This is a genomic window from Halobacillus litoralis (assembly GCF_020524085.2).
Taxonomy (GTDB): Bacteria; Bacillota; Bacilli; order Bacillales; family Halobacillaceae; genus Halobacillus; species Halobacillus litoralis_E.
Genome location: NZ_CP129016.1, coordinates 5001 through 120343 on the forward strand (window position 1 = coordinate 5001; position 115343 = coordinate 120343).

The following is a 115343-nucleotide window of genomic DNA, read 5'->3' on the forward strand; positions in this document are numbered from 1 at the left end:
CGACTACAGGGCTGTTACCTGCTCTGGCTGACCTTTCCAGATCGATTCGCCTATCTTCCTCTTTGGTAACTCCAATGGAGTGTCCTACAACCCCAGAAAGCAAGCTTTCTGGTTTGGGCTGATTCCGTTTCGCTCGCCGCTACTTGGGAAATCGCGTTTGCTTTCTCTTCCTCCGGGTACTTAGATGTTTCAGTTCCCCGGGTGTGCCTGCCTATACCTATGTATTCAGTATAGGATACTGTTCCATTACGAACAGTGGGTTTCCCCATTCGGAAATCTCCGGGTCAAAGCCTACTTACGGCTCGCCGGAGCATATCGGTGTTAGTCCCGTCCTTCATCGGCTCCTAGTACCAAGGCATCCACCGTGCGCCCTTATTCACTTAACTATCTTCGTGAAAAGACGTTTACAATTTCAATTAGATGTCTTGTCATCAATTGCCTCATCGTTAGATGAAACAATGATTCCTTATCCAGTTTTCAAGGTTCACAAGTTGAAAGATCGTTTGATCTCTCAAAACTGAACAACCAACACAGTACGTTTCCGTTATATCCTTAGAAAGGAGGTGATCCAGCCGCACCTTCCGATACGGCTACCTTGTTACGACTTCACCCCAATCATTGGCCCCACCTTCGGCGGCTGGCTCCAAAAAGGTTACCTCACCGACTTCGGGTGTTGCCAACTCTCGTGGTGTGACGGGCGGTGTGTACAAGGCCCGGGAACGTATTCACCGCGGCATGCTGATCCGCGATTACTAGCGATTCCGGCTTCATGCAGGCGAGTTGCAGCCTGCAATCCGAACTGAGAATGGTTTTATGGGATTTGCTACACCTCGCGGCTTCGCTGCCCTTTGTACCATCCATTGTAGCACGTGTGTAGCCCAGGTCATAAGGGGCATGATGATTTGACGTCATCCCCGCCTTCCTCCGGTTTGTCACCGGCAGTCACCTTAGAGTGCCCAACTAAATGCTGGCAACTAAGATTAGGGGTTGCGCTCGTTGCGGGACTTAACCCAACATCTCACGACACGAGCTGACGACAACCATGCACCACCTGTCACTTGGTCCCCGAAGGGAAAGCCCTATCTCTAGGGTTGTCCAAGGATGTCAAGACCTGGTAAGGTTCTTCGCGTTGCTTCGAATTAAACCACATGCTCCACCGCTTGTGCGGGCCCCCGTCAATTCCTTTGAGTTTCAGCCTTGCGGCCGTACTCCCCAGGCGGAGTGCTTAATGCGTTAACTTCAGCACTAAGGGGTGGAAGCCCCCTAACACCTAGCACTCATCGTTTACGGCGTGGACTACCTAGGGTATCTAATCCTGTTTGCTACCCACGCTTTCGCACCTCAGCGTCAGAAACAGACCAGAGAGTCGCCTTCGCCACTGGTGTTCCTCCACATATCTACGCATTTCACCGCTACACGTGGAATTCCACTCTCCTCTTCTGTCCTCAAGTTCCCCAGTTTCCAATGACCCTCCACGGTTGAGCCGTGGGCTTTCACATCAGACTTAAGGAACCGCCTGCGCGCGCTTTACGCCCAATAATTCCGGACAACGCTTGCCCCCTACGTATTACCGCGGCTGCTGGCACGTAGTTAGCCGGGGCTTCCTCGTTAGGTACCGTCAAGGTACCGCTCTATTCGCACGGTACTTGTTCTTCCCTAACAACAGAACTTTACGATCCGAAGACCTTCATCGTTCACGCGGCGTTGCTCCGTCAGACTTTCGTCCATTGCGGAAGATTCCCTACTGCTGCCTCCCGTAGGAGTCTGGGCCGTGTCTCAGTCCCAGTGTGGCCGATCACCCTCTCAGGTCGGCTACGCATCGTCGCCTTGGTGAGCCGTTACCTCACCAACTAGCTAATGCGCCGCGGGCCCATCTGTAAGTGATAGCAAGAAGCCATCTTTCAACTTTCCTTCATGCGAAAGAAAGTATTACCCGGCATTAGCCCCGGTTTCCCGGGGTTATTCCGATCTTACAGGCAGGTTGCCCACGTGTTACTCACCCGTCCGCCGCTCGTTCCACGAGCTTCACCCCGAAGGGATCCACTCGCTTCCCGCGCTCGACTTGCATGTATTAGGCACGCCGCCAGCGTTCGTCCTGAGCCAGGATCAAACTCTCCATAAAAGTTAAGTTTGACTTGCTCATTTGCACACCGAATGTGCTTGTTTCAAATCTCTTCTATAAAGAAGAAATGTTTTGACGTACTGGTTGATTCGTTCAGTTTTCAAAGATCAAATGTTTCGTCTTCCGCTTAAAAACAGCGACTCAATCAGTATATCGCGTTCAGTTGTTTGTGTCAACAACTTTTTTGCGATTTATTTTTCTGTGAGCCGTTCGCGGCTTGCCGCTCTTTTAATGCGACAAGTAATAATTTATCATGTCAGTTGTTTTGTGTCAACAACTTTTTTCATGTTTTTGTTTAGCTCGTTGCCGCTCTCTTAATGCGACGCTTATTAATATAGCACGGTGTGAATTATCCCGTCAATAACTTTTTATAAAAAAGGTCCCCTCTCCTGTTTCAAACTCAGAAGAGGGGTCTTTTCACTGATCTACATATTTGTCGACAGGCTTGTATCGTCTATGGAATATTTGCGGTCCTTTTGTATCTTGAGGTACAACTTCAATGACATCATGATCTACAAGATATTCAATCATTGAGGATAAGTCCAAGATGTATTCTTGAATTTCAGGATGCACTTTCAGTTCTCCAAATGACCAAGGCTCTTCTCTTTCACTCATAAGCTGCAGTAAATGTTGTGCACTCGCTCTGGACCTTTTACTAATTGAGTGTTCAACAGCTAGGATCATCAGCTGTATTCTTTTTTCTGTCGGTTCACCACTTTCAATAAGTTCCTGGTAAAGTTTATAAATTTCAGGTTCAATCCGCTTCACCTGGTTCCATACCGTCACTTCTGGATGGAACCCTTTTTCGATAATGGATAACCGAGCTAGATAATGGAGAGAGTTAACCATGCGACTATAAGAATCTAGATACTGCTTGGAATCATACAAATCTTTTGATTCGCTGTAGCTACGAATCAACTTAGCAAATTCTATCGCCTTCTTTAAGTTACGGGTTTGTTGTGGGAACTCCCGCAAATGTTCCTTCAGGTTCGTTAGATACTCATTTCTTTCAAAAATGATGTTGCCATTAATGACCCATTCTACAGCTCGACGATATGAACTTGTATCGATCCAATGCTGGAGAAGCTTTTCATCCACTATATGCATCGCTGCTGATTTATTTTCAAATTCATAATGTTTTACATACCATAATTCCTCCGCGTCCCGGACAATAATGAATAGAATGACATCAAAATTATCTGTTACAGGACTAATCGGTTTCTTCTTTTCTAATATAAGAATACCCAGTGTATTACTTTGACTGGCTTTTTCTTGGTAAATCGGGCGTAATAGATCTTCCATATTCTTTCCCCCACATTCAATTTCCCTTTCTTTGTGTTTATTCGCTATGTTTAGGCAAAATCCTTTTTTCCTATTATATTTGCCTAAAGAAAATATGCTATACTACGTGGTAGATAGTAAGGAGGGACCCTGAGTGGCGTTAAAATACAGTAGCAAAATCAACAAGATTCGTTCCTTTGCTTTCTGGCTGATTTTCCTTGGCATAGGCGTAATGTACATCGGGTTGTTATTCAAAGATACGATGTGGGCAATGGCTACATTCATGATATTGGGCGTGGGTTTCGTCGGTCTCAGTACAGTCGTTTACTTCTGGATCGGAATGCTTTCAACGAAAACCATACAGATCGTTTGTCCATCCTGTGAAAAACCGACCAAGATGTTAGGACGCGTGGATGCTTGCATGCATTGCGATCAGCCTCTGACGATGGACAAGTCTTTAGAAGGAAAAGATTTTGATGAGAAATACAATAAAAAACGGTATCAGAAGGAAACGCAAGGCCAGCAATAATGAACGGATAAGCGACTTCAATCAAAAAGCTCCACTGCAAATGCAGTGGAGCTTTTCTTTTATTGTTCAACAATAAAAAACTGAAAGCCTAGCGCTTCCAGTTTTAGTGAGCGTTATTCGATTGGCATTCTGTGCACGTTCCATAGACTTCCATGCGATGATGACTTACATTAAATCCAGTCACCTGTTCAGCTAATGATTCCACTTCGTTCAAACTTGGATAGTGGAAGTCAACGATTTTACCGCATGATTCGCAAATCGCGTGATAGTGATCGCTTGTATTACAATCAAAGCGGCTTGAAGAATCACCGTAAGTAAGCTCCCGTACGAGTCCAATTTCTCTGAATACACGGAGATTGTTATAAACCGTGGCTACACTCATATTCGGAAATTTACTTTCTAAAGCTTTATAAATTTCATCAGCTGTTGGGTGAGTCATAGAATTCAGCAGGTATTCAAGCACCGCATGACGCTGTGGAGTAATTCGTACACCAGAGCCTTTCAGTGTATCAATGGCATCTTGGAGTCGATGGTCTGACACGGTCATGCACCTCGCTTTCATAAACTGATTCTTGATTTATAATATTATTAAATTAGAATCCTTACAATTAGTGTAACCTTTCCATCAAGGAATTGTCAATATAAAGCACCGCTCAAAAAGTTGGTCTCTCATACATCGGGATCTAGAGGTGTCTCTGTTCCTCCAAGTTGATGATTCACATAACGAGCCGCTACGAAGAGAAAATCTGACAGTCGATTCAAATAGGACACGACTAACTGGTTATCCAATTCGTCTTCTAAAGCCACTGTTATCCTTTCTGCCCGGCGAACCACCGTACGAGCAAGGTGAAGAGCAGCAGATGCCTGATGCCCGGAAGGTAATATGAAATTCTTCAAAGGTTCAAGTGACTGATCCCATTCATCAATTTGTTTTTCCAACTCATCAATATGGTCCTTTTTCAGTTTCCACATGACATCTTTCCCTTTAGGTGTAGCCAGTTCTGCTCCGACATGAAACAAGATCGTCTGGATTTTCTGAAAGGTTAGCATAAAGGCTTCCTTATCCGTCCAATCTTCATGATTCAAGTGGCTGAGAGCAAGGCCGATCATTGAGTTCGCTTCATCACATGTGCCATAAGCTTCTACTCGGATATCATTTTTAGCTACGCGTTGACCATATATTAAAGAAGTTTTCCCTTTATCACCTGAACGTGTGTAAATCCTCATCCTTAATACCCCCGTTTTGGATCAATAATATTTCTTAATTCCCCTTCTCCACTTATAAAGACAGAAAGATTCTTTTCAAAGAGATCAAACCCTCTCGGAACATACTGAGGAGAGATGCCTGATAAGTGCGGTGTTACCGTTACATTTTCTTCCCGCCACAGCGGGTGGTCTTCAGGTAAGGGTTCCTCCTCAAAGACATCAAGCACAGCGTGCGAAATTTCTTTTTGACGCACCGCATTTAGAATCACTTCCGTTGAAACTAAGTCCCCTCTTCCCATATTTAGAAAAATAGAGCGCTTAGGCATTTCCTTAAAGTGTTTCTCCTCTAGTAAATATCTAGTGCCGGGAGTACTCGGAAGCGCCGCCACAACGAAATCAGCAAGAGGAAGTACCAGTTCCAATTGTTGCACCGGGAAAGTCTGGTCGAAATGCAGTTTCTTTTTCCCTGACTTCGATACACCGATCGTTTTCATCTGAAAGGCTTTTGCTAAACGGGCAACTTCTTGCTGAATGGCTCCCGTTCCAAGAAGAATCATCGTGCGCCCGCTTATTTCACTCATTACAGGGCGGCGGCTCCATTCTGCTTTCACTTCTTGTTGTATGAGGGTCTTCGCTTTACGAGAAACTTGCAGCAACATGGAAATCGCGTACTCTGCCATAGGTTGTGCATGAATGCCCCTTACATTCGTCACGAGAATGTCTCTTTTGGCAATTTCATCAAAAGGCATTCTGTCCATTCCTGCAGATAAGACCATAATCCATTTCAGTTTCTTAGCTGACTGAATCTTTTCTCTGTCCAAGTCTTCTCCATATGTAATGAAGACATCCGCTTCCTCAAGATAATATTTCGCTTCCCCCATTCCATGACAAAAAATGAAAGCAGCCTCAGGAAAACGTGTTTGAAGCCTCAGTTGGATTTCATCTGGGACTCTTTTTATGGCAGAAACAATCTTCACGAAATCAACTCCTTCCCCTTTTCTTCTATATTAGACGATAAAGAAACCATAGTCACTTGTAGACTATGGTTCGGTTGATTTTACGATAGGTTTTCTCTGATATACTCTAAAGCTGATTCGACGTGTCCTTGAACCTTAACTTTTCGGTACTCTTCTGCAAGTTTACCTTCTTTGTCGATGATAAAGGTGGAACGTTCGATGCCATAATATTCTTTTCCGAAATTCTTCTTCAGCTTCCAGACACCAAACTGTTCAGCCACTTGATGATCCTCATCAGCAAGCAGAAGGAATGGCAGATCATGCTTGTTGATGAATTTTTCATGGGATTCGACTGGATCAGGGCTGACACCTAAGATAACAGCATCGAGATCTTCAAAGCTTTCGTGATGATCACGGAAATCACAAGCCTCCGTCGTGCAACTAGGAGTCATGTCTTTAGGGTAAAAATAAAGGACGACGTTCTTCCCTTTATAATCAGAAAGAGATACGGATTCCCCGCTGTTTGCTGGTAGTGTGAAGTCTTGTACTTGTTTTCCTTTTTCAACTGTCATGATAAGACCCTCCTAAATGGTTTCTACCACTTAGGTTACCTTAAAAATAGACAAACTTCCAACTTCAGCGTTCCTCTTTATGCTTCAACCAAACTTTCGCAACTAGTGCAGCCGGTAGTGTATACCCCACCATCGCCTCGGAAATTGCAATCCATTTCCCAATCCCTACTGGTGTCAAATCACCATAGCCGACAGTAAATAAAGTCACACCGCTGAAGTACACACTCCTTATCATCTCCTGCGTCCAGTTCTCCTGTATGAATGGAGCGTCGGCCCTGTACACTTCTAACCCTTGAAGGATCAGCGCAGCATAGATAATCCCAAAGCCAACCATGACAATCGTATATAACATCATAACGGACACAAAGAGTTGAACAGAGAATATTTTGTGTTCGAATTCAAGGGAGTGAAAGATTTGTCTTAGACTCACTCCAATCAATGCGAGGGAAAGAGTAGAAATAATGATCGTAATCATAGATATGCCCCTTTTAAAACGAGTAAACAAGCCCTACTTGTTCATATGAATGCAAAGGGTCTTTTATGCCCTGCCTCTTAGCCGAACTGGTTGATGGTCCATTTTTCAGACAAAACCGGGCGAACGCACAGCCCGCGAATGAAAGTCTGCATAAGATACAGTAAACAATGGAAAGGGGGAATTGTGAATGGGTTACGGATATGGCGGAGGCTTTGCGCTAATCGTTGTTCTTTTCATCCTTCTAATCATCGTTGGTGCAGCATTCCTATACTAAGAACAGCTCGCACTGAGCCCCATGTGCGCTCAGTGTAACTTTCCTCGTAATCGATCGGACTACTGTTTCAACGCTCTAGAGTGAAGGAACCTTTCAAAGAATGCTTTCCGGGTCCATGATCCGGGAAGCACCTTTGTGATACATGATGGACAAGCATGCTACAATAATCTGTGAAAAGGATTGTTTAGGAGGTAAATGATGAATTTCAATAAGTCGGAACATTTATATAATGAAGCAAAAGAACATATCGTCGGGGGCGTCAACTCTCCATCCCGCGCGTATAAAGGCGTAGGGGGCGGAACCCCTGTTTATATGGACCGTGCTGAAGGGTCCCGTTTCTATGATGTCGATGGAAATGAATATATCGATTACTTAGGTGCATATGGACCTATTATTACGGGACATGCTCACACGCATATCACAGAAGCCATAACCAAAGCTGCGCAGAATGGTGTGCTTTACGGAACCCCGACCGTCCTCGAAAACCGCTTTGCTAAAATGCTCAAAGAAGCCATTCCTTCACTGGATAAAGTAAGGTTCGTCAATTCCGGTACTGAAGCAGTCATGACAACCATACGAGTTGCCCGTGCCTATACCGGAAGAAACAAAATCATTAAATTCGCCGGGTGTTATCACGGTCACTCTGATTTAGTCCTCGTAGCTGCAGGCTCTGGCCCATCGACTTTAGGGACACCGGATTCCGCAGGTGTACCTGCATCGATTGCCCAGGATGTCATCACGGTTCCTTTTAATGATATCGAGCCCTTCAAACAAGCGATTGAAAAATTCGGTGACCAAATTGCAGGTGTTCTTGTTGAACCCATTGTAGGAAACTTCGGAATCGTAGAACCTAAACCTGGTTTCCTGCACGAAGTGAATAAACTGACTCACGATGCCGGAGCTCTCGTTATTTATGATGAAGTCATTACCGCTTTTCGTTTTACATACGGAAGTGCTCAGCAATTGTTAGATATAGAACCTGACATGACAGCAATGGGCAAAATCATCGGTGGCGGACTTCCGATTGGTGCTTACGGTGGCCGTGCAGACATTATGGAACAAGTCGCTCCATTGGGACCAGCCTATCAGGCGGGGACGATGGCAGGGAATCCTGCTTCCATGTCTGCTGGAATTGCTTGTCTCGAGGTACTCCAGGAAGATGGAGTATATGAAGAAATGGACAGGCTCGGCGCACGATTGGAAAAAGGTATTCTAGCACATGCCGAAGATCACGGCGTACAAATTCAGATCAATCGATTGAAAGGTGCTTTAACCGTATATTTCACGGATGAAAAAGTCGAAAATTATGAGCAGGCAGAGAATACGGATGGTGATCAATTCGCCCGCTTCTTCAAACTTATGCTCGCTGAAGGAATCAATCTCGCTCCATCGAAATATGAAGCATGGTTCCTGACCACCGCACATACAGATGAAGATATCGATCAAACATTAAAAGCCGTCGAGAAAACCTTCCGGACCATGGCCAATGACTAATCTTCCTCTCCCCTGTCCACATAACCAGGGGAGATTTTTTCGCTGTTTTTTCTGAATATTTTGTTGATTATATGAAATCTTCATGCTATTATATATACATAATTCTGAATATTCCCACGAATTATGATCTTTGTTTCATTTCTTTCCCTTTTCATAGGTTCCAGCTTAGGCTGGTTCCCCTTTGGCTTATGCGGATCGCGCATAAGCTTTTTCTTTTGTTTTCCTCCTTATGAAATGATGTATAATGGGAGCATCCGACTTTTCATTATGAGAGTCTCTTATAAGCGATTTTTCGTTCATAAGATATTTTTACGTTTAAAGGATGATGTCTTCCATGAAATTAGGCGCACGTATGATGAAGACAGGGTTAGCTGTAGGGATTGCCCTTTATATTGGGCATTTGATCGGTTTCGTGTCCCCTCTACTCGCTGCGATCGCTGTCGTCTTTTCCATTCAACCTTCCATTTATCGATCCTATCAATCCATCATCGAGCAAGTACAAGGAAACATAATCGGTGCGTTGATTGCTATTGTTGCCGTCTTTACTCTCGGCAACGACCCGTTCATCGTAGGGTTTGCAATCATCCTTGTCATTGGATTGACAACGACATTGAAAATGAACGAAAACACGATTGCTCTAGCGGTTGTTGCTGTCATTGCCCTAATGGACTCGACGGACCAAACCTTTTTATACTTCGCAGGTTCCAGGTTCACTTCCATGCTTCTCGGGATCCTTGCGGCATTTATCGTCAACCTTGTCTTTCTTCCACCACGATACGAAACAAGGCTGTTCACGAAAATTGACCGTGCTACCAATGATATTTTGCAATGGCTGAGAGTGACGACAAGGAATTTATCTGATGAACCAGCTCTTAAATATGAAATCACCAGAATTCAGGATGATATGCGTTGGGTTGACCATACCTATCTTCTCTACTCAGAAGAAAGAACTTATTTCAAAGGGAGTCATTTCTCTAAAGGGAGAAAAATGGTGCTTTTCCGTCAATTGATTACAACGACAAAAAAATCTTTCGATGTCCTGAAAGCTTTTTACAGGTTGGAACACAAAATTGAACAAATTCCAGAACCGTTTCAAGATGCTGTTGTACAAGAACTGGATAAACTGATCAACGCACATGAGAAATTAATTCTGAGTCTTAAAGGCCGCATTAAAAACACGCATAAACAATCATTAAGACGGATTGAAGAACCCGACATCCCTATGCTCGTTGAACGACTGATGAGCGTTTATGAAAAAAGCAATAATCCTGATAAGCTGGTTTTCCTTCCCCTCGCCTCGCAATTGATGGAGTACCACTACCAGTTGGAGCGACTCAAGAAGTTACTCAAAAGTTACCAGGCACACCATCAGGATGACTTTATCCAGACATCAGAAAAATAAAAATCCAAAGCCGAGTATGTCTGACATACTCGGCTTCTTTTATCTCCCATAATAAAAATAGCTCAAGGTTTTAAACCTTGAGCTTATCATTACGTTCCCATATATTCTTCTTTATGATCATCCAGCTCCTGCACTTGGTACAGGTCGTAATAATGGCCTTGTTTCTTCATCAACTCCTGGTGGGAGCCGACTTCTACAATTTCACCATTCTCGATGTGGACAATCCGGTCCGCATGGGTGATGGTAGAAAGGCGATGGGCAACAATAAACGTTGTCCGTTCAGAAGCTAAACGTTCAAGAGCATTTTGAATGAGGTGCTCACTTTCCAAATCAAGAGCAGAAGTCGCTTCATCTAAAACGAGTAGCGGTGGGTTTTTCAAGAATACCCGTGCGATTGCCACCCTTTGTTTTTGACCCCCCGATAACTTCACACCTCTTTCACCGACCAACGTATCGTAGCCGTTCGGAAGATTCATGATAAAATCATGGGCATTCGCCGCTTTCGCAGCCTCAACCATCTGTTCATCCGTGGCATCCGGATTACCCATTCGTATATTCATCGCGATCGATTCACTAAAGAGGATATTGTCCTGAAGCACCATGCCAATGTTATCCCTGAGAGACCTGGCTTCAAAATCTCTAATATCTGTTCCATCAATAGATATTGAACCTGAAGTGACATCGTAGAATCGAGGGATCAAACTAATCAGGGTCGACTTTCCTCCCCCACTCATGCCGACAAAAGCGATGGTTTCTCCTTGATTAATGTCTAGGCTGACATTTTTAAGGACGAGCGGATCTTCTTCATCATATCGAAAGGAGACATCCTCTACTTTGACATCGCCTCTCACGTGTTCCATTTTCTTCGCCCCCGGTTTATCGACAATGTCATATTTTTCATCCACAAATTCAAAAACACGATCCATGGAGGCGATGGATTGCGTAAGCACTGTCGCTGAATTGACGAGGCGCCGAAGCGGATTATATACACGATCCATATATCCGACAAACGCAACCATTGTACCGACGGTTAGAGAACCTGTGATGACTTGATACCCCGCAAAAGCAATGACTAACAATGGAGCAAGATCTGTAATCGTATTCGTTACAGAGTAGGTGTAAGCGTTCCAGTTGGTATGAGTGATCGCTTTATCCAGGAAGTTCTTATTCTTCACATCAAATTGTTCTTGTTCATGATCCTCCAAAGCGAAACTCCTCGTTACAGGAACTCCCTGTACCCGTTCATGCAAATGACCTTGTACTTCTGCAAGCGCCTGTGAGCGATCGCGTGTAAGATTTCGTAACCTCGCGTAAAAATATTTGACCGCAAATCCGTAAAAAGGGAACAAAGCAATAGCCACCAATGTAAGCCAAGGATCCATCGTCAACATGATAATGATGGCAATAACAATGGTGAACATATCGAGCCAAATATTCATAAGGCCTGTGATAACGAATGTTTTCGTCTGCTCCACATCATGAATGACGCGGGAGATGATTTCGCCCGTTTTCGTTTTAGAATAAAAGCGTAAACTCAAACGTTGGATATGGTCGAAAAGCTTCTCTCTAATATCATATAAAATGTTACTCCCAATCCATTGCGCCAAGTATTGCCTGATATATTCGATGGGCGGTCGCAAAATGAGGAAAATGAGAAAGGCTCCTCCTAAAATGAGAAGCAATTGATCCAGTCGTTCTGCCTGTGTCATATCTTCCGCATTGATAATATCATCAATGACATATTTAATAATGAGTGGCATTAACAAAGGGATAGAGAATTTAACGATTCCAATAAGTACAGTGAGAATGATTTTCCCCTTGTAAGGCTGCACAAATCGTAAATACCTTTTTATACTGTCCAAAACAACACCTTCTTTCTAAACCTATCAAACAACAACGAAGCGCACTTTTTATAAGTGCGCAATTGGTCATTATCTATACGTTAAGTACCTTTCATACCACTGATCGATGAATTCCGGAGAAAACGGTCCTTTCCGTTGACGGATCCACCTGATTAAAATATCGATGTTGTTATAGAGGATACGATCCAACACATGAGGATAGTTCATCCGCTTTTTATGGATTTCATATTCATCTTCATCAAGTATTTTATAGGTCATATCAGGGAAAATTTTCACGTCCAGGTCATAATCAATATATTTTATGGTTTCATCTTCATAAACGAAGGGAGAACTAATGTTGCAGTAGTAATATACTCCATCATTCCTTAACATACCGATAATGTTGAACCAATATTTAGAGTGGAAATAACAAATGGCCGGTTCTCTGGTGATCCATCTTCTACCATCACTTTCTGTTACTTCCGTACGGTCATTGGCTCCGATGATCACATGTCTTGTCCCTTTTAATATCGTGGTACTGTCCCAAACTCGGTGTAACTGCCCATTGTGCTTATAGCTCTGGATTTCTATCCGTTTACCTGCTTCTGGGCCGGGCATACAATCCCCCCTTCCCTTTCTATTCCATATCACCTTCTACCTATTATAACGACAAATGAAGTGGATTGAAAACAATTGGACCAGAGACAGGATTATCGAACAAAACCATCCCTTTTTTCCACAATAGCTCCCGTTAGTGGAGACTCAGTTTCGAGACAATTGAGTGGTTCTAGGGGCTCCGGGAAAAGGTTCGCTTTCCATGGGGCGGGCGGTGAGCCTCCTCAGGCTACGCCTTCCGGGGTCTCACCTGTCCCACACGTCCCATAGGAGTCTCACCGTTTCCCTCCGCCCCATTGCCATGAAAGATTCTCGAAAACACTCCTAAAAGGTCAGCTCGTATGATTATGGGAGGTGGATGACTAGAACACCTCAACAGTACGTTAAAGCTTAATCCACTTCGCTTTACACCTCTAACAGTTGGATAGTGAAAGACCCATCCAATTTGGTACAAGGGTTCGTTTCTCCCTTACACCGAAAGGGGTGGTTGGGAAGCTGCGAGACTCCCGCGGGAATGGATGGACTGGCAAGACCCCACAGTGCGAAGCACGAGGAGGCTTGCCGTCATCCCCGCAGGAAAGCGAGTAGCTTCCCGATCACCCCTGACGCCCAACATAGCAACGAACCCCGGAAACATTTCGAAACTGAGTCTTACACAAGACTGCCATATTGTTGAATAACATTATAAAGGTATGTAAATAAAAGAAGCCGCCCGCTAAAGGGGCGACTTCTTCAATCGGGGGATTGATACAGGCTAAAAAGCAGCCTGGCCAACCTACCAACCACTCAGGTTATTTTTTCTTAGCCTGAGATTTTTGGTTCTGCTGCTGTACGTGCTGCGCGTCAGTTTGTTGAGCGAATTCAGCGCCGTATTGGGATTTCCCTTGTGCAGCTTGTTGGTTTTGTTGTTTCACGTGGTTAACGTCTGTACCAGCTGCTGTTTTGTTTTGTTTCGGTTGCTTAGCCATGTTTATCACCTCCGCAAAAATTATTGTGTACAGGAGATGGTCGTTTCATTCCAAAAAACAAAAATTTTTATATAAAAAACCGCTCCTTGTGATAGGAGCGGTTTTAAAAATTAATGGGATAATCTCTTCGTACCGATATAACGTTGACTCCAGTAGTTACTGGACAATGAACTAATTTCAACACCATTTGTAGACCCCGTGTGGATGAAACTGTTATTACCTACATAAATTCCGGCATGGGAAGCACCCGGCTTATAGGTTTCAAAAAACACAAGATCTCCAACCTGACGATTTGAACCACTTACAGAATCCATTCTACTATCCGCATAGATAGATGCTACTGTACGCGGGATACTTATCCCCTCTTGAGCAAATACGTATTGAAGGAAACCACTGCAATCGAATCCTGCCGGGCTTGTACCTCCCCAGTGATAGGGTGTGCCTATATGCTTTTTCGCCTCGGCTATTAAACCTGAGCTCGAATCCGTATCATTTTTTGTAGAAGTGTGTGTTGGAGAAGAAGTGACTTCACCCGAAATTTTTAATTGTTGACCAGAATGAATCACATTGCTGGATAGGTCATTCAGACTCTTAAGATGAGAGACAGACATTCCATATTTCGTAGCAATTAACCACAGGGAATCTCCACTCTTTACAGTATATGTATCATTGGCTTCTTGTTTTGATTCGGACTTCTGTTCATCAGCCGTTTCTTTTTGATCAGGAGCGGATGGTTTTGTTTGATTCGCTTCTCCTGTCACCGTTAAATTTTGTCCGGAATAAATGACATCACTTGTCAAATCGTTCAATTCTTTCAATTTTGACACAGACAAACCATAACGAGTAGCAATGGCCCATAGAGAATCTCCGCTCTTCACTTTATAAGTAGTGGTTGAAACGGTTTCTGTCGTTTCAGATGGTGATTTTCGTGCAGAATCAGATTCCTTTTCGACGACCAAGGTTTGTCCTACACGGATAAGGTTTGAGTCAAGTTTGTTCCATGTTTTAATTTCGGATACGGAGGCATCATACTTCGTGCTGATCCTCCACAATGTTTCCCCCGGATTTCACCTTATGTAATTCATCAGCAAAAACGGAACTTCCCCACAATGACGCCCCAATCAAAGACCCACAGACAGCGGTGACCACTTTTGTTTTATTCATCTATAAAACCCTCTCATATGTATGGTATTAGTCAAAATGGATAATCGTTATGTTCTATTACTTATTATTCATAAACGACACTGAATTGTAAATAGTCTAAAACTTCAGCAAACGAGGGCGTTTTTTGTCTAATCCTTGTCACATAAAGGTCGAGATAGTTACGTTACATTTACATTACAAATTTGTTACGTTTCATTAGGTGACTATTTACATGTATGAGGAGGTCAGATGTACATAAAGTATCTAGGAAGGAGGATGGAATGCAATGTATGTGGGACGAGATTTATCCGCTTTATCTATGGAACCAAAACAAAAGTGGCAGGAAAAAGAGCTTGGTTACTTTCACTATGCTCTTTCACAGTCTTCTCCGTATTTGAACTCGGAAGGAATTACCCTATTACGTGAAATCAATGAGGAGATTAAGCGCCGCGGTGGCTTGGAGCAGCAAGAAGCTACTTGGACCACCGGCACTCATCCTGTTATCGATTAATATGAGGGTGGGCTTTTTGATGGGATACCGGAAATGGAAAGTCTTCCATGTCTTCAGGTGCAATAAATTTTGCACGCTCATGGTCAAGCGTTCCTTCTTTTACAGTAACCTTGATGACTTCCATTTCCCAAATCAAATGGGAAAATACATGCTTGATGCGATCTACGGATTCCCCCACCACTACTTTCAAACCATATTCACCATAAAACCAATGCTCGACCGCTTCTTGACCTACGTCTTCAAGAGGAACCATTGGGTACTGCCATAAGGAAGCGAGCAGACCTGTGTCCGGTCTTTGCTCGATCAGGACCTCTCCCTTTTCATTTTGAACAAGAAGCAGCAGATATGGCGATTTTTTCTGTTTCTTTTTAGAAGCTTTAACTGGGAGCTCTGTTTCCACTCCTTCATCAAAGGCTCTGCAGTGCTCCTGTACGGGACACAACATGCAGGAAGGAGTTTTAGGTGTACAGACCAGGGCTCCAAGTTCCATCAATCCCTGGTTAAAAGAAGAGGGATCCTCTTCAGATATCAATTCACTCACAAGCTCTTCAAAAAGCTTCCTCGTACTTTGTTTGCTAATGTCATCTTCAACACGAAGAATTCTTGATAAGACTCTCATGACATTCCCATCAACCGCTGGTTCCGGTATATCGTAGGCAATACTTAAGATAGCCCCTCGCGTATAGGGGCCTACGCCTTTGAGGCTGCCTAATTCTTCGGCATCAGCTGGAACAACTCCCCCGTATTCTGAAACAACCTCTTTCACAGCGTTTTGCAAATTTCGCGCACGGGAATAGTATCCTAAGCCCTCCCACGCTTTCAAGACCTCCTGTTCATCTGCCTGAGCTAAAGCGTCAGGTGTAGGAAACTTATCCATAAAATGATTAAAATAGGGAATGACCGTATCAACACGTGTTTGTTGGAGCATAATTTCTGATACCCACACCCGGTAAGGATCTTGATTTTCCCGCCATGGGAGAATCCGCTGCTCTTCTTTAAACCAATGAATGAGGTCCTTTCTATAGGATTCCTTGTCGAAGTTATTTAAAATATGTTTAACTCTTTCAGCTCTTTTCATCTTTCTTCACCCTTCGTGATAAACTACTGTTGAAACGTCCGACCTGCCAAAGGAGGTATGAAACTTGGATACAGGCACACATGTCGTCATGGGCGTCGCGTTAGGGGGCCTGGCCACGCTTGATCCCGTTGTCAATGCAGACCCCGAGCTTTTTAATGCGGTTCTTATCGGAACAATGATTGGCTCTCAGGCGCCCGATTCAGACACGGTACTAAAATTAAGAAATAATGCAGTTTACATCCGGCACCACCGGGGCATCACACATTCCATTCCTGCTGTGATTCTTTGGGGGATCAGCATCCCCAGCATCATTTATATGTTCACTCCTGAGGTGAACTTTGTGCACCTTTGGCTTTGGACTTTTCTTGCTGTCATACTACATGTGTTCGTTGATATATTTAATGCTTATGGTACCCAAGCGTATCGCCCTATTACAAAAAGATGGGTAGCTTATGGGTTTATCAATACATTCGACCCGTATATTTTCACCCTGCACATTGCAGGCATTGTCGCGTGGAATTTAGGGGCAAACCCTGGAACTTTATGGCTGATCTTATATTTTGTCATCGCTCTTTATTACCTAAAAAGGTACTTTGACAAAAGAGAACTTGTTCGTTTGATTCATGAAAACATCAAGGACGTCAAACAGATTGCGACCTCTCCTACTATGAAGCAGAATGTTTGGAGAATTGCGATCACTACTCCTACTCATTATTACGTAGGAAGAGCGGAGAACGGACATTTAACCATCCTTGATACATTCACCAATAAACCGATCGATTATGATGATCCTGTCATTCAAAAAGCTTTGACCGATCATAACATCAAAGCCTTTTTATCCTTTTCTCCCGTGTATAGGTACGAGATGAGCTACTATGATGAGTACACAGAAGTAAGGTTCATTGATCTTCGTTATCGTTCACGGGGACGTTACCCGTTTGTTGCACTGGCTCAAATTGACGATGAGCATGGAGACCACTTAAAAATTCTCAATTCCTATACTGGATGGGTGTTTACAGAAGAAAAGCTGCAAAACAAAGTAAGCCCGATGTGAAAGGTACCGTTAGTGTAAGGAGAACATAAAGAAGGAGTCTCTCAAGATGAGAGGCTCCTTTTTAAACCATGCGCATTTTTAATGAAGATACCCTTTTTTCTCAAGCATTTTTTTGTATTTGGGATTTGTTGCTACAAACTCATGAAGCTTCGGGCCATAATGTTGAATCCACTGCAAGACGATCTGTTCTGTGACCTGTTTCCCTTGATAGTCATGACCGGCCTTTGCTCGCGTTGATTCAAAATCCTCCCATAAAAGTTCCACCCATGTCCGTGCCTCATCTATTGTTAGCTCCGGATTCTTCTCGTATAATTTTTCAGCTAACCGCTGGTATATTTCATTCATGTGACCACTCCATATTTGGCAATGTTTACACTGCCATTGTAACACATACGGTCCCTAAGAAGGTACATACTAATACTGTCTCTCCATAGAGACTCATGAGGAGGATGACTGATGCGTAATAAGGCAAAGAATTTCCCTAATGTAAAAATGACGCACGCACCAGATGACCAAAGCGAATATCTCGCGAAGCGTCCAAACGGTACGATCAATAGTAAACCTCAAGAAAGAGCGGCTAGATCGAGACACCGTGACGTCAACGACGTAGGGAGGAATTACCATGGGTAAACGTAATTTCAAATCGAAAGCCTCTACCAACTATTCACACCGCAGCATCAAACATTTGAGCAGCCGTGTGAATGGGGAAACAGAACAAACGCAAGCAGACCAAATCACTGAAATCCAAATGCGTAAACGCAACTAAAAATACCGGGCACGTATAAACGTGCCCGGCTCCTTTATTTCTAAGCTACTTTTTGCCCTAACATAGAAATGGGTAGAGCTTCTTCTTCATCGCTTGCTTTCTCACCTTGTTTAGTTTTCCTGTATCCCCAGGCAAACACACCGTTCATATATTCAATATAAAACAAATGCTCGGGATCACTTTCAACTTCGTATGTTTCCCCCGCCTTAAAATCACCTGGATTCATCATGTAGGATCTAGCCATAATGATCTTTCGTTCATGAACAGCAAATTCATTTACCATTCCTAATTGTTCCGCCTTTTGAGCTTTTTCCGTCAACTCCGCAATCTCAGAACGTAACTCTTCTTGTGTATATTCACTATATCTTTTTTCCATATTGTAACCTCCTCTATTCGAGCTCTCTTTACATTCTAGCAGGGTTTGTTCACAATGAATATAAAGCAACACAGATAAGGAGAGATGAGGATGAAGAATGTTTGGATTACTGGAGCCGGAACAGGCTTAGGACGTGCTCTTGCTCGGATTTACGCGAAAAACGGTTATAAGGTCTTCCTTTCCGGAAGAACGGCGGAGCACCTACAGATTACTCAAAACGAGATCACAAACGAAGGTGGAAAAGCAGAGGTTATTATTTGCGATGTGACGGAGCCATCATCAATCAGAGAAGCTGTTAAACAGATCGATTCCTTACATGTACTGATCAACAACGCTGGGGTCGGTCATTTCGGAGAGCTTTCCTCCTATACCGAAGACAATATAGATCAACTTCTCAACACAAACGTCAAAGGGACGGTTCTGACCACTCAGCTTGCCGTTCCTATGTTAGAAACGACAGAAGGTCGTGTATTGAACATCATCTCAACCGCTGGTCTACGTGGGAAGAAGAACGAAAGCATATACTGTGCAAGTAAGTTTGCAGTACGCGGATTTACCGAGAGTCTGCACAAAGAATGGGAGGACTCCCCATTGACCGCGACCGCCGTGTATATGGGCGGGATGAACACCCCATTCTGGAGCGAAACGGACCATGTGGGAAACCCAGAAAGACTAAAAGGTCCAGAAGTTGTAGCTGAGCAGATCTTTGCAGAGGATGACGGTAGAAACGAGATCTTCATCGATCGCTAATTGTAGTAAGGATAAACTTGAATTCATATAAGTATCGTGCGGTTGTTTCGCACGGTACTCTTTTTATTGGTGCAAATTCGCATGCTCTTTAGTGCGACTCGTTTATTCACACAAAAAGGGCTTGCCTCAACGGCAAGCCCTTTTTTATGCTCGAAGAAATTACTCTCCAAGACCTTCTTCTTTTGCTTTAGCTACTACAGCTTCTACTGCTTCCGCTTCGTCAGAACCTTCTGCTTTGAACGTCACTTCTGCACCGTTTGGAATTCCAAGGGACATTACTCCCATGATGGACTTCATGTTAACAGATTTACCTTTGTACTCGATGTTTACATCGGATTGGTATTTTCCTGCTACTTGTACAAGTGCTGTAGCTGGACGTGCGTGTACACCGTCGGCTGCTGTAATTTTCATTGTTTGTTCTGCCATGTTTAACTCTCCTCTTTATTCGGTAATTTCAATGATGTCTGGATCATTGTGATTGACTTGACCTGATGCCTTAATATTTACAGACTGACCTTCTTGAAGGTTCGTAAAGACAATTGGCGTTACGATGGATGGAGCATTTTCTTTCACGTAATCCAGATCCACTTCCATCAATGCCTGACCTTGCTTCACTTCGTCTCCCTCAGAGATCTTCGCTGTAAATCCTTCCCCTTTCAATCCGACCGTATCAATTCCGATGTGGATCAGGATTTCCATGCCGTTCTCAGCTTCAAGGCCAATGGCATGTTTTGTAGGGAATACATTTAAGACTTTACCATTAATCGGTGAAACAATATTACCATCTTCCGGCTCAATTGCAAAGCCATCGCCCATCATCTTACCGGAGAATACTTGATCCGGAACTTCAGTGATTGGCATGATCTTTCCTTTGATCGGACTTACGAATTCCAGTTCACCTTCAGTGACCGGTGCTTCTGCAGCTTTTTCAGCGTTCTTCATTTCAGATGCATCTTCTCTTGATCTAGGTGTTTTACCATCCATGATGTCTTGCATTTGGCCACGCAAGGTATCAGATACAGGTCCGAAAATGGCCTGAATGTTGTTCCCGACTTCCATTACACCGGAAGCGCCAAGTTTTTTCAATCGATTTTTGTTCACATCGTTTTTATCATTAACGGAAACACGTAGTCGTGTGATACATGCATCCAAGTGGTCGATGTTCTTTTGTCCACCCATTGCTTCAAGAATTTCAAATGGAAGATCTCCGACTTCGCCGTCTTCTTCTGCATCTTCTGCTTCATCTTCACGTCCAGGTGTTGCCAAGTTGAACTTGAGGATCGCCCAACGGAATCCGAAGTAATAGACCACAGAGAATACGAGACCAACGATGATGACCCACCACCAGTCGGTACGGTTAGGAAGAACTCCGAATAGAATGAAGTCAATCAGACCACCAGAGAATGTCTGTCCAATTTTAACTCCAAGAATCTCCATAATCATAAAGGAGAAACCAGCAAATACAGCATGAATCGCGAACAATAGTGGCGCAACGAATAGGAAAGAGAACTCAATTGGTTCTGTGATCCCTGTCAAGAAAGATGTCAAGGCTGCAGAAGCCATGATTCCTCCGACCACTTTTTTACGTTCAGGTTTTGCTGTGTGATAAATCGCAAGGGCAGCAGCTGGAAGACCGAACATCATGAATGGGAATTTACCAACCATAAATGTTCCTGCAGTGAATTCAACTCCGTCTCTCAACTGTTCGAAGAAAATCGTCTGGTCACCACGGATCACCTCACCAGCAGCATTGGTGTAAGAACCAAATTCAAACCAGAATGGTGAATAGAAAATGTGGTGCAGTCCAAACGGAATCAAGGAACGCTCAATTAAACCGAAGAAGAAAGCGGAAATGGTTTGATTTCCTTCCAACATCAAGTGAGAAAGAGCATTCAATCCTGTTTGAGCAAATGGCCAAACCCAAAGCATGATGATCCCTAAGAAAAGGGATGTAAAAGCAGTGATAATTGGCACGAAACGCTTCCCGGCAAAGAACCCGAGAAATTGCGGTAATTCGATATTGAAGAACCGGTTATACAGCGAAGCTGCCAAAATACCGACAATAATACCACCAAACACTCCTGTTTGAAGCGTCGGTATACCGAGTACTTCCGCATAGGCAGGATCTGAGGTCATGTCGGCGTCAACATTTCCAAGTACCCCCATAACCACGTTCATAATCAAATAACCAATAATGGCAGCAAGACCTGCTACCCCGTCTCCTTTCGCTAATCCGATGGCAACACCGACAGCGAAGAGCAACGGTAAATTCGCAAAGACAATTCCCCCGGCTTCAGCCATTACTTGCAGCAGTGTCTGAACCCAAGGTGTTCCGAAGAATGGCACTTTATCAACAAAGTTGTCTTGAGCAAAGCTTGTACCAAAAGCTAGAAGAATACCAGCCGCAGGCAAAAGTGCGACGGGAGTCATCAAGGCTTTACCGACTTTTTGCAATGTGCCGAAAGCATTCTTGAACATTATGTTTTCCTCCTTTTTATTTTGTGACGCTAGCCTCTGGCCCCATAAAATCCATTTGTCAGAAAAATAAAACGTTTTCAACAAAAAGGGAACGATAAGCGTCCATTTGAGGACGCCGAGTATGGATAATAGCTGATCCTGCGATTTTCAGCAGGACAATAAAAAAGCATGAGCACAAGAGGTGAGTAGGTTCCATAAGGATAGTCCTACCCCTATGATAACCACTTCACCTTCATGTACTCATGCCTGATCGTGTCAGTAACACGTACGTTTTAGGTTTTATGGGTTAAACGCTGCAAATGGATCGTCAAATAAATCGCTTCCGACTCATCTACAGGCTTATTCAGTTGCCGTTGCATCACTTTTATCAGTTTCCATGCTAAATTATAGCACACTGGATATTCTTCTTTCAACATGTTTGCTAAACGAATTTCATCTCCCACGTGCTCCTCTTGATAAACACGGTCGATGGCTCTGTGCAAATGCTGGACAAGTCTATGGTAATCCACACTCTTTTTATCAATTTGAACGTCCATCGTATCCTCCACAAGCTGAACGAGATGTGTGATGAGCTGGTTGTGGCGGTTGAGCTCTCTTAACGTCTTGTCCGTTACCGCACTGTGGATATGGAGAGCGATGAATCCTACTTCCCCTTCTGGAAACTGGATGCCCATTTTATCGTAGATCATCGTCACGACTTCCATCGCAATTTGATATTCCTTCGGATAAAGGGATTCAATTTCAAGTAAGAATGGATTGGAGAACTGAAGATCCTTTTTTGCTCGATTGATAGCGAATGCAAGGTGATCCGTCAGCGCAACGTGAATATGCTGATTGAGCTCTTGTCCCATCCGCGATTCGACGTGATGGAGGATATCACTCATGAAGTCAATCAAATTCTCGTCGATGTATGGCAATAAACTTACATATTGCTCTTTTTCCTGTTCATTACTCAGCAAAAATGTCTTGTCGGCTTTTTCAGAAGAAATTTCGTCTCCCTTCTTCCGGTTAAAACCGATTCCTTTCCCAATTAATACCACTTCTTCATAAGTTGGGTGGGAAGCAATGACTACATTATTATTGAGCACTTTTTTTATCTTTATCTGCTTTTCCATAATGGTCCCCCACTTAAATAACACTAAAAGCGTTTTCAATCATCTCATAACTTCTATCCTATATTTGATTTGTTTTTTTTACAAGTGGAAGGCTAAGGAATAAGCTTTCCTCTTTGTCTGAAAGCGATTACGTCGTGTACAATCATTTAGGTGCTGGGAAAACGCCCTGCACGGAGAGGAGATGAATCAATGATTAAACTATTTGTCACAGACCTTGACGGTACCCTTCTTGGAGAAGATCATTATATTAAAAACGAAGATATTGATGCATTGAAGCGAATGGTGGAAGAGGGTCCACCTCTTGCGGTGGCCTCCGGCCGTATGGACCATGAGATTATCGAGGTTCTAAAGCGCGTAGGTGTAAACGGTCACCGCGTCAGTCAAAATGGAGCGTTTGTGTTCAACGATGAAGATACACAAATCCACGCCAAAACGTTTGAATCCGAACTAGCCCAACGAATCATTCAGACGATCGACCAAGAACCAATGATAAAAACAGTATCTACAGCAGATGAAACGTTCACGAAAGAATCGAACGCTTTCGTGGATATGATTTCTGAACAGATGTTTCACGACATCATCGTCAAACCTGAATTGAATGAACAGGTCGGACAAACGATTATCCCTTCAAAAATTGCCTTGCACGGGAAAGAAGCCGATGTCATGAAAGCTGCCGAAAGAATTAAAGAAATGTTCGGAGAGGAAATTGACAGCTTCATTTCTCATGAAACATGTGTCGATATGATGCCTAAATCGATCAACAAACAAAGCGGACTCAGGCAGTTAATTGAAGGCCTCAGCATTCAACCTGATGAAATCGCATGTGTTGGAGATTCTTTTAATGACGTGAGCATGTTTGAAATGACTCCTCACAGCTATGCGATGTCTACTGCTCATGATCAGGTGAAGGAAAAAGCAAGTGCGGTTGTCGATCATGTACATGAGGCGATTGAGGACTTGGAAAAAAAAGGGCTTTTGAGCAAAAAAGAACAAGCGGCTGACGTTTAAGTCAGGCGGCTTGTTCTTTTTTATTCCTTTATATTTTCGTCAATAAAACGATCAATTAGATCAAATGTGAAACCTTTCCTATAAAGGCCAGACTTAACTTTCTGCTTCAACTCATATCCTTCAACTTTGGACTGAAATTTGCGAAGCAGTTTTTCCCCCTGATAAACGACCGCTTCCCATTCTGCGTCCTCATCTTCATCTTCCGGTAAGTTAGCAATCACTTCCTGGATAACGTCTCCCTGGAATCCTTTTTGCATCAGCGTCTGCTGTACGTTTTGAACTTGTTGACGGTAAGATTTTCGCCCATCATTCCTCAGTTTCTTTTCAGCAAATTTCATCGCTTTTTCAAATTGCTTATCAAAAGAATAATGAGTGATAGCTTCATCCGCTTTAACTGCAGACACCCCTTTATCCAATAATTCTTTTTTCAATAAAAGCGGCCCTTTGCTCGAAGTCATGATTCGTGTCCTCACAAGGGAATTCGCGAACTCCTGGTCATTCAATAACCGTTCCTTGTTTAACCGTGAAATGATCTCTTCAATGTGCTCAGAATCGGTCTCTTTGTCTTTTAAATAATCCCGGATCTCTTTTTCTGAGCGCATACGATAGCTTAAATAATTGATCGCAAGGGTATAGGATTTGTGAAGCGTATCGGTCTGAATCAGCGCGTTAATCAGTGCCTCGTCCAGTTCCATGTTTTTCTGAAGACGATATTTCACAAGGACTTCTTCATCGACACTGAATCCGTACTCTTCCCCATTTCCTTTATCCAGGAAGATATTGTATCGACTTTTATGTTTTTTTTGTGTCGTAATTTTCGTAAGTTTAGCCATCCGCTTCACCTCTTTGACCATATTTTATCATGGAATTCGACTGCCGTATCGTCAAAACGAACCAAATGGAGTAAACTATTGACACCCTCACGCAGATAGGAGGAATAAACATGAACATCGCCATTACAGGAGGTACTGGTTTTGTTGGTACTCAATTAAAAGAAAAGCTGGTACAAGAAGGGCATGACGTGTACATATTGACACGGAGTCCGAAGAAGTACAAAGACACGGATCAAGTGACTTATGTCGGTTGGTTGAAAGAAGAATTCCATCCAGAACAAGAACTCCCTATTCTTGATGCCATTGTAAACTTAGCAGGAGAATCATTGAATAGTGGACGTTGGACAGAGGAAAGAAAGCAATCGATTTTGGAAAGTCGAATCAAATCGACAGAAGGCGTATTGGATTTGATCGATGCACTTTCAGAAAAGCCAGAGGTGCTCGTTAACGCTTCTGCTGTAGGTTATTACGGCCAATCAAAGACCAAAACATTCACAGAAGAAACCACCGAACCCGGAAATGATTTTCTAGCAAATGTCGTGGAGGAATGGGAAGCCCGCGCTTCACAAGCAGCCGAAAAAGGAGTGCGAACGGTTTATGTCCGCTTCGGCATCATTTTAGGAGAAGAAGGCGCGCTCCCGAAAATGATCCTTCCCTATAAAATGATGATTGGTGGCAATTTAGGTTCAGGAGAACAATGGATGTCCTGGATCCATATCGATGATGTGGTCGGAATAGTTCATTTTGCAATCGAAAATAAAAATATTCACGGCCCTTTAAACGGGACAGCCCCCAATCCGAAAAGAAACAAAGATTTTGGGCAGACACTAGGAGAGGTGCTGAATCGCCCCCATTGGATTACAGCTCCTTCCGTTGCTATGAAAGTAGCATTAGGAGATATGAGCACCCTTCTTTTAGATGGACAATGTGTCATTCCTAAAAAAACGACGGCTTCTGGGTACACCTTTCATTATCCGGATCTACAACCTGCCCTATCATCTATCTTAAATAAATAGAAGATGTTAAATGTGGGTTTTACTTTTTCATATAACGGATATTCTACGTAATGATTCATCAGCCGTCTGCTGAATCATTACGTATGAACATTTTATAGGGGCGATTACACATATGAGAATAGTAAGATCCCCCTGAACAAGGTAACTAAATCTAAGGAGGACCTTTAATGTCGTATACTGTGATTACGGGAGCAAGTTCTGGAATCGGTTATGAGTCAGCTTTGGCTTTTGCAAAACGAGGAAAAAACCTTATCCTTACAGCCAGACGAGAGAAAAACCTTGAAGAGTTAAAATCGAAAGTCACTGAAATGAACGCAGAAATTGACGTGATCATCATGACAGCAGACTTAGCTGAAAATGAGGAAGTATATAATTTTTATGAGCGAACAAAAGAGTATGAAGTTGAAACTTGGATCAACAATGCCGGTTTCGGAAACTTCGATTTGATTTCACATCAAGAACTTCCAAAAATTGAAAAAATGCTTCGTTTGAATAATGAAGCATTGACGATCCTATCCTCCTTGTATGTGAGAGATTATGCAGATCAAGAAGGAACACAATTGATAAATGTTTCTTCAGGTGGAGGATACACCATTGTCGGTGGTGCCGTTACCTATTGCGCCACGAAGTTTTTTGTGAGTGCTTTTACTGAAGGACTTGCTCAGGAGCTTCAAGCTCAAGGCAGCCCTATGCAAGCGAAAGTGCTGGCACCAGCGGCAACCGAAACGGAATTTGCAGAAAGGTCTATGGATGTCGATCAATTCAGCTATGAAGAAAACATTCCACAATTCCACACAGCCCAAGAGATGGCTCAATTCATGCTTGATCTTTATGATAGCGATAAGGTGGTAGGAATTGTTGACGGGGAAACCTATGAATTTCACTTGAAAGATCCCCTCTATCCTTACGTGAATAGAAACAGAAAATAAAAACAGATTGAAATCATGGATACACAGTCCGTCCTGATCAGTTTTTTATCCTAGGTCTTGTTAGACATGGAAACTCAAAATCGAGTCTTCACCTATCCATCCATCTTAAATAAGTAAAAGTTCAATGAGCAAAGCTTAGCTTTGCTCATTTTTGTTATCCAAAAGGCTTTTTTAAAGTATAATAATTGTATATTGAAGGGAAAGGCTGTATGTCTATGAACACAGTTATAAAAAATGTCCATATCCACCCCATCACATCTCCTTCTATTAAAAATGGATGTGTGCATGTGATCGACGGAAAAATACACGATTACGGAGAAAGCATTGAGTTACCGAAACAAGCAGAATTCATTGATGGCAAAGGCTTGGATCTATACCCTGGATTCGTTGATGTCCACACTCACCTTGGCCTTTACGATGAAGGGACCGGTTGGGCTGGCAGTGATGCAAATGAAACGATCGAGGCCGTTACCCCGCACCTGAGAGCAATTGACGGGGCCCACCCTCTCGACCCTGCGTTTTTTAACGCGAGAAAAGCTGGCGTTACCACAGCTCATATTATGCCCGGGAGCGCAAATATGATCGGTGGTACAACCTCTGTTATTAAAACCGTCGGCCATACGATCAACGATATGATCCTCAGACAGACGGCCGGCCTTAAACTCGCTTTAGGAGAAAACCCTAAACGGATCCACTCCCAGTCTAAAAATGCTTCCATAACGAGATTAGGAATTATGGGAACATTAAGGGAGACCTTCTATGCAGCCATGAAAGATCCAGAACCCGACCTCCGTGTAAAACCAATTCTTCAAGCATTGAATAAAGAAATACCAGTAAGGATCCATGCCCATAGAGCGGACGACATCATAACAGCCATACGCCTTGCGGACGAATTCGACCTTGATTTGCGAATTGAACATTGCACAGAAGGACATTTAATAGCGGATCAACTTGCAGGCAGAGAATTACAAGTCTCAGTCGGACCAACATTCACAAGAGCCTCCAAAATCGAGCTTAGAAATAAAACATGGCAGACGTATAAAATCTTGCATGATCACGGAATCCGCGTCTCCATTACAACCGATCACCCTTATACACCGATACAATACTTGAACATATGTGCAGCACTCGCAGCCAGAGAAGGTCTTGAAATCGAGGACGCTCTTCGTGGGATCACCATCACCCCTGCCAAGAACCTTGGTGTCGATGACAGGGTCGGTTCAATTGAAAAAGGGAAGGACGCCGATCTCGTATTATGGAGCGGACATCCATTCGAATATCTGTCTAAACCCATTTGGACGATGATTGACGGAAAAATGGTATATTTCCAAGAATAGTGAAGCACTCTAACACCGGAAGGATTTTCCGGTGTTTTTCTATGTTCTCAAAAAACATATGGAGCATAGCAAAAGGTTTGAAAGTTGTACAAGGGGTGTATATGATGGATATACAAAACTTGTACAAGAGTTTCATAACGCGTTGTGAAGTACCCCATTGTAGAAATTGCCGTTCCAGTGACCGGCATGACCGGCAATGGATATAAAAAATTTAAGGAGTGGGAACATGAAAAAATTATTTTCTTCATTAGCTGCTATTGTTTTGATTTTGGGACTCTTCGCACCTTCTGTGTTGGCTGACAGCCATGACCAGAACGCTATGGTCCGCGTTCTACACGCATCGCCTGATGCCCCTGCCGTTGACGTCTATTTGAATGATGAATCTGTTGTTGAAGGTGCAGAATTCAAAGCAGCTACCGATTACTTGGAAGTGCCGGCCGGTGAACATACTGTAGAGATTTATGCAGCTGGAACAAAAGGTGAACAAGATCCTGTCATTTCTACCACAGTAAATGTAGAAGCAGGCATGGCTTATACAGCTGCAGCGATTGATAACTTAGAAAATATTCAATTGAAGGCCATCCAAGATTCTATGGAAGCAACGGAAGGCATGGCCAAAGTCCGTGTCGGTCACTTCATTCCTGGTGCACCAGCCGTTGATGTAGGTCCAATTGGTGGGGATGCTTTATTCTCAGGTGCTGAATTCCCAATGGTCACTGATTATATGGAAGTTGATCCAGGTTCCTACGACCTTGAAGTACGTACCACAGATGGAACACAGTTGATTGACCTTTCAGGTACGAACCTTGAAGCAGGAAAAGTTTATAGTGCTTTCGCTGTTGGCACAGCAGATAACCCAGAAGTATTACTTCTTCAAGACTCTGCTGCAATGCCGACAATGATGCCTGCGACTGGATTCGGCGGAACAGCTGATTCCACTTCGAACGCTTGGATGTATGCAGCTCTTCTAGGTGTTCTAGCCATGGGTGCTGGCTTTATGCTTACTCGTAAACGTTCAGAAGCGTAAGAATGCTAAGAAGACTTTTCCCTTTAGCCCTGGGTCTCCTCGTATTTTTCATCAGTTTCCATTGGCTGAATGAAGATCCTGCAGAGGAATCCGGGGTTCTTTCTACATCTGAAACCACACGCACCCAAGATGTAGGAATTAAAAAGGAATCTTTAGTCCCCGATCAATTAGAAAAAGCACCGATTGAACAAAATTACACTCCGGCTGTTAAGGCTTCTTCCGAACAATATGGCATCACACCTGAACGGATTCACATTCCTTCAATTGATGTGGATGCTTCAATCAAGGCTCTGGGTTATACACCGGAGGGCGGTATGGCGGTTCCAAAAACCTTGGTCGATGTCGGGTGGTTTGAACCAGGAACGATGCCTGGGAGTCAAGGAAATGCGGTCATTGCAGGACACGTGGATGGCAATAGCGGACCAGCTGTTTTTTATGACCTTAAGGATTTGAAGCCAGGGGATGAAATCCATGTTTATGATGATCACATGAAGCTTACCTTTGAAGTAAGCAGAATGGAATCCTATCCTTACGAAGATGCCCCAATCAGGGAAATCTTCGGTCCCACAAATTCACGCGGATTAAATCTCATCACTTGCACTGGAGCGTATGATAAAGGTGCCTCCACTTATTCAGAGAGATTGGCTGTATTTTGCGTTTTGACAGATCGGCAGAAACTATAAAAATTTGTAAAAAAATCCACGTCCATTTTACAAAGTTTTTATTCACTTTTTCCTCGGAGTGGATTATTATAAGTTTAGATGATATTTTATAAGCTTTTGGTGTAGGGAAGGCAAATGGTGCGCCACCAGTATTGACACTGGTTCTAGTGGGTTCGATTCCCACCCCGAATTTTTGTGAGCAATTGATAAAAATTCGAGGGTGGTCCGAACCGGCCAGTGAACGCCTATTTCCTATGCGTTTGGATCACCCTCCTCATTCAAGGAGGGATTTTTTATGCTAAAAAAGCGTGATTTACATGACGCCCCGGTTTTATTTGAGTTGATGAGCCACCCTGAAGTGTTTCCTTACGTCCGTCACAAAGCAGCTTCCAGTGACGAGTTCTACTTTTTGACCAAACAAACCATAGAAGCTGAAGATCGGGGGGAATTGGTTTCACGTACCATCCTTGATGAGTGGGGGCAGCCTATTGGCACCATCAATCTTTTTGATGTACAAAACGGAAAAGGGTTTTTAGCCACATGGATCGGCCAGCCCTATTTTGGGAAAGGGTATAATAAATTGGCGAAGGAAGCGTTTTTCGAGGAATTGTTCTTCCAGCTGAATATGGAAGCTATATTCATGAAAATCAGACGCACCAATGTCCGTTCAATGAAAGCAGCTTTAAAAATCCCTTATGTATCCAGTGGAAACGAGGCTTACCCGGAAGTACTTTCGTGGATCAACCGTACAGACGACGTCTATGACTTGTATGTCATTACAAAAGATCAATATTTGTTTCATTACTACGGAGAACAGAATGAAGAAGAAATGTTGGAAGCATAAGCAGCGCTTATGCTTCTTTTCTTTGTATGTTATTAACATTATCCACAGGGTTGTGCACAGTGTGGGTAAATAAATCAAACAACTGTTGTAGAGATGTTCTTCACTAAAACCATATGTGGGTAAAGCATTCCCGGATTATTGTTGATTATGTGGATATCCTCGAAATAATCGCACGATTACTACATTTCAGTTGTGGATAATGTATAGGAAGGTAAAGGAGGCACTTTTTTCTCTAACTCTTCCTTAAGAATCCCTTTTAAAGGCACTGAAATCTCAGGAGTTCCATGGACACCAGCAGCGACCTCAAATTTGTTGAATACGAGTACAAGGCGTTCATCCTTCACATAAAAAGCAGTGTTATCTCTTACACCAGCAAAGGGCTCTTGTAAATACGTCTCCTTATCAGCTTCCAACGCTTTCTTCACTTCTTTATTTAATCGATCGATATACACGAGGTCTTTCAACTTCTTTATTGACCCTCCTCGGTCATCTTGAAAATTGATGGAGGTGACGGTTGAATTATAGCGATTACCTCTGGATATGTGGGAGGTCATCACTACAGAATAAAAAGTCTTTTCTTTAAATACTGATGTTTCTTCATAATAAAGATAAGGGACTCCCATCATCTCCCCTGCCCCTCTCTTTACGTCTCTCAACGTATCTTCAAGCTTCTGAACGATTTGAAAATTAACGGTATCTTGCAGACCTTTACTTTCCAAATGCTCAAACCTTGGATAATCGACATGGACTTCCCAATCTTCCGTAACCTTATCTTTATGGACGATTTTATATTCGCTTTCAGCCACAACCGACTGCCCTGAAACCAACAGTGTTCCAAAAATAAATAAAACGATTGAAAAGCGCTTCAAAGAGCATCCCTCCTGTACCTTTTAGTTTGACCTAAATCATAAAAACTAAAGGGATGTTTTCAACATTATTGCCTTTTTAGACGCGGAGTGTTCATTGACAATCAAACGTAAACAAGAAAAAAGAGACGGGTGCAAATACCCGCCTCTTCCTCATTTATTCAAGGAAACTTGTGTCAACCAATCCAGTCAAGTCCGGCTTTTCTTTCAAAAATTCAAGATCATAAGAAGAATCAGCGAACTTCTGGAGATGTTCTTCATTTACATCATACGTGAAATCGATACGCTCCCAGGCACGGTCGATGACTTCTTGAGATAGTTCTTGATCCGTGATGTCTTTGATTTTATCAATAGCGATCTGTTTCGCTTCCTCTGGGTTTTCATTTATAAAGTCTGTCGCTTTTTTGTGAGCTTCTACAATGCTTTCCACCATATCAGGTTTTTCATCCACAAGTTTTTGAGAAGTAACGAACACGGCAGCTGGCAAGGTTTCACCAAAAGCAACATTCGGTGTGTCGACAAGGACTTTACCGCTTCCTTGTTCCTCTATAGAAGACGCCCAAGGTTCAGGGACAGTCGCCACATCCACATTTTTCGTCTCAAACAAACTTGCATACGTCGCTGGTTTCCCTGTGACATGCTTCATTTCTCCATCAATGCGGTCGGAAGTCAAACCGAATTCCTCTTTCATCATCGTTTCGAATTGTACATCGTGTGTACAACCTACCCTCGGAGAAACAAACGTCTTCCCTGCCAGGTCTTCCGGAGACTCAATGTCTGCTCCTTCTCTAGCCATAATCACTGTACCGCCTGTTGATCCTGCAGCAACAACATTAATTTCCGCTCCACTTGTAAAGTGGTTCATCGCTGGGCCAGGTCCTACAAGCCCCCCCTTGGATGTCACCTGTTTCGATCGCTGTCATAAACGAGGAGCCATCCGGGAAGTACTGGTATTTGACTTTTGTTCCGTCCGGCAATGTTTCAGAATACAAATCCTTCGTTTCTGCCACCATACCCGCTACGTGGTTGATATTCGGGAAGTAACCAATGGTAATTTCCTCGGTCTTGCCACCATCATCAGAATTCGCTCCTGCATCACTACCGCATGCAGCAAGCACCAGACTCATGACAGCAAGAGCAACAATGGATAACCATTTTTTCATATTCTCCTCATCTCCTATCTATGTTTTCAATAATCCCCAACGTTTCCTTACATTTCTTTCTAATTTAGAAAAGACCACTTGATCGACGACTGCACCAATGACACCAATGATAATAATAATAGCAATCACTTGATCCATACGTGCATAATCCTGAGCGTACCGTAAAGAGTATCCTAATCCAGGACCATTGCTTAACAACTCACCAGCCATAAGCGCTCTCCAACTGAATGCCCAAGCGAGCCTGAGACCTGTCATAAAATATGGAATACTCGATGGAACTTCCACTCTGAAAAACAAGGGAATCCCATTGGTCCCCATCGTCCGCGCTGCTCGGACTAATTGTGGAGGTACACTATAGATCGCCGTCCGTACGTTCAAAGCCATGACGAACGTACCGCCAAGGACGACAACAAATACAACGGCAAATTCAGAAAAACCGAAAAGCATAATAGCAAGTGGCACCCACACAATGCTCGGAATGCTCTGTAAGGCAATCAGGTACATCCCTGCCGTTTCATCTGCCTGTTTCGATTTCCCTAGCAGAACTCCAATGACAGTACCGAACAATATGGCAAGGGACAAGCCCATGAACAGGTGACGAAAACTCGCGCCCAATGCTTTAATAAAATCACCATCAGCAAACCCTTCATACAAAGCGGCGCCCACTTTAATTGGTGATGGAAATACGATATCTTCAAAGACACCAATGGAATACACCAACTGCCATAAACCTAAAACGACAACTAAAAAACCAATTCTCTTAATAGCTAGCTTCATGATGAAGTTCTTCCTTCAATACTTTATTGATTTCACCTTCCAAGAGATCCATGACCTTTCGCTCAAGTTCGATAACCCTTTCATCATCCCTCTTCCTAGGCCGAGGAAGGTCGACGGTAAAGTCCGCGATGATCCGCCCTGGCCGTGTTCCCATGACGACCACCCGATCAGATAATTTAATTGCTTCCTGAATGCTGTGAGTAACGAACAAAATCGTCTTTTGCGTCTCCTGCCAGATTCTCATCAGTTCTTCATGAAGAATATGTCTCGTTTGTTCATCGAGCGCACCAAACGGTTCATCCATAAGTAACACTTTAGGATCCATGGCAAGGGCTCTTGCAATCGCTACCCGCTGCTGCATTCCCCCAGAAAGCTCATGGGTGTAATTTTCTTTAAACCTGCTGAGGTGAACCATCTGTAAGAAGCGGTCCACTCTCTCCTCCGCCTCTTTCTTCGACCCGTGCCCTTTTAACGGAAAAAGAACATTTTCCTTTACATTCAGCCATGGAAAAAGCGACGGTTGTTGAAAGACCATCCCCCGGTCGGGTCCAGCTTTCTTGATTTCTTCTCCCTCCAACCGGATTGCGCCGGAGGTGACATCTTCCAGGCCTGCAACCATTGAAAGGAGCGTTGATTTCCCACATCCGGAGGGTCCTAGGAGTGAGACAAATTGATTTTCTTCAATATTCAAATCGATTCCAGAAAAGACTTCAAAACCGTCTCCCCCTTTACCATTGAAGGTCTTCCCAACATGATCTATGGATAAAAACAATGCGTCACACCCTTATGATTATAATTCCTATAGAAATAGTATGCTTTAATTATATGTTTAAGATTATACAGATGTTCGGAATTATGTGTCAACGATTAAATAGCAATCTTTTCTAATCGCTCCTTCCTATGTGTTAGGATGAAAAGGAAAGGTGGGATTTTCATGGATCAACTAATGTTTATTCAGACCGGAATGGGGACAGATGTCCACGGTCAAAATGTTACAAAAGCCGCTGTACGTGCAATCAAAAATGCTATCCATACAAACTCCATGCCAGGGATCCGCACTGTTTTACCAGAACAATCCTTGGATAATATGAAGATTATTGTCAAGCTTGCCCTTCCATGCGACTTCGATCAACTCGATCATGAAGAAGTGAAAAAAGCCATCCCATACGGTGAGGTGAACATTGAAGTGATGGAAGGCGGAATGTTGACAACAAGCGGAATTGTACTAGAAGAAAAAGAAGATAAGAATGACTTGATGTATATCGTGAACGCAGCTATCGAAGTAGGATATTAATAAAAAAGCCTGAGAGTATCGCCATACCCTCAGGCTTTTTCCATCAGTACGTATCTTCCGCTTCGTCCTGACTATCCATATATTTATCGTAATGTTCATTACGTTGAAAACTAACATCATCTGCACCTGTGTAACCATTCATATCTGTAGAAACAAATGGTTCGAACTCCTCTACATAACCTACGCCATCCTCGTTGTCCATCAAAGACGAATCATCATACGTCATACTGCTCTGGTTAAAGGATGCCACTTGTTCATACGCATTCTGTTCATTGTATTCCGGATCATCATGGTTCCGCCCATAATTCGCTTCTAAATCTGATAGTACACCTTCTTCTACGGGACGATCCATGGAAATATCCTGGTTGGAGGAAGCCGACGCAATCGTTCTTGCCGTTGGAATAGCTTCCAAACGTCCTTTAGGAATCTGCTCCCCCGTTTCCTCACAAATACCATATGTCCCTTTGTCCATTTGCTTAAGGGAATATTGGATATCGGACAATTCTTCTTTCAGATGTCCCAGCAAAGCAATATCCTTTTCTCTTTCGTACAATTCGGTCCCTGAATCCGCCGGGTGGTTATCATATTGAGACAATTCCCCTGAGGCCATGTCACTTGCAAAACCACGTTTCAACCCGTACTGGTCATTGTCCATTAAGCGCTGCTCAATTTCTCTTTTTCGCTCTTCCAGTTGTTTTTTATAATGTGTATAATCCATATGCTTTTCCACTCCTGATTGAATTTCCTTTTTTAGTGTGGCTCAGGCGTGAATGACCTATGCAAGAGGAGAGATATTAAACGAAATGGCAGGATTGTGGAAGACTCAGTTTCAAGGTGTTTTCTGGGTTCGTTGCCTTGTGGAGCGTCTGGGGTGGCTGGGAAGCTACTCGCTTTCCTGTGGGGGGAGTGGCAAGCTTCCTCGGGCTAAAGCCCTGCGGGATCTCGCCTATCTCCTTTCTCCCACGGGAGTCTCGCAGCTTCCCAACCACCCCTATCGATGTAAGGGAGAAACGAACCCTTGTACCAAGTTGGAGGGTCTTCCACTATCCAGCTGTTAGAGGTATAAAGCCTTCTGGATAAAGCTTTTAAGTGTTAGGGAGATGTCCCATAATTATACGAGATGACCTTTTGGTAGTGGTTTCGAGAATCTTGCATGGCAAAGGGGCGGAGGGGAATGGCGAGAAAAAGTGCATGGTGAGACCCCACAGGACGCAGTCCGAGGAGGCTCACCGCGCTCCCGCGGAAAGCGTGTCATTCCCCGCAGCCCCTATCCACTAAACAAATGTCTCGAAACTGAGTCGGCAAGGATAGGGAGCTTTTGTGGAAGGAAAAAGGAGCACTGGTGGAGTGCTCCTTTTTGGGGATTATTTTCTTAAGGCTTGGAGAAAATCTTCTTTAAGGTCTTCAATATCTTCAAGCCCAATGGATACGCGGACGAGGCCATCGGTGATACCAAGTTCAGCTCGCCGCTCTTTTGGGATAGAAGCGTGAGTCATCATCGCAGGGACTGAGATAAGGCTTTCGACGGCTCCAAGACTTTCTGCCAACGTGAAATATTTTACATTGCGGAGAACTTGATCCGCTTTCTCTCCACTGCCGACATCAAAGCTGATCATACCACCATTACCACGCGCTTGTTTTTGATGAACGTCGCTTCCTCTATGATCGTTCAGGCCTGGGTAATAGATGTCTGTCACTTCCGGGAGATCTTGGAGAAACTCTACGAATTGTCTTGTATTCTCCTCAATTTCTTCCATGCGAATCCCGAGTGTCTTGATTCCTCTCATAAGAAGCCATGAATCCTGTGGTCCCAAAACGCCACCCGTAGAGTTCAGCACAAAGTGGACATCCTCTGCCAACTGCTCACTGTTCACAACGACGAGACCAGCTACGACGTCACTATGTCCACCTAAATATTTGGTTGCACTGTGCAAGACGATATCAGCGCCAAATTCAATCGGATTCTGCCAATATGGCGTGCTGAAGGTATTATCAACGATAAACGTCAAGTCTTTTTCCTTCGCCAAAGCAGACACCTTTTCCAAATCTGTCACTTTAAGCAAAGGGTTTGTTGGGGTTTCAACGTAAATAGCTCTTGTGCGATCTGTAATCGCTGACTGGATATTCTCCAGGTCACTGGTATCAACAAAACTCGCTTCCAGTCCAAAACGGTTGATGATCTTAGATACAAGACGGTACGTTCCCCCGTACACATCATCGGTGAAAATCACATGATCTCCATGATTAAAAGTCATAAGAACAGCTGTAATGGCTGCCATACCTGATCCGAAAGCGAAACCTCTATGGCCACCTTCCAAGTCCTTGATCAATTCTTCCAATGCAAAGCGCGTCGGGTTTCCCGTACGCGAGTATTCATACCCGCGGTGCTGACCGACTCCATCTTGTTTGTAGGTACTTACCTGATAAATGGGTACACTGACAGCTCCAGTCTTTTCATCACCCGTGATTCCCCCATGGATCAGCTGTGTTTTTTTTCTCATGTCATCACTCCTCATATATGCCTTGACTTAAATATCGCTCACTACTGTCAGGAAAGACGGTTACAATTCTTGCCCCTGGCTCTGCCCTTTCAGCCTCTCTCCACGCAGCTTCAAAGGCTGCTCCCGATGAACTGGCTACGAGCAAACCTTCATTTAAAGCGAGCTCTTTTACACGGCGGAAAGCAACCTCATCTGAAATGGTATGAATCGCATCAAAATAATCAGGATTCATGTAAAACGGGAGAAACTCCATTCCTATTCCCTCTGTACGATGCGGGCCGGGTTCTCCTCCGTTTAATATGGAGCCTTCCGGTTCTACGATCACGGTTTTGACATTCTCCATTCGCTCTTTTAAATAACGGGAAGTTCCCATAAATGTCCCACCAGTACCTGCACCAGCGACGAAAATATCAATTTCTCCATTCATATCATCGAAGATCTCCGGGCCAAGAGTTTCGTAATAAGCATCTGGGTTCGCTTGATTATGAAACTGCTGCGGACTGAAGGAACCGGGAATTTCCTTAGCCAATAGATTCGCTTTCTCTATGGCTCCCTTCATTCCTTTTTCGGTAGGAGTGTTTACGACTTGAGCTCCTAAAGCTCTCATCAAGGTTTGTTTTTCCTGACTGAACTTCTCCGGTGTCACAAAAATGACGGTGATTCCTTTTCCGATCGCAGCAAGTGCGAGGCCAATGCCTGTATTTCCTGCCGTGGGTTCAATAATGGTTCCCCCCGGCTTTAACAATCCACGTTCTACCGCATCCTCAATCAGTTTTAAACCCAGGCGGTCTTTGATGCTACCGCCTGGGTTCATGAATTCAAGCTTCGCGAAAATTCTAGCTTGATTCGGGATTTCGGAATGAGTGAGTTCGATCATCGGTGTCTGACCAATTAATGATTGTATATTCTTCACGTAACCCATCGCATCCTCAACTCCCGTTATTTATTGAAAAACTTCCGTCCATTCCTCACGTTTTTCAAGTAATTCTTTTGCCAGTTTCTGAGCTCCCTCTAAGCTGTGACTCGCAGCAAATCCGCACTGAACTTCGTTGCATGCAGGAACTTCATCCGCTTCGAGCACATCCTGAAGAGTCTTCTCGATCACATTTAGCACGTTATCATAGCTGTCGTCATTGAGGATGGCAATATAGAAACCTGTTTGGCAGCCCATCGGTCCAATGTCGACAATGCGGTCATGGTGATTCCGGCTGTTTTCCGCCATCAAGTGCTCAAGAGAATGAAGGGCTGGCATTTCCATATGTTCATGGTTCGGCTGCTTGATACGAAGGTCGTATTTGTAGATCTTATCTCCCTTTTCTCCTTCTGTCACTCCTACTAGTCGTACGTACGGGGCGCTCACTTTCGTGTGGTCAAGATTAAAGCTTTCTACGTTCATTTTTGGCATGTGATCATTCTCCTTTTTTTGCCTGAATGAGCCAGGCGTATTTGTTCAGCTGTTCAAAAGTTACCTCGAATCCGTTAAGGACAAACATCTCTCTTAGTTCTTCTAGAAATGGGTAGTATTCTTCCTGCAAATCCTGTGCTAAATTTAAAAATCCTTGACTCTCCGCGGTTTTGATCAACTGTTGCTTATGTTCCTTGTCTTTAAAGATCGTGTCTATAAAAACTACTTTCCCATCATCTTCGAGACGATCACGGAAGCTCTGGATGGCTTCAACTTTCTCGCTACTCGTCAGGTGATGAAAAGCAAACGAACTGATGATGGATCGGATCGGTGTAAGAAGTTTCGGGTACTCGAGAAAGTTCCCATCATAAATAGCAGCTTCGGGACATTTCACTTTAGCAATTCTCCTCATTTCAGAGGAAGGTTCAATGCCCAGAACGACCTTATTTTGGTCGATGACCTTTCTCGTTAAATTCGCTGTACCTACTCCGAATTCCATAACCGGGGAAACGGAAAGCTTGGCTAAACGCCCCAACATTTCATCGTACCCTTCAAACACTTCACGATATTCCGGATCCTTACCTGCTACTGTATCGTCATATGAACTCGCCCATTGGTTGAATAGGTCGACGAATTCCATCCCCATAAAGTTCATCTCTCCTCATTATTTATAATTCCAATGCGTTAACTCGGAATTATGTTTATAATGTATCATATTTCAAAACTCTCCTCAATGTTATTGTTTTTTTTTGCAGTAATTTTCTAAATAAACCCACAAAAAACCAGAGTCTAGAGGGGACTCTGGTTTTTGGCTTATCTTCTTCGTTTTTTGTAGCGGGATGGTTTCTCTTCTTCTTTTTCTCTTTTTCCCGGAGAAAGCTTCTCCAAAGATCGTCTTTCTAACTTTTGTTTGATATGCTGTTCAATTTGTTTAAGAGCGGGCTTATCTTTAGGCGCGGCAAAAGTAATTGCCAACCCCTTACCTCCCGCTCTCCCTGTTCTGCCGATTCGGTGGATATAGCTTTCAGGGTCTTGTGGAATATCATAGTTGAACACGTGGGTGATTCCTTCCACATCCAGCCCCCTCGCCGCTACGTCCGTAGCTACAAGGTACTGTATTTTAGCATCCCGGAAACGCTGCATGACCTTTTCTCTTTTGGCTTGAGATAGGTCACCATGCAGCTCATCGGATTCATATCCTTTGGCAATCAGTGCATCATTCAGCTTCTTCGCGCGGCGCTTTGTTCTACAGAAAATGACTGCAAGGAATGGTCTGTGTTCACTCATAATTTGAATAAGAGCGTCTTGTTTTGCTCGATCGGTCGTTTCGTATAACAGTTGTTTGATGTTAGAGACTGTCACTTTTTCCTCTTTTACTTCAATCCGCTTTGGATTATCCGTAATTTTTTTTGCTAAAGAATGGACTTGTGATGTGATTGTTGCTGAAAACAACATCGTTTGCCTTTCTGTCCCAGACTGCCTAATTATATCCTGTACATCAGGCAGAAATCCCGCTTCCAACATTTGATCGGCTTCATCAATGACCAGTTGATGAATGTGGTTCAATTCAACAGTTTCTCGTCTTAAATGATCCAATAAACGTCCTGGTGTAGCAATAACTACATGGGCTTTTCCATTCAATTTGTTCGCTTGTTTAGCTACGTCCTGACCACCGTACACAGCTAAAACATGGGTGTCCTCATTTTTAAGCTTGTTCACTTCATGAGTAATCTGCAAAGCCAATTCCCTCGTCGGGGTGACAATCACTGCTTGAACAGCCTCCGAGGATGGATCTACTTTTTCTAAAATAGGCAAAACGAAGGCGAACGTTTTTCCAGTTCCCGTCTGAGCTTGGGCAATGATATCTTTTCCATCCATAAGGGGTGGAATTGCCTGTTCCTGTACAGGTGTCGGTGACGTAACCCCCTGCCGCTTCAGCTTTTCAGTCAACTCTCTTGATATTCCTAATTTTTCAAATGGCTTCATATATTTTTCACTACTTTCTTTAAAATTAAAATCCGACGTTTATTCCATCTAAGATCCCTTTTCTTGAAGACACCGTTTCGAGACGATTATGTGGATATAGGGGCTCCGGGAAAAGGTTCGCTTTCCATGGGGCGGGCGCTGAGCCTCCTCAGGCTACGCCTTCCGGGGTCTCATCTGTCCCACACGTCCCATAGGAGTCTCACCGTTTCCCTCCGCCCCTTTGCCATGGAAGATTCTCGAAACCACTTCTAAAATATCAGCTCGTATGATTAAGGGAAATGGATCATAAGGACCCCTCCACAGTACGTAAAAGCTTGATTCAAAGCGCTTTATACCTCAAACCAGTTGGATAGTGGAAGACCATCCAACTTGGTACAGGGGTTCGTTTCTCACTTACATCGAATGGGGTGGTTGGGAAGCTGCGAGACCTCGCAGTGCGTAGCACGAGGAGGCTTGCCGTCATCCCCGCAGGAAAGCGAGCGGCTTCCCAGCCACCCCTGACACTCAACCCTGCAACGAACCCCGAAGACTCTAGAAACTGAGTCTTACACAATCCTGCTAGTTAGTTGAATAAGGCCATTCCTTTATTGTACCTGAAAAAAAGTGGCTATGTTGGGATTCATGAAAATTGGTCGAGAGATGATTGTTCATCAAACGTACCATTTTCCATATAGTTATAAAAAGGACTGTAAAAAAGGGGGCCTCTTATGGACGTAAAAGTAAGAAGTGGTGACACGTTATGGTACTACTCGAACCTTTTCAACGTACCGTTAGCTTTAATTATAGATTCGAATCCACAAGCGGGACCGTCTTCCCTTCAAATTGGACAAACGATTCGCATACCAGGTTATGAAACAAGCCAATACCGGGTACAATCCGGAGATACCTTTTGGAAAATCGCCAGCGAGCGTCGAATCTCCCTGGATGCGATTGCATTATTAAACCCTTCCGTCAATCCTAGAATGCTTCAAATCGGGGAGGTTTTATCCCTTCCCGTCCAAGTGACCTATCGAGTCGTCGATGGAAACCGCCCTTATGACTTCAATGTACTAACTACTGATTTGAATGAACTTTACGAACTATACCCTTTTGTCAGAAGAGAGACGATCGGGAATAGTGTGATGGGAAAAGAACTTGTAGAACTTCAAATCGGGCGCGGACCGAAAGTGGTGCATTGGAACGGCTCTTTCCATGCGAATGAATGGATTACGACAGCAGTCATCATGCAATTTTTGGATGACTACTTGTTGGCACTAACAAATAAAGAGACCATCCGTGGCTTAGAAATTAATCCTTTTTACAATGAAGTGACACTCTCTATTGTTCCCATGGTCGATCCTGATGGTGTTGACCTCGTTTTGAACGGACCACCTGATGGGGAGTTTGGGGAGTTGGCATTAAGTATCAATGATGGAAACACTGATTTCTCCGAGTGGAAAGCAAATATCCGGGGAGTGGATTTGAATAATCAATACCCTGCCAAATGGGAAGTGGATGCTGCAAGGAAGCCGACATCTCCTTCACCAAGAGATTTTCCAGGCTATCAACCGTTGACGGAGCCTGAGACGGTTGCGATGGCTGAGCTTGCGGGTGCCCGTAACTTTGAAAAGATGCTTGCTTTCCACACCCAGGGAGAAGTGATCTATTGGGGATACGAGGGGCTTGAACCTCCTCGTTCCATGACGATCGTCAATGAGTTTGAGAGAGTGAGCGGCTACAAACCCATCCGTTTTGTAGATAGTTTTTCCGGCTATAAGGACTGGTTTATCCAGGATTTTCGACAACCAGGATTCACTGTAGAATTAGGGTTGGGGGTAAACCCTCTCCCCCTTGAACAGTTCGATGAAATCTATCAGGAAACGATGGGAATCTTTTTGGCAAGCTTGTATATGTAGCGGAGCATTCACTGAAAACCCCCTGCGGACTATCGCAGGGGGTGCTTGTTTTTAAAAGTCTTTTTTGTCCATATGACCATTGTGCTCTTTAATCACTTGAATCGCTCGATCGTACTCCTCTTCCTTAATTGAAAAATGAAGTACGTGGGTTAAATGCTTTTTATCAAATAGTGCGCTCTCTCGATCATGTGTAGGCGAGACGACCTCTGTAAAATTGAAGGTCCCTCCCCCTGAATTTGTTGATCCTGCTACAGGGACAACAGGAGTCATATCCACATCCTCAGGGATGGCTTCTACTGTATCCTGATCGATCGATAAGGATTGCAACGATGCTTTTGCACTTTCTGCATCATTTTCTGTGGAAAAGTAAGCTTGAACTGTTTTCGCCATGCAATCATCCCTCTCTATAAAAGGTGGTATGGATATAGTATCCTTCCCTGCACCTTTTCAAACCTTAGATGACCCTCTCTCTTGAGGCCATACACAAAAGAACATCTTTCATTACGAAAGATGTTCTTTTGCCAGTTGAATTTGTTTCTGGACTTGATCGAACCCTGTTCCACCCTCACTGTTCCGTGCAGCTACGACTTGATTGGGGTTCAACTTTTCATATATATCCGCTTCAAAGAGTGGAGAAAAGCCCTGGTATTCTTCCAAGGTCAAATCCAACAAGTATTTTTCCTGTTGAATCGAGTAAAGCACAATTTTCCCAATCACTTCATGGGCTTCTCTGAAAGGCATCCCTTTGACTGCCAGATAATCCGCTATATCTGTGGCATTCGAATAGTCTTCATTTACAGCACTCTTCATTTGATCCCCTTTCACTTGCATTGATGCAAGCATAGGTGCCAACAGCGATAAAGCCCCTTCAAGCGTCTCAACCGTATCGAACATCCCCTCTTTGTCTTCCTGCATATCTTTGTTGTAAGCGAGGGGCAGTCCTTTCAGCAACGTCAGCAATCCCATCAAATGACCGTAAATTCTTCCTGTCTTTCCACGAAGGAGTTCAGGTACATCAGGGTTTTTCTTCTGAGGCATGATGCTCGAACCTGTGCAAAAGGCATCATCCAATTCAACGAATTGGAACTCCTGACTTCCCCACAAAATCAGCTCTTCAGACAAACGTGAAATGTGTGTAATCATAATAGAAGAAACAGATAAAAACTCAAGAATAAAATCACGATCACTGACGGCATCCAGTGAGTTTGGATAAGGTTGATCGAACCCTAAAGCATCGGATGTCATTTGTCTGTCAATCGGATAGGGCGTCCCCGCAAGAGCCGCAGACCCAAGTGGAGACCAGTTGATTCGCTTCAAGCTGTCCTGCAGGCGTTCCTTATCTCTCTCAAACATCCAAAAATAAGCCATTAAGTGGTGACCAAAAGAGATGGGCTGGGCACGCTGCAAGTGGGTGTAACCTGGAAGAATGGTTTCCACATGCTGTTCCGCCTGCTCGACGAGGGAGGATTGAACGGCTTCTACTAACTCCATCAAGCCTTTCGTTTTTTCACGTAAATAAAGGTGCATATCGGTGGCCACTTGATCGTTCCTGCTTCTCCCGGTATGCAGCTTCCCTCCAACCGGTCCGATTTCATCAATTAACAGTTTTTCTATATTCATATGAATATCTTCGTGCTCCACAGAAAAAGTGACGTCTCCTTTCTTCACTTTCTCTTTGATCGTGAGAAGCCCTTCTTTGATTTGCATCACTTCATTTGATTGGATAATGTCACAGGCACCAAGCATTTCCACATGGGCGATACTACCTTCGATATCTTGTAGTGCCAGTTTTTGATCAAAAGTGATGGAAGAGGTGTACTCTTCCACCAATTTATTTGTAGGTTTGGTAAAACGACCGCCCCACAATTTAGTCATGCTGGCTCACCACCGCTTGGTCGAGTAACTTCGCTCCTTTATGAACGTCCGCATGGACTTTTGTCGGCAATCCCCACAACTTAATGAATCCGACAGCTGCATTATGATCGAATGCATCTTCCTTGGAATAAGTGGAAAGTTCTTCGTTATATAGACTGACCGGTGATTTCTTACCAATCACTGTATGATGTCCCTTGAACAACTTCACTTTAACCGTTCCTGTGACCACTTGCTGTGTAGAATCAATGAATGCGGATAAAGCCGGTTGTAGTGGTGAATACCATAGACCGTCGTATATGATTTTGGAAAGTTGCTGATCAACATTGGCTTTGTATTGAGAGACTTCTCTTGTTTGGGTCAAAAATTCCAATTCTTTATGGGCATTGATCAAAATCATAGCTGCAGGGTTTTCATACACTTCTCTCGATTTAATACCTACAAGGCGATTTTCTGTATGATCAATTCTTCCAACCCCGTGCTTACCTCCAAGTTCGTTCAAGTACTCAATGAAAGGAACAAGCTCCATTTTTTCTCCGTTCAATGCGACAGGCTTTCCTTCTATGAAATCAATTTCAATGGTCTCTGGTTGATCAGGCGTCTTTTCAATCGGATTGGTCCAGGCATACGCCGCTTCCGGAGCTTCTTTCCAAGGATCCTCAAGTACACCAGCTTCACAAGCACGCCCCCAAATGTTTGCATCGATGGAGAATGGATTTTCAAGATTGACTGGAATCGGAATTCCTTTTTCTTCTGCGTAAATGATTTGCTCATCACGTGTCATTCCCCATTCACGAACTGGAGCGATGACTTCAAGGTCAGGATTCAAGGCTTGTATAGAAACTTCAAAGCGAACTTGGTCGTTTCCCTTTCCTGTACAGCCGTGAGCGACAGCAACTGCTCCCTCCTGTTCTGCAACTTCAACAAGCAGTTTCGAGATGAGCGGACGTGAAAGAGCAGAAGATAATGGATACTTTCCTTCATAAAGAGCATTTGCTTTAAGAGCCGGCATCAAATATTCTTCAGCTAAAATTTCTTTAGCATTTACCATAATTGCCTTGATTGCTCCTACATCCAGTGCCTTTTTACGAATGGTTTCCAAGTCTTTTCCTTCACCGACGTCCAATCCTAAAGCAATGACATCATACCCATACTTTTCTTGGATCCACTTAATAGAAATCGATGTGTCCAATCCACCAGAATAAGCTAATACTACTTTTGGTTTTGTCATATGAATAACCTCCTCAATTATTGTCCATAAAAAAATCCGTCTCCTACCGGGTAAGAGACGGATTTTGAATCATCCGCGGTGCCACTCTCATTGTCTGTATGTCAGACCAACTCGAAGCTGATAACGGGAGCTCCCGGTTCTGGCTACTTGTTTCACCAAACATCTCAGAAGTGCGTTTCCGTATCAATCCGTCACCAGGCTTCCACCTCCCCCCGGCTCGCTGTCGACCATATTCATACGTACTCTCTTCGTCCACGAATGTATTTTTATAATGAATTGTTTATAATTATACAAAATCATATGCAGAAGTCAACACAATAAACACATTCTTCGTAAAAGTTTTTTAGATTCCCATTTTCATAACCCCTTCTTCAACTATTGCTCCCGTTTGTTGAAGACTCAGTTTCGAGACTTCGTTGAGTGGATGGGGACTGCGGGGAATAGCTCGCTTTCCGCGGGAGCGCGGTGAGCCTCCTCGGACTGCGTCCTGTGGGGTCTCACCCTGCACTTTTTTCCCGCAGGAGTCTCGCCATTCCCCTCCGTCCCTTTACTATATAAGTGTCTCGAAACCACTTACTTAATAATCAGCTATTCAGTTTGATGGGAGTATAAGAATAATACTCCCACGCTGAGGTACTGGGACCTGAAAGCTTGATACAGAGCGTTTTATGCTTACAACAATTGGGATAGCGGGAAACCTTCCAACTTGGTACAGGGGATCGTTATCCCCTTCATCGAATGGGGTGGTTGGGAAGCTGCGAGACTCCCGTGGGAGAAAGGAGATCGGCGCGATCCCGCAGGGCGTTAGCCCGAGGAAGCTCGGCACTCCCCCACAGGAAAGCGAGTAGCTTCCCAGCCACCCCTGACTCACAACAAGGCAAACGAACCCAAGAACATCTCGAAACTGAGTCTTCCACAATCCTGCAAAATTGTTTAATAAAGCTGATGGGGGTAAAATTGTATAGACGAGGGTTTCCAGGGGCATATTCTCGTGTTAAGATGAGTAGGGTAAATTAAATAAAGTCTGCTTCAGGGCAGGAGAGGTTCTAGCGACACCCTCTATAAAAAACTAAGGATGGAACTGTACCTTGCCTTAGGTGCGGTTTTTTTAATGGTTTTGGGTGTGTAGAATTCTCTTTTTCGATGATGAAAGGAGAATTTTTTTATGGAAAAAAATAATAAAGCTGTGGTTGTATTCAGCGGCGGCCAGGACAGTACGACTTGTTTGTTCTGGGCATTGAAAAAGTTCGAATCTGTTGAAGTCGTTACGTTTGATTACAACCAACGTCATAAAGAAGAAATCGAAGTGGCGAAAGAAATTGCTGAAGATCAGAAGGTGCGTCATCATATCCTTGATATGTCTTTACTCAACCAACTCGCCCCTAATGCTTTAACTAGAGATGATATTGAAGTGAAAGATGGCGAAGATGGTGAACTTCCTTCTACCTTTGTCCCGGGAAGGAATCTATTATTCTTGTCTTTTGCCACTATTCTCGCTCGTCAAATCGGCGCGAAACATATTGTTACAGGCGTTTGCGAAACAGACTTCAGTGGATATCCAGACTGTCGTGATGTTTTTGTTAAATCCTTGAATGTCACACTGAATTTATCGATGGATGATGAATTTGTCATTCACACTCCACTCATGTGGCTCGACAAAGCAGAAACATGGGAAATGGCTGATGATTTGGATGCCTTTGAATACGTGCGTGAGAAGACGTTGACTTGCTACAACGGGATACGCGGTGATGGCTGCGGGGAATGTCCCGCTTGTGAACTTCGAAGCAATGGCCTTCATACTTATGTCGCTAAAAAAGAGGTGAACGAATAATGTTTGGGTTTACCATTGTAGAAAACTTGCAGAAAATCGATCAGGACATCAAGCGTCAAGAGTTAAAGTACCACCAAAAGCGTGTACTCGTCAGTAAAGAATTCACCTTTGATGCGGCCCACCACTTGCATTGTTATGAAGGAAAATGTAAAAACCTTCATGGACATACGTATAAAGTGATTTTTGGTCTCAGCGGATTTGTCGATGATATTGGACTTGTCATCGACTTCGGTGATATCAAGAAAATCTGGAAAGAACAGATCGAAGTCCATCTCGATCACAGGTATTTGAACGATACACTGCCAAAGATGAATACCACAGCTGAGAATATGGTGGTTTGGATTTATGAAAAAATGGAAGAAGCTTTGAAAGACGATCCGAATCACTGTCGAGTTGAATTCGTAAAACTTTACGAAACACCGACAAGTTTCGCGGAAGCAAGACGGGAGTGGATGACGAATGAATAAATTCCCTGTTCTCGAAATCTTTGGCCCTACCATTCAAGGTGAAGGAATGGTTGTCGGGAGAAAAACGATGTTTGTCCGTACGGCCGGATGTGATTACAGTTGTGCTTGGTGCGATTCCGCTTTTACATGGGATGGAAGCGCTAAGCATGACATTGAGAGGTTGACTTCTGAAGAAATTTTAGACCGCCTTTTGGACATTGGTGGAGAACATTTCGACCATGTCACGATATCAGGTGGTAACCCTGCTCTTTTAAAAAATCTGCATGAGCTTATCGTTCCTCTCCATGAAAGAGGCATCGAGGTAGCACTTGAAACGCAGGGAAGCCGTTGGCAGGATTGGTTCACTCAAATTGATGATCTGACCATCTCTCCTAAACCACCCAGTTCCGGAATGAAGACGGATTGGAACATTCTCGATGATATCTTAAACCGCCTGGAAGTCGCTGACCGATTTCAGAACACGAGTTTAAAAGTGGTTATTTTTAATGAAGACGACTTGACCTATGCCGAAAAAGTCCATGAGCGTTATCCTAATGTACCCTTCTTTTTACAAGTCGGAAATGATGATTTGGAAGAAAATGAAGCAGGAACGTTAGCCAGTCACCTCCTCGACCAGTACGAATGGCTCATCGACCAAGTTGTTGCCTCATCCAAGCTGAATAAAGTTCGCGTCCTCCCACAAGTTCATGCACTTGTCTGGGGTAATAAGCGAGGAGTATAAAAGAAAAAGCCTGACAGCATTTCACATGCTATCAGGCTTTTTTTCATCCACGTTTCTTACTGTCATAATGCCCCTTCACTACTACAGCCGCATGGACCGCTCCTGGAACATAAAAAATCAGAGTTAAAATTAAATTCAATAGTGCCTTTAATGGTTTTCCTGTAAACAAAACAGCTAAAGGTGGCAAAAATATGACTAAAATATACAACATGACTCAATCACCCTTTCTCTTGCTTCCTTTCAGTTTTCCCTTTTGTATGAGTTTGAACACTTCCTGTTTGTCTCCTTCGCTGATTCCAAATCGTGATTTCCAGTGCCGCTATACAGACGAGTAGCCATGCGAGACCGAATAACATGCCTCCAACGACATCTGTGAAAAAGTGAACACCAAGATAAATCCGAGAAAGGCCGACAAGTGCAATTAATATGCCCAGTGCTATATTTATGGTCCATTTCCAAGGTTTCTTCAACGGGCTGATGACGATTAAGTAAATGAGAAACCCGTAAAAAACCACAGATCCTGTCGTATGTCCACTCGGAAAGCTGAAACCAGTTCCATCATACTCCGCCAGTACTTCTGGACGTTGGCGCTCAAAGGTTACTTTCAGCAATTTAGTCAAAGAACTAATACCAATCATTACGATGGCAAAATAAATCCCTACCCAGCGGCTGAAGGGAGAAAAAAACAGTAGAAAGACAAACAGTGCTACAGATGCTATCGATATGAATAAAACAGAACCCAGTTCCGTTGTCCATCCCCAAAACGCGTCCATCCACGTTGTAGTGATCGACCTCACTACGTCTGTTGCTGCCTGGTCTACAACGAATTTTTCCTGTTCAAGAACTTCTGCCGCAAGTTCAGTAAAGAAATAAACGGCTCCGCCTACCAGTGCGAAGCCTGCCAAAATAATAATAATAGAGGCTTTCGAAAGGTCTGAAAGCTTCGTTCCTGAAAACAACATCACCATTCCTCCTGACTACCAATCACTCTTAATTCAACCCTTCCCCTATTTGCTATGGGTTAACCTTGAAATACTAGCTTCAATACTCTATGATCACAAAATCAAGCGTCTCTTAGGGATAAAAGTTAGGATCGATCATCTTGCTCCTATAAGTATTCCCATTCATGTAACCACTTTTTTTAGCAGTTTTCATATATCTTCTTCCATTCATCGCCATTTCATCCTTTTTATAGATGGATCTCAAAAAAAGAAACTCGGATGCTATCCTCCGCATCCGAGTTTCTTTTTTTATTATGCTGTTTTTTCTTTATTTATTAATGCTTTTCGTTTTTTCCGTTCATCCACCTTAGTCAGAATGGATACCACTAGGGCGATAACGAATAAACCAGAAAAGAAAATGAGGCTGTTCTCATAGCTTCCTGTCGTATCTTTCATCCAAGCCGCAAAGATGGGGCCGGCAAGGCCGGCAGCCGCCCATGCTGTTAAAATATATCCATGAATGGCACCAAGTTCTTTTGTACCAAATAAGTCTCCGATAAAAGCAGGGATTGTAGCAAAGCCGCCACCATAACAAGTGTAAATAACAGAAAATGCAACAACGAAAATCCAAGTCGCCGTTGTCCAAGGTAGAACGAGGAATAATCCGATTTGAAGCACAAAAAAAGTAATATACGTATTTGCACGACCTATATAATCGGATGCACTTGCCCAACCGATTCTTCCGAGTCCATTAAAAATGCCCATCACACCCACGAGAGTGGCTGCAGTTGCTGTCGATACCCCGACACTTTCCTCCAACAACGGTTTTGCGGCAGAAATAACAGCTATTCCACACGTGACATTAATGAATAACATCGTCCAAAGGTAATAAAAACGCTTTGTCTTTAACGCTTCCTTTGCACGCAAGTTTGCTAAATCTTGATTCTCCGTATCCGTTTCTTTATCAGGATCATACCCTTTAGGTGTCCAACCTTCAGGAGGACGGGACATGTAAAGGGAGGACCCAATCATAACGACAAAATAACTGATCCCTAAAATATAAAAGGTGGCTGCAATTCCAACTGAATTGATGAGAAAATCCATCAGTGGACTTGCTATAGCGGCTGCAAAACCAAACCCCATAATTGCCATCCCTGTTGCCAGACCTCTACGGTCAGGGAACCATTTCACTAATGTGGAAACAGGTGCTATATAACCTACACCTAAACCTATCCCTCCAAGAACCCCGTAAAATATGTACAGCATCCATAAAGACCCTGCGCTAACAGCGATTCCTGATCCAGCCACACCAATTCCGAAAAAGATGGCAGCTGTAATCCCGGCAACCCTCGGCCCATATTTTTCCACGAACCACCCTAAGAAGGCTGCAGATAATCCTAAGAATAAAATTGCGATACTGAAGGTCAATTGTACCTGACTTGCTGACCAGCCAAATTCTTGACTAAGTGGGCCTGTAAAGTTACTCCAGGCATAAACAGAACCGATTGAAATATGAATCCCTACCGCTCCTAAAGCGATTAACCACCTGTTCTTCACTTTTCGTTCTGACATTTTTTCACCTCTTCACCTTTAATTACCATTCTTTTTCCTTTAATCTTAATTTCTAAACAAAATTCCATTTATTATGACACATTCTGTCCATATTCTTTCTCCCTTGAAAGATTTCCTGGACAATAAAAAAACACCCCCCTATTCTGGAAGTGTCTATATTTTTCTAGAAAGCTCTCTTTCTAAATCCAGCGTTGTTTTTTCCGATAGGATTTTACGTCTCTGTAATTTTTACGCCCTTCCTCATTCATACCTAAATAGTGTTCTTGTACTTCATGGTTAGAAAGAAGTTCTGTTACAGGTGCTTCCAAAACTGAACGTCCGTCCTCAATAATATATCCATAATCAGCGATCGAGAGCGCTACATTGGCATTTTGCTCAACGACAAGAACGGACATCCCTTCCTCTTCATTGATCTGTTTAATGTTTTGAAAGATTTCCTTGACGAGAAGCGGTGCAATTCCAAGAGATGGCTCATCCAACAACAATAACTTGGGTTTCGCCATTATTCCTCTGCCAATAGCGAGCATTTGTTGTTCCCCTCCTGAGAGCAACCCTGCATGACGGGAACGTAACGTTTTCAGCTTTGGAAAATAATGATAGACACGCTCCATATCTTTCTTTATATTCCTTCGATCTTTCCTTGTGTGTGCGCCTGCTGTTAAGTTTTCTTCGACCGTGAGATGCGTAAATACTCTCCGTCCCTCCATACTTTGAAAAATGCCTTTTTGAACAATTTTATCGGGACTCATTGAGGTGATGTCTTCCTCTTGATACGTAATTTTTCCTTTCGTCACTTGACCGTTATCTCCCCCAAGCAAACCCGAGATCGCTTTCAGTGTCGTAGATTTTCCCGCCCCATTACTTCCTAACAGAGCAACAATGTCTCCATCTGGCACCTCGATCGACATCCCTTTTAAGACTAGAATCATCTTCGAATACACGACTTCAATATTATCGACTCTTAACATGCTGATTCACCTTCCTTTTGAAAAATGGGGCCTCTTTACGAGACCCCATCCTCTTTTAATCTTCATAACTGAAATAATCCGTGATGACTTCAAATTTCCCATCCTTAACCTCTGCTAGACGAACTTTGTTCGTTCCCGCATGGTTGTCTGCTGAGAAAGTGACAGGGGCGGCCAGACCACCAAGATCCATGTCTTTAATTTGTTCGATTCCTTTTCGGATGCCCTCTCCGTTCAACTCTTCGGCATTCCCTATACCCTCGGCCATAATCTTAGCTGTTACCCACCCTTGAACGAATTTTTGACTGACATCTTCAAGACTTTCTCCTTTAGACTCCAGGTACTCTTCCATTTCAGCCAGTCCTTCCAAATCTTCATATGGAAAAGCGTGGGTGACAACGCCTAACATTCCTTCTGCCGCGTCCCCGGCAATTTCTACCACTCCTTCTCCAGTCGCCCAGTTCAAACCGATGAATTGTGTATCAATGCCAAGCGTCTGAGCTTCACGTAAAATCGTGGCTGTCGCTCCCCACGTTTGCTGAATAATTGCATAATCTGGAGCTGCTCCCTGCATATTCAACATTTGTGACTGCGCTTCTGTCGCCGTCACAGGAATGACTTGTTCATCCACCACTTCGACGCCAACTTCGGCCGCGTAGGCTTTAATGTCTTCAATTGGGGAACGTCCGAACGCTGTATCATTATAAAGAAGTGCAAGCGTCGGATTTTCTCCTTCGTGATTCTCCTTGATCCATTTCACAACAGCTCGCCCCTGGTCAGAGTATGTAGCTGCCGTTAAAAAGTTATATGGACTTTCCTCTAAATTTTTCAGGTTCTCTGAGTAGGAAGCAGAGAAATATGGAAGTTGATCATTGGCTACTTGCTGGCGGAGAGCTTCTGTATCCGCCGTACCCCATCCAAGGATAGCCGATACGTTGTCTTTATCACGTAACTCTTGATACAATCGCTGACCTTTTGCCATGTCATAGGCGTAATCGTCACCAATCAGTTCAACTTGCGTACCATCAATTCCACCTTGACTATTCAAATATTCATAGTAAGCTTTTTCACCTTCAGAATATGGAGTCCCGACATCACCCGTCCCACCTGTAATGTCAAAGAGCGCACCAATTTTTACAGTATCACCATCAGCAGCTTCTGCATCTCCACCAGCCGCTCCTTCTTCTCCACTACAAGCAGCCATTACCCCCATCAACAGCATGAAGCACAACAAAAGCATCGTCGATTTTGCGTACGTTTTAATCAAATCCTCGACTCCCTTTCTATTTGTTTTATAGTTTAGAGCAAAGAGTATAAAACCCTTCCCTCCACTTACTAATAAGAAAATGGCCAAACTTTGAAATAATGTTTGATATTACTCCAAATATGCGCAAGTCCATCAGGTTCAAAGATGAGAAACAGGATGATCACTGCACCAAAGGCAAGTTCATGGAAGGCTGCTAACGTGTTTTGCATATCCGGCATATAGACAGCAATATAATCCATGACAAAACCGAGCCCCACAGGCAAAAGCGTAATGAATATGGCTCCAAGGATGGATCCAAGAATACTCCCGAGGCCACCGACTAAAATCATAGCCAAGTATTGAATCGATACCGTTATGCTGTAAAGTTCCGGACTTACAATCATCGTATAATGAGCGAGCAACGCACCGGCAATCCCGACAAAAAAGGAGCTGATGGCGAAGGAAAGCACCTTGTATGTGAACAAGTTGATCCCCATAATTTCCGCTGCTACGTCACGATCTCGTACAGCTAAAAAGGCTCTGCCTGTACGGCTGCGGAATAAGTTCAGAGCATAAACGATCGTAAAAAGCAGAATGATGAGGCATAAATAGTAGTAGCTGCTTGCAGACATAAATGAAAACGATCCGATGGAGGGACGTTGAAGGACCATCCCAGAGGTCCCACCTGTTAAACCTGTCCACCGGCTAATGATAAACAAAATGATGAACTGTGCCGCTAACGTCGCAATCGCCAGATAAAGCCCTTTCAACCTTAGGGACGGAATCCCGAACAGGGCACCCACTGAAGCTGTAATAAGACCTGCGACAGGCAAAGCCACCCAAAAGCTTAATCCCAACGTGCTTGTTAGAATAGCAGATGTATAACCACCTACACCTAAAAAGGCACCAACCCCGATGGATATTTGTCCAGTGAAGCCTGTCAATATGTTCAATCCAATGGCTCCTATGGAAGCAATTGCACATAAAGTTGCAAGACCGATCACGTAATTATCAGCCAGCAAAGGGAACAGGAAGGCTAAGATGGCAAGTCCAAGCATTCTGATTTTCACCCGTTTGATTGAAAAAATAGCCATATCTTTTTCGTACTTGGTTTTGTAATTGCCACATTCCATGACAAATGGATTTTTCACATCCTCACACCCTTTCCATTCCACCTCTTCCAAAGAGGCCATAAGGCTTGATCATTAATATTAAGATAACGACAATGAACGGGAACACTTCCTTCAATCCTCCTCCTACAAGGGGATCGATGTATCCACCTGCCATACTTTGCAATATGCCGATAATAAACCCACCAACAATGGCTCCAGGGATACTATCCAGCCCTCCCAGTATCACCACGGGGAGAACCGTAAGTCCGATCACGCTCATCGTTGCATTCACTCCGTTAATATTCCCAAGCAGTACTCCTCCAACAGCTGCGACGATACAAGCAATCGCCCAAGTGATAGCAAATACTCGTTTCACATTGATTCCCATACTAGCGGCTGCCTGAAGGTCATCGGCTACAGCACGCATCGCCACTCCCATTTTTGAAAATTTAAAGAAGATGGTAAAAGCAAGCAGCAGAGCCATAACAATAATGAACGACCATAAATAGACGGGCGTAATAAGGACTTCACCAAAAGTCACAGGGGTGTTCGGAAAGAGGTTTGGATACACGCGCGTCTGGTGTCCCCATACCATATGGACCAACCCTGCGAGCAAGTTACCGAGACCAATTGTCGCCATAATGACAGAAATGGTCGGCGCATTCAGTAACGGTCTTAGTACGACTCTCTCTACCAATAATCCAAGTACACCACATACGCCCAGGGTAACCGCAAGGGCCACTAGAAAAGGCAGCTTCAAGGCAGTGACGAGTGTCAAACAAATATACGAACCGATAAGTACGAATTCTCCATTTGCCAGATTCAGAGCATCGCTAGCTTTATAGATCAGGACGAACCCTAATGCTACGAGCGCATAAATACTTCCTACTACAATTCCACTGACCAGCATTTGCATAAAGAAAGTCAACTCAAGCCACCCCCTGTGATCGATCTAATAAGATGACGGGCACGATTTCCCCCTCGTTCGTTTCTTCAGATTTTAGACTTGAAAGGGTATCAAACTGTCCGTCATCGTTATATAACGCAGCTAAATAACGTTTATAATTTTTTTCCACATTTCTTCTTACCGTTTTCTGTGTAGACGTCATCTCACCTTCACTCAGGCGTAACTCTTCAGGAAGGATGACGAACCGTTTGATGCGACTTTCTTCCGGTAAGGATGACATCATTTCCACAACTTCATCCTTAATGAGGTCAATGACCTCTGGATGCATCGTCAAATCCCGATAGCTTGTATAGGAGATTTGATTTTTCTCTGCCCAACGCCCTACGCTTGCCCGATGAATGGTGAGCATGGCCGTCAGATAAGAGCGACCTTCACCAAACACTACAGCTTCTTGTAAATAATGACTCTTACGAAGCTCAGTTTCTATCTCACTGGAGGATTGTCCATCCGTCGAATCCAGAGCCAATCGCTCTTCCATTCTTCCTCGAATTTCCATTTCCCCAGCATCAAGGATTTGGCCGTAATCCCCTGTAGAAAATTCCGTAACCGGATGGCCTCCTAAATAACCAGCAAAAACCTGAAGACCTTCGACTTGCACCTCTCCCCTGGAAGCTATATTCATAGATAGGCCCGGCAATGGTTTCCCCGCACCTGCTGGCGTCCATTCATGATCCCTCTGAATAGAAGCATACCCTGTGGTTTCAACCATTCCATACGTTTGTTTCACGTTTACTCCTAATCCTTGGAGAAACTCAAAAGCACCCCTATTTAATCTGCCGCCTGTCACATAAGCTCTTTTTAAACGCGAAAGTCCCAAATGGTCGCGTATAGCACTGTACATGAAAAAGTCATTCAAAGAGTAACTCATCTTCGATAAAAAAGAGACCGAACGGTTGCTCAATTTTGCTCGTGCGTGTTTTTCTATATCAGATTCAGTAAGTTCATATATTTTTTTTCTTCAGGCGTGTGGAATCATTTATTCGAATTTGGAAGCGGGTCAACATGTTCTCATATGTTCGTGGAGGTGCTTGAATTAAGTGAGGTCCAATTTCTCTTAGATCATTTAAAATGGTGGAAGGTTCTTCAGGAAAATTAATGGTCATTCCTCTCGTCAGGGAGAGTCCGACCGCCATCACTTGTTCACAAATCCAAGCGAGAGACAGGAAGGATAAGTAGTCGTCATCGGCTTTTACAGCATCTACCTCATGAATAGATAAAGCCGTTTGAATCAGGTTGGTATGTGTGAAGGTCGCAGCTTTTGGAAGACTTGTCACTCCGGAAGTAAACCCAATGAAAGCAATATCCATCGACTTCACTTTTTTTTATTTGATGCTCAAAAATAGAAGGATCTTCACTGGCACGTGTTCTACCAACGTCTTGTACACTTTTCAAATCCATAAGTTTGTCATGCGAATAGGACCGGAGACCTTTGTCATTATAGAAAAGGATAGCCTCAATGGTTGGAAAAGAATCGATGATTTCAAGAAGCTTGTCCACCTGTTCCTGATCCTCAACTACTAAAATTCTAGGTTCACATTCGTGTAAGTAATGGGCCAGCGCGTTAGACGAAGCATCCTGATATATCCCCACAGGGATGGCCCCAATCGACTGTGCTGCCAGTTCAGTAACAATCCAGTTTGGTCGATTGTCTCCAATAATTCCGATGCGGTCGCCTGCTTGAATCGAAAGCTCTTCTTGAAATCCAAGAGCAAGTGATTCTACCTCTCTGCAATATTTACGCCAGGTCCATTCTTTCCAAATGCCCAAATTCTTCTGACGGAAGGCCACTTTCCTCCCTTCTTTCTCCGCTTTATCAAATAAAAGCTGAGGCAGCGTTCGGTGAGTCATTTCACAATTCCCTCCTTATGTGATCACTTCTTGTTCACCCAAATATGCCTTGATAACATCCGGGTTCTTCTGTATTTCTTCTGGGGTTCCGAACCCGATTCGTTTTCCAAAGTCCAGGACAGCGATTTTGTCAGAAAGGTCCATGATGACCCCCATATCGTGTTCAATGAGGAAAACCGTAATTCCATTCAGTTCATGCATATCCAAAATGAATCGGGCCATGTCTTCTTTTTCAGCACTATTCATTCCGGCCATTGGTTCATCAAGCAAAATCAATTCAGGTTCCAGGGCAAGCGCTCGACCTACCTCTACCCTTTTTTTCAATCCGTATGGAAGTGTACCGACGGGCGTATGACGGATGTCCTGCATTTCGAGAAATTCAATCACTTCTTCGACCGCATGCCGATGCGCGACCTCTTCCTTCTCCGCACCACCCCAATAAAGTCCACCCGTAAAAATTCCCGCTTTCATTTTGACATGACGTCCCAGCTTCAGATTGTCCAGGACAGACATATGTTCAAACAGAGCGATATTCTGAAACGCACGAGCAATGCCTAACGAAGTTCTTTTGTACGGTTTCATCCCAAGAATTTCTTTTCCGTTAAAACGGATAGAGCCTGCTGTCGGTTTGTACAGTCCGCTTATACAATTCAGCATACTCGTCTTCCCTGCCCCATTCGGTCCAATTAAAGAAAAGATCTCACCCTTTTCAAGGTGATAAGACACATCGTCCAAAGCTTTTACACCACCAAACTGCAACGATACATTTTCGACTTCTAAGATAGGCAAAAGTGAGGCTCCCCCTTTTATGTAAGCGTTACCATCGTTATAAAAGTATTATATAACCTTAATAAGAGAAGTCAATATAGTTTTTTCAATTTTATGAATATTAAGTATTTTGTTAGATTATGTAAAACTTCTATACTTTTGATTTGCCAAGTGTGGAATCGGTTCCTAATTCACCTCCCTCCTTAATCAAAAATTTTCAACTGATTTTAAAACCCTCCTCCGTTTTATTAAATGCTTCCCTCGTTTTAAAAACTACCAATGGAAGAAGAATACAAAAAACTCTTGATTTTTCCCATCTGTCTATATACAATAATAATTGTCGAAAAAATATATGGGGCATTAGCTCAGCTGGGAGAGCGCTTCGCTGGCAGCGAAGAGGTCAGCGGTTCGAGCCCGCTATGCTCCACTACTTTGAGCCACCATTTCTACTTCTTGAAATGGTGGCTTTTTCTATCCTCACTTTTCATAAACAAGAGAATGCTTCTCTTATAAAATATGTCACTGTCTATTGAAATTCACTTTTACCGTCCGATAAATGTATAGGAACGATGCTGTTAAGAAGCAACATCGATTTTACATAAGAATCGGAGGTACACCATGCTAAGAAAAAGAAAAAAGAGTAAACAAGGTTCCATTTGGAATCGAAACTTGCAGAGGCAGATTTTGATTCCATTCCTCACTTTAATTACCGCCGCTGGCATCATCATTGGTTATGCGAGCTATACATTCGGCGTTTCCATTACGACCGATGAACTGACCGACAATGTGGAGAAACAAATGAACTCCTTAAATGATTCATTCGAATTGTTTTTCCAATCTCAAGAAGATATCGTCAATCATTACTCTCAGGAACAAGCATTCATCAATTATGCTTCTGAAAAAGACCGCGTCATTCGGCGTATGGATGACATCCGCTCTTCCAACGAAATCATTAAAAATGCCTATATGGGCGTCGAAGAATCTGGAGAAACAATTACTGATTCTACATTGACTTTACCGTCTGAGTTCGATCCTAGAGAGCGCCCTTGGTATAAAGATGCCGTCGAAAACGGAAGCCTTATATGGACAGCTCCCTATATGGATACCAATACCAATGAAACAATTATGAGTGTAGCCCGCGCTGTTATGGATGACAATGAAGTGATGGGAGTATTCTCCATTGACCTTAATATGAACTCACTTCTTAATCTTGTGGAAGGTGTGAAGATCGCCGATTCCGGTTACGCAGCGATTTTTGATGGAAAGGGTACATTCCTTTCCCATCCAGATCCAGAACTTGTAGGTACAGATGTATCTGAGGAAAGTTATTATGTGAAGATTATGGAACAAGATCAACCTTCAGGCGTCATCACATACGAATATGATGGAAAAGAAAAAACCTTAGGTTACTCGATCAATGAAACGACTGGCTGGATCATCGTCGGAACAGTAGATAAAGCAGAACTCGAAGAAAAAGGAGCTGCAGTTCTTCTACCGATTACCATCACCGTTTTAGCCATTTTGATCCTATCCGTGATCGTTTCAGTGATAATAGCGCGTCGTATTCGTCAGCCAATTACTGACTTACAAAAAAATATGAAACGTGTCGAAGAAGGCGACTTGACGGTTGACCTCATCCAACACAGAGACGATGAAATCGGACAATTGTCAGCTTCCACCCACGAAATGAAAGAAAGCATCAAAAGAATTATCGAACAATTGCAAGAAGCAACAGCAGCTGTATCTGAACAAAGCAGAGGATTGAAACAATCCGCTGATGAAGTTCGCGAAGGAAGTGAACAAATTGCTTCCACAATGGAAGAACTTTCAGCTGGTTCTGAATCACAAGCGCATAGCTCCTCTCGCTTGTCTGAAATGATTGATTCATTCGTAAACGAAATTAAGGAAGCCCAACAAAACGGAGAAAACGTTGCGGACTCTTCTCAGCAAGTTTTATCCTTGACGAATGATGGCAGTGAAATGATGCAGCACTCGGTAAATCAAATGCAGAACATCGATCAGATAGTTAAAGATGCCGTTGAAAAAGTAGGTGGTCTAGATCAACAATCCCAAGAGATATCTAAACTTGTACAAGTGATTCAAGATATCGCAGAGCAAACCAATTTACTATCTTTGAATGCTGCTATTGAAGCTGCTCGAGCTGGAGAACACGGAAAAGGCTTTGCTGTTGTCGCAGATGAGGTTCGTAAATTAGCCGAGCAGGTCACCAACTCGGTAGAAGATATCACAGAGATTGTCACAGGCATTCAAAAGGAGTCTACGATTGTCGTTACAACTTTAAAGCATGGATACGAAGAAGTCGATCAAGGTACAAAACAAATGAAGATAACTGGTGAAACATTTAATAGAATTGAAGAATCTGTGACAGATATGGTAGCCAAAAGTCGTGAAATTTCCGACAAACTCTCGAAAATTTCTAATGACAGCTATGAAATGAATGCTTCTATCGAAGAGGTGGCATCTGTTTCACAGGAATCTGCAGCCGGCGTAGAACAAGTGACTGCAGCTGCCCAACAATCCAACAGCTCCGTGGAAGAGGTTTCTCATAGTGCAGACGAATTGTCTTCTCTTTCCAAACAATTAAATGAACAAATCCGCCAGTTTAAAGTAAAAGAGTAAACAAAAAATCCTCCCGTATAACGGGAGGATTTCTTAAATTATGAAGCTTTTGCAGCCTTTTCGGCCTGAGATCCAGAGGTAGTCATTAGTGTTGCGACAATCAAGACGATAACCGCAACAGGCACAGCTACTACTACACTGTTCACTTCAAATGGCTGACCTAGAACAATTTCCCATGTCAATGTTGCCAGTACACCAGCGATCATGGAAGATACACCACCGATTGCATTGACGCGTTTCCAGAAGAACACGGCAAGGACAGCCGGAGTCAATCCTGCTCCATAAACCGTGTAAGCATACATTTGGACACTTAGTACGGTTGGGAAATAACTGATGATTACAAAAGCGAAGATACCAAGGGCTACGATGAAGATTCTTGTCATAGCCAGAAGCTTTTTGTCAGAAGCGTCTTTATTTACATATTTACCATAAAGGTCATACGTCAGGTTCGTAGCTGCAGACAGCAAGTATGAGTTTCCTGTCGTAATGATAAAGGAAGCCGCTGCCGCAAGCAAAATACCACCGATAGCTACCGGCATTGCTACTGTAGTAGCCATCAATGCCATTCCTGGATCGATATCCGGGAATATGGAACGGGAGGCGAAGGCGATCAATGAAATAGATGGTGAAATGACGATCATCGCAATCAGCCAACCCATTTGTGCACGCTTCGCAGATTTATCCCCTTTGGAAGATGCAAGACGCTGATACATGTTTTGGTCACCAAGTAATAAGAACAAAGAAGGCAGCAAATAACCAATCATTTGAATCGTTGTTAAACCACCCGTAGCACTCATGTGGGACTCGGGAACATTAGCGACGATTTCACTCCAACCACCTGCAACCATAATGATTGTAGGGACAGTAATGATCAGACCTCCCACCATCAAAAATCCACTGATGGCGTCCGTTTGAGATACAGAACGAAGTCCACCGATCATTGCAAGGAAGATAATCATGGCAGCACCAATCATCGTACCTGTCTGCACGGTCATTCCCGTTGTCAAATTAAGAATGAATCCAAAGCCTTTCATCTGATAAGAAACAATACCGACATAAGCAAGAATGATAATAACACTCGCAAGGTTACGGGATGTACGCCCATATTTCGACTCTAAAATACCGGCAACGGTGAATTTTCCGTGTTCGCGGATTTTAGGTGCGACGACATAAAGAATGATAATACCGACTAACGTTGGGAGCATCATCATCAAAGAAGGAAGAATACCATATGAGAAAGCCATAGACGTTTCTCCACCTGAAATACTTCCGCTTCCTGTCCATGTGGCTAGAAGCGTTCCCATCAATACAAAAGGTCCTAGACTTTTACCGGCTAATACGAAGTCCTCACTGCCGGCTACTTTTTTCGACATGAATACACCGATGCCGACCATTAATATTCCGTAAATTGCTATAAACCATAACAAAGTTGGATCTTGTTGCAGTTCCATAACTACTGAATCATCTCCTGATGTTTTTTGTTGGCTGGTTCTTGTTGAGCTGTTCTATGAAAACATCGGCCGATGTGTGATACCGCTCTTTGAACACAACGATAATAAAACTAACATAGATTTTAATTTTGTGAAAATGGCAAATTGACAAGTGAGAAAGGGCTATTCCCCGCGTTTTCACAGGATTCCATTTTTTCACATACCCTTATGAAAGCGATAACCACACCCTTTCCAAGAATTGCTTTATTCTTACGAAATTTCTGTTAAATAAACAAATAACCGCCAGAATTTTGTAGTAAAATTAGTTCTAAATGCCTACGAATATTGAAGATGTAAAGTTGCAGGAAAGGAAAAACCATCCCCTCTCCCTTCTTATTCAACTATATGTCAGGATTGTTGGAGAGTATAAAAAAGCTGGTACCTTTTTTAGGGGTACCAGCTTTTTTACGTATTATATAGATACTAGACTCAAGGTATAAAGGCTTTCACGCGGTTTTGGATGACATTTTTCAATAATTGCTTCCCTTCACCTGTACCAATAGACTCCGGGTGGAATTGAACCCCCTCAATAGGAAAAGTGAGGTGGCGTATCCCCATCAATTCCCCTTCGACGGTTGAAGCCGTTACTTCAAAACACTCCGGCAAATCAGAAAGCTCTACAATCAATGAATGATAGCGCATTGCCTCCATCGGATTGCTTAACCCTTCATAAATCCCTTTTCCATCATGGAAAATACGAGAGCTTTTGCCGTGCATCAATTTCTCCGAGCGTACGACACTTCCTCCGAACACTTGAGCTATTGCCTGATGACCAAGACAAACACCAAAGATAGGAATGTCTCCTTTGAATCGGTCGATGACATCCAGGGTCATCGGGGTTTCACCTGGGGAACACGGCCCTGGTGAAAGGAAAATTAAGTCCGGGCTCAGTTCTTCTATTTCCTCTATTACTACCTCATCATTTCTCTTCACAATGACTTCTTCTCCAAGCTCTCCAAGATACTGGACGAGATTGTAGGTGAAAGAGTCATAGTGGTCGATCATATAGATCACTCTGCTCCACTCCTCTCAGCTCTATCAAAACTTACTGAACGAGTGCTCTTATTTCATTGGTGAAATGTTTGAGAGCTTCGTCCATTTTACCTTTTTCAATATTTTCAAGCTCCGCTTCGATCAATCGAATGATTTTACTTCCAATGATGACGCCGTCTGCATGATCTCTCACAAGTCGAACATGATCATTCGTTGATATACCGAACCCGACAGCTACTGGAACTTGGCTGTGCTGTCTTACTTTTTCAATGAAGGTCAAAGCTTCGGCAGACATTTCTTTTCTCTCTCCTGTTACTCCCAGAGAAGAAACACAATATAGAAAACCTTTCGCATGTTCCGCAATCTGCTTGATCCTTTGATCTGAGTTAGGGGCAACGAGGGATATAAATTCGATGCCTTTTTCTTCTGACTGGTTACGAATTTCCTCACTTTCTTCAAATGGGAGATCGGGTATAAGAAGCCCTTCGACTCCATTATGTTCTAATAGTTTAAAGAATTCCTCATGCCCGATTTGAAGAACAGGGTTGTAATAAGTGAAAATCACAACTGGAATTTCGAGTCCATGTTCTCGCAACTTCGGAACAAGCTCAATGGCTTTACGTAAAGACATTCCTGACTTCAATGCACGTTGAGCTGCTCTTTGTATCGTCGGTCCGTCCGCAAGTGGATCCGAATAAGGGACACCCAACTCTAAAACATCCGCACCTTCTTCCTGCAAACGCAAAGCGAATTGAATCGTCAATTCCGGACTAGGGTCTCCAGCTACAATAAACGGGATGAACAAATTTTCTGTTTTCGTTAGTTTCCCCTGAAATGATGTCTTCGTCAGCATGTCAGACCTCCTCCTGCAAATGTTCCATCAATGTGGCCATATCTTTATCCCCACGGCCGGAAAGGTTAATCAAAATCGTTTCATTGTGATTCATTTGAGGTGCTTCTTTAAATGCCTGCGCAAGGGCGTGGGCACTCTCAATCGCAGGGATAATTCCCTCTGTTTGTGTCAGAAGCTTCAATGCTTCTAGCGCTTCTTTATCTGTTATTGCTTCATAACGTACTTGTTTCGTCTGGAATAAATGAGCATGCTCCGGACCGATCCCAGGATAGTCGAGACCTGCAGAAATGGAATATGGCTCGGTAATTTGTCCATTTTCATCTTGCATGAGATAGGTCATTGATCCGTGAATGACACCAGGGGTTCCTTTTGAAAGCGTCGCTGCATGTTCAGGTGTGTCCGTTCCTTTCCCAGCAGCCTCTACTCCTATCAATTCACTCGTGTCTTCAAGGAATGGGTAAAACATTCCCATAGCGTTGCTTCCACCACCAACACAGGCAAAAATACGATCCGGAAGCTCTTTCTCTACCTCCAAAAATTGACGTTTAGATTCGTCGCCAATAATCCGCTGAAAATCCCGAACCATGCGAGGATAAGGATGGGGGCCGACGACAGAGCCGATTAAATAGAAGTGGTCTTCACAGTTGGCCACCCAATAGCGGATCGCTTCATTCGTCGCATCCTTGAGGGTTCCATTTCCACTTGAAACTGAAACGACTTCCGCTCCGAGCAGCTTCATCCTGAAAACGTTCAGCTCCTGTCTACGGATATCTTCTTCTCCCATGAACACAATACACTGAAGTCCAAATTTAGCGGCAACCGTAGCTGATGCAACCCCATGCTGTCCTGCTCCTGTTTCCGCAATGATTTTCTCTTTCCCCATTCTTTTAGCCAGCAAAGCTTGACCAATGGCGTTGTTAAGCTTGTGTGCGCCTGTATGGTTCAAGTCTTCACGTTTCAAATATATTTTTGCTCCTCCAAGGTGGCCGGTCAATTTGTCTGCGTAAGACAAAGAAGTGGGGCGTCCTGCATACTCTTTTAACACATGATGGTACTCTTCTAAAAAGGCCGGATCCGCCATTGCTTGATCAAGCGCTTCTTCCAGCTCTTGCAACGGACCCATGAGGGTTTCCGGTACATATTTGCCCCCAAAATCACCGTAGCGTCCTTTTAAATCAGGAAATACTTGCAACATTTTGCTCCACCTCTTTCATGATTGCTTGAATTTTACCTATATCTTTGCCATCCCCAATTTCAATTCCACTGGAAAGGTCGATACCGTCTGGCCGATAGTGCAACAGATCTGTGACGTTCTCTGGTTTGATTCCTCCTGCAATCAAACAGGCGACCCTGGTCATACGCTTCTTTCTGGTAGGTCGGCACAGCATTCCAATCGAAACGGACTCCCGTCCCCCCCTGAAGCACCCTCGACTTTACTGTCCACAATGTATCCATCAGCAACACCACGGAAGACCTCCATTTGTTTAATCCCATTGGATTGATGGTGAACCACTTTCCAAACCGGCAGCCCGAAGGCTTCTTTGATTCTCAACAACTGAGATACCGTCTCATTCCCATGCAGTTGAATGACATCTAATGGGACAAAATGAAGAATCTCTTCAATTTCCTCAATCGTAGGCTCGATGAAAACCCCGACGATTTTTTGTCTTGGTCGGATTTTTTTCACCCAGCGCCCGACATATTCAGGTCGGACATATCGTTTTGTTCTCCTGACAAAGATGAAACCCAGGTGAGATGCTTGGGAAGAAGAAGTTTTGGCTACGTCTGATAAAGATCTGTTCCCACATAATTTTACAATCGGTTCTTTCATCGAACATTCACTCCTTCCAACAACTGACGGACCGCTTCCTTGATATCTTTCTTTCGCATGAGAGATTCTCCGACCAGCACACCTTCAGCCCCATACTCAGCTACTTTCTGTAAATCATCATGGGAGGTGATGCCACTTTCTGAAACCAACAAACACTCCTTCGGTGCAAGCTTTGCCATACGCTCAGTTTGAGAAAGTTTCGTTTCAAACGTATGAAGGTTTCGATTGTTGATCCCCAGGATTTTCGGTGTAAACTCATTCAGTACTTTAGTTAATGTTTCTTCACTGTGGACTTCCACAAGCACTTCCAATCCAAGCTCGTAGGCTTGAAGATAGAGTTCATGCAACTTACCGGCTTCCAATGCTTCCCCGATCAACAGAATAGCATCAGCTCCGATGTACGCACTCTCAGCTACTTGCAAAGAATCGATAATAAAGTCTTTACGTAATACAGGAACATCCACCACTTTCTTGATATTCGTCAAGTAATCACGGTGGCCTTGGAAAAAATGCTGATCCGTAAGAACCGAAATAGCTTGCACACCTGCCGTAGCATAGTCATGGGCGATACGGACAGGGTTGAAGTCCTCCCGTATGATCCCCTTTGATGGAGAAGCTTTTTTCACCTCTGCAATTAATCCTGCTGCAAACGGTGCGGTCTTCAGAGATTCATAGAGAGAATGATGAGCGAATGATTGCTCTTCTGGCAAATATAGTTTTTCGATTTCCTGTTGTTTTACAGCTAGGATGGTTTCAAGCATATTGACGATTCTCCTTTTCATTCACTATCATTTCATAGTACTTACTTGTAATACCTTCACTGAGCGCTTTTTGAACAAGATGAACACCTTCTTGAAGGTCTGCTGCTTTCCCTGCCACATAAAGTCCAGCCGCTGCGTTCAATGTGACAATGGAAGTCGCACTTTCATTTGAACGACCATAGAAGACATCTTTAATGATCTGAGCACTTTCTTCCGTTTCGGAAATACGAATGTCTTTCAAATTACCTAATGGAAGGCCAAAATCTTCAGGTGAAACCGTGAAACGAGTGATTTCCCCATTCTTCAGTTCAACGAGATCACTTTTCCCTGTGACTGTAATTTCATCCAAACCATCTCTGCCTGTTGCTAAGAGCACGTGAGTAGAGCCCAGGTTTTTTAGAGTCTCCGCCATTTTTTCTGCATAATTCGTATCATAAATGCCGATCAGTTGTCTTCTAGCATTTGCAGGGTTGGACATGGGCCCGAGCAAGTTGAAAATGGTACGAAAACCCAGCTCTTTCCGTGCAGGTCCTGCGTGTTTCATAGCTTTGTGATAAAGAGGTGCATACATGAATGTCATACCTTTTTGAGAAAGCGCCTTTGCCCCCTGCTCTGGACTCGTATCAATCGGAACGCCCAGCTTTTCCAAAACATCGGCACTTCCACTTCTGGAAGAAACTTTCCGATTCCCGTGCTTGGCAACTTTTACTCCCATACTCGCAAGGACAATGGAAACAGCTGTAGAAATATTAAATGTCGAAGCGCCATCACCGCCAGTTCCACACGTATCTACAATGGCAGGATCATTGGTACCCATCTTGGTCATGTTCTCACGCATGGCTCGAACGAAACCGGTCATTTCTTCAACTGTTTCTCCCCGGTAACGCATTACGCTTAACATACTCATCAACTGGCCGGTCGTAGCTTCTCCATTCATGATTCGATCCATCGCTTCAAAGGCTTCCTGTTCTGTCATTACCTCACCTGCGACAACTTTACTCAATGTATCTTTCATCTCGTCTCCACTCCTTCTCCACTCTTCTCAAATACCTTCTCTGCTAGTTGAATCGTTTTCTTCAATGCACTCGCTTTGCTCAATGTTTCCTGATACTCTGCTTCAGGGTCAGAATCAGCAACAATTCCAGCCCCTGCCTGTATATATAGGTCTTTTCCTGTTCTTGTCATCGTTCGGATGGTGATGCAGGAATCAATGTTTCCATCAAAGCCTAAATAAAGAATGCCACCCCCGTAAAGGTTTCGAGGAGTAGGTTCAAGCTCTCTCAAAATCTGCATGGCCCGAACTTTTGGTGCTCCTGATAATGTTCCAGCCGGAAAGGAGGAAATCAGGGCGTCAATTGGCGAAACACTCTCCTTCAATCGACCGGTCACTTTACTGATGATGTGCATGACTTTCGAAAAACGTCCGATTGTCATATATTCACTTACCTGTACCGTTCCATATTCAGCTACGCGGCCGATATCGTTACGTGCTAAATCTACGAGCATCCGATGTTCTGCTAACTCTTTCTCGTCTTGAAGAAGCTCTTCAGCAAGTGCGTCATCTTCTTCTTTGGTTCTTCCTCTTTTTCTCGTTCCAGCTATGGGATGGATTTCAAGGTTTCGATCACGGACCTCTAGGAGTCGTTCAGGTGAACTTCCGATGACTTCTACCTCATCCATTTTCAAATAAAACATGTATGGGGAAGGATTCACTCTCCGCAACACCCGATAAAGTTCAAATCCACTTCGGTCCGTTACTGTATGAAAACGTTGAGATAAAACCGCTTGAAAGATATCTCCCGCGCGGATATACTCTTTGATTTTTTCCACATCAGCTTTGAATTTTTCTGGTTGATAATTGCTGTCTAACTGGAAGGATTCGTCATCTGTTTCATTTCCAATAAGCATGAGATCAGGAAGTGTGTCAGCCTTCTGCAGCTTACTTATAATGGATTCAATACGCTTTTTCGTTTCAGAATAAACTTCTTCTAATGGTCGATCCACTTCCTTTCTGGCGAAGGATAGGATCGTCGTTTCTTTTGTCTTATGATCGTAAGCAATTAATGTTTTGCAGAAAAGCAGATGATAATTAGCCAGATTCAACTCATCCTCCATGGCTCTCTCTACAGGCTCATAATCCGAAATTGCATCATAGCTGATATAACCGACTCCTCCCCCTTTAAAGGGAAGATCGATCGGAGGCTGTTTCACATCAAGCTTTGCCAGTACTTTCTCATAAGCAGACTTGAAGTCTGCAGAATGCGTGACTTCGTTCAGGTCAAAGTCTTTGATTTGGAACTGCTGCTCCTCCTCTTTGATTTGCACCATTGGATCAAGACCAAGGAATGAGTAATTCGACCATGGTGATTCAGGATCCTGGCTCTCAAGCATGTACACGGCTTCATGATTCAGTGCATGAAACATATGAATGGGTGTTAACGTATCCGTATAAAACGATTGTGTAATCGGTATGGTCTGATGCTCTTCAGCATCGTTTTGAAATGTGTTAAAAGTGGTCATAAAGGCTCACCTCTCCATTAAAATCATGGAGAATGAGACGTTGAGGGATGAAAACGAGTGGATAGAAAAGGGGTGAAAATCGGCCAGGCAATCCGTCGGCTCCTTACGTCCGAAGATTCCTCGCTCACTCAGCTCAGCTCATCCTATACCTCAACTCAACTCATTCTCTACTCAACTTGCTTATTTCGACTTTGTAATAAAGCCACTTTTTAAAAATATCTTTCCAATAGTCTATAAAATTCAGATAATAAAGTCAACCAGTCTGTTCCAATAATTCTTAAGCATAAATATCAATGGTCATTCCATATAAGCTCTCGTTTGTTGGAGACTCAGTTTCGAGATCTTTTCAGGCTTCGTTTGCCATAATGGGAGTCAGGGGTGGCTGGGAAGCTACCCGCTTTCCTGTGGGGGAGCGCCGAGCTTCCTCGGACTGCGTCCTGCGGGATCTCGCCTAACTCCTTCTCCCACGGGAGTCTCGCGGCTTCCCAACCACCCCATTCGATGTATGTGAGAAAAGAACTTTTTACCAAGTTGGATGGTCTTCCGCTATCCGGATTGTTAAAAGGATCAAACGCTCTGTATCAAGCTTTCAGAATTCAAATACCTGGGTATGGGAGTTTTATCCTTATACCCCCATCAAACTGAATAGCTGATTATTCGGGAAGTGGTTTCGAGACACTGATGCAGCCCCCATCCGCTCAACAAAAGTATTGAAAACAAGTCTTCCACAATCCTGCCAGGTTGTCCAATAACTTTTTTCTTCTCATTTTCAGGGACTTTTATTAACAATTATGATGGAAAATAGGAAAATAGAAATTTTTTATCTTTCGTTTGAACGAATCAACAAAAGCTAACGTCGTATAGTCAGGGAACGAAATGAGGGATGTTTAATGGATTCGGATCTCATCAGGAGAGCACAAGATGGAGATGAACATGCGCTTGCTGAACTTTTGAAAAAATACTATAGCTTCATCGTTAAATATATATGGAAAATGAGCGGGGATGAACAGTTAGCTTATGATGTGACACAGGACACTCTAATCAAGACCATCCAGAAAATCAACCAGTTTAACCATCGCTCCAAGTTCTCTACATGGCTGATCCAGATTGCTACACACACATACTTGGACTACAAACGAAAGCAAAAAAGAAAATATGAACTGGATGAGAAACTGAGGAAAGAATTCGCCCCCTCCCCTGTTTCTCTTTCAAGTGATTGGCATGAAGTCCAGGAGGCTTTATGGAAACTTGAGGACGACCATCGAATCCCGCTCGTTTTAAAGCATTATTACGGATATGATTATAAGGACATTGCGAAAATGACCAAGGCAAAAGTTGGGACAGTGAAATCAAGGGTTCATTATGGACTTGAGTATTTACGAAAGGAGCTGAAAACGGATGACAGATAAAAAGACATCGAAAAATTTAGAAGAACGGCTGCGGGATTCGGCTCTTCAAACGGATGAACAAATGGAAGTAACAGAACCTTCCCTGTCCTACTTTGAGAATCTTGTCGAAGAACAGTCCGCCCGTTGGTACCAACGACTATGGTTTGAATTAACTTGTTTATGGGGAATTGCGTTCGTTTTCATTTCTTTCCTCATTTTCAGCTTATTCTATGTCCCTCTTTTGTTTGTGTTCGCACAAATCATCTCCATTATTGTTTTAATCCGATACTTTTATAAAGAACGCTATGAAATGGTGGAGATGCGGCAATGAAACATTATGGACCTGAAGAAATGCCTTTATGGGGATGGATTCTCGTCGCCCTCATCCTGATGACACAAAGTTCAATTCTTTTTATTAAAGCAAGAAAAATTGGAAAAGCTCCCTGGTTGTGGGGAATCGTAGGGCTCATTCAATTCCCTGTGCCAAGCATCATCTTTTTCATCTTATGGAAGACGGCCTGGCAAAGGAAAGATACGAGAATAAAACCATAATATTTTAAAGAGACGAACAAAAAACTTATAAGGAGGTGATCACATGTTATTCACTCAAAACGTCATTGAATTCATGAACGAAAATTTAGCGATCATCGCTCCCCTGATTATCATCCAGGTGGTCTTGATGATTACAGCTCTTGTAAGCTTAATACGGGCGGAGTCTACCAAAGGACCGAAATGGATTTGGGCGCTCATTATTTTATTCATCAACACGCTCGGCCCCATCGCTTACTTTATCTTTGGAAGGAGTCATGAGTCGTGATCCACCTAAAAAATCTGACAAAAAAGTTTGATAAAGAATATGCTGTAAAAAACATCACATTCGACTTGTCACAAGGGAAATGTGTCGCTTTGCTCGGCCCAAATGGTGCAGGAAAGACGACAACCTTAAAAATGATTGCAGGGCTCATGCACCCCACCTCAGGTGAAGTGGAGCTCTCAAATGGAGTAAGCGGTGATATTCGAAAATACATCGGCTATTTGCCCCAACATCCGCAGTTTCACAATTGGATGACTGGCAAGGAATTTCTTCACTTCGTCGCCCGTCTCTCCAACATCCCTAAACTGGAATCTCAAAAACGAGCCGAACAGTTACTGGACCGTGTTGGTATTGCCGATGCCAAAAACCGAAGAATATCCAGTTACTCAGGTGGGATGAAACAGAGACTCGGAATTGCCCAAGCCATGATCCACAAGCCAAGCGTTCTCCTGCTTGATGAACCAGTATCCGCTTTGGACCCAATCGGGCGGCGTGATGTATTAAATTTGATGGAAGATTTAAAGCAAGAAGCTACGCTGCTCTACTCCACACATATCCTGAATGATGCGGAGGAGGCAAGTGATGAAATACTCCTCATGCATAAAGGATCTATTGTAGAATCAGGCTCTCTTCAAGATGTCAAAGAACGGCATCAGGTAGATAAAATCACGCTTCGTTTTGAAGGAAACATGGAATTATACAAAGAAATAGTAGAGGCATTCCCGTTCGTCACCCATACAGATATTCAAAAGCAAAAGCTGCATGTATATGTACAAAATATCGCTGAGGCCCGTGACGTTCTCTTAGACCTTGTACACAAAGAACAATGGCCGCTTCTCTTCTTTGAAGTAGGACAGACGACACTTGAAGATCTATTCATGAAGGTGGTGAATGAGCATGCAATGGCTGACCATCTATAAAAAGGAATGCCTGGAGTCCGCCAGAAATTACAAGTGGGTTTGGGTTCCGCTCGTCTTCATTCTTTTTTGTATCATTGATCCTTTAACAACTTATTACCTCCCTCAAATACTAGAATCTACTGGAGGGCTCCCTGAAGGTGCGACCTTTGATATTCCGACTCCGCCGGCAGCGAATGTATTCATGATGAGTATCTCACAAATAAATACGCTTGGAGTGCTCGTCATCACTTTGATTACAATGGGAACGATCGCTGGAGAAAGGAAATCAGGGGTTGCGGAGCTGATTCTTGTAAAGCCGGTATCTTATATCGCCTATGTGACTGCGAAGTGGGCAGCTCATGTCACAATCATTCTTCTTTCTATTTTTATCGGCTTGCTTGCAAGCTGGTATTATGTGCAACTTCTTTTTGGTGATATCTCTTTCATTCACGTAATGAGTACCGCTGCCTTTTATGCACTGTATATAATCTTTGTCATCAGCCTAAGCCTCTTCATGAACACATGGACAAAGATTCCCGGTCTTGTCTTGTTTTTAACGATTAGTATGATCATTGTCTTAAATTTGATCACCAGTGTTTTTTCTCACCTTTTGGAATGGAGTCCAACACAAATAACCTCCCACCTCCCTTTCTTACTAAGAAGCGGAGAAGTTGAGCAAGACCTCTGGATGGCTGGTTTGATCACAATATTGTTGATTATTTCCCTGCTTTTCGGAGCGATACAGACACTGAAGCGTAGAGAGATTGTATAGCCACAGCGTACTAGATCAGGTCATCCAACTATCGGGAGACATGGTCTTTTTTTTATGTTGGCAGACAGTGTGATTTGTTCTTATTGGTAATTGGGTATAGACTATTATCATCAAACGCATTCGAAGTTGTTAAAGGAGAGATTTTCATGAAGCCAACTGCATTGATTACAGGAGCCTCGGGTGGTATTGGATACGAGCTCGCCCGTCTATTCGCAAAATCAGGATATAACTTGATTGTCGTTGCACGATCCGAAGACAAGCTTCATCAGTTGAAAGAGGAACTTGATGGTCACCCAATCACTATTATTCCCCAGGATTTATCAGAACCGGAAGCAGCTGAAATTGTGTATAGCAAGGTAAAAGAACTTGGCTTAAATGTTACGGTTCTTGTAAATAATGCTGGTTTTGGTTTGAATGGACTTTTTGAAGACCTTCCTCTACTGGACCAACAAAAAATGTTGCAGGTGAACATCAATGCACTTACTGAACTGACCCACCTGTTCTTGCCGGAAATCAAAGCGGCCCGCTTCCGCTCCATTCCTAAAGGAGTGTTGAATGTAGCGAGCACGGCTGCCTTCCAGCCTGGTCCAAAAATGGCCGTATATTATGCTTCTAAAGCCTACGTCCTTTCCCTTTCAGAAGCTCTTGTAGAGGAACTGAAAGATACAAGTGTGACGGTTACCACCTTATGCCCGGGCGCAACAGATACCAACTTTTTCAAAACAGCAAAAGCAGAGCATACGAAACTTGTGAACAGTACGATGTCCCCTGAATCGGTAGCCAAATCCGGGTTCCTCGGCTTTGTGAAAGGCAAACGCGTGGTTGTTCCCGGTGTGATGAACCAAGGATTGGCCTTTGCATCCAAGTTCATCCCACGCTCATTTGCAGCAAAATTAGCTCATTATGTCGATAGCTAAGGAGAGGTCATACAAGTTTATTTGTATCCATTCTCTTTTTCTCCCCTTCCCCTTCCTATATAATAGAAATTACTGGTAGACACTTATAAGGGGGCTGCACATGAAGAGATTAATCCTATGGTTTTCGTTCTGTCTATGTATCGGTGCCGTCACAGGAGCCTATTTGTATGTACAAACCCAGGGGGCATCCATCGCTCATGGTGTCACAGGAACAGTGAATGCGGAAGAACTGAGAGCCTATGAGAGAGATGGGAAAAACCCTTTTGGAGGAGAGATTTCAGGACCGGAATTGACAGACAAGGAATACCAGGAATACATTCATGGCATGGCACATCAGAAAGTGAAAGCAGATGAAAAATGGACGTTTTTCGAAATCCACCCCCTTCGCATCTCTTGGCTGCTCGAACATTTGGAAACGAATGATTTGAATCATAAGCATGTCTATAAACAAATTTTAATGAAATGGGCCGATGAGGATTTTTCAAATGCTGTAGCTGACCATAATACGATTTGGGAAATGCAGCGTGGTACAATTGGGAGAGCCAAGCGCCTCCTCAGTCCTGAGGAAGAAGCTGAATATATAAAAGAAAACAACTGACCCGATGTCATCGGGTCAGTTGTTTTTTTACATCTCTTCAGCTGATTTCCTGAATCCATAAAAGGATCGATATCCCTGATTTGCATAGTAACCCTCAGATTTTGTTGAAGCCAACATTTCCACACGTGTACTTGGATAGCATTCGTGAGCGGTTTGGATCAATTTCTCCGCAATCCCCTGATTTCTAAAACTTTCTTTCACAAGAAGATCGCACACATACAAAGTGATGGATCCATCTGTCAGTCCTCGGAGAAAGCCGACGAGTTCATGATCTACAACCGCAACCAAGGCTGGTTCTGAATTCAGCCAGGAGCATAAGGTCTCCTCACTACGTTCAACAAGGCCGCTCCATCCTTCTTTTTCATTTAATTGCTGGACAGCGTCAAAATCTTTTTCAAGAAACGTACGAATTTGAATTGCTTCCATGTCATCCTACCTTTCGCTGTGATTAAGATTTTCCCCTTTGAGCCGTCACCCAGTCTGTTGATTTTATTTATCTACTCTCTATTACGTTTGATTCCCTTAAACGTTTCAAGTTATATAAGAAAATCCTACTATTTTTATATAATCTTAAAATTATTATACACCCGTGTCGATGTATCCTGATCTAGAACAAGCGATCGACTGGAAACAGATCAGAATTTTCAAGAATCGGACAGAGGAAAGTATGATAAAATGTGAACGGAAGTTTTTTTACTGTTCAAGGAGTGGAAAACATGTGGAAAAAAATGCTACTGTTCGCGACTTTGATTTTTCTCGCCGCCTGTTCTTCGCAAAATTTATCACTTGAGGACTTGAAAACAGCTTATCCTGAGACGTTTGCTCAGCAGGTAGAGGATCTATCGGATGAAAAAAAGGAAAAGCTTGGTCTTCCTGAAGATATGCCATTCGAAGTCACCCAGGTTGAGTCAAAGGTGGAAGACAAGAAAGTCGAGGTCCTCTACCAATCGGATGGTTCAGAGAAAGTCATGGTAAACACCTTGTATGAGCCCGAAAACATTCTCCAAGAATCAGAACTGCAGGTCCCTTTGAACTCTGGCGCTGTAGCTGGTGTCCAGGAAAAGGAGGATCATATATTTGTGGAATGGTATGATGGAGATCTCGATGTCATCTATCAGCTGGAATACTATGGTCCTGAAGAGGAACGGGCAGAAAAAGCAATGAATATTGCGAACGCTATATAAAATTCTTTGTCCCTCTATGATGGGACTCCTAAAGAAGACCCGTCACGTTTAAACGTGACGGGTCTTCTGATTTCTTTATAATTTTTCTAGTTTTTTAAAGTTCCGACTGATCGGCCTAGGAGCTTTAAGCCGGTCAAAAAAGACCATGTAATTATTCTTCTTCTCATCGACTTCTTCGATGGAGCCTTCACCGAAAACGGGATGCTTGACCCGTGTTCCTGTTTCAAAGAAATCACCAGAAGGCTCTCTCTCAAGACGATGGGAGGCACGAATATATTCTTTCGCTTCTTCCATGAGAGATTCATCCAACTCTCCGATACGGTCAAAGAAACGATCTTCGACTTCAAATATAAAACGGGACGGGTATTTCTTTTGCCCTCCATTTTGAAAACCTTCAGATTCGGTCAAATAGAGCTCCTTTTCCGCTCTCGTCACGGCTACATAGGCAAGCCTGCGCTCCTCTTCCAGTCCCCTGTCTTTCCGCTGCCTGATGGCCCGGACATTAGGGAGAACACTTTCCGACATGCCAATAACGAATACATAAGGATACTCCAGTCCTTTGGCAGTATGAATCGTCATGAGTTTAATGGAATCGATCTGGTCTGCCCTTTCGTTATCTGTATAGAGAGAAACCATTTGCAAGTATTCCTCCAAATCGATATCTTCCCCAAGCGTCTGCTCATACTGGACAATCGAATGAAGGAGCTCAGTCATATTATCCAACCTTTCTTGATCCCCGTCCTCCCTCCGATAAGCTTCGTACCCCGTCACTTGCATAGCTTCTTGAAGCAGCTCCGAAACTTTTCTTTTGCCTCTGATTTCCTTTAAATATTCGATCGCGTCAATAAAAGATTGAGCACCTGTTCGCCTCAGCCGATCATGGCCCGCATACTTTTTCAGGGTTTCATAGAGAGGTCGCCCCTCCTCTTCCGCTTTTTCCCTGAGGAAACTCATCCGCTTCTTCCCAATTTGGCGCTTCGGTACATTAATGATTCGGCTGAAAGACAAATCATCCTGAAAAGCGATCATCCTTAAGTGGGCGAGGGCATCCTTAATTTCCAGGCGGTCAAAGAATTTAAATCCACCGAAAATCGTATATTCGATATTTTCAGCGATAAGTTCCTGTTCTACAAAACGAGATAAGTAATTCGCTCGATACAAAATAGCGATCTCACTCAAATCCGCTTTCTTTTTTTCCACGAGTTGTTTAATCCTATTCACAATCCATTTCGCTTCCTGTATCTCGTCTTTCCCATGATAATGAACCACTTTCACTCCTGAAGGATTGACAGGAAGCATGTCCTTATCCACCCTGAAATAATTATTGCGGATCAAGGCATTTCCCAAAGAGAGAATTTCTGGCGTGGAACGGTAATTTTCCTTTAAAAAGATGGTCTGAGCATCAGGAAAGTACTTTTCAAAGTCAACCATGTACTTAGGGTCAGCTCCCCGCCATTCATAAATCGTTTGATCGGGATCACCGACGACGAATAGATTCCCCTGTTTCTCAGCAAGCATTTTCACAAGTTCGAATTGTTTTAAGCTGCTATCCTGAAATTCATCGACCTGTATGTAGAAAAGTCGATCCTGCCACTTTTCGAGCACTTCTTGATTCTGCTCGAAAAGAGTAAAGACAAAATTAAGCAAATCATCAAAATCCAGTCCGTACACACGCTTTTGCTTCTTCAGATATTGTTGAATAATCTGACTGTCCAGGTCACCAGAGTTCTCTACGGATGGCATGGCTCCACGTAGAATCATTTGTTGTACATAATGTGTGTTTCCTTTCAGAATTCCAATCTTATCGAGTATTCTTTTGAATGTTTTATCATTCAGTTTTAACCCCATATCTTCAAAGATTTCTCTTAGTAAAATTTTCTGATCTTCCACGTCCAGGATGACAAAATTCTTCGGGTAAAAAAGCCGGTGGATATCTTCACGCAGGACACGGACACAGAATCCGTGATACGTGGTTATAAAACCGGTGTCCTGCTCTCCCCCAATTAATTTTTTCACCCGTCGTCTCATTTCATGGGCCGCTTTATTTGTAAAAGTTACAGATAGCATATTAGCAGGGTCGATCCCAAGCTCATTCACGATAAAGGCATACCGATGAGTGAGGGCCCGTGTCTTTCCAGATCCAGCACCTGCGATGACGCGGACATATCCTTCTGTAGATACAACCGCTTCTTGTTGTGATGGGTTAAGTCCGTCCAGTAGTTCTTCCATATCGATCACCTTTCAAGAACATTTGTTTGTATTATAGCACATTAAACAGCAGGGAGTCTGTGTTCTTCTGTTGAAATGGAAGGACTTACTGAAACAAATTAAGAGAAGATGGATATAGAGGTAGTAATGAAAACGTCATGGTTTTATGCAGAAGTTATGAAGGAGTAAGGAAAGATCATCTTCTCTAAATTCAAATTCCTCAAGGAGCAGCAACAAGTGGGGAGGATGTCTAGGTGTATGGAAATCAGGCTGCTCCCTTAATTATAAATGCAGACTGAACACGCGCTTGATTCGAGAAGACTCTTTTAGAATTCCTACTTCATCTCCCCTATGCTAATGATTAATGAATGAAAGCCTGTCGGCCTAATGGTAGATGATACTATTTTTAATACTATTCGAACCTCGGCTTTAACCCTGTCTCCAGAAAATACTTGGTTGCTTGCTGCACGTTCATAAATGTCCGTACTCCATCCAATTGGATATGATTCTCTGTAAATTGCATCACTACCTGGGGCCGCATGCCGGCTAGAACAACTTCAATGCCCAACATCCTAAGACTCATCATAAGATTTTTCAAAAGGACTGCCCATTCTTCATCAATCGAAGTAATACCCGAGAACTGAATCGCCAGTCGACTCACATTCTGTTCCTGACATAAAACAGGTACTCTTTCCAATAAGATATGGCGTTGTTCCTCTCTTAAGATTGGCTGTAATGGTAAAAGGGCATAACCTTTCGCTATGGTTACAATATTAGCCGTCATTTCTCCAATCATATGGATTAACTCTTTCTCTCTTTTTGATTGTTCCGTCCTATTGAAAATACGGATGAGAATAAAGTTCTCTCCTTCATGGATAAAGCGTTTAGTGTAAATATGCAGCACCATGTCCACACCTTGCCATTGAAACTCCATCCCTTCAAAATCTATGTCTTTTTTCTTCAATGGACTTGGATAAGACTCTTTTTTCTGGTGCTAAGTCCGGATACAAATGATTGAGTTTTTCTCCAACAATGCGCTCTTCCTCTAATTGGAACATCCTTACATAGGCAGGGTTGACGTATGTGATAGTGTATTCTTCGTCACTGATCAGTACACCCTCATCCAAAAGGTCCATCGCATTACGTAATAGCATGAGTATCCCCCCCAGTACAAATCTCTTACTTTTATTATGATGATATACAATAGAAATGCAAGGTAATTCGACATTGTTGTCAAAATATTATGAATAAATAACAATACCCTTCCATATCTTCAACTTAATGGCAGGATTCTTTAGTTTCGAGTTGTCTTTTTAGTGGATGGGGCTGCGGGAAACAGTTCGCCCCTTTGCCTTATTAGTGTCTCAAAACCGCTGTTCAAATAGCAGCCATTCAGCTTAATGGAACTGTAAGAGTAAACCCCATGTCCAGATGTTAGAATTCTGAAAGTTTGATGCAGCATGCTTTCAGAATTCTAATAGTCGATAGTGGAAGACACTACCAAAACTGCATGACTCCCGTGGGAGAAAGCCACTCTGACACATAAACTAAGCAAACGCCCCCCGAAAATGCGTCTTCCACAAGCGGGAGTTTTTAGCGAATAAAAAAGAAGTGCGTCAGCGGTTCAAGAACTGAACCGCTGACGCACTTCTTCTTAAGCTTTTTCCATTTTGTCACATTTAGATAAAATGGCTACATGTTTTAGGTTCCCAATGGAATCGAATTCTATTTCAACATAATCTCCTGGTTTTACAAAGCTAAGCCGCTCTCTGAGTACAGAAAGTTCATTCTTAAATTCGGATTCTTCGACCAAAATCGCATAAGCCCCTTCGTATCGATCCAGTTTATATTGATTCACCGATTCAATCCCCTTCTGTTTTAGTATCAGGCACCTTGCCATATTATGTGCCTTCGTTCTTCCCATTTCCTATTATGGTATAAGTCCTCTTATTACAAAGCATTCCCTACATTATTCGTGACTAAACATGTCGAAAATAGAGGTCTGGACAACATTCACCTGCCGTGATAAAATTAGACTAACAAACGTTAGTTAGCCGAAAGGAGAGAGAGCTGAATGACAAAAGAAACGATTATTGATGAGAGTCTTAAGCTCTTTGCCAATTATGGATACGAAAATACGACTCTTGCCAATATTGCTAAAGCGGTTGGAATAAAAAAACCTTCTCTTTATAACCATTTCGATAATAAAGAAGATATCTTTCTTCACGTTCTTTATGACGTTGGGGAAAGAGAAAAAAGTCACTTGATGAATCAAGCAGGATCCATTCACCAAGACTCCGTGGCAGATCATCTTCATGAGATCTACCGTGTTTATCTGGAACATATGGCTCATTCAACAGAAGGCATGTTTTTCAAGCGTGTAACCTTTTTTCCACCCGAAGAATTCGCAGATGAAATTAAGAAAGTTTTCTTGATGGTGGAAGACTGTATGACAGAGATTATCCGTCCGGTATTTGAGCATGGGATAAAGAAAGGAATCATCCGCCCTCTTTCTACAAATACGCTAACTTCTGCTTTTTATACGTTGATTGACGGTTTGTTTCTGGAAGAAAACTTTTATGACCGGGATGTTTTTGAAGAAAGACAAGAAGCAAGTTGGCAAATTTTCTGGCTTGGCATTAAAAACCCGGAACATTAGGGAGGTATGAAACGATGGCATGGATTTATTTATTTTTCGGTGCTTTTTTTGAAATCGGTTGGGCTGTTGGGTTGAAATTGTCAGAGGGATTCACGGACCCCCTCTTTTCAACCGTTACCGTCATATGTATCATTATCAGCTTCACTTTTTTCACAAAAGCATTAAAAGTTATTGATATTGGAACAGGTTATGCGATATTTACAGGGATTGGTGCAGCAGGCACAGCTTTAATCGGAATGATCTTTCTTGGCGACGGAGGCGGAGCTGGGAAAGTCTTTTTTATTGTACTTTTAATTACAGGGATTATTGGCTTAAAAATGTCTGAGTCAAACTCAGAACAAGTACAGCAGGAGGGATAAGCATGGCGTGGGTATTACTAATGATGGCAGGAGTGGGAGAAATGACAGCCATGTTCTTCTTGAAATTGTCAGATGGGTTCCAAAAAAGGAAACCGGCATTCATGGCTATACTTGCAGGTGCAGCAAGCTTCTATTTTCTTTCACTATCTTTGAGAGACCTTCCAATCGGAACAGCCTATGGGATATGGACAGGAATCGGGTCAGCAGGTACTGTATTGCTTGGAATCTTTTTCTTCAAAGAAAAAGCGAACCGGAAACGTCTGTTGTTCATTACTTGTATCGTTGCCGGAGTCATCGGTTTAAAAATGGTTTCTTAGACGAATGATACGCTTGTAATCTTATTTACGAACACTTACAATAGAATAAGCAACAATCTACAATATTCGACAAAGTCTGCTTTTTTCTGTCGTATTGTAGTGATGGAGGAAACTTAATGAGAAGAATTTTGCTGGCCATTCTAATGATCATTGTCATCGGTTTTAGTTATGTAGGCTATACAAGTATGGATACGGATGCGAATCCTTCCATTCCTAAAGAAACAGAGAGTTATTGAATTTCATTGATTTAAACCCCTTCGCTTCCGCGAAGGGGTTTTGTTTTAGTATAAAAGACGGCGTTCAGTCAAAAAGGTTACTTCTTAGGAAGATCCACTTCTAAGTCCTCGCCCCATTTTTCTTCTAAATATTGATCGCGACCTGAATTGCCACGGTAAAAATCGTACCTCACTTTATTTTTCTTGTAATAATCTTGATGGTATTCCTCTGCTTTGTAAAACTCTTCCGCTTTTCGAATCGGAGTGACTAATTCATTCTTAAAGCGACTGGAGCTTTGGAGTCTTTGTTTGGAACGTTCAGCAGTTTCCCGCTGTTCGGGGGTATGATAGAAAATGGCGGTCGTATATTGGTACCCTCGATCCACAAACTGACCTTCGTCATCGGTGGGATTGATTTGTCTCCAGAAGACATCGAGAATCTGCTCATAGGAAATGACGTTTGGATCATAATAGACTTGAACGGACTCAATATGGCCCGTTCCTCCGGAAGATACTTCATCGTAAGAAGGATTTTTTGTTTTTCCTCCCGTATAACCGGATATGACACTATGGACGCCCTTCAATTTCTCAAATGGTGGCTCCATACACCAAAAGCATCCTCCCGCCAGAGTAGCCACCTCATATCCTTCAGGTATTTCATTTGCTGTCACAGCTTCACTATCATAATTTCGCTTTGTTAAATAAGCATAAGCTTCCGGGATGGCAAGAACAGCAACTATTGAAAGTACGACTATAATCATGATCCATTTCGTCCGCTTCTTCACATGCTTCACCCCTCTTGGCTGTTTACTTCAGAATAACACGTTTATCTATGCCAATTGAAATGCTAGCATTCTCCCAATGTGTACATTTATTCTTCGTCTTCCAAAGTTAATCCATCGACATGTTTCCGATCCATAACTTTTTTAACCTTCCTATATTCTTTGGATTTGAATATAATATCAAAATCATAATCATCAGGATATAGTTCATCAGCTGAGATATGAAGTTTCAAGCGCTTGTGATTGTATTCTTTCTTTTCCCCTTTAACTTGGACAACATAATTCCCTAAAGCATTCGGACCTTTATAAACAATGCCCATTTCTTCTTCTGCAGGAATCCATACATTATCCCCCATTTGAAAACCTGCCTCCTCTTTCTTTTGAGCTTTTCGTTTTTGCCTGTACCTATTGATCGCCACTTGCTTGGCATAGGATGGATTCTTCAAGAGCTCATCCTCTTTCGTAAAGTTCCCTTCCTTCTTATATGTGATGGTATAAGCATGATTGAGAATTTCCGGATGCAGCCCTAATTTATAAGCGATATCAAACGCCTGACTTTTCCCGGTTGTCCCTATTTGCAACTGGTACGTAGGCTTGAGGGTTTCCAAGTCGAAAGCCATCGCTCCATTAATGAACCCTTCTTTCTCCAAGGCATAGGTTTTCATTTCACTATAGTGAGTGGTCGCTAAAATCGTCGAGCCCTTCTGAGCAAGTTGATCCAGAATCGCAGTGGCTAATCCCATCCCTTCACCCGGGTCTGTACCAGAACCGATTTCATCCAGTAGTAGCAAGGAATGATCATTGGCTTGCTGCAAAACATGAATCAAGTTGGTCAGCCTTGAACTGAAAGTGCTTAAATTCTCTTCAATGCTTTGACCGTCACCAATATCCACAAATACATGCTGAAAAAGAGGTAACTTACTCCCGGGTTGTGCGGAAATCGGCAGTCCACATTGCGCCATTAAACAAAACAATCCGACCGTTTTTAACGTTACCGTCTTCCCTCCTGTATTTGGACCAGTAATAAGCAGGGCTTGATCCTCTCCACCCATATGGAGATTCAGCGGAACGGCTTTTTCCCCTAATAGAGGATGACGACCTTCTTTGACCTCAATTTCCCCTTGTGAAAAGACAGGGGGATTCCCATCAATCAATTTACTGTATTTCGCTTTTGCAAAAAGAACATCATACTGGTGCATCGTTTCCATAGCGATATTCAATTCATATTCCTTTTCTAGAACAGAGGCCGTCAACGCATAGAGAATCCGTTCCATCTCCTGCTCTTCCTGCATTTTCAAAAGTCCGAATTCCTCTTGAAGGGCCGTCACTTCTTTAGGTTCTATAAATAACGTCGCACCAGAAGAAGATTGATCAAGGATGACACCTTTCACTTTGGACCGGTTCTCTCTTTTGACAGGAAGAGTCAATCGACCTCCTTTATCCACCGGCCTATTCTCTTGAAGTAAAGAGCTATATTTTTTAGCTGAACTTTCCATCCTCGTTTTCATATCGCTTAGAGTTTTGTCCATTTTTCTTCTCAGCTTCCCTAACTCTTTCGATGCTGATTCATCGATTTGTCCATGGCGTATTTTTCCGTAAATCTCCTCTTCCAATTGGGATAGATCCGCGATGGAATCAACATAAAGAGAGATGGTCGGGGCTAGGAAGTGCTTATCTTTCATAAAACGTTTCAATTTTGTACAATGCTCTAGAAAAGAGACAAGGGAACCAAATTGCTGCGGACGGATATAGAGACCTTTGTTCCCTTGATCAATCATGACCTGGATGTCACCCAGGGTGTGAATGGGTACATGACTGTGACTATCAATAATGGCTCTTGCCTCTTTTACTTCCTCATGCATCCTTTCCAATCTCTTTTGATCATGGGATGGTTGCAAATGTAGAATCGTTTCTTTGCCACGATCGGTATGAGCGAATTCACTGACTCTTGTCAAGATATTGTTCAAACCTAAACTTTCAAATGTTTGTTGATTCAATGTTCTTCCTCCTTAATTTCACAGGTGATCATGTAAATAAAAAAAGTCCGCAACAAGCTGAAGATAGCTCGCTGCGGACTCCGTAGGACACATATAGAATGTAGCTCCACGAATGTACGAAAAAAAGCTATGACTGAATAAGCCAGTCATAGCTTTTAGGATCGTTTTATCCGGCTATGCTTATGCTTGTTCTTAACTGTTCCTGAAAAAGGGTATAACAAACCAAGCATGCTCTCGCACACTTTTTTTCAGGACATATCCAGTTCATGGATTAGTTAAGAACAACCACACTCATAAATCATTTCTCCTTCACGGGTTAAAAGTTACATTCGTGAAACCATCACCTGTGTTCCCTTATAATATATGACAGGTACTCCATACTGTCAACTACTGAAAATGTTAGCAAGGAAAGAGCTATCCAAAGAATCTGTCCGAGCAGCCAACGACCGTTTTATGATTCTCAAGGCATTTTCATTATCTTCTTTATACTCAGAAGCTGTGCCGTCTTCCGGCACCCATAGATTGTATTCCCTCATATAAGCATCGTTCGCTGTAAAAATAACGCAGATATCACCTGCTACTCCGGTCAAAATCAGGTTTTTCACCTCTAAATGGTCCAAGAGGATACTTAACTGTGTACCAAAAAAGCCCGAATGCTTCGGTTTAATAATAAAATAATCATCCTCATCAGGCTCCATTTGTTCAACTACAGGTTCTCCAGTCCCCTTTTTACATTCTTCCAACAACTCAGATGCATTGTCCTGCCAAAGCCCAAAGTTGTCATTCACATAAATTACCGGGACACCTTGCTGTTTGACCTCTCTTTTGAATTCTTTTAAACGCTCGGCGACAGGAAGACTGTTTTCAAGTAGGTTTTCTCCACCATCGAAGTCCATTTTATTAATCATATCAATGATGATGAGTGCGGTATTCTGCTTCATATAACGTACTCACGCTCCTTCGAACCGGTCGGGTCCAGCCGGAATCTGCCGCTTATGTTCGGTCTTCATGTGACGCTCCTTCAAATCCTTTTCATCTTCAGGATCAATTTTCTCCCCTCTTAGAAAAGCATCGATTGTATCATAAGACATTCCGAGTTCTTCTTCATCTGTCTGTCCTTCCCACAGCTCAGCACTCGGTTTTTTATGAATGATGGAATCTGGCACACCTAGTGCTTTAGCCATTTCCTTCACTTCTTCTTTTCGGAGGTTGATCAGAGGAACAAGATCCACGCCACCATCTCCGTATTTCGTAAAATAGCCGGTATAATCTTCTGCTGCATTATCTGTACCCACAACAAGGTAATTGTAGTTGTTCCCTACAGCATAAAGCGTACTCATTCGGAGTCTTGCCTGAAGATTCGCACCACCAAGCTGTGATTTATCATCATTCCAGTCGCCTTTTTCATTCAACTGTGTTTTTACGGTGTCGTAAGTCGTTTGATAGGCATCCGTCAATTCAATCCCCACATAATCAAGGTCCGCCCCTTCCACGACAGCCAGAGCATCGCTTTGGTCTTCCACGCCTTGATTAATCGGCAGAATTACCCCTAAAGAATTTCCGGGAAAGGCACGCTTGATCAAATATGATACTACAGCAGAATCAATCCCACCGCTGATCCCGACTAAAAGCCCGTCAGCCCCTGCTTCTTCTGTCTTCGTCCGCAGCCAATTAGTCAAATACTCAATTCTCTCTTCCATGATTAGAAACTCCCTTCATTTTACAATCTAAAGATTGCTTTCCTTTAAAAGGGAGAACATAAACCTACAGCTCACGTATAGGATAATTACTCTAAAAAGGAATTATTAAAGTATATGGCAGGATTGTGGAAGACTCGGTTTTCAAGACTTTTGTTGTTATAAACAAATGACTTTTCATTTTTTCTGATTTAAGCAATAATGTAGGATAGTGATCCTCTTGAAGGAGTGAAAGAAAATGATCGAACAAGAAAAACAAGTACTTGTTATTTTCCCGCATCCCGATGACGAAGCTTTTGGAGTTTCCGGGACAATTACATCTTATATAAAACAAAGAACCCCTCTTACCTATGCATGCCTTACGCTCGGAGAAATGGGGCGCAATCTTGGTAAGCCAACCTTTGCAACGAGAGAGTCCCTGCCTGAAATCAGAAGAAAAGAATTGATGAAAGCGGCGGAAGCCATGGGCATTGAAGACCTTCGCATGATGGGTTTGAGAGATAAGACGCTTGAATTTGAAGATGATCGTGAAATGAAGGATATGGTCCGCCAATTGATTGATGAACTCCAACCATCTTTGGTGATCAGTTTCTATCCTGGATTTGCCGTCCATCCCGATCATGAAGCTACTGCACGCGCAGTCGTGCGGGCTTTGAGAGAAATAGATGAAAAAGATCGACCAAAGTTTCACGCGGTGGCTTTTGCGAATGATACCGAAGAGAAGCTGGGGCAGCCCGATATCATCAATGACATCCGATCTGTTCAAAAAGAAAAATTATCAGCGATGCGCGCCCATATTTCACAAACCGCACGAATGCTCGAAATGCTCGAAGAAGGCATCAAGGTCAATGACCCCGAAGCGTTGAAATGGGTGACAGACGAACGTTTTTACACGTATGATTGGAATAACGACAATGTCGAGTAGAGGGCAGCTTTAAAAAGCTCCCCTCTTTTTTTGTGAAATCGTCAAGGATTGTCACAAGATAGTCTAAAATCATTCAAGAATGTCAAAGCTTTAGATGATATCCTGATTGTAGGTGTTGGCTATCTACGACTCCAATACACAGATAAAGGAGATGCCTAATGAAAAAAGTATTCTTATTCATTATTTTATTACTTGTGGTGAGTGCTTGTTCTGCAAACAATAACGAGCAGGATTCCTCATCAGCGGAGGAAAGTAACGAGGCTGCTGAAGTTCCTGAAGTACAAGTGGAATTTGAGCATGAACCCCTGCCTGTAAACAAAAAAACGACTATTCAAGCATCTGTCACCCAAGGTGGAGAACCTGTGCCGGATGCAGAATATGTGAAATTTGAAATTTGGCAAAGTGAAGATGGACAGGATTCATCTGAAACGATTAAAGCAAAGCATAAAGAAGGCGGCATTTATACCATCACCTATAGCTTTGCAAAAGAAGGTACGTATCAGGTGATTGCGCATACCCAGGTCGATGACCTTCATACGATGCCTCAAAACGAGGTCGCCGTTGGGCAGCAAGCAGAGGCTAGTGGACACGAGCATGGTGATAGTAGCGGAAAGTTCATGGTTCACTTGATGACAGAACAAACCTTTAAAGCTGGAGAAGCATCCACACTGACTACACATATCAACCACATGGAAGAACCATTTTCTGAAGCACTTGTGCGCTACGAAATCAGTTCGGATCAACTGGAGAAGCACATGTATATCGATGCTGAAGAAAAGGAGCCTGGGGAGTACACAGCGAATTATACATTCCCTGAATCTGGTTCGTACACCATCAACGTTCATTATGAGAAACCAGCAGAGGAAATTCACGGACACCAAAAAGAAAACATCGAAGTTCATCAATAAAAAAAAGCCCGGAGCATACCGATATGCTCCGGGCTTTACTATTGAGTCATTATACTTCTGTGTTTTGAAGTTTTTTCTTCTTCGCCATTTTCTCACGTTCATTCTTGTTCAAGTATTTCTTACGAAGACGAACATTTTCAGGTGTTACCTCGCAATATTCATCATCATCAAGATACTCGATGGCTTCTTCAAGCGTCATTTGGCGAGTTTTCTTAATTGTATTTGTCGTATCTTTGTTCGCTGAACGGATGTTGGTCAAGTGCTTCTCTTTCGTAATGTTGACGGTAAGATCGTTTTCACGGTTGTGCTCACCTACGATCATTCCTTCGTACACTTCCGTACCAGGTTCAACGAAAATAGTTCCACGATCTTCGAGGTTCATAATTCCATAAGTGGATGCTTTCCCTTTATCAAGAGAAACCAGAACACCTTCTCGACGGCCGCCGACTTGACCTTTTACAAGTGGAGCATAGCCATCAAAGGTATGGTTAAGAATTCCATATCCGCGAGTTTGCGTCATGAACTCTGTAGAATAGCCAATCAGACCACGAGATGGCACTAGGAACTCGAGACGTACTTGACCATTTCCATCGTTGACCATGTCCTGCATTTCACCTTTACGGTAACCAATGGATTCCATGACCGCACCTTGGTATTCTGCAGGTGTATCAATTTGAACACGTTCTACCGGTTCACACGTTTGTCCATCGATTTCTTTCAGGATTACCTTCGGCTTGGAAAGTTGAAGCTCATACCCTTCACGACGCATATTTTCTACTAGGATAGAAAGGTGTAGTTCACCACGTCCTGAAACCGTAAAGGCATCCGGAGAATCAGTAGGATCAACACGTAGGCTGACATCTGTTTCAAGTTGAGTCATCAAACGTTCTTCAATTTGACGAGACGTGACATACTTTCCTTCACGACCAGCAAACGGACTGTTGTTGACAAGGAAAGTCATTTGTAGTGTCGGTTCATCTATACGAGGGATTTCCATCGCATTCTGATGTTCAGGCAGACAGACCGTTTCTCCGACGTTAATATCTTCCAAGCCAGCCAGGGCGATAATATCTCCAGCTTTTGCTTCTTCAATTTCAACACGTTTCAAACCGATGAAACCGAACAATTTGGAAACACGGAAGTTCTTCACTGATCCATCCTTCTTCATCAAGGATACCTGCTGACCTACTTTGATCGAGCCATTGAAGACACGTCCAACTCCGATACGTCCAAGATAGTCATTATAATCAAGCAACGTGACTTGGAATTGTAATGGTTCTTCTTTTGTATCTACAGGAGCTGGAATGTTGTTCATGATCAACTTGAAAATTGGATCCATGGTTTCCTGCTGGTCCTCTGGTTCATCTCCAGAAGTTCCGTTAAGTGCAGAAGCATAGACGACAGGGAATTCCAACTGCTCATCATCAGCACCAAGTTCGATGAAAAGATCCAGAACTTCATCGACAACCTCATCCGGGCGAGCATTCGGGCGGTCGATTTTATTCAATACGACAACAGGTGTCAATTTTTGTTCCAATGCTTTTTTCAAAACAAAACGTGTTTGGGGCATACAGCCTTCGTAAGCATCGACAACAAGAAGTACACCGTCAACCATTTTAAGGATACGTTCTACTTCTCCACCGAAGTCAGCGTGACCAGGGGTATCTAAAATATTTATACGCGCATCATTATAATTGATGGCGGTATTTTTGGCTAAAATCGTGATGCCGCGTTCTTTTTCCAAATCATTAGAGTCCATAGCGCGCTCATCGACATGCTCGTTATCACGGAAAGTTCCGGAATAGTGAAGCATTTGGTCGACCAATGTTGTTTTTCCGTGGTCAACGTGCGCGATGATCGCTATATTACGAATATCATCTCTGTGTTGCATGAAGCACACACCTCTTTCGTATCACAAATTATTCAACCCTTCTATTATAACATAGTTCTATTACCATAGATACCAGCTTTACATATCGTTAACATCAGGAGCCACAGATCACCTTTTTCTGTTTCACTCCTGGATTACACACTCACCCATCATTCATTCCCAGGTGTACCAGGTACACAACATAGAGAGGATTGCGTAAACGGTACAGGAAAGAGTACAATATAGGGCAGTTCGTACCTGGTACCAATATGTACGATTAACGCACCGGGTATTCAGTAATTTAGGAAATTAGGTGTAGAAATGAAAACGAAACGTATGGGGGATTGGCTTGAGGTCATCATCCCTGATCAATGGGATGGGTTGACAATCGAAAAAATTCTGAAGAAAAAAATGGAATGTACCACGAAAATTGATGCATAGTTTTCGTTCCAACAAAGAAGTGACTTTAAACAATGAGAATCCTCATTGGAAGACAGCGACAGTCAAAAGTGGCGATATTTTACGTGTTCGGCTTTTCCGTCCGCAACCACTTGAAGTGACGCCGACTTATATGGATATTGACGTCATTTACGAGGATGATCATATCCTGGTCGTCAATAAGCCGGCCGGCGTGTTTACGCATCCGAATACCCCGCACGAGCATGACACCCTGGTCAATGGAGTCGCTTTTTATTTTCAAATGAATGGCATTGAGGCCACCCCGAAATACGTACATCGTCTCGACCGTGATACTTCAGGGGCCATCCTTTTTGCCAAGCATGATCTCGCTATTGCCATGTTGGGAAAAGAGCTGCAGGAGCGGAAAATCAAAAGGACGTATTTGGCCTGGGCTCATGGGAAGCTGAAACCACGTCGTGGAAAGATTGAAAAACCGATCGGAAAAGACCGTCATCATCCTGTGAGAAGACGAGTTTCACAAGGTGGCCAGCATGCAGAAACGCATTACGAAGTTCTATCTTACGATGCCTCCCATGATGCCTCTCTTGTGAAATTACAGTTGCAAACCGGCAGGACCCATCAAATTCGTGTACACCTCAGTCATATCGGACACCCGCTCCTCGGGGACGAAATGTACGGTGGAAAAGGAAGCATCGATTACAAACAGGCTCTCCATGCTGCAAGGCTTACATTGATTCACCCCTTCACAGAAAAGGAAATCCTGTGTCTGGCCATGCCCGCCAGTAATTCACCATTATTTACAAATGAACAAGTGAAATCTTTAGACCCATCATCCTCAACATAAAAGAAGCCGCTCCCGTAAGGAGCGGCTTCTTATCATTTGATTGAATCATAAAGTTCGTCATATTTTACAGCACAGGAAAGGTCAAGTTCTGTAAGCCCCTTCGCATTCCAAGAAGTCAGTTTCAAGGTAACCATTTTATAGTCGATGCTGATGAATGGATGGTGTTGGATATCCTCTGAATACTCAGCGATATGATTAACGAACTGGACGCCTGTCAGGAATTCACTGAACCGGTACCGCTTAACAATGAATTTTTCATCTGTCAGCTTCCAACCGTCTAACTGGGAAATTCGTTCTTCCTTTTCTTCTTGTGGGATTAACTTTTCCTCCATCATTCATTCCTCCTTCTTTTAATTAAACCAAATCCATGAATGACTCAAGGTCAGAAAGGCATAAATCTAATGCATGCACCCAGAAATCCTGCTTTTCTAGGTCCACATCCAAATGTTTCTTCGCAAGATCCTCCACGGTCATCCTCCCTGTATCCTGTAGCAGAGCAATATAACGCTCCTCAAATGCTGGTCCTACTTCAATGGCTTTCGCGTAAATTCCCATGCTGAACAGATAACCAAAAGTGTAAGGGAAGTTATAAAAAGGTACATCCGTGATATGGAAATGTAACTTGGAAGCCCAGAATGTCGGATCGTACTCGTCTAACGTTTGAACGTAAGCTTCTTGTTGAGCCTCTGTCATCAACTCGTTCAGCCTCTCCGTTGAAACGACCCCTTGCTTGCGTTCGTCATAAAAACGCGTTTCAAACAAGAACCTTGCATGGATATTCATAAAAAAGGCGACGCTACGCTGAACTTTATCTTCCAAAAGCACAAGTTTTTCAGCTTCCGTAGCTGCTTCTTTAACGGCCGCATCCGCAACAATCATCTCTGCGAATGTCGATGCCGTTTCAGCAACGTTCATCGCATACCCTTGATTTAACTCAGGCAATTCATCCATTACGTGCTGATGATATGCATGGCCAAGTTCATGAGCAAGGGTCGCGACACTGGACGGACTACCTGAATAAGTCATGAAAATTCTCGTTTCCCCGCTGTCAGGGAAGCTCGTACAAAATCCACCCGGTTGTTTTCCAGGGCGGTCCTCTGCTTCAATCCATCTTTTTTCAAAAGCCATTTCAGCAAAATCCGCCATTTTGGGGCTGAATTTCCTAAACTGCTGGATAATGAACGCTGCCCCTTCTTGAAAACTCATTTTCTGATTGGCCTCTCCGAGCGGTGCTTCTACATCATAAAAGCTTAACCTTTCAATCCCTAATTTTTCAGCTTTCTTTTTCATATAGGGAACGTAATGCTTTTTATATTCCGTAATCGTCTCCCACATGGCATCTAACGTCCTTTGGCTCATCCGATTGTAATCGAGCGGCTCTTTCAGGACATTTCCCCAACGGCGGTGTTTATAGGTCTGGAGCCTGAAACCTGACAAATGATTCAGCGTTTCTGTAAACAGATCGGAAGCCTCTCCCCATGTTTTCTGAAGCTTATCAAAGGCTTCTTTTCTCACCGAACGGTCGGGGTCATCCAATTGATTAGATGCTTGACCTACAGATAACTTTTCCCCATTCATCTCAATGGATAACTTTGCCACAAGGGCATCGTACATTTGCCCCCACGCATGGTATCCATCAACCCCCAAATCATTGATGAGAGATTCCTTTCCTACTTCTAATTTGTCCTTAGCAAGAGAACGTCTCTCATTCAAAACAAATGATATGGCTTGAAAAGGGGCTTGATTCAATAAGGATTTCCATACATCATCATCGACCTGAACAAATACCTGGTCCATTTCAGTTAAGGCATTCCCTAAACGTGCACCCAGTTCACTTCTTTTCGATTGCCACATACTCGCTTTTCTATCATGAACATTTTGTGCACTTAGACAACTTACAAAAGCGCCAAATTCACTCAATTGCTTTGACACCACTTGCATAATCTCTACAATTTGGTTGAGTTCCTCTGTTTGGTCTGTATTTTTTGGAGGTGTAAACGTACGAATAGATGCTTCCAGATCATCCATCAGGCGTTCGGTCTTCCTCACATACTCTTTCAATTCATTGGAATCACTACCTCCATGAAAAATGGAATCTAAATCCCAAGTCATCTCATAGTTTGCCATTATGACTTCCCCTCTCTTTATGTAGATTCTTCCATCAAGAAAATCTCTTTCATTATATCAGAATCTTCTAACGAACTCTTAGATCGTCCTTTTCTACTTTCCTCGCATTTTGTCATATTTGGTTGAAATGTTTTTGATATGTTATTGTAATACAAATGAAACCTTTCTGACTATTCAATCGTATTACTAAGTAGAATGTTTTAAGCTAGTCCGCTCCGATTTTAATACCAGTCATTCGAAAGGGGATATCAAATATGAAAAAAAGAATTCAATACGATGCCACTGAAATCGCAAGTGTTGCGGGAGGATCGGCTATTCTCACTACCCTTCTCTATCTAACCATCTATATATTATAATGACACAAAAAGCTCCCATTCCTATGGGAGCTTTTTTTCATTTACACTTTTTTCATATAATCTCCATATCCTTGAAGACTCAGTTTCGAGACGATTATGCGGTTCAAGGGGCTCCAGTAAAAGATTCGCTTTCCATGGGGCGGGCGGTGAGCCTCTTTACCTTATGAGTGTCTCGAAACTGAGTCTTACACAATCCTGACATATAGTTGAATAACTATGCTTCTGCTTAATGTGCAACCTTTATGGTTAGTTTTCTGGGGTGATTCTCATTATAATAGAAAATAGTTGATTAAAATGAAGGAGGATTCCTTTTGTTTCAAGACCATCGCGGGTATCATCGGATGCTGCAGCCAGACCAAATTACATTCGGCTTGACCATCCCCATCGAAAACTATGACCAGTCCCCTCCAGTGATGAAAAACCAAATACAAATGGCACAACTAGCTGAAGAATTAAACTTTCATTCTCTTTGGTTTCAGGACGTTCTATTAGAAGACCCTACTTTTGAAGACCCAGCGACAGGGCAGATTTTTGACAGTTTGATTTATTTAACCTACCTGGCGGCCCATACGAAGAGAATCAATCTAGGTACAGCTGCCCTTGTCATGCCGCTCCGCCATCCTTTAAGAACGGCAAAAGAAGTAGCGAGTATTGAAAAACTTTTCCCTGAGCGGCTGATGTTTGGGATTTCATCCGGAGACCGAAGAAAGGACTTTGAAGGGTTAAATATTCCCATTATGGAGCGGAGTGAGTGGTTCAGGGAAGCGTTCCATTTTTTCAATCAAGCCATCTACAATGAATTTCCTGAGGTTCGATCTTCTTTTGGAACGATGAATCGGTCAAACATCGTACCAAAGCCAGAAAAACGCATCCCAACCTTTTTGACAGGCTATTGCCAACAGACACTGGATTGGGTTGCTGAACATGGAGACGGGTGGATGTTTTATCCACAACGGCCAGCTCAGCAGAAAGAAACCATTTCTCAGTACAGAGAGAAAGTAAAGCATTTCCATGGCGAATCCGCATTTCGTCCTTTCTTTATGCCACTTCCTTTGCAGCTCGAAGAAAACCCAGATGCTCCTATTGAAAAAATACCTGCTGGATATAAAGTGGGGAGAAAGGGGCTGATGGATCTTATTGAGCAGTATCGTTCCATCGGCGTTAATCATTTAATGTTCGGTCTTTCCAAAAACAAAAGACCAGTAAAGGAAGTGGTGCAGGAACTTGGGGAAGAAGTCCTCCCTCCATTCAAAATAAAGGGATAACAAAAGGAAGGAGAGATTGATTTGACCAAACCGGAAGTTTTGCTCGTAGGAACTTTTCACATGTCTATGAACCCTGAAATGGTCAATGAACAACAAGAGGAAATTCGCGAAATCGTTCATTCACTGAAAAAATTCAAGCCGACAAAAATCACTGTTGAAAAACCTTTCTTAATAGAGGAAGAAATGGAGCGTAAATATTCAGCCTTTAAAAATAACACCCTTACGCCCACTTACGATGAAGTGGAACAATTTGCTTTCCGTCTTGCCAATGAAATGGACATGCCATCCGTTTATCCGGTAGACGAGATGGTGGATATGTCCAGACCGTCACTCAACCAGGTCTTTGAATGGGCCAAAGAACATCAACCTTCCTTGTTCACAGAAATCATGGACGTTCAAAATAGACTGAAGTCGATGGAAAACAATGAAACGATCAAAAACATCCTCCATTACGTCAATGATCCAGACTATAGCAAAGAACTTCAAAGGATCTATATGAAGTTGGCACGAGTCGGGGACAGGCAACATCAAGTAGGTGTTCAATGGCTGAAGCAGTGGCATCACCGTGATCTTGCAATAGCTGCAAATATCTCAAGACTCGCGGAGAAGGGTGACCGCATCCTCGTTCTCATCGGCGGGGACCACCTGCACCTGCTGCAACAATTCTTAACCGATAGCAGTGACTTTATGGTTCTCTCGGCAAAACCTTATCTCCCTCAATAATGTTTATCGGTAAGTCAAATTCCATATAAAAAGAGGTTTTCCCAAATTTGGGAAAACCTCTTTTTGTATTAATCTTGGTCTGGTTTATCTTCCGGGGCCTCAAGAGCCGAACGTTTTTTCTTCTTCTTACGGTTTTTCCAACGTCTAATATGAATCGTACTCGGTTCATAATCATCAGACTCACGTATATCTGTATTGGATGCTTTCATGAATGACCACGCAAGTAAGAACATAATTACAATCAGTGGGAATCCACCGACGATACTTGCTGTCTGCAATGTATCCAGTCCACCGAGGAACATAAGCGCAAGCGGCATCAAGCACAACGCGAACGCCCAGAAGAGACGGTTCCAACGTAAAGGTTCCCCTTCAACATTTTTCTGTACGACTGAAGCAAGAATGTAAGATGATGAATCGAAAGTCGTTGCAAGGAAAATGATCGCTAGAACAGTAAAGATTAATACCATAAATTTCGCTAACGGTAGTTGGTTGATGATTTCAATAATGGTCGCAGGCGCACCATTCGCATCCATAAATGCGATGGCATCGAACTGTCCTGTCAACTGCATGTACAAACCGAAGTTCCCCATGATTCCGAAGAAAAGGATACAACCAAGCGTTCCGTACACCATAGTTCCAAGTACCATCTGACGAATCGTACGTCCTCTGGAAATACGTGCAACAAACAACCCAACAAACGGAGCGTACACAAGCCACCAAGCCCAGTAGAAAATGGTCCAATACTCAGGGAAGCTCGTTTTTTCAAACTGACCTAAATTTCCGAACGGCTCCATCCAAGTCGCCATCCTGAAGAAATTGTCCGCCAGCATACCCAACGCGTTAAATGTTGTCTCACTGATGAATCGCGTCGGTCCGAAAATAAAAATAAATGCAAGCAAGAAAATAGACAGCCACAAGTTCACATCACTGAGTACTTTGATTCCACGTTTAAGCCCAGAATATGAGCTTATAGCGAAAATTAATGTACACAGTACCATAATTACTGTTTTAAGGCCTAAGTTTGCTGGAATACCAGTCAAGCTGTTAACTCCTTGAGCAATCATCGGTGTACCGAGGGCAAGCGTCGTTCCTGCTCCCCCTAAAAGTCCAAACATGAATAAAACATCAATGATGTTTCCTAGAGGACCATCGACAGAATCACCCAAAACAGGCCGTACAGCTTCACTGACTTTAAGGACAGGTTTTTTTCTAACATAGTAGAAATAAGCGATCGGGAGAGCTGGCAGTGTGTAAATAGCCCATGCAATCGGTCCCCAGTGGAACATTCCATAAGCGGACGCCCATTGAATGGCCTCTTTAGATCCAGGCTCTATGCCAAAAGGAGGTCCCTGATAATAATAGGCCCATTCAATCACTGCCCAGTATAGGATACTAGAACCGATTCCGGCAGCAAATAGCATCGCCGCCCAAGAGAATGTGTTGAACTCAGGCTTTTCTCCTTCGTCCCCTAGTTTAATCGATCCATTTTTACTAAAAGCAACATAAACAAGAAAAGCGAAAATAACAAAGCCCATAATCATATAAAGGACACCAAAATTTTCCGTCATGAACGTATTTGCTTGTGATACAACCTCTTTACCGGCTTCTGGGAAGAGGATCAGTGGTAACGTAACACCGAGTAACAACACAAGAGCGCCGATAAACGTTGGCCAATCAATTAATTTTGTTTTCAAATGACATACATCCTTTCTACTTCTTCCTTCATTAGTTTGTTCTGCATGAGGTAAATCATTCAACTTTGGGGGTATGTACGGAGAAAAACACGAGCTTCATTCTAACAAGTGTAAAGACAGAAGGCAAATGCGTATGTATGTTTTATACCCTATCCAGGAGAAAAGTAACGCCATCTTTGTCGTTAATTGACAAAAAGTAAAGAAAAGTGGAAAGTAAAAAGAAAGAAACCGTAGAGATGAGGTGGGAAAATCGTGTCCGAACAGAAGAAAAAGTGGGATGATCGTCTTAATCCTTTATATTTCCCACTCTTTACAGCCATTCCAGCGGAAAGTTGGCTTACACTCAAGCCCTCTCCCTTTTCCGGCGTTGAAGTAACCTTATATATTATTGGTGTACTTTTTTTAATATTTGCAGGAGCCGTTGAAACAAACAGTGAGGAAGGAAAACACAGAACCATTGGTTACATTTACTTATTGTCCGCGTTGATATTCGGAAGTATTGGGCTGTTCAAATGGCTCACTTAATTTTTAAATAAAAAACAACCAGGGAAGAATCATAGGGATCAAAATGATAATGGTAACAATTAGCCAAGCACTTGAATTTTCACTTGTCAGTTGTTTGCGATAAGACATCCCCCAAGCTAAAAATAACAGTACCGTCATCATAATGCTTCGCAAATGGAATTCCCCGTCTTTATTGTTCATGAAAATATATACAGCACCTTCGGCTAAAATCAAAATCCCGACGATGATATTAAAAATATGCGTAAACCATTTATTCATGGATCACAGACCTCCTTACATCCTCTATTATCTTTATCCTTTCCAAGTATATTACAACCTCATCCATAAGGAAAAGAACAAAACAACCATGTAGAATAACCCCTCCACTATCCTCTCACTAACTTTATTCAACAATATGGCAGGATTGCGCAAGACTTGATTTCGAGAGGTTCTGGGTTCGTTATCTGGTTAAGCGTCAGGGGGTGGCTGGGAATCTACTCGCTTTCCTGTGGGGGAGTGGCGAGCTTCCTCGGACTTCGTCCTCCGGGATCTCGCCTATCTCCTTTCTCCCACGGGAGTCTCGCAGCTTCCCAACCACCCCATTTGAAGATGAGAGAAACGAACCCTCATCGACGTATAGAGCGTCTCCTCATAACCACTGATTTAACGATGAAAAGCGGTCTATAAGGTTCTCATAAACGGTATTCCTGAGCTTGGATGTTTACATGGCTTAAGCTCCTTTATACTGAAGAGCTGCTCATCCAGGAGCGTGTTTCGAGAGTCTAATATGTCCGGGGGCGGAGGAGAATGGCGAGACTCCTGCGGGAAAGAAGTGCATGGTGAGACCCCGCAGGACGCAGTCCGAGGAGGCTCACCGCGCTCCCGCGGAAAGCGAGCTATTCCCCGCAGCCCCATCCACTCAACTAAGTCTCGAAGCGGAGCCTTCCAAAATAGGGAGCTATTGTGGAGGATGGAGAAATAAAAAAACCGGTTGGAATGGGGTTCCAACCGGTTAGAGTGTTTCAATTAATCCTTTAAGATCCTGAGTCATTTCATACATGGTCCCACTTTCACGAAGAATCTTCCAATAACCTTCGTAGAAATACACTTCCAATAAGGTATTTCCCTCGCACGAAAGCTTAAGTGCCCCTTCCACTTCTGAGGCTGTAGACACTCCCTGCCTAGGGGGGCTGTTCTTCATTGCTTCCAGAAACTTGCGCACTTCCTTTTCCTTCTCTAGTTTGTATGCTCTTCTTTCAGTTTCTAAATCGTAGTATGTGATTGTGACAGGCCTTTCATATTCAGTCCAATGATAGGGAGTTATATGATCTTGGTTGAACGCTACAGGATTGAAGAAATACCTTTGATCGATGTATATGTAGGCACAAAACACGACAATGATAAGTCCACCAAAAACGAACAATTTTTTTCCCATTCTTCCACCTCTTCAAAATCCATCCTCGTGCATCTACATTTTATACGAATAAAAAGAGGTGTTGGTTTCATTTTTTTCAAAATACTTCCTGTTTAAAAAAAGAAAAAGGCGGAGTCAGTTCTCCGCCTTTTTCTATCTTATAATTTAGGATAACCTAAAACTGTTTTTACTTCTAAATATTCTTCAATCCCATAATCACCCCATTCTCTTCCTATACCAGACTGTTTATATCCACCAAATGGTGCGGCGAAGTCTGCTTCTGCATCATTGATCTTTACTCTTCCCGCTCGGATACTGGAGGCAACCTTCGCGAGTGTCTGTTCATCTTCCCCGAACACATACCCTGCAAGACCATATTTAACATCATTGGAAATTTCAATGGCTTCTTCTATCGTGTCATAGGTAATCAAGCAGGTGACCGGGCCGAATATCTCCTCTTGGGCGATGACCATATCATTATTCACATCTGTGAACACTGTAGGTTTGGCATAATATCCTTTGTCTAATCCTTCAGGCTTCCCTGTTCCTCCTACAAGAAGTGTAGCCCCTTCTTCTTGCCCTTTTTCAATATATGATTGAACGGTGTCCCACTGTTTTTTTGAAACTAATGGACCGATATGGTTATCTCCTTGAGGATCGCCGACAGGGAATTCTGGAAGCACTTTTTTAATAGCCTCTTCAAATGAGTCTTTCATAGAAGAAGGCACTAGTACTCTTGTGGCAGCTGAACAAACCTGGCCACTATTTGTAGCAATGTGACTGACAGCAGCACGAGCCGCTTTTTCAACATCAGCATCTTCAAGCACTACTAATGGAGATTTCCCTCCCAGTTCAAGTGCGACGTTAGCGATGCGTTCAGATGCATTCTGCATGATTTTTTGACCTACAGCACCAGAGCCCGTAAATGATACAAAATCGATATCTGGATGAGAGCTGATGCCATCACCAATAACTGAACCCGATCCATTCACTAAGTTGAAAGCTCCTTTGGGTACACCGACCTTATCAAAGATTTCAGTTAATATGATGGCCGCAAAAGGTGTCAACTCTGCCGGTTTCGCAACCACGGGACTTCCCGCAGCAAACGCACTGGCGATTTTAGTTGAAATTTGGTTTGTTGGGAAATTCCATGGGGTGATCAAGCCACTGACGCCCACCGAATCCTTCATGACCGTATGGCCTCCGCGATCTTCAATAAATGAAAAATCTCTTAACGATTCTGCCGCTTGTGAAAAATGATTATATCCCATCATATAATGAATGTTTTCAGAAATGGATTTGGGTGAACCCAATTCTTCCGTAATCGTCTCAATAATTTCTTCTTTACGGTTCTCATATTCAGCAGCTATGTTTTCGAGCATTTTAATTCTTTCTTCTTTAGAGGTTTGAGAGAAGGATGGAAAAGCATCCCGTGCCGCCTGCACCGCCTTATCCAAATCCTCTTTCGTTCCAAGACTAATGGTACCGATGACTTCTTCTGTTGCAGGGTTGATGACATCCTCTGTTTCGTTTCCTGTAGATTCTACCCATTCACCGTTTATATAATGCTTTAAGTAGTTGCGCATTTTCATTTCTCCTTCTCCTTTATTGAAAGAAAATTTTATTTTACTTGCTACATGGAGAATGTATCCGAATTTTCCCATTTCGAAACATGAGCATGCTTTCCAAACGGCTTTCACTCGACTATAATGGGGAGAACAAAAAGGAAGGATGAGTGTTGATGACTTCGACCAACCAACAAATTCAACATTACTTAACCAAGAATGAGGATAAAGCGCGCTTGCTCGTCAGTTGTCCAGACAAACCAGGAATCGTTTCCAGCATCTCAACATTCCTCTATGAACACGGAGCAAACATTGTGGAATCAAATCAATTTACGACAGATCATGAAGAAGGAACTTTTTTCCTACGTATCGTATTCGCTTCAGAAAATATGAAGTCCAAGGAAGAAACAATCAAAGCAGACTTCCATGCCCTTGCAGATCAATTTGAGATGACCTGGCGAATGACTTTCCTGCATGAACTGAAACGCACGGCTATCTTTGTATCCAAGGAACTTCATTGCTTGCGTGAACTTTTATATGAATGGGAAAGCGGTGACCTCGTGACGGACATTCCACTCGTGATCAGTAACCATGAATCAGCGAGGGAAATTGTCGAGTCGTTTGGTATACCTTTTTATTATATTCCTGCAAATAAAGAGATCCGTGAAGAGGTAGAAGAGCAGCAGTTGGATTTGCTAAAAGAGTACAATATCGATTTAATTATCTTAGCCAGATACATGCAAATCCTCACCCCTAAGTTTGTAGACAGTCATCCATCTAAGATTATTAACATTCACCACTCCTTCTTGCCCGCATTCATCGGTGCTAACCCTCACAAACGCGCTTACAAACGTGGGGTCAAGTTGATTGGAGCCACTTCCCATTATGTTACAGACGATCTCGATGAAGGACCGATCATCGAACAAGATGTAATCAGAGTTGACCATAGGAACAGTGTGAATGATCTAAAGAAAAAAGGACGTTTAATCGAACGCAGTGTACTGAACAGAGCCGTTAAATGGGCCCTTGAGGATCGTGTGATCGTTCATAAAAATAAAACCATTGTCTTATAAAGGCTTGCCTAGAAAGAAGGACCTGACTGGTTACGTCTGGTCCTTTCTTCTGAGTACATAATAGATAGGCAAGTCATCTCTTTCCCCACATAAAATGCAATAAGCATTTTATGTGGGGGGGATAGGAATGAATCACATCGTAAGAACTGGTGAAACCTTAGCACAAATTTCAAAAGATTATCGTACGCCCTTGAGAGATATCCTGGCGGCCAACCAAATAGCAAACCCGAATATGATTTTCCCCGGTCAAAGAATCCATATCCCAGGTTTTCCGAACCCAGATACAATCCCATATCGGATTGAAGTATCTACAGCCAACCGTCGATTGCGGTTATACAAAAATGGTACGTTGCAAAAAGAATTCCCTATCGCTGTAGGACGTATGCTCTCAGCAACTCCTGCAGGAAACTTCTTCATTATTAACAAAGCTCCAAATCCCAGGAGGACCTTATGGAACGATGTGGATGAGTTTATCCAAACAGCATTATGGCATTCATGGGACTAATAATCCTTCCTCTATCGGAAAAGCAGTATCTAAAGGGTGTATCCGGATGTTTAATAAAGATGTAGAAGAATTAGCAAGAACCATCCCTCTGGGAACTCCTGTTACCATCACACCTTAAGCAGACCAAAAAAGTCGATGGACATCCATCGACTTCCCACCTTCATTCCAACTCCGAACGACTTGTCACCTCTACTCCCTTCAGAGCCTGTGTAGCAAGTCTGTCCGCTTCTCCATTATCTTTCATGGAAATAACCTCGAAAGAAGGCACAATTCCCATCTGCTTTAGTTTTTCATCAATACGGTCCGCCCAATCATTCAAAGCCTCTTCCATCGTCGGCCACTCATCATTCAGTTGTTTGATCACAACTTGAGAGTCTCCTAAGAACCGGACGGGTATATGATGTACCCCCATAAAATCCAATTCTTGAATGGCTAAATGTAAGGCTGCGTACTCCGCCTCATTATTTGTATCTAACTCATCAACAAGGGCATTCATTCGAAAACGCTTGGCTTTCCCACTTTGAGTATAATAGATGACACAACCCAAACCTGCCTTACGCTCCTTTATTTCGTACCCACCATCAAAATAGACCGTAATATCATGAGGTTCCGTTTCAAGATCATCCAAATATTTTTTTAAATCCTTCCGCTTCCATGTCGTATCATGATCGTCGATAAAGGTAATCGATTTGGCTCGACCTGTCTTTTCCAAATCCTCTGTTATTAATAAGGCCTGCCCAATCGTCATCTCTTCTGACCTAAAGAAAGCTTCTGTTTTCTTCGGAGTTTTGTATGTAACTTCCAGTCTGATTTTCACCCAAACTCCACCCTCCCTAAAAGTTTTTCATGTATTTATTATGGTCTAATCATTTGAGATTATTTTTTATAGACGTTTGTAAAACCCTGTCGCTCTTCCCTCAAATCCAAAGGAGTGATAGATCTCATGTGCCTTCTTTCGTTCCGTTCTGTTTCCACTATTCAACATAATGGTTTTAGCACCATGGGTGACCGCCCATTCCCCGGCTTTTTCCATGAGCATCTTCCCTATCCCTTTTCCCTGTTCCGTTTCAAGCACAACAAAAGCGATGACACGCACGTGTGGTTCATCTGTATGATACGCCTCGCTAAAAGTCATCCCGATCATGCCAAGTAGTTCGCCATTCTCTTCATAGACGTAGGTTTGGTAATGTTTTCGTGATAATATCCTTTGCAGCCTGTTTTTCATCTGTTTTTCACTTGATGGATAACCGAGAGCCTCCATTAAAGGAACCATCCCGTCTGCATCTTCAGGCTTAACACACCGAATCATATGCTCCTCCTTATCCCCTTACTGAATTTTCCTTTTCAGCATAACAAACCTGAAGGCCTTCCTCGACCTTCAGGTTTGTCATCTTTCACTTATTTCATAACGTTCTCTTTTTGACGAAGCTCAACTCTTCGTATTTTTCCAGATGTGGTCTTCGGCAACTCTTGAATGAATTCCACTTTTCTAGGGTATTTGTAAGGCGCTGTCAATTCTTTCACGTGATTTTGAAGGTCGGAAACCAACTCATCGTTTCCTTCAAACCCTTTTTGAAGGACGATGTAGGCCTTTACAACGTTTCCGCGAACTTCATCCGGGCTTGCAACCACGGCACATTCTTGGACAGCCTCATGTTTGACAAGAGCATCCTCTACTTCAAACGGCCCTATGGTATAACCGGAACTAATGATAATATCATCACTCCTGCCTTCGAACCAAAAGTAACCCTCTTCATCCTTTTTAGCCTGATCACCTGTCACGTAATAATTGCCTCGGCGGGACATCTTTGTACGTTCAGGGTCTTTATAGTACTCTTTAAACAAGGCGGGGGTATCAAGATGGACGGCAATGTCTCCTACCTCACCAGCTTCTACAGGTGTACCCATTTCATCAATGATTTCGACCAGATTTCATGGCGTCGGCCGTCCCATAGACCCAGGGCGCACTTCCATATCCTTCATAATTCCAACAAGAAGCGTATTTTCTGTCTGGCCATAACCATCTCGCACCGTTACATCATAATGTTTTTGGAACGTGTCGATGACTTCGCGATTTAATGGCTCTCCTGCAGATACCGCACTGTGCAGACCCTCTAATTTATATTCAGATAGATTGTCTACCTTAGCCATCAAACGATATTCAGTCGGAGTACAACAAAGAACATTCACTTTATGCTCATCCATCAAGCTTAAATACTTTTTAGGATCAAATTTACCTTGATATATCAGACCTTGTGCACCTGTTCCGAGCACAGAAAGGAAAGGACTCCATATCCACTTCTGCCATCCCGGCCCTGCTGTCGCCCAAACCGTATCTCCATCTTGAATCGCCAACCATTTATCAGCCGCCGTCTTCAAATGGGCATATCCCCATCCATGTGTATGGACCACACCTTTCGGATTCCCTGTCGTACCAGAGGTGTAGGAAAGGAAGGCCATATCGTCTCTTGAAGTGTCCGCAAGCGACAACTCCTCACTATGATCATCCATTAGAGAATCAAGGTCACGCCACTTTTCTTTCGCCCCACCTACAGAAAAAGTAATCAAATCATTAAATTCATTCACGTCATAGAATTGGTCTGTATAGGGGTAATAGCTGACGACACCACTCACTTCTCCGTGTGAAATTCTATACTGTAAATCCTTTGTTCTCAGCATTTCCGAACTCGGAATAACGACAAGTCCTACTTTAAGAGCCGCGATGTACACCTGATAAGCTTCAATCAAGCGAGGAATCATGACGAGAACTTTGTCCCCTTGCTTCAAACCTTGTTCTAAGAAAGCGTTTCCAATTTTGTTCGCATTTTTCATTAACTCTTCATATGTAACTTCTCTCTGGTCACCTTGTTCATTCAACCATAGCAAAGCTTTTCTTCCCGTTTCTTTTGCGTACTTCTCCATCTCAGAAACGACATTGTACCTTTCAGGAGCAATCAGTTCTTCTCTTTTCATATAGCGGCCTCCTTTATTATGAGCGACTGTTCAGTTTGTCCATATCTATTATAGCAATTTTTCTTAATATTTCAAATAATGAATTATAAATTAATCCTACCACTAACGCTCCCGTTTGTGGAAGACTCATTTCCGGGATAACCGGGGTTCGTTTGCCATATTGTTGCGTCAGGGGTGGTCGGGAAGCCGCTCGCTTTCCTGCGGGGATGACGGAGAGCCTCCTCGAGCTCCGCTCTGCGGGGTCTCTCCAGCCCATCCATTCCCGCGGGAGTCTCCCAACTTCCCGAACACCCCATACGTTGAATGTGAGAAACGAACCCCTTTACCAAGTTAGATTGTCTTCCACACTCTCGCTTTTAGAAGTATAAGGCGCTCTGTATCAAGCTTTCAGGATTCATAAACCTGGGCATGGGAGGTTATTCTTACACTCCCATCAAGCTGGATAGTTACTTACCCTAAAAGTGGTTTCGAGACACCTATAAGATAAGGGCGGAGGGGAATGGCGAGACTCCTGTGGGAAAAGAGTGCTAGGTGAGACCCCGCAAGGCGTCCGCCTGAGGAGGCTCATCGCGCTCCCACGGAAAGCGAGTTATTCCCCGTAGCCCCCATCCACTCGATAAAAGTCTCGAAATCAAGTCTTCCACAATCCTGCCAATTAGTTGAATAAAGAGGAGTATTTGAGGGTATGGTACATATACTTGAATTGACAAATTATTTTAACTTTTCATATAATACGTGTAAGCATAAACAGGGAGTGATCATCAGTGGAAGCTCGCCCCGTTCGCAAGCAGCTGGGACTGACCAAGTATCAATTATTTCTCATATCTGCCATCATGGTCGCCGCATTCTTATCTGTATCCATGATCACGAAGAATTTCAATTATACGCTGGCTTCTTTGATCACAGTCGTTGTTATTAACCTCAGCATCTTACTTAAAACTGTTCGCCTACAAAGAAAAAGAGCCTTTAAATCCGGACTGTAACCGTCTGGATTAAAGGCTCTTTTTCTTTTCTTCTGTCCTGCTTTTACTTTGGCTTATAGACATGTAGTTGAAGCTCTCTTCCATATGCTGATCGATCAGCAGGAGCAAGCGTGGCAAATCTTTATTTCTTAATGCTTCTAGCAATCGTTCATGTTCTTTGAATCGCTGCTTTTCGTACAGGTCTTCATCGACGAACACATCATACAGCATAAGATATACATTGATTTGATTAAGGATTCTCTCTGTAAAATCAACCAAAAACGTATTTTTTGTTTTTAACGCAAGGGTCATATGAAATTGCTTGTTCACATCCAGGTACTCCAGAATACTTCGGTTTTTGTAGGCTCTTCTTTCCTGTTCAATCCATTCTTCTAGATGAACGAAATCTTCTTCATTCATCTGGTCATAGATTTGTTCAAGAGTCATTTTCTCTAAATGACGCCTCATGTCAAAGGCTTGCTTTATTTCATCAAGCGTAGGTTCAACAACGAAGGCACCACGATTTGAGTAGATCTTGACTAACCCTTCATCTTCCAGCTTTTTCATTGCATTCCTGATGGGGGTTCGTGAAACCTGTAATTCTTTCCCGATCATGTTTTCAACAAGCTGGGTACCTGGAGATAGATGGCGAAACAAGATATGGTTCTTCAAGTATTCATATACGTCATCCGTTCTGGATTGACGCTCATTGAGCGTATCTGTAAACGTGCGGTTCTGGATGTTATCCCACCTTTTAAGCCAAGCGTTTAAAGTTTTCACCGAGAATTTCATTCATCGAGTGGACCGTAATGAAAGCCTGTTCATCTATCGCTGTCATATATTTTTTCAAACGCGTGTAGTCTTTGCGGCTTAGTATCGTTGTAATGACTTCTTTGTCTTCTTGATTAAAAGCTCCTTTTGCCTGGTGGATCGTAGCCCCTCGTCCGAGCTGATTGACGATGAAATAACGGACTTGTTCACTTTCACGACTAATAATAACGATTTCTTTATTGTCTTCAAACTGTTGCAGCATATAATCAATAACTAGACCATTCAGAATGACACCGAAAAACGCATACATTCCTACAGTTGGTCCGAATAGGAAAATGGATGATGTTGCAATCGCAATATCAGAGAACAAGACACCTTTTCCGACTTCAATAGAAAAGAATTTATTCAAAATCATAGCAAGGATATCTGTACCGCCGGTAGAGGCTCCCTGATGAAATACAAGCGCCATTCCTGATGCGGCGATAATTTGGCCCATGATCAATTGAATGAGAAGGTCATTACTTAAAGGTTCCTGCATCGGAAAAAATGCTTCTAGTCCCCATACCATAAAGGACAGAGCAAAGCTTGCATAAATGGTCTTCAAACCAAATTGAAAGCCCAAGAATATAAAACCGACAATAAAGAGTATGATGTTTAAGATGATCATGATCATTCCTAATGAAAGATCAGGAATGACTTTATTCAGTACGATTGACGCACCACTAACTCCTCCTGTGGCAAGATCGTTTGGTGATAGGAAAAAATGGACGTTGATGGCTACCCCGAGCGCACCTAAGTTCATCAACAGAAAAGACCATACTTTTTTCAGCATCAGAAAGCCTCCTTTTTTATGTGGAAATAAGGTAGAATTTGTCGAACAAAATTGTAGTACAATCGGGATTATAGAGCCCATAAATACGTTTGTAAACAGCTTTGTTTGTAAAAATATATTTTATTTTTTGTAAGCGATTGAACGTAGAATTTTCTAATAACTACAGGCTTCCAAAGGCTGAAATTTCAAAATTTGATGATTCCTCACACCAAAACAATTAAGGTTTCATTCACAGATAAGGTTTCCGTTAGGTCTAATTTGTCGAAAATCCTATCTATTTCTCCTCCCTCACTAATAAAGCAGACAAAAAAATCATCATCCCTAATGGATGATGATCTTCAATGATTTCTATTTTGGTAACGTAACGGTAACCTTTGTACCGCTACCCTTCTGACTTTCGTATGATATTTCTCCATTCAGGTCTGAGACGATCTTCTTGGTGACCATCACTCCTAAACCGGTTCCTTTTTCTTTAGTTGTAAAGAAAGGTTCTCCAATTTTGGCAAGCTCTTGTGGAGTTAATCCAGGTCCATTATCTCTAACGGAAAGCGTTAGGTTAGAGCTGGACATTTGTATGCTTACACGAACCTCTCCCCCCTAGGTCTACAGCATCGATGGCATTTTTGACAAGGTTGATAAGAATTTGATTCAACCGCTTCGGTTCTGTTTCGAACTTGTCTTGTATAGGAGCACAATCAAAGAGAAGATAGATTTGCTTTTCGTTCGCTTCAGGTTCCAACAGCCTTAACACATAGGAAACCAGTTGTTCGGGGTCGATCTGCTCAAGTTGAATGGATGATTTCGGCTTGGATAACATCATGAAGTCCTGGACGATGGCTTCGATACGATTGACTTCGTCAAGAATGATTTCCTGATAGTTATCCCTCAATTCAGGATTAGCTGCTCCAATTTGCAGAAAGCCTTTAATCGCAGTCAACGGGTTTTTAATTTCATGTGCAATCCCCGCAGACATTTGCGTGATCGTTGATAGCTGCTGCGATTTCTCTTTAAGCTCTAACATTTCTTTGTATTCCGTGACATCCTCATGAATACCAAGAACATAAGAATTTCCATAATAATCAACCGGAAAGCCTTTTGTACGAATCCATTTCGTTTCTCCTTTAGAGCCTAAAAGACGGTATTCAACTTCACTTTCTTTCTTTGCCATTTCGTCTAGAGCTGTTCTTAAAGAAGCACGGTCTGCTTCATGAACATGCTCCATCAACAAATTCGGATCGAGGAAAGCTTCCCGACGGGAGATTCCGAACATCTCCTGAAAAGCTGGACTTACATAATGCAGTTCCTTAAAGTCAGGCTCGCTGATCCAAAAGACGTCTTTAATATTATTTGCAAGTAATGCAAACCTTTCTTCTGACGCTCTCAATGCTTTTAATTGATTTTTATATTCTGTTATGTCCTGAAGGAAGACAGTTATTCCCATCTCAGTAGGATGAACCGTAACCTGGACATCTGTATTTGTTTTCTTAAGGTAACCTTCAAACTCTACGGTCTCCTGAGTTTCCATCGCTCTTAAATACTGTTGAAAGAAATAATAGTGTTCACGAATCGGAAAGATATCCCATAACTTCTTAAAGTAGTTTTGTAAGAACGGAACCTCTGTCATTTCTTCCATTTTTGGATTGGCATACGTGACTTCCCAGTTGTGATTGATTAATGCTAGGCCGTGTGGGAATTTATCGACTAGATGCATCATTCTTTTTTTCATAGGGGAAGACTCCGCCCCAAACATTTGTATCATATTCCGGTGGTTTTGATATCCAACAGATTGATTCAATGATAAAGTGGCTTCTTCTTGCTTATTCGATGAGAGAGTCATAGAAGCAGGACCATCGACCGGATCCTTTATACTTTTCAAGGAAAAAGCAATTTGACCATTCGTCAGGTGAACCATTTTGCATTGATATTTATGTTTGTTCGTATCTGTCAACTGGACAGACGATTCTCTGAGACCATCCGTCAGGAGATTATGCAAAACCTTTTGAAGGCGTTGCTGTCCAGTATGGCCAAAACTGTGGATCCATTGAGAGAACGACATGTCCGGCTCTTGCAGTTGAAGTGTTCCTTGCATTTGCTGATTTAGCGTAACTGTTTGTAAACGCAAATCCAGTAAACATGCAGGTGTACCATTCAAACTTAAAACATCCAAAATTTCGCCGCTATGCACTTGGTCAGAATACCTCTCTCTAATTACCAATATTAAGACCTCTTTCCTTTTTGCCGTTCAATATTTTCCAATATGGTTATCATTATAACGTAAGCCTTGACAATTTTGTATATTTTCAAAAAAATTAACCTATTATTTTTCTAATTACTACAAATTATGAGATAGAAGACAAGTTTATGACCATTTTCTTGCTTCATTTCATCCTTCGATACTTCTCCAGAGCGTTAAGGAAGCATAACTCAAATAAGGCTCCCATTCCTTACTCCAGTGCTCCATTTGCTCGTATGTCGGTTTAGTGTCCAAGTCGAAATAAAACTTTAACGCATTTTGGATACCAATATCGGCTTTTGGAAAAAGGTTCGGCCGACCAACACCGAACATCATCCAGTTTTCTGCCGTCCAAGGCCCAATCCCTCTAACTTTAACCAGTTGTTTCATAATCTCTTCATCTGATTCATTCGCTAATGTTTCCAAATGGAGTTTCCCATCCACAATCAAACGGGATGTATCAATGACATATTCTGCTTTTCGCTGGCTGAATTGCAATTCTCTCAACGTTTCATAAGGGGTTTCGGCTACAGTTTCAGGATCTGGGTAAAACCATACCCCCTTCTTTTTCGTTCCCAACGTTTCTACAAACCGGGTACTCAACGTATAAGCGAATTTCATATTCAACTGCTGGTGGATGATGACTTTCATCAAACAGTCATAGAGATGAAAGTCTTTCACAATCGGTGTACCTGGATGTGCTTGGAACATTGTTTTCAAACTTGTATCCAAGAAGTGGTGATGCACTTTTTCTATATCTATATGCCATTGAAATAAATCAGATATGTGAGAGAGCAGCGCTTCTTTATCTTCCTCACTGTCACTCGACACTTCAAAAGAAGGATCAGCGGTTGTGCCGAGTCCCTGGACACGGACAATGTGGTGGTTTCCTCCTAGCTTTACTGGAACATCAACCCAACGCTCTTCCCGGTTTAGGTTGGTCAGAGGGTCAAACGCCCATCGAAGCAATGTGTAATCAAAATCATAAAAAGTGGTTGCTTTAAACTTTTCTTTCCACAAACTGTTTTTCCTCCCTTTTGTCGGACGATTTGTTTATAATTTGTTAAGAATGGGAACTATGCCCTAATGCCCTCTTTTACTCATTTCCATCTTCATTCCTTTTCAAACATTCTTCTACATCCACTTACATGTGTCCACCTACAAAGATTCTTATTTCGGGTCTGCTCTTTCGATTTTAACATGTCCTTTTTCTTGAGGAGCCCGCTTCGGGACTCTTGTCTGAGTGGGTCGGACAAACGGATCGCTTATATAGGTTGAGGATTCAACGAATAGATGAGGTTTAATTAAGTTCGGCACGTTTCTAATCAATGATCTTCCGCACCTACTATGTAAGTAGAAAAACCACTACACGGAATGTGCAGTGGTCTGAACTCAAAGTCCCCAAACAGGAGCAGGAACCATTTGTTTGATCATAAGATCATTTAAACTTCCAAAACGATACCCTCTTTTACGTAGTTCATCAATAAGTTGAGACAAGGCTTCAGCATTATCTTGAGAAACGGTGTGTAGAAGGATGACAGCACCTGGATGAATTTGATCGATGACACTTCTATACGCATATTCCCAGCCGCGTTGTTTGTCTGTTTCCCAGTCCACAAAGGCAAGAGACCAAAAGGCATGGGTATATCCGAATTCTTTTGCCCACTCTAAAGTTTTCTCATTAAAAGTTCCCCGTGGTGGACGGACGAATGTCATTATTTCCTGATCGGTCAACTCTTTGACAGCCTGGTCCACTCTTTCTAACTCCTGCTTCATTTTCTCTTTCGATACTTTTGTAAAGTCAGGATGGCTCCAGGAATGATTCCCAATCAAGTGCCCTTCTTTCGCCATTCGCTTTAGCAGTTCCGGTGCGCTTTCGATATAATGACCGGTAACAAAAAAAGTGGCGGGTACATCTTTTTCCTTCAACACGTCGAGTACTTGACCGGTGTACCCCTGTTCATAGCCGTTATCAAAGGTCAAATACACAATCGGGTCACCGGAAGGATCTGCATAAAAACCATCAAACTTCTCAATCATTGGACCATACCGCCCAACGTCAGGGACGGAACCATCCTTTTTCTTACTGAAACCCCAGCCCTCAGCCAATGTCTGGTTTGGCAAAATCAAGAGAATTAACGCCAGCAATAGGGCGAATGTTCTTTTCCACATAACGTACCACTCACTTTTTTCTTAGTATGTGTGGACATCCCGTGAATATAAAAAAAGGCAAGTGGGAAAATTACCCACATGCCTTTTATAAAAATAGGGAAGCTGCCCAACCGAAGATGAACAGTGGAATATTAAAGTGTAAGAATGTCGGAACACATGTATCCCAAATGTGATTGTGCTTTCCATCTGCATTCAGTCCGGATGTTGGTCCAAGTGTACTATCAGACGCAGGAGAACCAGCATCACCCAATGCTCCAGCCGTTCCAATTAGTGCAGCTGTAGCCATCGGTGAGAATCCGGCTGACAAACAAATAGGTACGAAAAGTGCCGCCAAAATCGGAATGGTGGCAAAAGAAGAACCTATTCCCATCGTGACAATCAACCCGACGAGTAACAGTAAAAATGCGATGAAGGCCTTATTATTACCAAGATAATCAGAACTGACTTCTACAAGAGCTGATACAGACTCTGTTTCCGTCAGTACGTTTGCATAACCTGCTGCTACTAACATAACAAACGCGATAAAGCCCATCATACCGATTCCTTCATTCACAACTTTGTCTCCTTTGTTATAAGGGACAACGCGGAAGATGAACATCAGGATAATTCCTGCGAGTGCAGCTAGAATAAGGTTCTGCCATACCGCTTGGATCACCAGGGTAACTACGATTGCTACGAGCGTCCAGAAATGATTAAGGTTAAATTTAGTCGATTGTACTCTTTCGACATCAACCCCGTCTCCTTCTGTATTCACATTCGGCAGATCACGTTTTTTCCGATACGTAATAAAAATGGCAATCAAAAGACCGACAATCATACCTGAACCTGGAATGATCAAAGATTGAGCGATCGAACCAATGCCAAGGTCGATTCCACTAGTGCTCATGGATGACTGAATCGTTTCATGGAAAATGTATCCAAAACCGATTGGCAGCATCACATAAGGAGCCTTCAAACCAAAGGTCAACGCTGCAGCAACAGCCCGTCGGTCCAATTTCATTTCATCAAATAACTTTAGTAATGGTGGTATTAAAATAGGAATAAAAGCAATGTGTACAGGGATAACATTTTGGGACAAGCTCGCTACAAATGCGATCACAAGTACCATCATCGTTCGTTTATCCCTCAAAACCCGAAGCAGATAACCAATCAGCAGTGAAGTGATCCCAGAATAGCTGATCGCTACCGCAAATGCTCCTAACAATATATAACTAAGCGCCACGCTTGCCTGTTCGCCCATACCGCCGACGAGCAGTTCCAATGAACTCACTAGTGTCTCCCCGTTCATGAGTCCTGCGGTCAAACCTGCGGCAAGAATAGCGATAATGACATTCACTCGTAATAAGCTTAAGATTGTCATTACCAGGACAGAGACAACAACTGCCCATGCCATAAAACATTCTCCTCTCAATTCTTTTCATGCATTAACGATTTATCATGATAAAGCACAAACGTAAAAAAATCAACCCTCAAAAAATTGAGAGTCAATTCTGACAATCCACTTATTCCATGTTCTTTTCAAGGTCTTCCAACATGGAAATGAGGCGATCGATATCTTCAACAGAAGTTTCTTCCGGGTCTAACTTTTCAATACGTCCCATAAAATCCGCCAGGCGCACCTTCAGATCTTCAATCCGTTCTTGTTGTGACATTCCTCTGCACCTCTTTTCTTCACACTTTCACGTTTTGGCCACGTCTATCATAGTACATGTCAACCAGCCTGTCCACAAAGAAGAAATCCATCCCCCACTAATGCTATAATGCTTGATAGAACATATAGGAGGACGAATTCATGTCATTAAATGAGTTTAATGCTTACCTGCAAGAAAACCCCATCATAAGACTTTTATTAATTGCAGCTATCCTTTTTGTAGTTGTCCTCATTCTCCGTAAAGTCATTCATACGTTTTTCAAAAAAACGGACTTCATTGAGGAAAGAAAAGAAAACACACTGGAATCTATGCTCAATTCCATAATCAGTTACACGGCACTCATCGGGTTCATTCTTGTCGTGCTTGATGAATTCACTTCCATTGAAAGATTACTTGCAGGCGCTGGAGTCATCGGGATTATTGTAGGTTTTGGCGCACAAAGTCTGATCAAAGACTTTTTTGCCGGCCTGTTCCTTTTATATGAAAAGCAGCTTCATAAGGGGGACTTCATTTCGGTCAACAACACCTTCCACGGGACAGTTGAGGACATTGGCCTCCGCTTCTTAAAGGTACGACAATGGAGTGGGAAGTTACTGACCATCAGTAATGGTCAAATCAACACCATTGAAAACTACAACTTTGAATATATGCGCGTCATTGAAAAAGTGACCACAAGTTTTCACCAAGACCCTAAACAAGCGTACCAAGTCTTAGAAAAAGCCTGTGAGCGTTTAAATGAGGAATTGCATGAGTACCTGAAGAAAGATTTAACGGATAAGCCTTATGAACCTTACCAAGTGTATGGCATGTCCTCTTTGAACCATGAACACCGTGGATATGAATATACAGTCGTCGCTGTGGTCAATGACTTAGTCTACTGGACGGCAGCAAAAAAAACGCGCCTCATTCTTGCTGAAGAATTGTTTGATAACAATATCTTCATGGCAGAACAGCGCGTTAAATTGAACTCATCTCGTTCCGAGGACCATCACTTCACTTCAAATGAAAAGCTCACGTGATCTTGGATCGGGATCCATGCCCCGATTCCTTGCCTCGTGACGTTTTTAACGTTCAACGTTTTTTTCGAACCTTTGAGCTGAATGTACACATCACCAAACGTCACTTCCCCTTTTTCATTGACAGCTGGTGCATAAGCATGCAGAATCCCTACTTTGTTCGTTGGTACACCATAGGTATTGTTTTGCTTAGTCCCTTTACCAATAACAGTGTTGAAGGAAAGTGGAAGCTTGGTATTTTTTTGTGCTTCTAGCAGAATCAGCTTCATCATTTGGTCGCTGTGACTGATTCTTGAAGTCAAACCACCTTTGATCTGCTTTTCTTCTTTTTGTACATAACTTAGCTTTTCTGTCTGCTTTCCACCATGGTTGCTGTATTCATTCGTATTAATCTCTTGGTATTCCCAATTGATATTCGTTTCTTTGGATTCGTAAGCAAGCGGCCATCGTCCTAAAAAAATCTCGCCTCTGTAACCAATGGCGAACGGAGATGGTTTCAATGACGTTTCATTCAACATCTCAATCAATTGCGGGTTCGTCACTCGAACCTCCGTA

Annotated in this window: 122 protein-coding genes, 1 tRNA gene, 2 rRNA genes, 2 pseudogenes, 1 riboswitch and 1 other annotated feature (2 of these 129 cut by a window edge); of the genes and pseudogenes, 45 read left to right on the forward strand and 82 right to left on the reverse strand. The window is 42.9% G+C overall.

Annotation, left to right across the window (positions count from 1 at the left end; translation table 11 throughout):
• The 3 genes from LC065_RS00090 to LC065_RS00100 form a co-directional block, all read right to left on the reverse strand.
• A 23S ribosomal RNA gene (locus LC065_RS00090) occupies window positions 1-386 on the reverse strand (it extends 2524 nt beyond the left edge of the window).
• Between the two features lie 170 nt (window positions 387-556).
• Window positions 557-2122 (reverse strand): 16S ribosomal RNA (locus LC065_RS00095).
• Together the 16S and 23S rRNA genes form the textbook arrangement of a ribosomal RNA operon.
• A 417-nt stretch (window positions 2123-2539) precedes the next feature.
• A complete protein-coding gene (locus LC065_RS00100) occupies window positions 2540-3424 on the reverse strand; it encodes a nucleotidyltransferase-like protein (protein ID WP_226587576.1) in 885 nt (294 codons plus the stop codon).
• 133 nt (window positions 3425-3557) lie between these two features.
• On the opposite strand from LC065_RS00100, the gene LC065_RS00105 reads away from it, so the two are divergent.
• Window positions 3558-3932 carry a YgzB family protein gene (locus tag LC065_RS00105; protein WP_146818754.1) on the forward strand — a complete coding sequence of 125 codons (375 nt, stop codon included), beginning with the start codon at window positions 3558-3560 and terminating at the stop codon, window positions 3930-3932.
• A gap of 103 nt (window positions 3933-4035) precedes the next feature.
• Here LC065_RS00105 and perR read toward each other — a convergent pair whose 3' ends face one another.
• The 5 genes from perR to LC065_RS00130 all read right to left on the reverse strand — a co-directional run bounded on the left by perR (window position 4036) and on the right by LC065_RS00130 (window position 7141).
• Window positions 4036-4479, reverse strand: a complete 444-nt coding sequence (perR, locus tag LC065_RS00110) for a peroxide-responsive transcriptional repressor PerR (protein WP_089653921.1) — start codon at window positions 4477-4479, stop codon at window positions 4036-4038.
• Between the two features lie 122 nt (window positions 4480-4601).
• Window positions 4602-5159, reverse strand: a complete 558-nt coding sequence (locus tag LC065_RS00115; RefSeq protein WP_226587578.1) for a cob(I)yrinic acid a,c-diamide adenosyltransferase — start codon at window positions 5157-5159, stop codon at window positions 4602-4604.
• 2 nt (window positions 5160-5161) lie between these two features.
• Window positions 5162-6115: a D-2-hydroxyacid dehydrogenase gene (locus LC065_RS00120; RefSeq protein ID WP_226587580.1), complete on the reverse strand. Its 954-nt coding sequence runs from the start codon at window positions 6113-6115 to the stop codon at window positions 5162-5164.
• A gap of 80 nt (window positions 6116-6195) precedes the next feature.
• Window positions 6196-6666, reverse strand: a complete 471-nt coding sequence (bcp, locus tag LC065_RS00125) for a thioredoxin-dependent thiol peroxidase (RefSeq protein WP_306163665.1) — start codon at window positions 6664-6666, stop codon at window positions 6196-6198.
• 64 nt (window positions 6667-6730) lie between these two features.
• A complete protein-coding gene (locus LC065_RS00130) occupies window positions 6731-7141 on the reverse strand; it encodes a potassium channel family protein (protein WP_226587582.1) in 411 nt (136 codons plus the stop codon).
• 187 nt (window positions 7142-7328) lie between these two features.
• Here LC065_RS00130 and LC065_RS00135 point away from each other — a divergent pair, with 187 nt between their 5' ends.
• The 3 genes from LC065_RS00135 to LC065_RS00145 all read left to right on the forward strand — a co-directional run bounded on the left by LC065_RS00135 (window position 7329) and on the right by LC065_RS00145 (window position 10311).
• Complete coding sequence (locus LC065_RS00135; RefSeq protein WP_085030712.1) at window positions 7329-7415, forward strand: YjcZ family sporulation protein; 87 nt, start codon at window positions 7329-7331, stop codon at window positions 7413-7415.
• Window positions 7416-7613: 198 nt separating this feature from the next.
• On the forward strand, window positions 7614-8909 hold the full coding sequence (locus LC065_RS00140; protein WP_226587584.1) for a glutamate-1-semialdehyde 2,1-aminomutase: 1296 nt from the start codon (window positions 7614-7616) through the stop codon (window positions 8907-8909).
• 334 nt (window positions 8910-9243) lie between these two features.
• Entirely contained in the window at window positions 9244-10311 is a 1068-nt protein-coding gene (locus tag LC065_RS00145) for an FUSC family protein (RefSeq protein WP_226587586.1), read from the forward strand.
• 89 nt (window positions 10312-10400) lie between these two features.
• On the opposite strand, the gene LC065_RS00150 is transcribed toward LC065_RS00145, so the two are convergent.
• From LC065_RS00150 to LC065_RS00170, 5 genes are all read right to left on the reverse strand, one after another.
• The gene (locus tag LC065_RS00150) at window positions 10401-12173 is read right to left on the reverse strand and encodes an ABC transporter ATP-binding protein (protein WP_226587588.1); all 1773 of its coding nucleotides are present in this window, start codon (window positions 12171-12173) and stop codon (window positions 10401-10403) included.
• A gap of 69 nt (window positions 12174-12242) precedes the next feature.
• On the reverse strand, window positions 12243-12770 hold the full coding sequence (gene ntdP, locus LC065_RS00155; protein ID WP_089653788.1) for a nucleoside tri-diphosphate phosphatase: 528 nt from the start codon (window positions 12768-12770) through the stop codon (window positions 12243-12245).
• 788 nt (window positions 12771-13558) lie between these two features.
• The gene (locus tag LC065_RS00160) at window positions 13559-13735 is read right to left on the reverse strand and encodes a gamma-type small acid-soluble spore protein (RefSeq protein WP_089653790.1); all 177 of its coding nucleotides are present in this window, start codon (window positions 13733-13735) and stop codon (window positions 13559-13561) included.
• A 110-nt stretch (window positions 13736-13845) separates the two neighbouring features.
• Window positions 13846-14787, reverse strand: a complete 942-nt coding sequence (locus LC065_RS00165) for a C40 family peptidase (protein WP_306163666.1) — start codon at window positions 14785-14787, stop codon at window positions 13846-13848.
• Complete coding sequence (locus LC065_RS00170) at window positions 14762-14899, reverse strand: hypothetical protein (RefSeq protein WP_306163667.1); 138 nt, start codon at window positions 14897-14899, stop codon at window positions 14762-14764. The genes LC065_RS00165 and LC065_RS00170 overlap by 26 nt, the downstream gene beginning before the upstream one ends.
• Before the next feature lie 265 nt (window positions 14900-15164).
• On the opposite strand from LC065_RS00170, the gene LC065_RS00175 reads away from it, so the two are divergent.
• The gene (locus LC065_RS00175; protein ID WP_226587592.1) at window positions 15165-15389 is read left to right on the forward strand and encodes a cytosolic protein; all 225 of its coding nucleotides are present in this window, start codon (window positions 15165-15167) and stop codon (window positions 15387-15389) included.
• On the opposite strand, the gene mutY is transcribed toward LC065_RS00175, so the two are convergent.
• Window positions 15379-16467: an A/G-specific adenine glycosylase gene (gene mutY, locus LC065_RS00180; RefSeq protein WP_226587594.1), complete on the reverse strand. Its 1089-nt coding sequence runs from the start codon at window positions 16465-16467 to the stop codon at window positions 15379-15381. The genes LC065_RS00175 and mutY overlap by 11 nt on opposite strands.
• A gap of 64 nt (window positions 16468-16531) precedes the next feature.
• Here mutY and LC065_RS00185 point away from each other — a divergent pair, with 64 nt between their 5' ends.
• The gene (locus tag LC065_RS00185) at window positions 16532-17521 is read left to right on the forward strand and encodes a metal-dependent hydrolase (RefSeq protein WP_226587597.1); all 990 of its coding nucleotides are present in this window, start codon (window positions 16532-16534) and stop codon (window positions 17519-17521) included.
• A gap of 78 nt (window positions 17522-17599) precedes the next feature.
• Here LC065_RS00185 and LC065_RS00190 read toward each other — a convergent pair whose 3' ends face one another.
• Complete coding sequence (locus tag LC065_RS00190; RefSeq protein WP_226587599.1) at window positions 17600-17866, reverse strand: YfhJ family protein; 267 nt, start codon at window positions 17864-17866, stop codon at window positions 17600-17602.
• A 111-nt stretch (window positions 17867-17977) separates the two neighbouring features.
• On the opposite strand from LC065_RS00190, the gene sspK reads away from it, so the two are divergent.
• Together sspK and LC065_RS00200 are read left to right on the forward strand one after the other, a co-directional pair.
• The gene (gene sspK, locus LC065_RS00195; RefSeq protein ID WP_226587601.1) at window positions 17978-18151 is read left to right on the forward strand and encodes a small, acid-soluble spore protein K; all 174 of its coding nucleotides are present in this window, start codon (window positions 17978-17980) and stop codon (window positions 18149-18151) included.
• Window positions 18144-18287: a YpzG family protein gene (locus LC065_RS00200; RefSeq protein WP_226587603.1), complete on the forward strand. Its 144-nt coding sequence runs from the start codon at window positions 18144-18146 to the stop codon at window positions 18285-18287. Before sspK ends, LC065_RS00200 begins: the two co-directional genes overlap by 8 nt.
• Window positions 18288-18327: 40 nt before the next feature.
• Here the strand turns inward: LC065_RS00200 and LC065_RS00205 are convergent, their stop codons facing one another.
• The gene (locus LC065_RS00205; protein ID WP_226587605.1) at window positions 18328-18663 is read right to left on the reverse strand and encodes a YfhH family protein; all 336 of its coding nucleotides are present in this window, start codon (window positions 18661-18663) and stop codon (window positions 18328-18330) included.
• A gap of 90 nt (window positions 18664-18753) precedes the next feature.
• Between LC065_RS00205 and LC065_RS00210 the strand changes: the two genes are divergently transcribed.
• Complete coding sequence (locus tag LC065_RS00210; RefSeq protein ID WP_226587607.1) at window positions 18754-19413, forward strand: SDR family NAD(P)-dependent oxidoreductase; 660 nt, start codon at window positions 18754-18756, stop codon at window positions 19411-19413.
• Window positions 19414-19572: 159 nt separating this feature from the next.
• On the opposite strand, the gene LC065_RS00215 is transcribed toward LC065_RS00210, so the two are convergent.
• From LC065_RS00215 to glcT, 3 genes are all read right to left on the reverse strand, one after another.
• Window positions 19573-19839, reverse strand: a complete 267-nt coding sequence (locus tag LC065_RS00215; protein ID WP_089653809.1) for a phosphocarrier protein HPr — start codon at window positions 19837-19839, stop codon at window positions 19573-19575.
• Between the two features lie 15 nt (window positions 19840-19854).
• Window positions 19855-21891 (reverse strand): glucose-specific PTS transporter subunit IIBC, encoded by a 2037-nt coding sequence (gene ptsG / locus LC065_RS00220; RefSeq protein WP_226587609.1) that lies wholly within the window; start codon window positions 21889-21891, stop codon window positions 19855-19857.
• Window positions 21892-22163: 272 nt separating this feature from the next.
• Entirely contained in the window at window positions 22164-23006 is an 843-nt protein-coding gene (gene glcT, locus LC065_RS00225; RefSeq protein WP_226587611.1) for a glucose PTS transporter transcription antiterminator GlcT, read from the reverse strand.
• A gap of 189 nt (window positions 23007-23195) precedes the next feature.
• Between glcT and LC065_RS00230 the strand changes: the two genes are divergently transcribed.
• Window positions 23196-24014: an HAD family hydrolase gene (locus tag LC065_RS00230; RefSeq protein ID WP_226587613.1), complete on the forward strand. Its 819-nt coding sequence runs from the start codon at window positions 23196-23198 to the stop codon at window positions 24012-24014.
• Between the two features lie 20 nt (window positions 24015-24034).
• Here LC065_RS00230 and recX read toward each other — a convergent pair whose 3' ends face one another.
• Window positions 24035-24847 (reverse strand): recombination regulator RecX, encoded by an 813-nt coding sequence (recX, locus tag LC065_RS00235; RefSeq protein WP_226587615.1) that lies wholly within the window; start codon window positions 24845-24847, stop codon window positions 24035-24037.
• 110 nt (window positions 24848-24957) lie between these two features.
• On the opposite strand from recX, the gene LC065_RS00240 reads away from it, so the two are divergent.
• From LC065_RS00240 to LC065_RS00265, 6 genes are all read left to right on the forward strand, one after another.
• The gene (locus LC065_RS00240) at window positions 24958-25863 is read left to right on the forward strand and encodes a TIGR01777 family oxidoreductase (RefSeq protein WP_226587618.1); all 906 of its coding nucleotides are present in this window, start codon (window positions 24958-24960) and stop codon (window positions 25861-25863) included.
• Between the two features lie 167 nt (window positions 25864-26030).
• On the forward strand, window positions 26031-26792 hold the full coding sequence (locus tag LC065_RS00245; RefSeq protein WP_226587620.1) for an SDR family NAD(P)-dependent oxidoreductase: 762 nt from the start codon (window positions 26031-26033) through the stop codon (window positions 26790-26792).
• Window positions 26793-27007: 215 nt separating this feature from the next.
• Window positions 27008-28129: an amidohydrolase gene (locus LC065_RS00250; protein WP_226591567.1), complete on the forward strand. Its 1122-nt coding sequence runs from the start codon at window positions 27008-27010 to the stop codon at window positions 28127-28129.
• Window positions 28130-28355: 226 nt separating this feature from the next.
• Window positions 28356-29156, forward strand: coding sequence for a DUF4397 domain-containing protein (locus LC065_RS00255; RefSeq protein WP_226587622.1), 801 nt, complete (start codon window positions 28356-28358; stop codon window positions 29154-29156).
• Between the two features lie 2 nt (window positions 29157-29158).
• Window positions 29159-29839, forward strand: a complete 681-nt coding sequence (locus tag LC065_RS00260) for a class F sortase (protein WP_306163668.1) — start codon at window positions 29159-29161, stop codon at window positions 29837-29839.
• A 274-nt stretch (window positions 29840-30113) separates the two neighbouring features.
• Window positions 30114-30662 carry a GNAT family N-acetyltransferase gene (locus tag LC065_RS00265; RefSeq protein WP_226587626.1) on the forward strand — a complete coding sequence of 183 codons (549 nt, stop codon included), beginning with the start codon at window positions 30114-30116 and terminating at the stop codon, window positions 30660-30662.
• 179 nt (window positions 30663-30841) lie between these two features.
• Here the strand turns inward: LC065_RS00265 and LC065_RS00270 are convergent, their stop codons facing one another.
• The 5 genes from LC065_RS00270 to LC065_RS00285 form a co-directional block, all read right to left on the reverse strand.
• Window positions 30842-31531 carry an RsiV family protein gene (locus tag LC065_RS00270; protein ID WP_226587628.1) on the reverse strand — a complete coding sequence of 230 codons (690 nt, stop codon included), beginning with the start codon at window positions 31529-31531 and terminating at the stop codon, window positions 30842-30844.
• Between the two features lie 154 nt (window positions 31532-31685).
• On the reverse strand, window positions 31686-32393 hold the full coding sequence (locus LC065_RS00275) for an ABC transporter substrate-binding protein (protein WP_371933377.1): 708 nt from the start codon (window positions 32391-32393) through the stop codon (window positions 31686-31688).
• Window positions 32362-32691 (reverse strand): substrate-binding domain-containing protein, encoded by a 330-nt coding sequence (locus tag LC065_RS20295; RefSeq protein ID WP_371933378.1) that lies wholly within the window; start codon window positions 32689-32691, stop codon window positions 32362-32364. Before LC065_RS20295 ends, LC065_RS00275 begins: the two co-directional genes overlap by 32 nt.
• An 18-nt stretch (window positions 32692-32709) precedes the next feature.
• On the reverse strand, window positions 32710-33468 hold the full coding sequence (locus tag LC065_RS00280) for an ABC transporter permease (RefSeq protein WP_226587632.1): 759 nt from the start codon (window positions 33466-33468) through the stop codon (window positions 32710-32712).
• The gene (locus tag LC065_RS00285; protein ID WP_226587635.1) at window positions 33452-34240 is read right to left on the reverse strand and encodes an ABC transporter ATP-binding protein; all 789 of its coding nucleotides are present in this window, start codon (window positions 34238-34240) and stop codon (window positions 33452-33454) included. Before LC065_RS00285 ends, LC065_RS00280 begins: the two co-directional genes overlap by 17 nt.
• 162 nt (window positions 34241-34402) lie before the next feature.
• Here LC065_RS00285 and LC065_RS00290 point away from each other — a divergent pair, with 162 nt between their 5' ends.
• Window positions 34403-34762: a Lin0512 family protein gene (locus tag LC065_RS00290; protein WP_226587637.1), complete on the forward strand. Its 360-nt coding sequence runs from the start codon at window positions 34403-34405 to the stop codon at window positions 34760-34762.
• 43 nt (window positions 34763-34805) lie between these two features.
• Here LC065_RS00290 and LC065_RS00295 read toward each other — a convergent pair whose 3' ends face one another.
• From LC065_RS00295 to LC065_RS00320, 6 genes are all read right to left on the reverse strand, one after another.
• Window positions 34806-35480 (reverse strand): TraR/DksA C4-type zinc finger protein, encoded by a 675-nt coding sequence (locus LC065_RS00295; RefSeq protein WP_226587639.1) that lies wholly within the window; start codon window positions 35478-35480, stop codon window positions 34806-34808.
• Between the two features lie 646 nt (window positions 35481-36126).
• Entirely contained in the window at window positions 36127-37263 is a 1137-nt protein-coding gene (locus LC065_RS00300) for a bifunctional cystathionine gamma-lyase/homocysteine desulfhydrase (RefSeq protein WP_226587641.1), read from the reverse strand.
• 4 nt (window positions 37264-37267) lie between these two features.
• Window positions 37268-38185: a PLP-dependent cysteine synthase family protein gene (locus LC065_RS00305; RefSeq protein WP_226587643.1), complete on the reverse strand. Its 918-nt coding sequence runs from the start codon at window positions 38183-38185 to the stop codon at window positions 37268-37270.
• Window positions 38186-38206: 21 nt separating this feature from the next.
• Window positions 38207-38668 carry an S-ribosylhomocysteine lyase gene (locus LC065_RS00310; RefSeq protein ID WP_306163669.1) on the reverse strand — a complete coding sequence of 154 codons (462 nt, stop codon included), beginning with the start codon at window positions 38666-38668 and terminating at the stop codon, window positions 38207-38209.
• Window positions 38669-38672: 4 nt separating this feature from the next.
• Window positions 38673-39314 (reverse strand): class I SAM-dependent DNA methyltransferase, encoded by a 642-nt coding sequence (locus tag LC065_RS00315; protein WP_226587647.1) that lies wholly within the window; start codon window positions 39312-39314, stop codon window positions 38673-38675.
• 167 nt (window positions 39315-39481) lie between these two features.
• Window positions 39482-40654: a DEAD/DEAH box helicase gene (locus tag LC065_RS00320; protein ID WP_226587649.1), complete on the reverse strand. Its 1173-nt coding sequence runs from the start codon at window positions 40652-40654 to the stop codon at window positions 39482-39484.
• A 707-nt stretch (window positions 40655-41361) separates the two neighbouring features.
• Here LC065_RS00320 and LC065_RS00325 point away from each other — a divergent pair.
• On the forward strand, window positions 41362-42549 hold the full coding sequence (locus LC065_RS00325) for a M14 family metallopeptidase (RefSeq protein WP_226587651.1): 1188 nt from the start codon (window positions 41362-41364) through the stop codon (window positions 42547-42549).
• A gap of 51 nt (window positions 42550-42600) precedes the next feature.
• On the opposite strand, the gene LC065_RS00330 is transcribed toward LC065_RS00325, so the two are convergent.
• The 3 genes from LC065_RS00330 to LC065_RS00340 all read right to left on the reverse strand — a co-directional run bounded on the left by LC065_RS00330 (window position 42601) and on the right by LC065_RS00340 (window position 45652).
• The gene (locus LC065_RS00330; RefSeq protein ID WP_226587652.1) at window positions 42601-42939 is read right to left on the reverse strand and encodes a hypothetical protein; all 339 of its coding nucleotides are present in this window, start codon (window positions 42937-42939) and stop codon (window positions 42601-42603) included.
• Window positions 42940-43050: 111 nt separating this feature from the next.
• Window positions 43051-44424 carry an argininosuccinate lyase gene (argH, locus tag LC065_RS00335; protein ID WP_226587655.1) on the reverse strand — a complete coding sequence of 458 codons (1374 nt, stop codon included), beginning with the start codon at window positions 44422-44424 and terminating at the stop codon, window positions 43051-43053.
• On the reverse strand, window positions 44417-45652 hold the full coding sequence (locus tag LC065_RS00340; protein WP_226587657.1) for an argininosuccinate synthase: 1236 nt from the start codon (window positions 45650-45652) through the stop codon (window positions 44417-44419). The genes argH and LC065_RS00340 overlap by 8 nt, the downstream gene beginning before the upstream one ends.
• A 50-nt stretch (window positions 45653-45702) precedes the next feature.
• Window positions 45703-45916 (reverse strand) — a binding site (T-box leader).
• Window positions 45917-46686: 770 nt separating this feature from the next.
• Window positions 46687-46731, forward strand: a riboswitch (PreQ1 riboswitch).
• 86 nt (window positions 46732-46817) lie between these two features.
• On the opposite strand from LC065_RS00340, the gene queC reads away from it, so the two are divergent.
• Genes queC through queE form a run of 3 tightly spaced genes read left to right on the forward strand, consistent with a single transcriptional unit; the run spans window position 46818 to window position 48671 of the window.
• The gene (queC, locus tag LC065_RS00345) at window positions 46818-47483 is read left to right on the forward strand and encodes a 7-cyano-7-deazaguanine synthase QueC (protein WP_226587659.1); all 666 of its coding nucleotides are present in this window, start codon (window positions 46818-46820) and stop codon (window positions 47481-47483) included.
• On the forward strand, window positions 47483-47950 hold the full coding sequence (queD, locus tag LC065_RS00350) for a 6-carboxytetrahydropterin synthase QueD (RefSeq protein WP_226587661.1): 468 nt from the start codon (window positions 47483-47485) through the stop codon (window positions 47948-47950). Before queC ends, queD begins: the two co-directional genes overlap by 1 nt.
• Window positions 47943-48671: a 7-carboxy-7-deazaguanine synthase QueE gene (gene queE / locus LC065_RS00355; RefSeq protein WP_226587663.1), complete on the forward strand. Its 729-nt coding sequence runs from the start codon at window positions 47943-47945 to the stop codon at window positions 48669-48671. The genes queD and queE overlap by 8 nt, the downstream gene beginning before the upstream one ends.
• Window positions 48672-48714: 43 nt before the next feature.
• Here the strand turns inward: queE and LC065_RS00360 are convergent, their stop codons facing one another.
• The 11 genes from LC065_RS00360 to LC065_RS00405 all read right to left on the reverse strand — a co-directional run bounded on the left by LC065_RS00360 (window position 48715) and on the right by LC065_RS00405 (window position 58111).
• Complete coding sequence (locus LC065_RS00360) at window positions 48715-48882, reverse strand: YqaE/Pmp3 family membrane protein (protein WP_146818851.1); 168 nt, start codon at window positions 48880-48882, stop codon at window positions 48715-48717.
• A 7-nt stretch (window positions 48883-48889) separates the two neighbouring features.
• The gene (locus LC065_RS00365; RefSeq protein WP_226587665.1) at window positions 48890-49633 is read right to left on the reverse strand and encodes a phosphatase PAP2 family protein; all 744 of its coding nucleotides are present in this window, start codon (window positions 49631-49633) and stop codon (window positions 48890-48892) included.
• Window positions 49634-49924: 291 nt separating this feature from the next.
• Window positions 49925-51184, reverse strand: coding sequence for an L-lactate MFS transporter (locus tag LC065_RS00370; RefSeq protein ID WP_264187637.1), 1260 nt, complete (start codon window positions 51182-51184; stop codon window positions 49925-49927).
• A 179-nt stretch (window positions 51185-51363) separates the two neighbouring features.
• On the reverse strand, window positions 51364-52152 hold the full coding sequence (locus LC065_RS00375; RefSeq protein WP_306163670.1) for an ABC transporter ATP-binding protein: 789 nt from the start codon (window positions 52150-52152) through the stop codon (window positions 51364-51366).
• 55 nt (window positions 52153-52207) lie between these two features.
• Window positions 52208-53389 (reverse strand): ABC transporter substrate-binding protein, encoded by a 1182-nt coding sequence (locus LC065_RS00380; protein ID WP_226591572.1) that lies wholly within the window; start codon window positions 53387-53389, stop codon window positions 52208-52210.
• A 95-nt stretch (window positions 53390-53484) separates the two neighbouring features.
• The gene (locus LC065_RS00385) at window positions 53485-54546 is read right to left on the reverse strand and encodes a branched-chain amino acid ABC transporter permease (protein WP_306163671.1); all 1062 of its coding nucleotides are present in this window, start codon (window positions 54544-54546) and stop codon (window positions 53485-53487) included.
• A gap of 4 nt (window positions 54547-54550) precedes the next feature.
• Window positions 54551-55435 (reverse strand): branched-chain amino acid ABC transporter permease, encoded by an 885-nt coding sequence (locus LC065_RS00390; RefSeq protein WP_226587671.1) that lies wholly within the window; start codon window positions 55433-55435, stop codon window positions 54551-54553.
• A gap of 1 nt (window position 55436) precedes the next feature.
• A complete protein-coding gene (locus LC065_RS00395) occupies window positions 55437-56342 on the reverse strand; it encodes an AMP-binding protein (RefSeq protein ID WP_371933432.1) in 906 nt (301 codons plus the stop codon).
• A gap of 73 nt (window positions 56343-56415) precedes the next feature.
• Window positions 56416-56781 (reverse strand): AMP-binding protein, encoded by a 366-nt coding sequence (locus LC065_RS20300; protein WP_371933379.1) that lies wholly within the window; start codon window positions 56779-56781, stop codon window positions 56416-56418.
• Entirely contained in the window at window positions 56678-57322 is a 645-nt protein-coding gene (locus LC065_RS00400) for an AMP-binding protein (RefSeq protein WP_306163672.1), read from the reverse strand. The genes LC065_RS20300 and LC065_RS00400 overlap by 104 nt, the downstream gene beginning before the upstream one ends.
• A gap of 15 nt (window positions 57323-57337) precedes the next feature.
• A complete protein-coding gene (locus LC065_RS00405; protein ID WP_226587675.1) occupies window positions 57338-58111 on the reverse strand; it encodes an ABC transporter ATP-binding protein in 774 nt (257 codons plus the stop codon).
• 333 nt (window positions 58112-58444) lie between these two features.
• Here LC065_RS00405 and LC065_RS00410 point away from each other — a divergent pair.
• Together LC065_RS00410 and LC065_RS00415 are read left to right on the forward strand one after the other, a co-directional pair.
• Window positions 58445-58517: transfer RNA gene (locus tag LC065_RS00410), tRNA-Ala, on the forward strand.
• A gap of 191 nt (window positions 58518-58708) precedes the next feature.
• Window positions 58709-60730, forward strand: a complete 2022-nt coding sequence (locus LC065_RS00415) for a methyl-accepting chemotaxis protein (RefSeq protein WP_226587677.1) — start codon at window positions 58709-58711, stop codon at window positions 60728-60730.
• A 38-nt stretch (window positions 60731-60768) separates the two neighbouring features.
• Here the strand turns inward: LC065_RS00415 and LC065_RS00420 are convergent, their stop codons facing one another.
• From LC065_RS00420 to trpE, 9 genes are all read right to left on the reverse strand, one after another.
• Entirely contained in the window at window positions 60769-62181 is a 1413-nt protein-coding gene (locus LC065_RS00420) for a sodium:solute symporter family protein (RefSeq protein WP_226587679.1), read from the reverse strand.
• Between the two features lie 468 nt (window positions 62182-62649).
• Complete coding sequence (locus LC065_RS00425) at window positions 62650-63234, reverse strand: anthranilate synthase component II (RefSeq protein ID WP_226587681.1); 585 nt, start codon at window positions 63232-63234, stop codon at window positions 62650-62652.
• 31 nt (window positions 63235-63265) lie between these two features.
• A complete protein-coding gene (trpA, locus tag LC065_RS00430) occupies window positions 63266-64066 on the reverse strand; it encodes a tryptophan synthase subunit alpha (RefSeq protein WP_226587683.1) in 801 nt (266 codons plus the stop codon).
• 1 nt (window position 64067) lies between these two features.
• Window positions 64068-65258, reverse strand: a complete 1191-nt coding sequence (gene trpB / locus LC065_RS00435) for a tryptophan synthase subunit beta (RefSeq protein WP_306163933.1) — start codon at window positions 65256-65258, stop codon at window positions 64068-64070.
• On the reverse strand, window positions 65242-65424 hold the full coding sequence (locus LC065_RS00440) for a phosphoribosylanthranilate isomerase (protein ID WP_306163673.1): 183 nt from the start codon (window positions 65422-65424) through the stop codon (window positions 65242-65244). The genes trpB and LC065_RS00440 overlap by 17 nt, the downstream gene beginning before the upstream one ends.
• Window positions 65421-65897, reverse strand: a complete 477-nt coding sequence (locus LC065_RS00445; RefSeq protein ID WP_306163674.1) for a phosphoribosylanthranilate isomerase — start codon at window positions 65895-65897, stop codon at window positions 65421-65423. The genes LC065_RS00440 and LC065_RS00445 overlap by 4 nt, the downstream gene beginning before the upstream one ends.
• Entirely contained in the window at window positions 65894-66658 is a 765-nt protein-coding gene (gene trpC / locus LC065_RS00450; RefSeq protein ID WP_226587687.1) for an indole-3-glycerol phosphate synthase TrpC, read from the reverse strand. The genes LC065_RS00445 and trpC overlap by 4 nt, the downstream gene beginning before the upstream one ends.
• Window positions 66651-67673, reverse strand: coding sequence for an anthranilate phosphoribosyltransferase (trpD, locus tag LC065_RS00455; protein WP_226587689.1), 1023 nt, complete (start codon window positions 67671-67673; stop codon window positions 66651-66653). Before trpD ends, trpC begins: the two co-directional genes overlap by 8 nt.
• Window positions 67670-69178 (reverse strand): anthranilate synthase component I, encoded by a 1509-nt coding sequence (gene trpE, locus LC065_RS00460; RefSeq protein WP_226587691.1) that lies wholly within the window; start codon window positions 69176-69178, stop codon window positions 67670-67672. Before trpE ends, trpD begins: the two co-directional genes overlap by 4 nt.
• An 890-nt stretch (window positions 69179-70068) precedes the next feature.
• Between trpE and sigY the strand changes: the two genes are divergently transcribed.
• The 8 genes from sigY (at window position 70069) to LC065_RS00500 (ending at window position 74566) form a co-directional block, all read left to right on the forward strand.
• On the forward strand, window positions 70069-70587 hold the full coding sequence (gene sigY, locus LC065_RS00465) for an RNA polymerase sigma factor SigY (protein WP_226587693.1): 519 nt from the start codon (window positions 70069-70071) through the stop codon (window positions 70585-70587).
• Window positions 70577-70897, forward strand: coding sequence for a YxlC family protein (locus LC065_RS00470; protein WP_226587696.1), 321 nt, complete (start codon window positions 70577-70579; stop codon window positions 70895-70897). The genes sigY and LC065_RS00470 overlap by 11 nt, the downstream gene beginning before the upstream one ends.
• Window positions 70894-71118, forward strand: a complete 225-nt coding sequence (locus tag LC065_RS00475) for a sigma-Y antisigma factor component (protein WP_226587698.1) — start codon at window positions 70894-70896, stop codon at window positions 71116-71118. Before LC065_RS00470 ends, LC065_RS00475 begins: the two co-directional genes overlap by 4 nt.
• A gap of 43 nt (window positions 71119-71161) precedes the next feature.
• Complete coding sequence (locus LC065_RS00480) at window positions 71162-71383, forward strand: PLD nuclease N-terminal domain-containing protein (protein ID WP_226587700.1); 222 nt, start codon at window positions 71162-71164, stop codon at window positions 71381-71383.
• On the forward strand, window positions 71380-72300 hold the full coding sequence (locus LC065_RS00485) for an ABC transporter ATP-binding protein (RefSeq protein WP_226587702.1): 921 nt from the start codon (window positions 71380-71382) through the stop codon (window positions 72298-72300). Before LC065_RS00480 ends, LC065_RS00485 begins: the two co-directional genes overlap by 4 nt.
• Entirely contained in the window at window positions 72272-73051 is a 780-nt protein-coding gene (locus LC065_RS00490; protein WP_226587704.1) for an ABC transporter permease, read from the forward strand. The genes LC065_RS00485 and LC065_RS00490 overlap by 29 nt, the downstream gene beginning before the upstream one ends.
• A 146-nt stretch (window positions 73052-73197) precedes the next feature.
• Complete coding sequence (locus tag LC065_RS00495) at window positions 73198-73968, forward strand: SDR family NAD(P)-dependent oxidoreductase (RefSeq protein WP_226587706.1); 771 nt, start codon at window positions 73198-73200, stop codon at window positions 73966-73968.
• 100 nt (window positions 73969-74068) lie between these two features.
• A complete protein-coding gene (locus LC065_RS00500; RefSeq protein WP_226587708.1) occupies window positions 74069-74566 on the forward strand; it encodes a DUF6241 domain-containing protein in 498 nt (165 codons plus the stop codon).
• A gap of 27 nt (window positions 74567-74593) precedes the next feature.
• Here LC065_RS00500 and LC065_RS00505 read toward each other — a convergent pair whose 3' ends face one another.
• Entirely contained in the window at window positions 74594-74992 is a 399-nt protein-coding gene (locus tag LC065_RS00505) for a GNAT family N-acetyltransferase (protein ID WP_226587710.1), read from the reverse strand.
• 290 nt (window positions 74993-75282) lie between these two features.
• On the opposite strand from LC065_RS00505, the gene LC065_RS00510 reads away from it, so the two are divergent.
• Window positions 75283-75750: a hypothetical protein gene (locus LC065_RS00510; protein ID WP_226587712.1), complete on the forward strand. Its 468-nt coding sequence runs from the start codon at window positions 75283-75285 to the stop codon at window positions 75748-75750.
• Between the two features lie 75 nt (window positions 75751-75825).
• Here LC065_RS00510 and LC065_RS00515 read toward each other — a convergent pair whose 3' ends face one another.
• The 4 genes from LC065_RS00515 to LC065_RS00530 all read right to left on the reverse strand — a co-directional run bounded on the left by LC065_RS00515 (window position 75826) and on the right by LC065_RS00530 (window position 79816).
• Entirely contained in the window at window positions 75826-77979 is a 2154-nt protein-coding gene (locus LC065_RS00515; protein ID WP_226587714.1) for an ATP-dependent helicase, read from the reverse strand.
• A 391-nt stretch (window positions 77980-78370) separates the two neighbouring features.
• Window positions 78371-78922, reverse strand: a complete 552-nt coding sequence (locus tag LC065_RS00520) for an STAS domain-containing protein (RefSeq protein WP_306163675.1) — start codon at window positions 78920-78922, stop codon at window positions 78371-78373.
• Window positions 78897-79112: a PAS domain-containing protein gene (locus tag LC065_RS00525; protein WP_306163676.1), complete on the reverse strand. Its 216-nt coding sequence runs from the start codon at window positions 79110-79112 to the stop codon at window positions 78897-78899. The genes LC065_RS00520 and LC065_RS00525 overlap by 26 nt, the downstream gene beginning before the upstream one ends.
• Window positions 79113-79612: 500 nt before the next feature.
• Window positions 79613-79816 (reverse strand): hypothetical protein, encoded by a 204-nt coding sequence (locus LC065_RS00530; RefSeq protein WP_089653914.1) that lies wholly within the window; start codon window positions 79814-79816, stop codon window positions 79613-79615.
• 216 nt (window positions 79817-80032) lie between these two features.
• Here LC065_RS00530 and LC065_RS00535 point away from each other — a divergent pair, with 216 nt between their 5' ends.
• Genes LC065_RS00535 through LC065_RS00545 form a run of 3 tightly spaced genes read left to right on the forward strand, consistent with a single transcriptional unit; the run spans window position 80033 to window position 81293 of the window.
• Window positions 80033-80617 (forward strand): TetR/AcrR family transcriptional regulator, encoded by a 585-nt coding sequence (locus LC065_RS00535; protein ID WP_226587718.1) that lies wholly within the window; start codon window positions 80033-80035, stop codon window positions 80615-80617.
• 14 nt (window positions 80618-80631) lie between these two features.
• The gene (locus tag LC065_RS00540) at window positions 80632-80976 is read left to right on the forward strand and encodes a DMT family transporter (protein WP_226587720.1); all 345 of its coding nucleotides are present in this window, start codon (window positions 80632-80634) and stop codon (window positions 80974-80976) included.
• A gap of 2 nt (window positions 80977-80978) precedes the next feature.
• A complete protein-coding gene (locus tag LC065_RS00545; RefSeq protein ID WP_226587722.1) occupies window positions 80979-81293 on the forward strand; it encodes a DMT family transporter in 315 nt (104 codons plus the stop codon).
• Window positions 81294-81606: 313 nt separating this feature from the next.
• Here LC065_RS00545 and msrA read toward each other — a convergent pair whose 3' ends face one another.
• The 4 genes from msrA to nadE all read right to left on the reverse strand — a co-directional run bounded on the left by msrA (window position 81607) and on the right by nadE (window position 85987).
• Window positions 81607-82293 (reverse strand): peptide-methionine (S)-S-oxide reductase MsrA, encoded by a 687-nt coding sequence (msrA, locus tag LC065_RS00550; protein ID WP_226587723.1) that lies wholly within the window; start codon window positions 82291-82293, stop codon window positions 81607-81609.
• A gap of 86 nt (window positions 82294-82379) precedes the next feature.
• Window positions 82380-84287, reverse strand: a complete 1908-nt coding sequence (locus tag LC065_RS00555; protein ID WP_226587725.1) for an endonuclease MutS2 — start codon at window positions 84285-84287, stop codon at window positions 82380-82382.
• A gap of 383 nt (window positions 84288-84670) precedes the next feature.
• Window positions 84671-85228, reverse strand: coding sequence for a cysteine hydrolase family protein (locus LC065_RS00560; RefSeq protein WP_226587726.1), 558 nt, complete (start codon window positions 85226-85228; stop codon window positions 84671-84673).
• 9 nt (window positions 85229-85237) lie between these two features.
• The gene (gene nadE, locus LC065_RS00565) at window positions 85238-85987 is read right to left on the reverse strand and encodes an NAD(+) synthase (protein ID WP_226587728.1); all 750 of its coding nucleotides are present in this window, start codon (window positions 85985-85987) and stop codon (window positions 85238-85240) included.
• 235 nt (window positions 85988-86222) lie between these two features.
• Between nadE and bshB2 the strand changes: the two genes are divergently transcribed.
• Complete coding sequence (gene bshB2 / locus LC065_RS00570) at window positions 86223-86909, forward strand: bacillithiol biosynthesis deacetylase BshB2 (RefSeq protein WP_226587730.1); 687 nt, start codon at window positions 86223-86225, stop codon at window positions 86907-86909.
• Between the two features lie 158 nt (window positions 86910-87067).
• Window positions 87068-87817, forward strand: a complete 750-nt coding sequence (locus tag LC065_RS00575; RefSeq protein ID WP_226587732.1) for a FixH family protein — start codon at window positions 87068-87070, stop codon at window positions 87815-87817.
• Between the two features lie 49 nt (window positions 87818-87866).
• On the opposite strand, the gene typA is transcribed toward LC065_RS00575, so the two are convergent.
• Entirely contained in the window at window positions 87867-89708 is a 1842-nt protein-coding gene (gene typA, locus LC065_RS00580; RefSeq protein ID WP_146815258.1) for a translational GTPase TypA, read from the reverse strand.
• A gap of 412 nt (window positions 89709-90120) precedes the next feature.
• Between typA and LC065_RS00585 the strand changes: the two genes are divergently transcribed.
• Window positions 90121-90951: an RluA family pseudouridine synthase gene (locus tag LC065_RS00585; RefSeq protein WP_371933380.1), complete on the forward strand. Its 831-nt coding sequence runs from the start codon at window positions 90121-90123 to the stop codon at window positions 90949-90951.
• Window positions 90952-90983: 32 nt separating this feature from the next.
• Here LC065_RS00585 and LC065_RS00590 read toward each other — a convergent pair whose 3' ends face one another.
• Window positions 90984-91283, reverse strand: coding sequence for a 4a-hydroxytetrahydrobiopterin dehydratase (locus LC065_RS00590; protein WP_226587736.1), 300 nt, complete (start codon window positions 91281-91283; stop codon window positions 90984-90986).
• A gap of 22 nt (window positions 91284-91305) precedes the next feature.
• On the reverse strand, window positions 91306-93078 hold the full coding sequence (locus LC065_RS00595; protein WP_226587738.1) for a M3 family oligoendopeptidase: 1773 nt from the start codon (window positions 93076-93078) through the stop codon (window positions 91306-91308).
• Window positions 93079-93775: 697 nt separating this feature from the next.
• Here LC065_RS00595 and LC065_RS00600 point away from each other — a divergent pair.
• A complete protein-coding gene (locus LC065_RS00600; RefSeq protein WP_226591576.1) occupies window positions 93776-94699 on the forward strand; it encodes a TIGR03571 family LLM class oxidoreductase in 924 nt (307 codons plus the stop codon).
• A 21-nt stretch (window positions 94700-94720) separates the two neighbouring features.
• Window positions 94721-95422: a DUF5694 domain-containing protein gene (locus LC065_RS00605; protein ID WP_226587740.1), complete on the forward strand. Its 702-nt coding sequence runs from the start codon at window positions 94721-94723 to the stop codon at window positions 95420-95422.
• Window positions 95423-95490: 68 nt separating this feature from the next.
• Here LC065_RS00605 and LC065_RS00610 read toward each other — a convergent pair whose 3' ends face one another.
• Window positions 95491-97116, reverse strand: a complete 1626-nt coding sequence (locus tag LC065_RS00610) for a BCCT family transporter (protein WP_306163677.1) — start codon at window positions 97114-97116, stop codon at window positions 95491-95493.
• A gap of 252 nt (window positions 97117-97368) precedes the next feature.
• On the opposite strand from LC065_RS00610, the gene LC065_RS00615 reads away from it, so the two are divergent.
• A complete protein-coding gene (locus LC065_RS00615; RefSeq protein WP_226587743.1) occupies window positions 97369-97641 on the forward strand; it encodes a hypothetical protein in 273 nt (90 codons plus the stop codon).
• A 3-nt stretch (window positions 97642-97644) separates the two neighbouring features.
• On the opposite strand, the gene LC065_RS00620 is transcribed toward LC065_RS00615, so the two are convergent.
• From LC065_RS00620 to LC065_RS00630, 3 genes are all read right to left on the reverse strand, one after another.
• Window positions 97645-97899 (reverse strand): hypothetical protein, encoded by a 255-nt coding sequence (locus tag LC065_RS00620; RefSeq protein ID WP_226587745.1) that lies wholly within the window; start codon window positions 97897-97899, stop codon window positions 97645-97647.
• Between the two features lie 733 nt (window positions 97900-98632).
• Entirely contained in the window at window positions 98633-99055 is a 423-nt protein-coding gene (locus LC065_RS00625) for a hypothetical protein (RefSeq protein ID WP_226587747.1), read from the reverse strand.
• A 137-nt stretch (window positions 99056-99192) separates the two neighbouring features.
• On the reverse strand, window positions 99193-100620 hold the full coding sequence (locus tag LC065_RS00630) for an aldehyde dehydrogenase family protein (protein ID WP_226587749.1): 1428 nt from the start codon (window positions 100618-100620) through the stop codon (window positions 99193-99195).
• A 152-nt stretch (window positions 100621-100772) separates the two neighbouring features.
• Here LC065_RS00630 and purU point away from each other — a divergent pair, with 152 nt between their 5' ends.
• Window positions 100773-101672: a formyltetrahydrofolate deformylase gene (purU, locus tag LC065_RS00635; RefSeq protein ID WP_371933381.1), complete on the forward strand. Its 900-nt coding sequence runs from the start codon at window positions 100773-100775 to the stop codon at window positions 101670-101672.
• A gap of 127 nt (window positions 101673-101799) precedes the next feature.
• Window positions 101800-102295, forward strand: a pseudogene (locus LC065_RS00640) (L,D-transpeptidase family protein).
• A gap of 42 nt (window positions 102296-102337) precedes the next feature.
• Here the strand turns inward: LC065_RS00640 and LC065_RS00645 are convergent.
• The 3 genes and pseudogenes from LC065_RS00645 to mbcS form a co-directional block, all read right to left on the reverse strand.
• Window positions 102338-102994 carry a reverse transcriptase-like protein gene (locus LC065_RS00645; RefSeq protein ID WP_306163678.1) on the reverse strand — a complete coding sequence of 219 codons (657 nt, stop codon included), beginning with the start codon at window positions 102992-102994 and terminating at the stop codon, window positions 102338-102340.
• Window positions 102995-103060: 66 nt separating this feature from the next.
• Window positions 103061-103486, reverse strand: coding sequence for a GNAT family N-acetyltransferase (locus tag LC065_RS00650; RefSeq protein WP_226587757.1), 426 nt, complete (start codon window positions 103484-103486; stop codon window positions 103061-103063).
• An 89-nt stretch (window positions 103487-103575) separates the two neighbouring features.
• Window positions 103576-105150 (reverse strand): annotated as a pseudogene (gene mbcS / locus LC065_RS00655) (acyl-CoA synthetase MbcS).
• Window positions 105151-105914: 764 nt separating this feature from the next.
• On the opposite strand from mbcS, the gene LC065_RS00660 reads away from it, so the two are divergent.
• On the forward strand, window positions 105915-106133 hold the full coding sequence (locus tag LC065_RS00660; protein WP_226587761.1) for a hypothetical protein: 219 nt from the start codon (window positions 105915-105917) through the stop codon (window positions 106131-106133).
• A 9-nt stretch (window positions 106134-106142) separates the two neighbouring features.
• Here LC065_RS00660 and LC065_RS00665 read toward each other — a convergent pair whose 3' ends face one another.
• From LC065_RS00665 to LC065_RS00700, 8 genes are all read right to left on the reverse strand, one after another.
• Window positions 106143-106892 (reverse strand): GntR family transcriptional regulator, encoded by a 750-nt coding sequence (locus tag LC065_RS00665; protein WP_226587763.1) that lies wholly within the window; start codon window positions 106890-106892, stop codon window positions 106143-106145.
• Window positions 106867-107715 carry a YitT family protein gene (locus LC065_RS00670; RefSeq protein WP_226587765.1) on the reverse strand — a complete coding sequence of 283 codons (849 nt, stop codon included), beginning with the start codon at window positions 107713-107715 and terminating at the stop codon, window positions 106867-106869. Before LC065_RS00670 ends, LC065_RS00665 begins: the two co-directional genes overlap by 26 nt.
• A gap of 348 nt (window positions 107716-108063) precedes the next feature.
• Window positions 108064-108285, reverse strand: a complete 222-nt coding sequence (locus LC065_RS00675; RefSeq protein ID WP_306163679.1) for an ATP-binding protein — start codon at window positions 108283-108285, stop codon at window positions 108064-108066.
• Window positions 108272-109930: a PAS domain-containing sensor histidine kinase gene (locus LC065_RS00680; RefSeq protein ID WP_306163680.1), complete on the reverse strand. Its 1659-nt coding sequence runs from the start codon at window positions 109928-109930 to the stop codon at window positions 108272-108274. Before LC065_RS00680 ends, LC065_RS00675 begins: the two co-directional genes overlap by 14 nt.
• Before the next feature lie 168 nt (window positions 109931-110098).
• Window positions 110099-110968 (reverse strand): DNA-3-methyladenine glycosylase family protein, encoded by an 870-nt coding sequence (locus tag LC065_RS00685; RefSeq protein ID WP_226587769.1) that lies wholly within the window; start codon window positions 110966-110968, stop codon window positions 110099-110101.
• Between the two features lie 372 nt (window positions 110969-111340).
• Window positions 111341-112120: a delta-lactam-biosynthetic de-N-acetylase gene (pdaA, locus tag LC065_RS00690; RefSeq protein ID WP_226587771.1), complete on the reverse strand. Its 780-nt coding sequence runs from the start codon at window positions 112118-112120 to the stop codon at window positions 111341-111343.
• A gap of 85 nt (window positions 112121-112205) precedes the next feature.
• Window positions 112206-113513: a Na+/H+ antiporter family protein gene (locus tag LC065_RS00695; RefSeq protein ID WP_226587773.1), complete on the reverse strand. Its 1308-nt coding sequence runs from the start codon at window positions 113511-113513 to the stop codon at window positions 112206-112208.
• Window positions 113514-113622: 109 nt separating this feature from the next.
• Entirely contained in the window at window positions 113623-113772 is a 150-nt protein-coding gene (locus tag LC065_RS00700) for an SE1561 family protein (RefSeq protein ID WP_167356021.1), read from the reverse strand.
• Window positions 113773-113912: 140 nt separating this feature from the next.
• Between LC065_RS00700 and LC065_RS00705 the strand changes: the two genes are divergently transcribed.
• Window positions 113913-114791, forward strand: a complete 879-nt coding sequence (locus LC065_RS00705; RefSeq protein ID WP_306163681.1) for a mechanosensitive ion channel family protein — start codon at window positions 113913-113915, stop codon at window positions 114789-114791.
• On the opposite strand, the gene LC065_RS00710 is transcribed toward LC065_RS00705, so the two are convergent.
• Window positions 114761-115343, reverse strand: the 3' portion of a protein-coding gene (locus LC065_RS00710) for a YfkD famly protein (protein WP_226587777.1). The gene runs 212 nt beyond the window's last position; the window shows 583 of its 795 coding nt (coding positions 213-795); its start codon lies off the right edge, out of view; the stop codon is at window positions 114761-114763. The genes LC065_RS00705 and LC065_RS00710 overlap by 31 nt on opposite strands.

Excerpts from the sequence above, each read along its gene's own strand:
- LC065_RS00100 (WP_226587576.1), bottom strand. The coding sequence starts at position 3,424 with ATGGAAGATCTATTACGCCCGATTTACCAAGAAAAAGCCAGTCAAAGT.
- perR (WP_089653921.1), bottom strand. The coding sequence starts at position 4,479 with ATGACCGTGTCAGACCATCGACTCCAAGATGCCATTGATACACTGAAA.
- LC065_RS00115 (WP_226587578.1), bottom strand. The coding sequence starts at position 5,159 with ATGAGGATTTACACACGTTCAGGTGATAAAGGGAAAACTTCTTTAATA.
- bcp (WP_306163665.1), bottom strand. The coding sequence starts at position 6,666 with ATGACAGTTGAAAAAGGAAAACAAGTACAAGACTTCACACTACCAGCA.
- LC065_RS00130 (WP_226587582.1), bottom strand. The coding sequence starts at position 7,141 with ATGATTACGATCATTATTTCTACTCTTTCCCTCGCATTGATTGGAGTG.
- LC065_RS00135 (WP_085030712.1), top strand. The coding sequence starts at position 7,329 with ATGGGTTACGGATATGGCGGAGGCTTTGCGCTAATCGTTGTTCTTTTC.
- LC065_RS00140 (WP_226587584.1), top strand. The coding sequence starts at position 7,614 with ATGAATTTCAATAAGTCGGAACATTTATATAATGAAGCAAAAGAACAT.
- LC065_RS00145 (WP_226587586.1), top strand. The coding sequence starts at position 9,244 with ATGAAATTAGGCGCACGTATGATGAAGACAGGGTTAGCTGTAGGGATT.
- ntdP (WP_089653788.1), bottom strand. The coding sequence starts at position 12,770 with ATGCCCGGCCCAGAAGCAGGTAAACGGATAGAAATCCAGAGCTATAAG.
- LC065_RS00160 (WP_089653790.1), bottom strand. The coding sequence starts at position 13,735 with ATGGCTAAGCAACCGAAACAAAACAAAACAGCAGCTGGTACAGACGTT.
- LC065_RS00170 (WP_306163667.1), bottom strand. The coding sequence starts at position 14,899 with ATGAATAAAACAAAAGTGGTCACCGCTGTCTGTGGGTCTTTGATTGGG.
- LC065_RS00175 (WP_226587592.1), top strand. The coding sequence starts at position 15,165 with ATGTATGTGGGACGAGATTTATCCGCTTTATCTATGGAACCAAAACAA.
- mutY (WP_226587594.1), bottom strand. The coding sequence starts at position 16,467 with ATGAAAAGAGCTGAAAGAGTTAAACATATTTTAAATAACTTCGACAAG.
- LC065_RS00190 (WP_226587599.1), bottom strand. The coding sequence starts at position 17,866 with ATGAATGAAATATACCAGCGGTTAGCTGAAAAATTATACGAGAAGAAT.
- sspK (WP_226587601.1), top strand. The coding sequence starts at position 17,978 with ATGCGTAATAAGGCAAAGAATTTCCCTAATGTAAAAATGACGCACGCA.
- LC065_RS00200 (WP_226587603.1), top strand. The coding sequence starts at position 18,144 with ATGGGTAAACGTAATTTCAAATCGAAAGCCTCTACCAACTATTCACAC.
- LC065_RS00205 (WP_226587605.1), bottom strand. The coding sequence starts at position 18,663 with ATGGAAAAAAGATATAGTGAATATACACAAGAAGAGTTACGTTCTGAG.
- LC065_RS00210 (WP_226587607.1), top strand. The coding sequence starts at position 18,754 with ATGAAGAATGTTTGGATTACTGGAGCCGGAACAGGCTTAGGACGTGCT.
- LC065_RS00215 (WP_089653809.1), bottom strand. The coding sequence starts at position 19,839 with ATGGCAGAACAAACAATGAAAATTACAGCAGCCGACGGTGTACACGCA.
- ptsG (WP_226587609.1), bottom strand. The coding sequence starts at position 21,891 with ATGTTCAAGAATGCTTTCGGCACATTGCAAAAAGTCGGTAAAGCCTTG.
- glcT (WP_226587611.1), bottom strand. The coding sequence starts at position 23,006 with ATGGAAAAGCAGATAAAGATAAAAAAAGTGCTCAATAATAATGTAGTC.
- LC065_RS00230 (WP_226587613.1), top strand. The coding sequence starts at position 23,196 with ATGATTAAACTATTTGTCACAGACCTTGACGGTACCCTTCTTGGAGAA.
- recX (WP_226587615.1), bottom strand. The coding sequence starts at position 24,847 with ATGGCTAAACTTACGAAAATTACGACACAAAAAAAACATAAAAGTCGA.
- LC065_RS00240 (WP_226587618.1), top strand. The coding sequence starts at position 24,958 with ATGAACATCGCCATTACAGGAGGTACTGGTTTTGTTGGTACTCAATTA.
- LC065_RS00245 (WP_226587620.1), top strand. The coding sequence starts at position 26,031 with ATGTCGTATACTGTGATTACGGGAGCAAGTTCTGGAATCGGTTATGAG.
- LC065_RS00250 (WP_226591567.1), top strand. The coding sequence starts at position 27,008 with ATGAACACAGTTATAAAAAATGTCCATATCCACCCCATCACATCTCCT.
- LC065_RS00255 (WP_226587622.1), top strand. The coding sequence starts at position 28,356 with ATGAAAAAATTATTTTCTTCATTAGCTGCTATTGTTTTGATTTTGGGA.
- LC065_RS00260 (WP_306163668.1), top strand. The coding sequence starts at position 29,159 with ATGCTAAGAAGACTTTTCCCTTTAGCCCTGGGTCTCCTCGTATTTTTC.
- LC065_RS00265 (WP_226587626.1), top strand. The coding sequence starts at position 30,114 with ATGCTAAAAAAGCGTGATTTACATGACGCCCCGGTTTTATTTGAGTTG.
- LC065_RS00275 (WP_371933377.1), bottom strand. The coding sequence starts at position 32,393 with ATGAACCACTTTACAAGTGGAGCGGAAATTAATGTTGTTGCTGCAGGA.
- LC065_RS20295 (WP_371933378.1), bottom strand. The coding sequence starts at position 32,691 with ATGAAAAAATGGTTATCCATTGTTGCTCTTGCTGTCATGAGTCTGGTG.
- LC065_RS00280 (WP_226587632.1), bottom strand. The coding sequence starts at position 33,468 with ATGAAGCTAGCTATTAAGAGAATTGGTTTTTTAGTTGTCGTTTTAGGT.
- LC065_RS00290 (WP_226587637.1), top strand. The coding sequence starts at position 34,403 with ATGGATCAACTAATGTTTATTCAGACCGGAATGGGGACAGATGTCCAC.
- LC065_RS00295 (WP_226587639.1), bottom strand. The coding sequence starts at position 35,480 with ATGGATTATACACATTATAAAAAACAACTGGAAGAGCGAAAAAGAGAA.
- LC065_RS00300 (WP_226587641.1), bottom strand. The coding sequence starts at position 37,263 with ATGAGAAAAAAAACACAGCTGATCCATGGGGGAATCACGGGTGATGAA.
- LC065_RS00305 (WP_226587643.1), bottom strand. The coding sequence starts at position 38,185 with ATGGGTTACGTGAAGAATATACAATCATTAATTGGTCAGACACCGATG.
- LC065_RS00310 (WP_306163669.1), bottom strand. The coding sequence starts at position 38,668 with ATGCCAAAAATGAACGTAGAAAGCTTTAATCTTGACCACACGAAAGTG.
- LC065_RS00315 (WP_226587647.1), bottom strand. The coding sequence starts at position 39,314 with ATGGGGATGGAATTCGTCGACCTATTCAACCAATGGGCGAGTTCATAT.
- LC065_RS00320 (WP_226587649.1), bottom strand. The coding sequence starts at position 40,654 with ATGAAGCCATTTGAAAAATTAGGAATATCAAGAGAGTTGACTGAAAAG.
- LC065_RS00325 (WP_226587651.1), top strand. The coding sequence starts at position 41,362 with ATGGACGTAAAAGTAAGAAGTGGTGACACGTTATGGTACTACTCGAAC.
- LC065_RS00330 (WP_226587652.1), bottom strand. The coding sequence starts at position 42,939 with ATGGCGAAAACAGTTCAAGCTTACTTTTCCACAGAAAATGATGCAGAA.
- argH (WP_226587655.1), bottom strand. The coding sequence starts at position 44,424 with ATGACTAAATTGTGGGGCGGTCGTTTTACCAAACCTACAAATAAATTG.
- LC065_RS00340 (WP_226587657.1), bottom strand. The coding sequence starts at position 45,652 with ATGACAAAACCAAAAGTAGTATTAGCTTATTCTGGTGGATTGGACACA.
- queC (WP_226587659.1), top strand. The coding sequence starts at position 46,818 with ATGGAAAAAAATAATAAAGCTGTGGTTGTATTCAGCGGCGGCCAGGAC.
- queD (WP_226587661.1), top strand. The coding sequence starts at position 47,483 with ATGTTTGGGTTTACCATTGTAGAAAACTTGCAGAAAATCGATCAGGAC.
- queE (WP_226587663.1), top strand. The coding sequence starts at position 47,943 with ATGAATAAATTCCCTGTTCTCGAAATCTTTGGCCCTACCATTCAAGGT.
- LC065_RS00360 (WP_146818851.1), bottom strand. The coding sequence starts at position 48,882 with ATGTTGTATATTTTAGTCATATTTTTGCCACCTTTAGCTGTTTTGTTT.
- LC065_RS00365 (WP_226587665.1), bottom strand. The coding sequence starts at position 49,633 with ATGTTGTTTTCAGGAACGAAGCTTTCAGACCTTTCGAAAGCCTCTATT.
- LC065_RS00370 (WP_264187637.1), bottom strand. The coding sequence starts at position 51,184 with ATGTCAGAACGAAAAGTGAAGAACAGGTGGTTAATCGCTTTAGGAGCG.
- LC065_RS00375 (WP_306163670.1), bottom strand. The coding sequence starts at position 52,152 with ATGTTAAGAGTCGATAATATTGAAGTCGTGTATTCGAAGATGATTCTA.
- LC065_RS00380 (WP_226591572.1), bottom strand. The coding sequence starts at position 53,389 with ATGCTTTTGTTGTGCTTCATGCTGTTGATGGGGGTAATGGCTGCTTGT.
- LC065_RS00395 (WP_371933432.1), bottom strand. The coding sequence starts at position 56,342 with ATGAGTTACTCTTTGAATGACTTTTTCATGTACAGTGCTATACGCGAC.
- LC065_RS20300 (WP_371933379.1), bottom strand. The coding sequence starts at position 56,781 with ATGGATATTGCTTTCATTGGGTTTACTTCCGGAGTGACAAGTCTTCCA.
- LC065_RS00400 (WP_306163672.1), bottom strand. The coding sequence starts at position 57,322 with ATGACTCACCGAACGCTGCCTCAGCTTTTATTTGATAAAGCGGAGAAA.
- LC065_RS00415 (WP_226587677.1), top strand. The coding sequence starts at position 58,709 with ATGCTAAGAAAAAGAAAAAAGAGTAAACAAGGTTCCATTTGGAATCGA.
- LC065_RS00420 (WP_226587679.1), bottom strand. The coding sequence starts at position 62,181 with ATGGAACTGCAACAAGATCCAACTTTGTTATGGTTTATAGCAATTTAC.
- trpA (WP_226587683.1), bottom strand. The coding sequence starts at position 64,066 with ATGCTGACGAAGACATCATTTCAGGGGAAACTAACGAAAACAGAAAAT.
- LC065_RS00440 (WP_306163673.1), bottom strand. The coding sequence starts at position 65,424 with ATGACCAGGGTCGCCTGTTTGATTGCAGGAGGAATCAAACCAGAGAAC.
- LC065_RS00445 (WP_306163674.1), bottom strand. The coding sequence starts at position 65,897 with ATGAAAGAACCGATTGTAAAATTATGTGGGAACAGATCTTTATCAGAC.
- trpC (WP_226587687.1), bottom strand. The coding sequence starts at position 66,658 with ATGCTTGAAACCATCCTAGCTGTAAAACAACAGGAAATCGAAAAACTA.
- trpD (WP_226587689.1), bottom strand. The coding sequence starts at position 67,673 with ATGAAAGATACATTGAGTAAAGTTGTCGCAGGTGAGGTAATGACAGAA.
- trpE (WP_226587691.1), bottom strand. The coding sequence starts at position 69,178 with ATGACCACTTTTAACACATTTCAAAACGATGCTGAAGAGCATCAGACC.
- sigY (WP_226587693.1), top strand. The coding sequence starts at position 70,069 with ATGGATTCGGATCTCATCAGGAGAGCACAAGATGGAGATGAACATGCG.
- LC065_RS00470 (WP_226587696.1), top strand. The coding sequence starts at position 70,577 with ATGACAGATAAAAAGACATCGAAAAATTTAGAAGAACGGCTGCGGGAT.
- LC065_RS00475 (WP_226587698.1), top strand. The coding sequence starts at position 70,894 with ATGAAACATTATGGACCTGAAGAAATGCCTTTATGGGGATGGATTCTC.
- LC065_RS00480 (WP_226587700.1), top strand. The coding sequence starts at position 71,162 with ATGTTATTCACTCAAAACGTCATTGAATTCATGAACGAAAATTTAGCG.
- LC065_RS00490 (WP_226587704.1), top strand. The coding sequence starts at position 72,272 with ATGAGCATGCAATGGCTGACCATCTATAAAAAGGAATGCCTGGAGTCC.
- LC065_RS00495 (WP_226587706.1), top strand. The coding sequence starts at position 73,198 with ATGAAGCCAACTGCATTGATTACAGGAGCCTCGGGTGGTATTGGATAC.
- LC065_RS00500 (WP_226587708.1), top strand. The coding sequence starts at position 74,069 with ATGAAGAGATTAATCCTATGGTTTTCGTTCTGTCTATGTATCGGTGCC.
- LC065_RS00505 (WP_226587710.1), bottom strand. The coding sequence starts at position 74,992 with ATGGAAGCAATTCAAATTCGTACGTTTCTTGAAAAAGATTTTGACGCT.
- LC065_RS00510 (WP_226587712.1), top strand. The coding sequence starts at position 75,283 with ATGTGGAAAAAAATGCTACTGTTCGCGACTTTGATTTTTCTCGCCGCC.
- LC065_RS00515 (WP_226587714.1), bottom strand. The coding sequence starts at position 77,979 with ATGGAAGAACTACTGGACGGACTTAACCCATCACAACAAGAAGCGGTT.
- LC065_RS00525 (WP_306163676.1), bottom strand. The coding sequence starts at position 79,112 with ATGCTATTACGTAATGCGATGGACCTTTTGGATGAGGGTGTACTGATC.
- LC065_RS00535 (WP_226587718.1), top strand. The coding sequence starts at position 80,033 with ATGACAAAAGAAACGATTATTGATGAGAGTCTTAAGCTCTTTGCCAAT.
- LC065_RS00540 (WP_226587720.1), top strand. The coding sequence starts at position 80,632 with ATGGCATGGATTTATTTATTTTTCGGTGCTTTTTTTGAAATCGGTTGG.
- LC065_RS00545 (WP_226587722.1), top strand. The coding sequence starts at position 80,979 with ATGGCGTGGGTATTACTAATGATGGCAGGAGTGGGAGAAATGACAGCC.
- LC065_RS00560 (WP_226587726.1), bottom strand. The coding sequence starts at position 85,228 with ATGAAGCAGAATACCGCACTCATCATCATTGATATGATTAATAAAATG.
- nadE (WP_226587728.1), bottom strand. The coding sequence starts at position 85,987 with ATGGAAGAGAGAATTGAGTATTTGACTAATTGGCTGCGGACGAAGACA.
- bshB2 (WP_226587730.1), top strand. The coding sequence starts at position 86,223 with ATGATCGAACAAGAAAAACAAGTACTTGTTATTTTCCCGCATCCCGAT.
- LC065_RS00575 (WP_226587732.1), top strand. The coding sequence starts at position 87,068 with ATGAAAAAAGTATTCTTATTCATTATTTTATTACTTGTGGTGAGTGCT.
- typA (WP_146815258.1), bottom strand. The coding sequence starts at position 89,708 with ATGCAACACAGAGATGATATTCGTAATATAGCGATCATCGCGCACGTT.
- LC065_RS00585 (WP_371933380.1), top strand. The coding sequence starts at position 90,121 with ATGCATAGTTTTCGTTCCAACAAAGAAGTGACTTTAAACAATGAGAAT.
- LC065_RS00590 (WP_226587736.1), bottom strand. The coding sequence starts at position 91,283 with ATGGAGGAAAAGTTAATCCCACAAGAAGAAAAGGAAGAACGAATTTCC.
- LC065_RS00595 (WP_226587738.1), bottom strand. The coding sequence starts at position 93,078 with ATGGCAAACTATGAGATGACTTGGGATTTAGATTCCATTTTTCATGGA.
- LC065_RS00600 (WP_226591576.1), top strand. The coding sequence starts at position 93,776 with ATGCTGCAGCCAGACCAAATTACATTCGGCTTGACCATCCCCATCGAA.
- LC065_RS00620 (WP_226587745.1), bottom strand. The coding sequence starts at position 97,899 with ATGAATAAATGGTTTACGCATATTTTTAATATCATCGTCGGGATTTTG.
- LC065_RS00625 (WP_226587747.1), bottom strand. The coding sequence starts at position 99,055 with ATGGGAAAAAAATTGTTCGTTTTTGGTGGACTTATCATTGTCGTGTTT.
- LC065_RS00630 (WP_226587749.1), bottom strand. The coding sequence starts at position 100,620 with ATGCGCAACTACTTAAAGCATTATATAAACGGTGAATGGGTAGAATCT.
- LC065_RS00650 (WP_226587757.1), bottom strand. The coding sequence starts at position 103,486 with ATGATTCGGTGTGTTAAGCCTGAAGATGCAGACGGGATGGTTCCTTTA.
- LC065_RS00670 (WP_226587765.1), bottom strand. The coding sequence starts at position 107,715 with ATGCTGAAAAAAGTATGGTCTTTTCTGTTGATGAACTTAGGTGCGCTC.
- LC065_RS00675 (WP_306163679.1), bottom strand. The coding sequence starts at position 108,285 with ATGTCCAGCTCTAACCTAACGCTTTCCGTTAGAGATAATGGACCTGGA.
- pdaA (WP_226587771.1), bottom strand. The coding sequence starts at position 112,120 with ATGTGGAAAAGAACATTCGCCCTATTGCTGGCGTTAATTCTCTTGATT.
- LC065_RS00695 (WP_226587773.1), bottom strand. The coding sequence starts at position 113,513 with ATGGCATGGGCAGTTGTTGTCTCTGTCCTGGTAATGACAATCTTAAGC.
- LC065_RS00700 (WP_167356021.1), bottom strand. The coding sequence starts at position 113,772 with ATGTCACAACAAGAACGGATTGAAGATCTGAAGGTGCGCCTGGCGGAT.
- LC065_RS00705 (WP_306163681.1), top strand. The coding sequence starts at position 113,913 with ATGTCATTAAATGAGTTTAATGCTTACCTGCAAGAAAACCCCATCATA.